General features: G+C 71.1%; 94 protein-coding genes, 3 tRNA genes, 1 other RNA gene and 1 pseudogene (2 of these 99 only partly in view). 68 read left to right on the forward strand and 31 right to left on the reverse strand.

Going from position 1 to position 115,343, the window contains the following annotated elements:
- The 4 genes from EDF33_RS11165 to EDF33_RS11180 form a co-directional block, all read left to right on the forward strand.
- On the forward strand, window positions 1-780 hold the 3' portion of the coding sequence (locus EDF33_RS11165; protein WP_132100054.1) for a HAMP domain-containing sensor histidine kinase. 732 nt of this gene lie to the left of the window's left edge; 780 of the gene's 1,512 nt are visible here — the last part of the coding sequence; its start codon lies beyond the left edge, outside the window; its stop codon occupies window positions 778-780.
- 280 nt (window positions 781-1,060) lie between these two features.
- Complete coding sequence (gene rplJ, locus EDF33_RS11170; RefSeq protein WP_123292121.1) at window positions 1,061-1,576, forward strand: 50S ribosomal protein L10; 516 nt, start codon at window positions 1,061-1,063, stop codon at window positions 1,574-1,576.
- 51 nt (window positions 1,577-1,627) lie between these two features.
- Window positions 1,628-2,008: a 50S ribosomal protein L7/L12 gene (gene rplL / locus EDF33_RS11175; RefSeq protein ID WP_123938632.1), complete on the forward strand. Its 381-nt coding sequence runs from the start codon at window positions 1,628-1,630 to the stop codon at window positions 2,006-2,008.
- Between the two features lie 289 nt (window positions 2,009-2,297).
- Window positions 2,298-3,215 carry a type IV toxin-antitoxin system AbiEi family antitoxin domain-containing protein gene (locus EDF33_RS11180; protein WP_132100055.1) on the forward strand — a complete coding sequence of 306 codons (918 nt, stop codon included), beginning with the start codon at window positions 2,298-2,300 and terminating at the stop codon, window positions 3,213-3,215.
- A gap of 170 nt (window positions 3,216-3,385) precedes the next feature.
- On the opposite strand, the gene EDF33_RS11185 is transcribed toward EDF33_RS11180, so the two are convergent.
- Window positions 3,386-4,810 carry an amino acid permease gene (locus tag EDF33_RS11185; protein ID WP_132100056.1) on the reverse strand — a complete coding sequence of 475 codons (1,425 nt, stop codon included), beginning with the start codon at window positions 4,808-4,810 and terminating at the stop codon, window positions 3,386-3,388.
- 141 nt (window positions 4,811-4,951) lie between these two features.
- On the opposite strand from EDF33_RS11185, the gene EDF33_RS11190 reads away from it, so the two are divergent.
- The 7 genes from EDF33_RS11190 to EDF33_RS11220 all read left to right on the forward strand — a co-directional run bounded on the left by EDF33_RS11190 (window position 4,952) and on the right by EDF33_RS11220 (window position 15,482).
- Entirely contained in the window at window positions 4,952-6,844 is a 1,893-nt protein-coding gene (locus EDF33_RS11190; protein ID WP_243692437.1) for an ABC transporter ATP-binding protein, read from the forward strand.
- Between the two features lie 337 nt (window positions 6,845-7,181).
- A complete protein-coding gene (locus EDF33_RS11195; protein ID WP_132100057.1) occupies window positions 7,182-9,422 on the forward strand; it encodes an adenylate/guanylate cyclase domain-containing protein in 2,241 nt (746 codons plus the stop codon).
- On the forward strand, window positions 9,419-10,852 hold the full coding sequence (locus tag EDF33_RS11200) for a mechanosensitive ion channel domain-containing protein (protein WP_132100058.1): 1,434 nt from the start codon (window positions 9,419-9,421) through the stop codon (window positions 10,850-10,852). Before EDF33_RS11195 ends, EDF33_RS11200 begins: the two co-directional genes overlap by 4 nt.
- Before the next feature lie 10 nt (window positions 10,853-10,862).
- Window positions 10,863-12,227, forward strand: coding sequence for a cystathionine beta-synthase (locus EDF33_RS11205; RefSeq protein WP_123938636.1), 1,365 nt, complete (start codon window positions 10,863-10,865; stop codon window positions 12,225-12,227).
- A 14-nt stretch (window positions 12,228-12,241) separates the two neighbouring features.
- Window positions 12,242-13,387 carry a cystathionine gamma-synthase gene (locus tag EDF33_RS11210; protein WP_132100059.1) on the forward strand — a complete coding sequence of 382 codons (1,146 nt, stop codon included), beginning with the start codon at window positions 12,242-12,244 and terminating at the stop codon, window positions 13,385-13,387.
- Between the two features lie 90 nt (window positions 13,388-13,477).
- Window positions 13,478-14,878 carry an MFS transporter gene (locus tag EDF33_RS11215; RefSeq protein WP_132100060.1) on the forward strand — a complete coding sequence of 467 codons (1,401 nt, stop codon included), beginning with the start codon at window positions 13,478-13,480 and terminating at the stop codon, window positions 14,876-14,878.
- A gap of 31 nt (window positions 14,879-14,909) precedes the next feature.
- Window positions 14,910-15,482, forward strand: a complete 573-nt coding sequence (locus EDF33_RS11220) for a substrate-binding domain-containing protein (protein ID WP_165918795.1) — start codon at window positions 14,910-14,912, stop codon at window positions 15,480-15,482.
- 102 nt (window positions 15,483-15,584) lie between these two features.
- Here the strand turns inward: EDF33_RS11220 and EDF33_RS11225 are convergent, their stop codons facing one another.
- Complete coding sequence (locus tag EDF33_RS11225; protein ID WP_159573139.1) at window positions 15,585-16,166, reverse strand: TetR/AcrR family transcriptional regulator; 582 nt, start codon at window positions 16,164-16,166, stop codon at window positions 15,585-15,587.
- A gap of 225 nt (window positions 16,167-16,391) precedes the next feature.
- Here EDF33_RS11225 and EDF33_RS11230 point away from each other — a divergent pair, with 225 nt between their 5' ends.
- Window positions 16,392-17,648 (forward strand): multidrug effflux MFS transporter, encoded by a 1,257-nt coding sequence (locus tag EDF33_RS11230; protein WP_132100062.1) that lies wholly within the window; start codon window positions 16,392-16,394, stop codon window positions 17,646-17,648.
- A gap of 64 nt (window positions 17,649-17,712) precedes the next feature.
- Window positions 17,713-19,731, forward strand: coding sequence for a helicase HerA-like domain-containing protein (locus EDF33_RS11235; RefSeq protein WP_132100063.1), 2,019 nt, complete (start codon window positions 17,713-17,715; stop codon window positions 19,729-19,731).
- 19 nt (window positions 19,732-19,750) lie between these two features.
- Here EDF33_RS11235 and EDF33_RS11240 read toward each other — a convergent pair whose 3' ends face one another.
- Window positions 19,751-20,395, reverse strand: a complete 645-nt coding sequence (locus EDF33_RS11240) for a hypothetical protein (RefSeq protein WP_132100064.1) — start codon at window positions 20,393-20,395, stop codon at window positions 19,751-19,753.
- Window positions 20,396-20,687: 292 nt separating this feature from the next.
- Window positions 20,688-20,775: transfer RNA gene (locus EDF33_RS11245), tRNA-Ser, on the reverse strand.
- A gap of 121 nt (window positions 20,776-20,896) precedes the next feature.
- Between EDF33_RS11245 and pta the strand changes: the two genes are divergently transcribed.
- Together pta and EDF33_RS11255 are read left to right on the forward strand one after the other, a co-directional pair.
- Window positions 20,897-23,005 (forward strand): phosphate acetyltransferase, encoded by a 2,109-nt coding sequence (pta, locus tag EDF33_RS11250; RefSeq protein WP_123292134.1) that lies wholly within the window; start codon window positions 20,897-20,899, stop codon window positions 23,003-23,005.
- Between the two features lie 66 nt (window positions 23,006-23,071).
- The gene (locus EDF33_RS11255; protein WP_132100065.1) at window positions 23,072-24,268 is read left to right on the forward strand and encodes an acetate kinase; all 1,197 of its coding nucleotides are present in this window, start codon (window positions 23,072-23,074) and stop codon (window positions 24,266-24,268) included.
- Between the two features lie 337 nt (window positions 24,269-24,605).
- Here the strand turns inward: EDF33_RS11255 and EDF33_RS11260 are convergent, their stop codons facing one another.
- The gene (locus EDF33_RS11260) at window positions 24,606-25,280 is read right to left on the reverse strand and encodes an SDR family oxidoreductase (RefSeq protein ID WP_132100066.1); all 675 of its coding nucleotides are present in this window, start codon (window positions 25,278-25,280) and stop codon (window positions 24,606-24,608) included.
- Between the two features lie 37 nt (window positions 25,281-25,317).
- On the opposite strand from EDF33_RS11260, the gene ffs reads away from it, so the two are divergent.
- The 13 genes from ffs to EDF33_RS11325 all read left to right on the forward strand — a co-directional run bounded on the left by ffs (window position 25,318) and on the right by EDF33_RS11325 (window position 47,475).
- An RNA gene (gene ffs / locus EDF33_RS11265) (signal recognition particle sRNA small type) lies at window positions 25,318-25,414 on the forward strand.
- Window positions 25,415-25,639: 225 nt separating this feature from the next.
- Window positions 25,640-33,262, forward strand: coding sequence for a choice-of-anchor G family protein (locus EDF33_RS11270; RefSeq protein WP_132100067.1), 7,623 nt, complete (start codon window positions 25,640-25,642; stop codon window positions 33,260-33,262).
- Between the two features lie 164 nt (window positions 33,263-33,426).
- Entirely contained in the window at window positions 33,427-36,243 is a 2,817-nt protein-coding gene (locus tag EDF33_RS11275; RefSeq protein ID WP_132100068.1) for a DNA polymerase III subunit gamma and tau, read from the forward strand.
- Window positions 36,243-36,842, forward strand: coding sequence for a recombination mediator RecR (gene recR, locus EDF33_RS11280; protein WP_111084231.1), 600 nt, complete (start codon window positions 36,243-36,245; stop codon window positions 36,840-36,842). Before EDF33_RS11275 ends, recR begins: the two co-directional genes overlap by 1 nt.
- Window positions 36,843-36,958: 116 nt before the next feature.
- On the forward strand, window positions 36,959-38,224 hold the full coding sequence (locus EDF33_RS11285) for an aspartate kinase (RefSeq protein WP_123292139.1): 1,266 nt from the start codon (window positions 36,959-36,961) through the stop codon (window positions 38,222-38,224).
- A 32-nt stretch (window positions 38,225-38,256) separates the two neighbouring features.
- Window positions 38,257-39,309 carry an aspartate-semialdehyde dehydrogenase gene (locus EDF33_RS11290; RefSeq protein ID WP_132100069.1) on the forward strand — a complete coding sequence of 351 codons (1,053 nt, stop codon included), beginning with the start codon at window positions 38,257-38,259 and terminating at the stop codon, window positions 39,307-39,309.
- Window positions 39,310-39,405: 96 nt separating this feature from the next.
- Window positions 39,406-40,893, forward strand: coding sequence for a malate:quinone oxidoreductase (locus EDF33_RS11295; protein ID WP_132100070.1), 1,488 nt, complete (start codon window positions 39,406-39,408; stop codon window positions 40,891-40,893).
- A gap of 46 nt (window positions 40,894-40,939) precedes the next feature.
- A complete protein-coding gene (locus tag EDF33_RS11300) occupies window positions 40,940-42,046 on the forward strand; it encodes an Rv2578c family radical SAM protein (protein WP_132100071.1) in 1,107 nt (368 codons plus the stop codon).
- Window positions 42,047-42,199: 153 nt separating this feature from the next.
- Window positions 42,200-43,453, forward strand: coding sequence for an ATP-binding protein (locus EDF33_RS11305; protein ID WP_132100072.1), 1,254 nt, complete (start codon window positions 42,200-42,202; stop codon window positions 43,451-43,453).
- Window positions 43,450-44,742 carry a hypothetical protein gene (locus tag EDF33_RS11310; RefSeq protein ID WP_132100073.1) on the forward strand — a complete coding sequence of 431 codons (1,293 nt, stop codon included), beginning with the start codon at window positions 43,450-43,452 and terminating at the stop codon, window positions 44,740-44,742. Before EDF33_RS11305 ends, EDF33_RS11310 begins: the two co-directional genes overlap by 4 nt.
- Complete coding sequence (locus tag EDF33_RS11315; RefSeq protein ID WP_235035937.1) at window positions 44,729-45,430, forward strand: response regulator; 702 nt, start codon at window positions 44,729-44,731, stop codon at window positions 45,428-45,430. The genes EDF33_RS11310 and EDF33_RS11315 overlap by 14 nt, the downstream gene beginning before the upstream one ends.
- Window positions 45,430-46,056 carry a thymidine kinase gene (locus tag EDF33_RS11320; protein WP_123292145.1) on the forward strand — a complete coding sequence of 209 codons (627 nt, stop codon included), beginning with the start codon at window positions 45,430-45,432 and terminating at the stop codon, window positions 46,054-46,056. The genes EDF33_RS11315 and EDF33_RS11320 overlap by 1 nt, the downstream gene beginning before the upstream one ends.
- Window positions 46,057-46,431: 375 nt before the next feature.
- Window positions 46,432-47,475 carry an LLM class flavin-dependent oxidoreductase gene (locus tag EDF33_RS11325; RefSeq protein WP_123292344.1) on the forward strand — a complete coding sequence of 348 codons (1,044 nt, stop codon included), beginning with the start codon at window positions 46,432-46,434 and terminating at the stop codon, window positions 47,473-47,475.
- 87 nt (window positions 47,476-47,562) lie between these two features.
- Here EDF33_RS11325 and EDF33_RS11330 read toward each other — a convergent pair whose 3' ends face one another.
- The 5 genes from EDF33_RS11330 to EDF33_RS11350 form a co-directional block, all read right to left on the reverse strand.
- Window positions 47,563-48,180: a response regulator transcription factor gene (locus tag EDF33_RS11330; RefSeq protein WP_131921727.1), complete on the reverse strand. Its 618-nt coding sequence runs from the start codon at window positions 48,178-48,180 to the stop codon at window positions 47,563-47,565.
- A complete protein-coding gene (locus EDF33_RS11335) occupies window positions 48,177-49,208 on the reverse strand; it encodes an ATP-binding protein (RefSeq protein ID WP_131921726.1) in 1,032 nt (343 codons plus the stop codon). Before EDF33_RS11335 ends, EDF33_RS11330 begins: the two co-directional genes overlap by 4 nt.
- Before the next feature lie 150 nt (window positions 49,209-49,358).
- Window positions 49,359-49,432: transfer RNA gene (locus tag EDF33_RS11340), tRNA-Pro, on the reverse strand.
- Between the two features lie 91 nt (window positions 49,433-49,523).
- Entirely contained in the window at window positions 49,524-50,480 is a 957-nt protein-coding gene (locus EDF33_RS11345; RefSeq protein ID WP_131921725.1) for a metallophosphoesterase, read from the reverse strand.
- Window positions 50,477-53,038, reverse strand: coding sequence for a transglycosylase domain-containing protein (locus EDF33_RS11350; RefSeq protein ID WP_131879227.1), 2,562 nt, complete (start codon window positions 53,036-53,038; stop codon window positions 50,477-50,479). The genes EDF33_RS11345 and EDF33_RS11350 overlap by 4 nt, the downstream gene beginning before the upstream one ends.
- A 50-nt stretch (window positions 53,039-53,088) precedes the next feature.
- Between EDF33_RS11350 and EDF33_RS11355 the strand changes: the two genes are divergently transcribed.
- Together EDF33_RS11355 and EDF33_RS11360 are read left to right on the forward strand one after the other, a co-directional pair.
- The gene (locus EDF33_RS11355; RefSeq protein WP_017888699.1) at window positions 53,089-53,247 is read left to right on the forward strand and encodes a DUF4177 domain-containing protein; all 159 of its coding nucleotides are present in this window, start codon (window positions 53,089-53,091) and stop codon (window positions 53,245-53,247) included.
- On the forward strand, window positions 53,244-53,705 hold the full coding sequence (locus EDF33_RS11360) for a RidA family protein (protein ID WP_131921724.1): 462 nt from the start codon (window positions 53,244-53,246) through the stop codon (window positions 53,703-53,705). The genes EDF33_RS11355 and EDF33_RS11360 overlap by 4 nt, the downstream gene beginning before the upstream one ends.
- 79 nt (window positions 53,706-53,784) lie before the next feature.
- On the opposite strand, the gene acs is transcribed toward EDF33_RS11360, so the two are convergent.
- A complete protein-coding gene (gene acs / locus EDF33_RS11365; RefSeq protein ID WP_132100074.1) occupies window positions 53,785-55,737 on the reverse strand; it encodes an acetate--CoA ligase in 1,953 nt (650 codons plus the stop codon).
- Between the two features lie 885 nt (window positions 55,738-56,622).
- Here acs and EDF33_RS11370 point away from each other — a divergent pair.
- The 12 genes from EDF33_RS11370 to EDF33_RS11425 all read left to right on the forward strand — a co-directional run bounded on the left by EDF33_RS11370 (window position 56,623) and on the right by EDF33_RS11425 (window position 66,439).
- Window positions 56,623-57,519 carry an ATPase, T2SS/T4P/T4SS family gene (locus EDF33_RS11370; protein WP_132100075.1) on the forward strand — a complete coding sequence of 299 codons (897 nt, stop codon included), beginning with the start codon at window positions 56,623-56,625 and terminating at the stop codon, window positions 57,517-57,519.
- Window positions 57,520-57,578: 59 nt separating this feature from the next.
- Window positions 57,579-58,379, forward strand: a complete 801-nt coding sequence (locus EDF33_RS11375) for a type II secretion system F family protein (protein ID WP_165918796.1) — start codon at window positions 57,579-57,581, stop codon at window positions 58,377-58,379.
- An 84-nt stretch (window positions 58,380-58,463) separates the two neighbouring features.
- A complete protein-coding gene (locus EDF33_RS11380) occupies window positions 58,464-58,676 on the forward strand; it encodes a DUF4244 domain-containing protein (protein ID WP_123292154.1) in 213 nt (70 codons plus the stop codon).
- Window positions 58,660-59,010 carry a TadE family protein gene (locus EDF33_RS11385; RefSeq protein ID WP_132100076.1) on the forward strand — a complete coding sequence of 117 codons (351 nt, stop codon included), beginning with the start codon at window positions 58,660-58,662 and terminating at the stop codon, window positions 59,008-59,010. The genes EDF33_RS11380 and EDF33_RS11385 overlap by 17 nt, the downstream gene beginning before the upstream one ends.
- Window positions 59,011-59,026: 16 nt before the next feature.
- Window positions 59,027-59,476, forward strand: coding sequence for a hypothetical protein (locus EDF33_RS20405; protein ID WP_185020917.1), 450 nt, complete (start codon window positions 59,027-59,029; stop codon window positions 59,474-59,476).
- Window positions 59,452-62,259 (forward strand): type I DNA topoisomerase, encoded by a 2,808-nt coding sequence (topA, locus tag EDF33_RS11395; RefSeq protein ID WP_132100077.1) that lies wholly within the window; start codon window positions 59,452-59,454, stop codon window positions 62,257-62,259. Before EDF33_RS20405 ends, topA begins: the two co-directional genes overlap by 25 nt.
- Window positions 62,256-62,891, forward strand: a complete 636-nt coding sequence (gene tmk, locus EDF33_RS11400; protein ID WP_123938662.1) for a dTMP kinase — start codon at window positions 62,256-62,258, stop codon at window positions 62,889-62,891. Before topA ends, tmk begins: the two co-directional genes overlap by 4 nt.
- A gap of 61 nt (window positions 62,892-62,952) precedes the next feature.
- A complete protein-coding gene (locus EDF33_RS11405) occupies window positions 62,953-64,095 on the forward strand; it encodes a DNA polymerase III subunit delta' (RefSeq protein ID WP_123292158.1) in 1,143 nt (380 codons plus the stop codon).
- A 48-nt stretch (window positions 64,096-64,143) separates the two neighbouring features.
- Entirely contained in the window at window positions 64,144-64,779 is a 636-nt protein-coding gene (locus tag EDF33_RS11410) for a TetR family transcriptional regulator (protein WP_132100078.1), read from the forward strand.
- 46 nt (window positions 64,780-64,825) lie between these two features.
- A tRNA-Thr gene (locus tag EDF33_RS11415) sits at window positions 64,826-64,898 on the forward strand.
- A gap of 195 nt (window positions 64,899-65,093) precedes the next feature.
- Window positions 65,094-65,897 (forward strand): glycoside hydrolase family 16 protein, encoded by an 804-nt coding sequence (locus EDF33_RS11420; protein WP_132100079.1) that lies wholly within the window; start codon window positions 65,094-65,096, stop codon window positions 65,895-65,897.
- Between the two features lie 101 nt (window positions 65,898-65,998).
- Window positions 65,999-66,439: a BLUF domain-containing protein gene (locus EDF33_RS11425; RefSeq protein WP_123938665.1), complete on the forward strand. Its 441-nt coding sequence runs from the start codon at window positions 65,999-66,001 to the stop codon at window positions 66,437-66,439.
- A gap of 3 nt (window positions 66,440-66,442) precedes the next feature.
- Here the strand turns inward: EDF33_RS11425 and EDF33_RS11430 are convergent, their stop codons facing one another.
- The gene (locus tag EDF33_RS11430; protein ID WP_132100080.1) at window positions 66,443-68,122 is read right to left on the reverse strand and encodes an HAD family acid phosphatase; all 1,680 of its coding nucleotides are present in this window, start codon (window positions 68,120-68,122) and stop codon (window positions 66,443-66,445) included.
- A gap of 129 nt (window positions 68,123-68,251) precedes the next feature.
- Here EDF33_RS11430 and EDF33_RS11435 point away from each other — a divergent pair, with 129 nt between their 5' ends.
- From EDF33_RS11435 to EDF33_RS11450, 4 genes are all read left to right on the forward strand, one after another.
- Complete coding sequence (locus EDF33_RS11435) at window positions 68,252-69,247, forward strand: Gfo/Idh/MocA family oxidoreductase (RefSeq protein WP_132100081.1); 996 nt, start codon at window positions 68,252-68,254, stop codon at window positions 69,245-69,247.
- Between the two features lie 73 nt (window positions 69,248-69,320).
- Window positions 69,321-70,829, forward strand: a complete 1,509-nt coding sequence (gene dacB / locus EDF33_RS11440; protein ID WP_243692438.1) for a D-alanyl-D-alanine carboxypeptidase/D-alanyl-D-alanine-endopeptidase — start codon at window positions 69,321-69,323, stop codon at window positions 70,827-70,829.
- A 23-nt stretch (window positions 70,830-70,852) separates the two neighbouring features.
- A complete protein-coding gene (locus EDF33_RS11445) occupies window positions 70,853-71,473 on the forward strand; it encodes an isochorismatase family protein (protein WP_132100082.1) in 621 nt (206 codons plus the stop codon).
- A 116-nt stretch (window positions 71,474-71,589) separates the two neighbouring features.
- The gene (locus tag EDF33_RS11450; RefSeq protein WP_243692444.1) at window positions 71,590-73,017 is read left to right on the forward strand and encodes an NAD-dependent succinate-semialdehyde dehydrogenase; all 1,428 of its coding nucleotides are present in this window, start codon (window positions 71,590-71,592) and stop codon (window positions 73,015-73,017) included.
- A gap of 19 nt (window positions 73,018-73,036) precedes the next feature.
- On the opposite strand, the gene EDF33_RS11455 is transcribed toward EDF33_RS11450, so the two are convergent.
- The 10 genes and pseudogenes from EDF33_RS11455 to EDF33_RS11500 form a co-directional block, all read right to left on the reverse strand.
- On the reverse strand, window positions 73,037-74,890 hold the full coding sequence (locus tag EDF33_RS11455) for an ABC transporter ATP-binding protein (RefSeq protein WP_132100084.1): 1,854 nt from the start codon (window positions 74,888-74,890) through the stop codon (window positions 73,037-73,039).
- Between the two features lie 7 nt (window positions 74,891-74,897).
- Window positions 74,898-75,113 carry a hypothetical protein gene (locus EDF33_RS11460; RefSeq protein WP_123292166.1) on the reverse strand — a complete coding sequence of 72 codons (216 nt, stop codon included), beginning with the start codon at window positions 75,111-75,113 and terminating at the stop codon, window positions 74,898-74,900.
- Between the two features lie 160 nt (window positions 75,114-75,273).
- Window positions 75,274-76,653, reverse strand: coding sequence for an MFS transporter (locus EDF33_RS11465; protein WP_132100085.1), 1,380 nt, complete (start codon window positions 76,651-76,653; stop codon window positions 75,274-75,276).
- A gap of 188 nt (window positions 76,654-76,841) precedes the next feature.
- Window positions 76,842-77,495, reverse strand: a pseudogene (gene ribA, locus EDF33_RS11470) (GTP cyclohydrolase II); the annotation flags it as partial.
- Window positions 77,496-77,524: 29 nt separating this feature from the next.
- Window positions 77,525-78,589: a bifunctional diaminohydroxyphosphoribosylaminopyrimidine deaminase/5-amino-6-(5-phosphoribosylamino)uracil reductase RibD gene (ribD, locus tag EDF33_RS11475; protein ID WP_243692445.1), complete on the reverse strand. Its 1,065-nt coding sequence runs from the start codon at window positions 78,587-78,589 to the stop codon at window positions 77,525-77,527.
- A 120-nt stretch (window positions 78,590-78,709) separates the two neighbouring features.
- Window positions 78,710-79,267 (reverse strand): GNAT family N-acetyltransferase, encoded by a 558-nt coding sequence (locus EDF33_RS11480; RefSeq protein WP_132100088.1) that lies wholly within the window; start codon window positions 79,265-79,267, stop codon window positions 78,710-78,712.
- Between the two features lie 2 nt (window positions 79,268-79,269).
- On the reverse strand, window positions 79,270-80,280 hold the full coding sequence (gene trpS / locus EDF33_RS11485) for a tryptophan--tRNA ligase (protein WP_132100089.1): 1,011 nt from the start codon (window positions 80,278-80,280) through the stop codon (window positions 79,270-79,272).
- Between the two features lie 42 nt (window positions 80,281-80,322).
- Window positions 80,323-81,165, reverse strand: coding sequence for an exodeoxyribonuclease III (locus tag EDF33_RS11490; protein ID WP_123292347.1), 843 nt, complete (start codon window positions 81,163-81,165; stop codon window positions 80,323-80,325).
- 257 nt (window positions 81,166-81,422) lie between these two features.
- Entirely contained in the window at window positions 81,423-81,695 is a 273-nt protein-coding gene (locus EDF33_RS11495; RefSeq protein ID WP_111086640.1) for an HPr family phosphocarrier protein, read from the reverse strand.
- Between the two features lie 69 nt (window positions 81,696-81,764).
- Window positions 81,765-82,535, reverse strand: coding sequence for a DeoR/GlpR family DNA-binding transcription regulator (locus EDF33_RS11500; protein ID WP_111086639.1), 771 nt, complete (start codon window positions 82,533-82,535; stop codon window positions 81,765-81,767).
- Between the two features lie 252 nt (window positions 82,536-82,787).
- Between EDF33_RS11500 and ptsP the strand changes: the two genes are divergently transcribed.
- From ptsP to EDF33_RS11520, 4 genes are all read left to right on the forward strand, one after another.
- A complete protein-coding gene (ptsP, locus tag EDF33_RS11505; RefSeq protein WP_132100090.1) occupies window positions 82,788-84,443 on the forward strand; it encodes a phosphoenolpyruvate--protein phosphotransferase in 1,656 nt (551 codons plus the stop codon).
- A 65-nt stretch (window positions 84,444-84,508) separates the two neighbouring features.
- Window positions 84,509-86,047, forward strand: a complete 1,539-nt coding sequence (locus EDF33_RS11510; protein WP_165903544.1) for a PTS mannitol transporter subunit IICB — start codon at window positions 84,509-84,511, stop codon at window positions 86,045-86,047.
- 90 nt (window positions 86,048-86,137) lie between these two features.
- On the forward strand, window positions 86,138-86,575 hold the full coding sequence (locus tag EDF33_RS11515) for a PTS sugar transporter subunit IIA (RefSeq protein WP_027466426.1): 438 nt from the start codon (window positions 86,138-86,140) through the stop codon (window positions 86,573-86,575).
- Window positions 86,572-87,738 (forward strand): mannitol-1-phosphate 5-dehydrogenase, encoded by a 1,167-nt coding sequence (locus EDF33_RS11520; RefSeq protein ID WP_123292172.1) that lies wholly within the window; start codon window positions 86,572-86,574, stop codon window positions 87,736-87,738. The genes EDF33_RS11515 and EDF33_RS11520 overlap by 4 nt, the downstream gene beginning before the upstream one ends.
- 72 nt (window positions 87,739-87,810) lie before the next feature.
- On the opposite strand, the gene EDF33_RS11525 is transcribed toward EDF33_RS11520, so the two are convergent.
- Window positions 87,811-88,770, reverse strand: a complete 960-nt coding sequence (locus EDF33_RS11525) for a diacylglycerol kinase family protein (protein WP_132100091.1) — start codon at window positions 88,768-88,770, stop codon at window positions 87,811-87,813.
- Window positions 88,771-88,956: 186 nt separating this feature from the next.
- Here EDF33_RS11525 and EDF33_RS11530 point away from each other — a divergent pair, with 186 nt between their 5' ends.
- The 5 genes from EDF33_RS11530 to EDF33_RS20410 all read left to right on the forward strand — a co-directional run bounded on the left by EDF33_RS11530 (window position 88,957) and on the right by EDF33_RS20410 (window position 93,256).
- Complete coding sequence (locus EDF33_RS11530; RefSeq protein WP_165918797.1) at window positions 88,957-90,222, forward strand: ice-binding family protein; 1,266 nt, start codon at window positions 88,957-88,959, stop codon at window positions 90,220-90,222.
- A gap of 10 nt (window positions 90,223-90,232) precedes the next feature.
- Window positions 90,233-91,165, forward strand: coding sequence for an NADP-dependent oxidoreductase (locus EDF33_RS11535; protein ID WP_132100093.1), 933 nt, complete (start codon window positions 90,233-90,235; stop codon window positions 91,163-91,165).
- 132 nt (window positions 91,166-91,297) lie between these two features.
- The gene (locus tag EDF33_RS11540; protein WP_165918812.1) at window positions 91,298-91,822 is read left to right on the forward strand and encodes a DUF805 domain-containing protein; all 525 of its coding nucleotides are present in this window, start codon (window positions 91,298-91,300) and stop codon (window positions 91,820-91,822) included.
- A gap of 70 nt (window positions 91,823-91,892) precedes the next feature.
- A complete protein-coding gene (locus EDF33_RS11545; RefSeq protein WP_123292176.1) occupies window positions 91,893-92,471 on the forward strand; it encodes a DUF805 domain-containing protein in 579 nt (192 codons plus the stop codon).
- Complete coding sequence (locus EDF33_RS20410) at window positions 92,468-93,256, forward strand: DUF805 domain-containing protein (protein WP_207906679.1); 789 nt, start codon at window positions 92,468-92,470, stop codon at window positions 93,254-93,256. Before EDF33_RS11545 ends, EDF33_RS20410 begins: the two co-directional genes overlap by 4 nt.
- 70 nt (window positions 93,257-93,326) lie before the next feature.
- On the opposite strand, the gene EDF33_RS11560 is transcribed toward EDF33_RS20410, so the two are convergent.
- The 6 genes from EDF33_RS11560 to EDF33_RS11585 form a co-directional block, all read right to left on the reverse strand.
- Window positions 93,327-93,971, reverse strand: a complete 645-nt coding sequence (locus EDF33_RS11560) for a TNT domain-containing protein (RefSeq protein WP_111086631.1) — start codon at window positions 93,969-93,971, stop codon at window positions 93,327-93,329.
- 52 nt (window positions 93,972-94,023) lie between these two features.
- Window positions 94,024-94,794, reverse strand: coding sequence for a succinate dehydrogenase iron-sulfur subunit (locus tag EDF33_RS11565; protein ID WP_123292177.1), 771 nt, complete (start codon window positions 94,792-94,794; stop codon window positions 94,024-94,026).
- A gap of 1 nt (window position 94,795) precedes the next feature.
- Window positions 94,796-96,589 carry a succinate dehydrogenase flavoprotein subunit gene (gene sdhA, locus EDF33_RS11570; RefSeq protein WP_132100095.1) on the reverse strand — a complete coding sequence of 598 codons (1,794 nt, stop codon included), beginning with the start codon at window positions 96,587-96,589 and terminating at the stop codon, window positions 94,796-94,798.
- Between the two features lie 49 nt (window positions 96,590-96,638).
- Window positions 96,639-97,085: a succinate dehydrogenase, hydrophobic membrane anchor protein gene (gene sdhD / locus EDF33_RS11575; RefSeq protein WP_111086628.1), complete on the reverse strand. Its 447-nt coding sequence runs from the start codon at window positions 97,083-97,085 to the stop codon at window positions 96,639-96,641.
- An 11-nt stretch (window positions 97,086-97,096) separates the two neighbouring features.
- Window positions 97,097-97,546, reverse strand: a complete 450-nt coding sequence (gene sdhC / locus EDF33_RS11580; protein ID WP_123672267.1) for a succinate dehydrogenase, cytochrome b556 subunit — start codon at window positions 97,544-97,546, stop codon at window positions 97,097-97,099.
- A gap of 78 nt (window positions 97,547-97,624) precedes the next feature.
- The gene (locus EDF33_RS11585; RefSeq protein ID WP_243692439.1) at window positions 97,625-98,860 is read right to left on the reverse strand and encodes a glycosyltransferase family 1 protein; all 1,236 of its coding nucleotides are present in this window, start codon (window positions 98,858-98,860) and stop codon (window positions 97,625-97,627) included.
- 187 nt (window positions 98,861-99,047) lie between these two features.
- Here EDF33_RS11585 and EDF33_RS11590 point away from each other — a divergent pair, with 187 nt between their 5' ends.
- The 13 genes from EDF33_RS11590 to EDF33_RS11650 all read left to right on the forward strand — a co-directional run bounded on the left by EDF33_RS11590 (window position 99,048) and on the right by EDF33_RS11650 (window position 113,301).
- Window positions 99,048-100,163, forward strand: a complete 1,116-nt coding sequence (locus EDF33_RS11590; RefSeq protein WP_123672266.1) for a mannose-1-phosphate guanylyltransferase — start codon at window positions 99,048-99,050, stop codon at window positions 100,161-100,163.
- Between the two features lie 198 nt (window positions 100,164-100,361).
- Complete coding sequence (locus EDF33_RS11595; RefSeq protein ID WP_123292183.1) at window positions 100,362-101,426, forward strand: BMP family ABC transporter substrate-binding protein; 1,065 nt, start codon at window positions 100,362-100,364, stop codon at window positions 101,424-101,426.
- 138 nt (window positions 101,427-101,564) lie between these two features.
- Entirely contained in the window at window positions 101,565-103,085 is a 1,521-nt protein-coding gene (locus EDF33_RS11600; protein WP_132100097.1) for an ABC transporter ATP-binding protein, read from the forward strand.
- A gap of 55 nt (window positions 103,086-103,140) precedes the next feature.
- Entirely contained in the window at window positions 103,141-104,502 is a 1,362-nt protein-coding gene (locus tag EDF33_RS11605) for an ABC transporter permease (protein ID WP_173169379.1), read from the forward strand.
- Window positions 104,499-105,788, forward strand: a complete 1,290-nt coding sequence (locus EDF33_RS11610) for an ABC transporter permease (RefSeq protein WP_123338926.1) — start codon at window positions 104,499-104,501, stop codon at window positions 105,786-105,788. The genes EDF33_RS11605 and EDF33_RS11610 overlap by 4 nt, the downstream gene beginning before the upstream one ends.
- A gap of 163 nt (window positions 105,789-105,951) precedes the next feature.
- Window positions 105,952-106,350, forward strand: a complete 399-nt coding sequence (locus EDF33_RS11615) for a cytidine deaminase (protein ID WP_123339066.1) — start codon at window positions 105,952-105,954, stop codon at window positions 106,348-106,350.
- Window positions 106,351-106,355: 5 nt separating this feature from the next.
- Window positions 106,356-107,654, forward strand: a complete 1,299-nt coding sequence (locus EDF33_RS11620; RefSeq protein ID WP_132100098.1) for a thymidine phosphorylase — start codon at window positions 106,356-106,358, stop codon at window positions 107,652-107,654.
- A 120-nt stretch (window positions 107,655-107,774) separates the two neighbouring features.
- Window positions 107,775-108,887 carry an adenosine deaminase gene (locus tag EDF33_RS11625; protein ID WP_132100099.1) on the forward strand — a complete coding sequence of 371 codons (1,113 nt, stop codon included), beginning with the start codon at window positions 107,775-107,777 and terminating at the stop codon, window positions 108,885-108,887.
- A 3-nt stretch (window positions 108,888-108,890) separates the two neighbouring features.
- Entirely contained in the window at window positions 108,891-109,337 is a 447-nt protein-coding gene (locus tag EDF33_RS11630; RefSeq protein ID WP_123938688.1) for a PTS sugar transporter subunit IIA, read from the forward strand.
- Window positions 109,334-109,612, forward strand: coding sequence for a PTS sugar transporter subunit IIB (locus EDF33_RS11635; RefSeq protein ID WP_123292189.1), 279 nt, complete (start codon window positions 109,334-109,336; stop codon window positions 109,610-109,612). Before EDF33_RS11630 ends, EDF33_RS11635 begins: the two co-directional genes overlap by 4 nt.
- 29 nt (window positions 109,613-109,641) lie before the next feature.
- Complete coding sequence (locus tag EDF33_RS11640) at window positions 109,642-110,484, forward strand: purine-nucleoside phosphorylase (RefSeq protein ID WP_132100100.1); 843 nt, start codon at window positions 109,642-109,644, stop codon at window positions 110,482-110,484.
- Window positions 110,481-112,157, forward strand: coding sequence for a phospho-sugar mutase (locus EDF33_RS11645; RefSeq protein WP_132100101.1), 1,677 nt, complete (start codon window positions 110,481-110,483; stop codon window positions 112,155-112,157). Before EDF33_RS11640 ends, EDF33_RS11645 begins: the two co-directional genes overlap by 4 nt.
- Window positions 112,158-112,347: 190 nt before the next feature.
- Window positions 112,348-113,301 (forward strand): hypothetical protein, encoded by a 954-nt coding sequence (locus tag EDF33_RS11650; protein ID WP_132100102.1) that lies wholly within the window; start codon window positions 112,348-112,350, stop codon window positions 113,299-113,301.
- A gap of 81 nt (window positions 113,302-113,382) precedes the next feature.
- Here EDF33_RS11650 and EDF33_RS11655 read toward each other — a convergent pair whose 3' ends face one another.
- A complete protein-coding gene (locus EDF33_RS11655; protein ID WP_111086611.1) occupies window positions 113,383-115,167 on the reverse strand; it encodes a biotin carboxylase N-terminal domain-containing protein in 1,785 nt (594 codons plus the stop codon).
- Between the two features lie 79 nt (window positions 115,168-115,246).
- A protein-coding gene (locus EDF33_RS11660) for a Maf family protein (protein WP_132100103.1) crosses the window boundary here: on the reverse strand, window positions 115,247-115,343 show its final stretch. It continues 698 nt past the right edge of the window; 97 of the gene's 795 nt are visible here — the last part of the coding sequence; its start codon lies beyond the right edge, outside the window; it ends in the stop codon at window positions 115,247-115,249.

Consider the following 115,343-nt stretch of genomic DNA (forward strand, 5'->3'; position numbering starts at 1 on the left):
CGCTCGGAGCAGAAGGTCCGGCAGTTCGTCGCGGACGCCTCGCACGAGCTCCGCACCCCACTCGCCTCCGTGCGTGGGTACGCCGAGCTCACCCGTCGGATGGGTGGTGACCTGCCGAAGGACGTCGTCTACGCCATGAGCCGCATCGAGTCCGAGTCGATCCGGATGACGTCGATGGTCGAGGACCTGCTGCTCCTCGCCCGCCTCGACGAGGGGCGCGAGATCCAGTTCGACGAGGTCGACCTGACCGGCCTCGTGCTCGACGCCGTCAACGACGCCCACGCAGCATCGCCGGAGCACGTCATCGAGATCGACGTGCCGTCCTCACCCGTCGTGGTCGTGGGGGACGCCGCGCGCCTGCACCAGGTGATCGTGAACCTCGTCACCAACGCCAGGACCCACACACCAGAGGGCACCCGCATCATCGTGGGTCTCGCGCCGTCGCCGTCCGGCCCCGGCGTGGACCTGACCGTGCGGGACACCGGCCAGGGCATCGACCCGGAGTTCCTGCCGAAGCTGTTCGAGCGGTTCGCCCGTGCCGACAGCTCCCGGTCGCGCACCGTGGGGTCGACCGGGCTCGGGCTCGCGATCGTGGACGCGGTCGTGCAGGCGCACGGCGGCAGCGTCGAGGTGGCGAGCGTGCCGGGCGACACCGTGTTCACGGTGCACCTGCCGGTGGACCCGGCGGCCGCGTCGGAGTCGGAGTCGGCCGCGTCGGCCGCTGCTGCGGTGTCCGCTGATTGGTCGGGGACGCCCGCTGCGGTGGACGCGACCCACTGACGCTGGGGAGGCGCGGGGCGGGCCCGCACCGCGCCTCCAGACCGGTGTTTGGTCTCGTCCACGGCATCTGCTACTGTTCTCGAAGCCAAAGACCGCCGGATGTCGTGCTGCTCGCAACGTGGTTGTGAACATCGTGACCGAAGGTCCTCACTCGTGAGGCATCCCGCGCAGGTGTTCCGAACCACTCCCACCATCTGGTGAGAGCAGCTCCGAGCCTCTGCGCCGGAGCTTTTTTCGTTCGTGGACCTGGGGCTACCGGCAAGAAACCCCAAGGAGAACCATGGCGAACAAGGAAGCTGCGGTCGCCGAGCTCACGGAGTCCTTCCGTAGCTCGAACGCCGTTCTGCTCACCGAGTACCGCGGTCTCACGGTCGCGCAGCTCAAGGAGCTCCGCAACTCGATCCGTGAGCACGCCACGTACGCCGTGGTGAAGAACACGCTGACCAAGATCGCGGCGAACAACGCCGGCATCTCCTCGTTCGACGAGGAACTCGCCGGTCCGTCCGCTCTCGCCTTCGTCCACGGTGACACCGTCGCCGTCGCGAAGTCGCTGCGTGCATTCGCCAAGGCGAACCCCGAGCTCGTGGTGAAGGGCGGTTACTTCGACGGTAACCCGCTCACCGCGACCGAGGTGGACAAGCTCGCCGACCTCGAGTCCCGTGAAGTTCTGCTCGGCAAGCTCGCCGGCGCCTTCAAGGCCTCGCTGTTCGGTGCTGCGTACCTGTTCCAGGCCCCCCTCTCGCAGGCCGTCCGCACCGTGGACGCCCTTCGCGAGAAGCAGGAGTCCGCGGCCTGATCAGGCTCGCGTTCCACAACCACACGTATTACTGAGTAGTAGGAGAAAATCATGGCGAAGCTTTCGCAGGACGAGCTCATCGAGGCCTTCAAGGAGCTCACGCTCATCGAGCTCTCGGACTTCGTGAAGAAGTTCGAAGAGGTCTTCGAGGTCACCGCTGCTGCCCCGGCTGCTGCTGCCGCTCCGGCCGCCGCTGCCCCGGCCGAGGCCGCTGAGGAGAAGACCGAGTTCGACGTCATCCTCAAGTCCGCTGGTGACAAGAAGATCCAGGTCATCAAGGAGGTCCGTGGCCTGACGTCGCTCGGCCTCGGTGAGGCCAAGGCGCTCGTCGAGACCGCCGACGCCAAGATCCTCGAGGGTGCGAACAAGGAGACCGCCGAGAAGGCGAAGGCGACCCTCGAGGCCGCTGGCGCCACGATCGAGCTCGCGTAGTCTCGACCGTTCGGTTCACGAAGGCCGCTGCCCCTCGGGGTGGCGGCCTTCGTGCGTGCCGGGGGTGTGGTGCGTGCGGTGCGGGTACGGCCCGAGTGGCGCTTGCGCCAAAGCGACAGAGTGGCGCCAACTGTTCGCGGGATTCTGTCGCGATGGCAGCACATTCAGTCGGGGACTGCTGAGATCTGTCGCTTTGGCAGGACACTGTTGACCGCCGGGAGGCGCGGCGGTTGTCCACAGATCGGCTCAGGCTCCTGAGACCGGTCGTCTGGAGCGACAGTGTGCTGTCATGCATCCCGCCAACGCCATCGAGATCCTCCGCACGAACGACCTCGACCGGGCTGGCGCCCGCCATCTCCAGCGACGGCAGCGGGCTGGCGAGCTCGTGCGCGTCCGGCATGGCGTCTACGTCGAACGTGCGCAGTGGGAGGCTCTGGACGGTCGCTCTCGACACCTCGTCCGGATGCGGGCCGTCATCCCGTTGCTCCGGTCCGACGCGGTGTTCGCGCTCGACTCGGCTGCTGCGGTGTTCGGTCTGCCACGACTCGATCCGTGGCCCGATCGTGTCCAGGTCGTCGACGCCGGGCTCGAGCACGACCAGCACCGGGTGGGCCTGACCGTCCATGCCGGTGCGCCCGAACGATCGGGGAAGCTGTTCCACGGTGTTCCGTTCACCGCTCTGGCGCAGACCACCGTCGAGAACGCTCGGCGTGGCACCCTCGCCGATGCCGTCGTCGGGCTGGACCACGCGTTGCGGAGCGGTGTCGAACGCGGGGAGCTCGAGCGTCTGTGCGTTGCCGGAGGTCCGTGGGGTGCGGTGCGGCTCGAGCAGGCCCTGGCGATCTGTGATGTGCGCCACGAGTCGGTCGGGGAGTCGTACTTGGCGGTCCGCGCCGCCGAGTTGCACTGTCCGGACTGGGAACCGCAGCACGAGTTCCGCTCACCGGACGGCCGTGTCGACCGTGTGGACTTCTGGTTGCCACGCCAGGGCATCGTCGTGGAGTTCGACGGTCGACAGAAGTACGAGGACCCCGGGACGCTCAGAGGGCAGACCGGCGCTGAAGCCGTGTGGGCCGAGAAGCAGCGTGAAGACCGTGTCCGGGGCCGATCAGAGGTGAACGGCTTCGTCCGCGTCTACTGGGAGCACGTCGTGGCACCGGAACGGCTCCGGTCGCTGTTCCGACAGCACGGCGTGCCGTGCCGCTGATGGCGATCGCGCGCGGGAGTGCGGAGTTCAGACCCTCCGTGCTGCCAGAGCGACACTTCTTGGCGGAGACGAGCCGGGCCTCCTGGCAGAGCGACAGATGTCCGCGAACAGTTGGCGGCACCCTGTCGCTTTGGCGGAGGGGGGCGGCGCGGGCCGGAGGGCGGCGCGGGTCAGCGCAAGGTGCTGTGACGGCGGCCGTAGGCCAGGTAGAGCACGGCGCCGACGACCATCCAGATGCCGAAGGCGATCCACGTCGTTGCGCCGAGGAACACCGCCAGGAGCACGCAGCTCAGGGCGCCGAGGATCGGCACGACGGGGAACAGCGGCACGCGGTACGAGCGCTCGAGGTCGGGCTGCGAGCGACGGAGCACGATGACCGACACGTTGACGAGCGCGAACGCGACGAGGGTGCCGATGCTGGTGGCGTCGGCGAGCTCGCCCAGGGGGACCAGGGCGGCGACGATCGTGACCGCGATGCCGATGATCAACGTGTTCGCGATGGGGGTGCCGGTGCGCCGGGAGACCCGACCGAAGACCTTCGGGACGAGGCCGTCGCGGGCCATGGTGAGCAGGATCCGCGTCTGGCCGTAGAGCACGGTCAGCACCACGCTCGCGATCGCGATCACCGCGCCGATCGAGAACACCAGCGCGACGAGCGGCTGACCCGTGACGTCGACCACGATGCGGACGAGCGAGGCCTCGGACGACGAGAAGTCCGTCCACGAACGGGCACCGATCGCGGCGATGGCGACGAGGATGTAGAGCGCCGTGATGAGCGCGATCGAACCGATGATCGCCCGGGGGAGGTCGCGGCGCGGGTTCTTCGCCTCTTCGCCGGCGGTGGAGGCGGCGTCGAAACCGATGTACGAGAAGAAGAGCCTGGACGCCGCGGCGGTCACTCCAGCGGCACCCATCGGCGCGAGCGGCTCGAAGTTCTGCGCCTGGAAGGCCGTGAAGGCGACGACCACGAAGAACACGAGCAGAGCGATCTTCACGACGACCATGACGGTGTTCACCCAGGCGCTCTCGCGGGCACCGGGGATCAGGACGACGGTGGCGAGCAGGACCAGGACGGCCGCCGGCAGGTTCACGACGCCGCCGTCGCCCGGAGGCGCGGACAGTGCTGTCGGCAGGTGCAACCCGAACACGCGCAGGGTCTCGTCCACGTACTCGCTCGCGCCGACCGCGACCGCGGCCACCGAGACGGCGTACTCGAGGACGAGGCACCACCCGCAGACCCACGCGATGCCCTCGCCCATGGTGGCGTAGGTGTACGAGTAGCTCGACCCCGAAGTCGGGACGGCTCCGGCCATCTCGGCGTAGGACAGTGCCGAGAGCAGGGCCGCGATCCCCGCGACGACGAAGGAGATCCACACGGCAGGACCCGCGAGCGGCACGGCCGTGCCGAGCACCACGAGGATGCCGGTCCCGAGGGTCGCGCCGACGCTGATCATCGTCAGGTGCCAGATACCGAGCGACCGGCGGAGCGGTTCGCCGTTGACGCCGACGGCCGCCTCGGACTGCAGTTGCTCGATCGGCTTGCGGCGGGCGAGCTGCTGGCGGAGGGACGTGGGACGGGACGGCGCGGACGTCATGGGACCTCGGTGGTGCGGGGGCGGGGACGGCACATGCTCGCACGCCCCCTGAACGGGGTCAAATACGGCCGTCGGACTGCACCGCGGAACGGCGGTCGTCGAGCGCGCGCCGATGTCCGACCGCGGGGATACGGTTGCTGCATGAGCATGGGCGGCGGGATGCGCGGGGGCGGCGGTGGCGGTGGTCCGCGCGGCGGCGGCCGGATCTCCAGCGGTGACTTCCGTGCGCAGAAGGCCGCCAACGCCGAAGCGCCGAAGATCCCGCACCTGGTGAAGCGGATCGCCGGGCTGTTCGTCCCGCACCGCAGGTCGATCATCCTGACGGTCGTCCTCGTCCTGATCGGCGCGGCGATCTCGGTGATCCCGCCGCTGTTGACGCAGCAGGCGTTCGACCGGGGCCTGTTCCCACCCTCCGGCAGCCCCGACGTCCCGGTGCTGGTCGAGCTCGTGTCGGCGATGGTGTTCCTCTGGATCGCGAGCGCCGGGGTGGGCGTCTGGCAGACCTACCTGACGGCGACGGTCGGCAACAAGGTCATGGGTGCCATGCGGATGCGCCTGTTCGGGCACCTGCAGCGCATGGAACTCGCGTTCTTCACCCGCACGAAGACCGGGGTCATCCAGTCCCGCCTGCAGAACGACGTCGGCGGCGTCGCGAGCGTGCTGAACAACACGATCTCGTCGGTGCTCGGCAACACCGTCACGGTCATCGCCGCCATCGTCGCCATGCTGCTGCTGAGCTGGCAGATGACCCTGGTCGCGGTCGTGCTGCTCCCGTTGCTCGTCATCGCGCAGCGTCGGGTCGGGCAGGTCCGTGCCCGCATCGCCGGGCAGACGCAGGAGTCGCTGTCCGACATGACGGCGATCACGCAAGAGGCGCTGAGCGTCTCCGGCATCCTGCTGGCCAAGAGCTTCAACCAGCAGCGCAGTGAGACCCGCCGCTACGGGGACGAGAACCGCAACCAGATCCAGTTGCAGGTCCGCCAGCAGATGTCCGGGCAGTGGTTCTTCGCGATCGTGCAGATCTTCCTGTCGATCATCCCGGCGATCATCTACCTCGTCGCGGCCTGGCTGATCATCGGCGACGTCCCGATCACCGCCGGCACCATCGTCGCGTTCACGACGGTGCAGTCGCGCTTGCTGTTCCCGACGGTCGGACTGCTCCGGGTGGTGCTCGACCTGCAGACCTCCGGAGCGCTGTTCGCTCGGATCTTCGAGTACTTCGACCTGAAGCCCGCGATCACCGACTCGCCCACGGCGAAGCCCGTCGATGACACCATGGTCGGTCACGTCGCGTTCGACGACGTGACGTTCACGTACCCGGACGGCGAGGCCGACAAGCCGACGCTCCGCGGGGTCTCGTTCGACCTCCGACCCGGGCAGTTCGCCGCCTTCGTCGGTCCATCGGGCGCGGGCAAGACCACCGTGTCGTACCTGGTGCCACGGTTGTACGAGGCGACCGAGGGTTCCGTGCGGTTCGCCGGACAGGACGTCCGCGACCTCGTGCACGAGGACCTCATGCGCCACGTGGGGATCGTCAGCCAGGAGACGTACCTGTTCCACGCGACGATCGGCGACAACCTGCGCTACGCCAAGCCGGACGCCACCGACGACGAGGTCGAACGGGCGGCGCGGGCGGCGAACATCCACGACACGATCGCCTCGTTCCCGGACGGCTACGACACCGTCGTGGGGGAGCGCGGGTACCGGCTGTCCGGCGGCGAGAAGCAGCGGATCGCGATCGCGCGGGTGCTCCTGAAGGACCCTCCCGTGCTCGTGCTCGACGAGGCCACGAGCGCGCTCGACTCGATCTCGGAGCGCGTGGTGCAGACCGCGCTCGACACCGCCGCCGCGGGGCGCACCACCATCTCGATCGCGCACCGGCTGTCGACGATCCGGGACGCCGACGTCATCTTCGTGCTCGACCACGGGCGGATCGTCGAGCAGGGCACGCACGACGAACTCCTCGCGCTCGAAGGCACCTACGCGCTCCTGCACCGGCAGCAGAACACCCCGGCAGACACCGTCGAGCGCTGAGCCGGCCGGCCGGCGCCGGCGCCGGCGCGCACAGACCGACCGGTGCCAGCGTGCGCGGCGCGTGCGCGGAACGGACAGGTGACCCGACGGCGGACGGGAGGCCCGTGACCGGCCCGCAGCGCGCCTCCCGTCCGACCGCCCGCGTCTCCAGCCCGCCGTCTCCACCCCGCCGTCTCCACCCCGCCGTCTCGAGCCCGCACCGCGACAGGTGTCGCGAACGCGACCACCGAGGTCACGAAGCCGCAACGAACGTCGGATACCTGACACGAGTGTTGCTCGCGTGGTACCTGTGGTTGACGCGCACGCGTGCACCCTGCCCTCCTGAGCGGAGTTCGAAGTGACTGCAGTCCCACCGACGTCCGACACCAGCAGCCCCGGTCCCGACCCGATCCCCCCGGCGACGGACGCGCAGACGGGCGGTCCTCGCGTCGTCGAGGACGCACCGCGCAGGAAGGGCAAGCTCCGGGCGTTCCTGACGAGCGGCTCACTCGACATCCAGTCGAAGCTCCTGGTGATGCTGCTCGCCGTGAGCATCATCGCGGCGCTGGTGGTCGGCGTCGTCGGGTACCTGAACGGTCGTGCCTCGCTCGAGAACGCAGCGCTCAACCAGGTGACGTCGCTGCGCGAGGCCCGGATCACCGAGCTGAAGCGGTCGTTCGACCAGTTCACGCAGACGGTCGTCGCCCAGACCCGCAACGGGAGCGTGATCGGCGCGACGAAGGCGTTCTCGGCCGGGTGGGACGACCTGCGCGACCGTCCGGTGTCCGACGCCGACCACACGAAGGTCGACGCCTGGTACGCGGACACCTTCGTCCCGCAGCTCGACGCCCGGAGTGGCGGCTCGGCGAACCCGGACCAGTTCGCGCCGACGACCGATCCGCAGGCGTACCTGCAGGCCCGGTACACGGCGCCCTTCGACGACTACGACAAGGCCGCGCAACTCGACGACGCCGGTGACGGCAGCAAGTGGTCCGAGGCGCACGCCGAGTACCAGCCGTACTTCCGCCAGGCGGTCGAGTCCGCCGGCTACGAGGACCTGCTCCTCATGGACACCGACGGCGACGTGACGTACTCGACCTACTCCGGGGCGGACCTCGGTTCCAACCTGCGGGACGGCCCGTACCGGGACTCGAACCTGGCGAGCGGGTACGAGCAGGCGCTGCAGCTGACCAGTGCGGACGACTTCGTGGTCACGGACTTCGCCCGGTACGCACCGAGCCTCAACGTGCCGACGCTGTGGGTGATGTCCCCGGTGGGGGAGGACGGCAAGATCATCGGTGTGATGGCCGTGCAGGTGCCCGTGGACCTCATCAACCAGGTCATGACGGGCAACCAGGACTGGGCCGACGACGGGCTCGGCGACACGGGGGAGTCGTACCTGGTGGGGGCCGACCACCTGATGCGGTCCTACCCGCGCCAGCTGCTCGAGCACCCGAAGCAGTACCAGCGCGACGTGATCGCCGCGGGGACCGCACCCGGCACGGCCGCGCGACAGATCGCCGTGAAGGGGTCGGTGCTCCTGCAAGAGGTCAACACCACCCCGGTCAGCCGGGCGCTGCAGGGCAAGTCGGGCACGGTGATCTCGAACGACTACCGGGGCAAGGAGGTGTTGTCCGCGTACGCGCCGCTCGAGGTGGACGGCCTGCGCTGGGTGGTCGTGGCGCAGATGGACACCGCCGAGGCCTTCGCGCCGGTGAACGACTTCGCCCGGAACATCGGGTTGTCCCTGGTCGCCATCATCGTCCTGGTGAGCCTGCTGTCGCTGCTGCTGGCCCAGGTCTTCGTCCGCCCCATCCGCCGACTGCAGACCGCGGTGAACCGGGTCAGCAGCGGCGATCTCGGCGTCGAGGTGAAGACGAAGGCCGGCGACGAGATCGGTGACCTCGGGCTCGCCTTCAACGACATGAGCCGGAGCCTGCAGGTGAAGCAGGACCTGCTCGACGAGCAGCGGCGGCAGAACGACACCCTGCTCCTGACGCTCATGCCGGAGGAGGTCGCCCGGCGGTACAAGCAGGGCGACGAGACCATCGCCTCGGACCACCAGGACGTCGCGGTGGTCTACGCGGACATCATCGGGTACGACGACTTCGCCGCCGGCCTGACGGCGGAGGAGTCGCTGTCGCTGCTCAACGACCTGTGGCGGTCCCTCGACGAGGCCGCTGGTCGGCACGGCATCGAGCGGGTGCGCACGACGCGCAGCGGCTACCTGGCCAGCTGCGGTCTGAGCGTGCCCCGCGTCGACAACGTCCGGCGGGTGGTCGACTGGGCGGAGGAAGCACAGGGTGCGCTCGAGCGGTTCAACGCCCAGCACGGTTCGAAGGTCGGGCTGCGCGCGGGCATCGACACCGGCCAGGTGACGAGCGGTCTGGTCGGTCGTTCCAGCATCGTCTACGACATGTGGGGCGATGCCGTCAGCCTGGCGTACCGGGTCCAGGGCATCGCGCCCGCGCCCGGGGTGTACGCGACGCAGCGGGTGATCGACAAGCTCGGTGACCGCAGTGGCGTGCAGGACGTCGCGACGGTGCAGACCCAGACCGGACCGCAGAAGGTCTGGAAGCTCGAGCGGGTGGCGTCGTGATCGCCTTCTGGGAGCAGGCGTGGTTCTGGCCGTCGATCAGCGTGATCGTCGGGTTGCCGCTCCTGCTGCTCCTGTTGACCGAGGTGCAGTCGAGCCTCGAGCGCCGGCACAACCCGATGTCGAAGGTCGTCGCGCTGCTGCGCAACGCCGTCGTCCCGGTCATCGCGATCCTGGTCCTGTCGGTGCAGGTGACCGACGCGGTCGACCCGGGTCGGCCGGTGGTCAGCCAGGTCATCGCGACCGTGCTCGGCTTCCTGCTGATCGTCTTCGTGCTGAACGGGCTGAACATCCTGATGTTCACGAACGCCCGGAAGGGGACGTGGCGCGAGAAGATCCCGTCGATCTTCGTCGACATCGCCCGCGTCATCCTGGTGGCGATCGGCCTCGCGGTGGTGTTCCGCATCGTGTGGGGGACCGACATCGGCGGCATCTTCACGGCGCTCGGGGTCGGGTCGTTCGTGATCGCCCTGGCGTTGCAGACCGCCGTCGGGCCCATCGTCGCCGGCCTGTTCCTGCTGTTCGAACAGCCGTTCCGCCTCGGCGACTGGCTCGACATCGGCGGCACGCGCGGCCGGGTGGTCGAGGTCAACTGGCGATCGGTGCACGTCGACACCGGCGAGGGCATCCTGATCACCCCGATCGGATCGCTGGCCGGGGCGTCGTTCACGAACCTCAGCCGCACCGGTGGCACGTTCCCGGTGTCGACCGACGTCACGTTCACGACGGACGACCCACCCGCCGCCGTGGTCGCCCTGCTCGAGCGGGTCGCCAGCGGTCTCCCGCAGCTGTACACCGGGACGCGACCGAAGGCGGTGCCGGCGGGCGGTGCGGCGTACACGGTGTCGTTCCAGGTGCGCGGCCCGTCCCAGGAAGCCGACGCGCTCGCCCAGTTCCGGATGTGGCTCTGGTACGCCGCTCGTCGCGCCGGACTCGGGCTCGACGGCGACACCACCGACGACTTCGTGACGGACGCCCGCCGCGACGAGGCGCTCGCGGCCATCGCCGCGACGCTGTACCTGAGCGGGGACGACAGCGTCGCACTCGCCCCGGTGGTGCGCCTGGAGCGTTACGCCGCCGGCGAGGTCATCCACCGGGTGGGGACCGTGCCGGACTCGGTCCGGTTCGTCCTGTCCGGCAGCGTGGACCTGCGGGTCCCGTTCGAGGACGCCGAGTTGCCGGCGACCCGCGTCGAGGCCGGCGACTACGTCGGACAGACGGCGTTGACCCGGGAGGCGCTGCTCACGACCGCAACGGCGCTCACCGAGGTCTCGGTGCTGGTCATCCCCGCCACGGCGCTCGACCAGATCGTCCGGTCCACCCCGGCGCTGGCGCGCGACATGGGCGACGTGATCGACCGTCGACGCGCCGAGGTGTCCGCAGCGGTGTCCGCGCACGTCGCATCCCAGCAGAACGCAGTGACGGCGTCCTAGACTCGGGCCCGTGCGTTACGCGAACTCCGTGGTCGACCTCGTCGGCGACACCCCGCTCGTCAAGCTCAACCGCGTCACCGAGGGGGTGCGCGCGACCGTCCTGGTGAAGGTCGAGTACCTCAACCCCGGCGGGTCGTCGAAGGACCGCATCGCCACGCGCATCATCGACGCGGCCGAGGCCTCCGGCGACCTGCGGCCCGGCGGGACGATCGTCGAACCCACCTCGGGCAACACCGGGGTCGGGCTGGCCCTCGTCGCCCAGCAGCGCGGCTACCGGTGCGTGTTCGTGCTGCCGGACAAGGTCGGCGAGGACAAGCGCAACGTCCTGACCGCGTACGGCGCCGAGATCGTCGTCACGCCGACCGCGGTGCCGCCGGAGCACCCAGAGTCGTACTACTCGGTGTCCGACCGGCTCGTCCGCGAGATCCCCGGCGCCTACAAGCCGAACCAGTACGCCAACCCGAACGGGCCGCGCAGCCACTACGAGACCACCGGTCCGGAGATCTGGCGCGACACCGAGCAGCAGATCACCCACTTCGTCGCGGGCGTCGGGACGGGTGGCACCATCTCGGGCACCGGGCGCTTCCTGAAGGAGGCGTCCGACGGCCGTGTCCGCATCGTGGGGGCCGACCCCGAGGGCTCGGTCTACTCCGGCGGCACCGGCCGGCCGTACCTGGTCGAGGGTGTGGGCGAGGACTTCTGGCCGACCGCGTACGACCCCGAGGTGCCGGACGAGATCATCGCGGTGTCGGACGCCGACTCGTTCGCGATGACCCGCCGCCTGGCGCGGGAAGAGGGCCTGCTCGTGGGCGGGTCCAGCGGGATGGCGGTCGTCGCAGCGCTGCGGGCCGCCCGCGACCTGACCGAGGACGACGTCGTCGTGGTGCTGCTGCCCGACGGCGGTCGCGGTTACCTCGGCAAGATCTTCAACGACCGGTGGATGCGCTCGTACGGCTTCGCCGAGACCGACGAGGCGCGCACCGTCGGGTCGCTCATCGCCGGCAAGGACGGCCGTCTGCCCGACCTGGTGCACGCGCACCCGGCGGACACCGTGCGCGAGGTCGTCGACATCATGACCAAGTACGGGGTGTCCCAGATGCCCGTGCTCAGCGCGGAACCGCCGGTCGTCATCGGCGAGGTCATCGGCGCCGTCGCCGAGAAGGACCTGCTCGAACAGGTCTTCACCGGTGCCGCGAAGATGACGGACGCCCTGACCGGTTTCGTGGGCGAGCCGCTCCCGTTGATCGGCGTGGGCGAGTCCGTGTCCGCAGCGCGTCGAGCCCTCGAGACGGTGGACGCCCTGCTCGTCGTCGAGGACGGCAAGCCGGTCACGGTCCTGACCCGCCACGACCTCCTGACCTACCTCTCCGAGTAAGGAACGCAGCCAGCATGACCGAGTTCAGCACCCGCGCCGTCCACGCCGGCCAGGAGCCCGACGGCCCCACCGGCGCCGTCATCCCGCCGATCCACCTGACGTCCACCTACGTGCAGGACGGCATCGGCGGGATGCGGAACGGCTACGAGTACTCCCGCGCCGGCAACCCGACGCGCGACTCCCTGCAGACGCTGCTCGCCGACCTGGACGGCGGCGTCGCCGCGTACTCGTTCGCGTCCGGTCTCGCCGCCGAGGACGCCCTGCTCCGGGCGGCGCTCCGTCCCGGGGCCCGCGTCGTGATGGGGAACGACGTGTACGGCGGGACCCACCGTCTGGTCAGCCGACTGCACGTGCCGTGGGGCGTCGAGCTCGTCGTCGTCGACATGAGCGAGCTCGACCAGGTCCGGGCCGCGCTGCAGGGCGCCCCAGAGGACACCGTGCTCTGGGTCGAGACGCCGACCAACCCGCTCATGAAGATCGCCGACATCGCCGGACTCGCGACCCTCGGGCACGAGGCCGGTGCACTCGTCGTCGTGGACAACACCTTCGCGTCGCCGTACCTGCAGCAGCCGCTGTCGCTCGGTGCCGACGTCGTCGTGTACTCGACGACGAAGTACCTGGGTGGCCACTCCGACGTCGTCGGTGGGGCCGTCGTGCTCGCCGACCAGGAGCTCGCAGCGAAGGTGCAGTTCCTGCAGTTCGGCGCCGGTGCGATCTCGTCGCCGTTCGACGCCTTCCTGACCACCCGCGGCATCAAGACACTGGCGGTCCGGATGGAGCGGCACTCCACGAACGCGCAGGCCGTCGCCGAGGCGCTCGTCGCAGCGTCGGGCATCGAGCGCGTCTACTACCCGGGGCTCACCGACCACCCGGGGCACGACATCGCCGCGCGTCAGATGCGCGGGTTCGGCGGGATGCTGTCCGTCGCACTGTCGGGCGGCCCGGACGCGGCCCGACGCTTCGCGGAGTCCACGGAGCTGTTCGCGCTGGCCGAGTCGCTCGGGGGTGTGGAGTCGCTCATCGGGTACCCGAGCGAGATGACGCACGCCTCGGTGAAGGGCACGGAGCTCGCGGTGCCCGAGAACGTGGTGCGGCTGTCCGTCGGCATCGAGGACGCGGGTGACCTGATCGCGGATCTGCAGCTGGCGCTGACGCGCTGACGCGGACCTGCAGCAGGCGCTGACGCGCATCGCGCGTGGTCCGCGCCCCGCGACGTCGGCGGTGTCGCCCCTCGCCCCTACGATGAGCGGGTGAGCACCACGGCGACGAGGACGGGCCTGCTGAGCGGGCGGTACGCCCTCGCGACGATCGGCATGGTCGCCATCGTGGGCGTCGCGGCGTTCCAGAACCTGGCGATGACGACGATCATGCCGGTGATCAGTCGCGACCTGGACGGCGAGGCCCTGTACGCCCTGGCCTTCGCGGCACCGCTCGCGGCCGGGGTGCCCGGCATGGTGCTCGCCGGCAACTGGACCGACCGCGCGGGCGGCCGGATCGTCGCCTGGGTCTCCGCGCTGCTGTTCGCCGTCGGGACCGCCGTGGTCATGCTCGCGCCGACGATGGAGGTCTTCCTCGTCGGTCGACTGGTCGAGGGCTTCGGTGCCGGCGCGATCGACGTCGTGCTGTACGTGCTCGTCGCCCGGATCTTCCCCGCCGAGCTGCACGGACCGGTGTTCGCCGGGTTCGCGGCCGCGTGGGTGGTCCCGGCGCTCATCGGCCCGGCGATCGCCGGCATCGTCACCGACACCTGGAACTGGCACTGGGTCTTCGCGGGGGCGCTCGTGATCGCCGTGGGTGCGTTCACCGTGCTCGTGCCGACGCTCGGACGGCTGCAGGCACCGGCGGTCGAGCTGCGGCCGCCGTGGCAGCGGATCCGGATCGGGTGGTCGGTCGCCGCGGCCGTGTCGATCCTGCTGCTCAACGTCGCGCCGGACCTGACCCCGTGGGGGATGGTGGCCGCGGTCGTGGTCGGCCTGGTCGGGACGTGGTTCGCGCTGCGCCCGCTGCTGCCGACCGGCACCTTCCGCGCCGCTGCCGGACTGCCGTCGGTGGTGCTGCTGCGCGGGCTCGTGGCGGCGTCGTTCTTCGGCAGCGAGGCGTACGTGCCGTTCCTGCTGCAGGCGAAGCACGGCCTGTCCGCATCGGCAGCGGGGCTCGCGCTGACCGTCGCCGCGCTCAGCTGGGCGGCCTCGAGTTGGGCGCACGGTCGGCTGGGGGAGCAGCGCCTGGCCGCACGTCGGACCTTCGGTGTCGGACTCGTGCTCGTCCTGGTGAGCCTGCTGGCGGCCTTCGCGGTGGCGACGCTCGACCTGCCGTGGTGGGTGCTCGTCGCCGGCTGGTTCGTCGGCGGCGCGGGCATGGGGGCGATCTACCCGCGGACGTCGATGCTCACCCTGCGGTTCTCGGGCGAGGGCGACGACGGCTTCGCGAGCTCGGCGCTCACCATCGCCGACGCCGCGGGCAGCGTCATCGGCCTGGCGGTCACCGGGCTGCTGTTCACCGCGACCGGCGGCGCCGAGGGCGCGGTGTCCTTCCCACTGGTCTTCGCGGCGATGATCTGCTTCGCCGCACTGGCGATCGCCGCGGTCCGGCGGCTCGGACCCGTCCCCGCGCCGGTGTCGTCGGCGTCGCCGGACCGCGCAGCCGGGTAGCGTGGAAGACCGGACCGAAGAGGAGACACCCGTGGTGCGCATCGTCGCTGCAGCCGTCGTCCTGACGGCCGCCCTCGCGTTGGCCGGCTGCCAGGGCACGACCTCCGCTGCGCCCACGCCGGTGCAGAGCACGGACCTGACCAGCTCCGACGGCGGCTTCGACAAGCAGGCCGTCATCGGCGTCGTGCTGGTCGACGACGACGCGGCCCTGGGCGAGGACCTGCGGACCGGCCTGTCCGATGCCGGGTTCCGTCCCGACGTCCGGGTCGCACCCGCGTCCGGTGCGGCGGCGTCCCAGCGGACCGCGGTCGCCCAGCTCGTCCGCAAGGGCGCCAAGGCCCTGCTCGTGCACGCGGCTCGGCCGTCCGCGCTCACCGGGGTGATCCAGACCGCGCACGACGCCGGTGTCGTGGTGGTGTCCCTGGGTGATCCGCTGCCGGCGAGCGGTACCGGCGGCGACGGTGTGTCGGCCGACTACCGGGTGCCCGCAGCGGCGGATGAAGCGGACCTGGCGGCCACCGCGGTCGAGGTCGTGCAGTCGTTGCAGCGCGGCGAGAAGCCGGAGACCGAACCGAGCGACGGCGACTCGACCGACGCCGAGTGAGCCGAGCCGCGTCGCGCCACCAGGCCGGTCAGCGCCGTGCCACCAGGCCGGTCAGCGCCGTGCCACCAGGCGGCTCAGCTCAGCTCCACCAGGCGGCTCAGCTCAGCTCCACCAGGCCGGGAACGACAGCGTGATCGTCTCGACCAGCGCCTTCCGCGACCGTCGGGGTCCGGCGAGCCACGCTTCGATCGCTCCGACGAAGCCCTGCGCGACGTAGCCGGCGGCCACGTCGTCGAGGAGCTCCGGGCGGCGGTCGGCGTCGAGTTCGCGGATGTGAAGGGCACTCGACTCGGTGAAGTGGCCCACGAGCAGCCGGTGCAGTGACGCGTCGTTCGGGTCCGGCAGTGCCTTGGCGTAGATGTCGCGGTGGGTGGTCACGTGCTCGACGACCGCGTTGATGCCCCGCCGTGTGATGGTCGCGAGCTCGGCCGCGTCGGCTCCGCGGGCGGCTGCGGCCCGTCGGTCGTCGGCGTCGTCCTGCCGGATGCGGTCGAGCTCCGGCGTCAGCACGTCGGCGAGCAGCGATCCGGGGGAGACCGCGTGCGAGTAGAACGTCGCGCGGTTGATGCCGGCGGCACGGGTGACGTCCGCGACGGTGATCTCGGAGACGGGGCGGTCGGCCGCCAGTCGCAGGATCGCTTCGCGCAGGGCGGCGGTCGTGTGCAGGATCCGGGCATCCACCATGACGCCCACCCCCTTCTGATCCGGTTCACCCGGAGGCCCCCGAGCAGTCCGACGGTACCGCATGGCACGGGATCGGCACGCGGACGGCGGGTGGCAACACGCGGGCAATCCGAGCCGACGGCGTCGGGAGCGCTCCTGCGGCCCGTAGGATGGTTCCGCGGACGAATCGATTCGATCGACGCCGCGATCACCTCCCCGCCCCTCACCGCCGAAGGACTCCTGCTCGTGACCGCGCCCGCCACCACCGGTTCGCTCCGGGTCGTCCTGCACCCCGGAGACTCACTCTCCCGTGGGCAGCGACTCGTCTACGTCTTCGTCCTGGGCGCCCTGACGGCGCTCGGGCCGTTCACGATCGACCTGTACCTGCCGGCGTTCCCGGCGATCAAGGAGCAGTTCGGCGTCACCGACGGCGCCGTGCAGCTGACGCTCACGGCGACGACGCTCGGGTTCGCGTTCGGGCAGCTGCTCGTCGGCCCGTGGAGCGACAAGGTCGGCCGCCGGCTGCCGCTCATCATCGCGACGACGGTGCACATCGCCGCGTCGATCGGCGCGGCGACCGCTCCCGACATCGAGTTCCTCGCGGTGTTCCGCGTGCTCCAGGGCATGGGTGCTGCCGCCGGCGGTGTCGTCGCGATGGCCACCGTCCGCGACCTGTTCGGCGGCAAGCCGCTCGTCCGGATGCTGTCCCGCCTGGCGATGGTGAACGGGCTGGCGCCGATCCTCGCGCCGCTCATCGGCTCGCAGATGCTCCAGTTCACCAGCTGGCGCGGCATCTTCGTCTTCCTCGCCTGCTACGGCCTGGCCGTGGTGATCGCGTCGATCCTGCTCATCGTCGAGACCCTGCCCCCGGCCCGTCGCCGCGAGGCCGGCCACTCCACGATCGGTCAGCGGTACAAGGCGCTGTTCTCCGACCGGATCTTCGTGGGGGTCGCGCTCATCGGGGCGATGGTGTTCAGCGGGTTGTTCTCGTACCTCAGCTCGTCGCCGTTCCTGTTCCAGGGTGTCTACGGACTCGACGCCCAGCAGTACGGGCTGCTCTTCGCGGTGAACTCGGTGGGCGTCGTGCTCGGTGTGCAGATCTCCGCGCGGTTGGCGCAGCGCGTCGGGCCGCAGTGGATCCTGGCGTGCTCGACGGCGACCCTGTTCCTGGCGTCGATCGCGATCATCGTGCTCGACCAGCTCGGTGCGGGGCTCGTGGGCGTGCTCGTGCCCCTGTGGTTCTTCATCGCGGCCTGCGGGTTCTCGTTCCCCCTCGTCCAGGTCATCGGCCTTGCTGCGCACGGCAAGGAGGCCGGGACGGCGGCGTCGCTGCTCGGCGCCCTGAACTTCGGCGTCGCCGGCCTGATCTCGCCGATCGTCGGTTGGCTCGGCATCACCACCGCGACCCCGATGGCGATCGTGATGGCCTCGACCTCGGTGATGGCCATCCTGATCCTGTGGTTCGTGGTGCGGCCCCGGACGGTCCCCGAGCTCACGCACTGACGCGTTCTCCACAGCTGCCCGGATCAGCCGGACAGCGGCCCCCGCGCGTCCATAGGCTGTGCCCATGAGCGACGCGGTGGAGCAGGCACGGGCAGCGGCCGAGGCCGCCAGGCAGGCAGCGGACGAGGCACGCCGGCTGGCCGACGAAGCCGTGCAGCGGGCCGAGGAGCTCGCCGCCGCACTCGCCGGACAGGAGGCCCGGCTCGCCCCCGACGCGGAGCCCGCCTCCGCCACCCCACCCGGTCCAGAGCCCACCACCGCAGGACCCACCGCAGCCGTCCCGGACGACGCGACGGCGGCTCCCGACGCGGCCGTCCCGGCACCGGCGGACGCCCCGGCGGCCGGCACCGCGCCTCCCGGCAGTGGCGCAGCCCCGCTCGGGCCGGACGCCGTCGCCGCGATCCGCACCGGCTACACCGTCGAGGGGCAGGCGCTCGAACTCGGTGCCCTGGTGAACGGCGAGGCGCAGCCCGACGTCCAGGTCCGCATCCCGCTCGGCATGCTGAACCGGCACGGGCTGGTCGCCGGTGCGACCGGCACCGGCAAGACCCGCACGCTGCAGGTCCTCGCCGAACAGATCGCGGCGAACGGCGTGCCGGTCTTCGCGGCCGACATCAAGGGCGACCTCTCCGGGCTCGCGGTGGTCGGGCAGGGGAACGAGAAACTGCTCGCGCGCACCGCGGGCATCGGCCAGCAGTGGCAGGGCGTCGCGAGCCAGGCGGAGCTCTTCTCGCTCGGTGGTCAGGGCACGGGCGTGCCGATCCGTGCGACGGTGTCCGGGTTCGGGCCGTTGCTGCTGTCGAAGGTGCTCGGCCTGAACGACACCCAGGAGTCCTCGCTCGGACTGGTGTTCCACTACGCCGAGCAGGCCGGGTTGCCGCTCGTCGACCTGGCCGACCTGCGGAGCGTGCTGACGTTCCTGGTGGGCGACCAGGGCAAGGGCGAGCTCGCCGAGCTCGGTGGTCTGTCGAAGCAGACCGCCGGGGTGATCCTGCGCGAGCTCATCACGTTCGCCGACAAGGGTGCCGACCAGTTCTTCGGCGAGCCCGAGATCGACACGCAGGTGTTCCTGCGCACGGCGGCGGACGGCCGGGGCATCGTGAGCCTGCTCGAGGTCCCGGGCGTGCAGGACCAGCCCGAGGTCTTCTCGACGTTCCTGATGTGGCTCTTGGCCGACCTGTTCAACGAACTGCCAGAGGTCGGCGACCAGGACAAGCCGAAGCTGGTGTTCTTCTTCGACGAGGCGCACCTGCTGTTCAGCGGGGCGTCGAAGGACTTCACGGACCAGATCGTGCGGACCGTGCGGTTGATCCGGTCGAAGGGCGTCGGGATCTTCTTCGTGACCCAGACCCCGAAGGACGTGCCGAACGACGTCCTGGCGCAGCTCGGGTCGCGCATCCAGCACCAGCTGCGGGCGCACACCCCCGACGACGCGAAGGCGCTCCGGGCGACGGTGTCGACCTACCCGTCGAGCGACTACGACCTGGGCGAGGTGCTGACCTCGCTGGCGACCGGCGAGGCGATCGTCACCGTCATGAACGAGAAGGGTGCGCCGACGCCGGTCGCGTGGACCCGGTTGCGCGCGCCGCAGGGGTCGATGGACCCGATGCCCGCCGCCGAGATGCTGTCGCGGGTGCAGGCATCGCCGTTGCTCGCGACGTACGGCACCCGGGTGGACCCGGACTCGGCGCACGAGATGCTCGCGCGTCGGATGGAGGCAGCTGCTGCCGAGGCCGCGGCGGCGGACGCGCAGAAGGACGCAGCCCTCGCGGCGGCCGAGGCCGAGAAGGAAGCCGCGCGGGCGGCGGCGACCGCGGCCAAGGAAGCCGCGGCGCAGGCCAAGCAGGAGGAACGCGAGCGGGCTGCTGCGCAGAAGGAGTACGAGCGGACGCAGCGCGAGTTCGAGAAGGCCGAGCGGGCTGCGGCGTCGCGGCGTTCGGGCCGGTCGGGGCGGAGCACGCGGACGACGACCTCACGGAAGGCGGACGACCCGCTGTCGGACCTGCTCGGGTCACGGCTCGGCGGCACGATCGCGAAGGAGGTCGTGCAGGGGATCTTCTCGACGCTGCGCCGACGTCGGTGACGTCCAGCAGCTCCGAGTGTCAGCGACCGAGCAGGCCGGTGAACTCGACGACGAGCAGACCCAGGACGACGAGTGCTGCCACGCCGCCGACGAGCAGGTAGGCCGGCCGCTGTTCGTACCACGCGCGGCTCGAGGGGTAGCGCTTCGCGAAGACCCGGGCCGAGACCGGACGTGCCTCTTCCGTCACCTGGACGCCCAGGGCGTCGACGACCTGGGCGAGCCCGTCGTCGCCCCACACGTCGGCACGGATGCGGAACAGGTGCGCACCCGTCGCGTCGAACGCCACGAGTTCGCGCATGGTGCGGTCGACCGAGCTGCCGTAGGTGGTGGCGAGCACCAGACTGTGCACGCGGTCGCGGGGGATCCGACGGTGCGCGGTGACCACGCCCCGGATCGTCAGGCCGTCAGGGTCGATGCCGATGTACGCCGTGCTCAGTCGGACGAAGACGACGCCCACGAAGACCGCCAGCGCGACGACCACGGTCGCGACCATCGCCCACGTCCGGAACGGGAACGACACCCAGACCAGGGCGACGGCGAGCGGCACGGCCGAGAACACGATGCTCAGCGCAGTCGAACGGACCAGGGACCGACGGGGGCGGAGGACGACGTCGTACACGGTGGCACGGAGGTGCGGCGTCGCTGGCACCGTCATGTCCCCCATGCGCTTCTCCTGAACCCTCGGGTCTCCCGGGCACGCCGAATCGGCCGCCCTGCGAGCGACGCCCCTGCCGCTCGATGCACCGCGGTCGACTCGTCCCGGAGTCGTCCGCTCCGGCAAGCATAGGTGCACGACGGGGACCGGGGACAGCCCGTTCCACCCCGGATCGGCGTTTGACGGCCAGTCCTTGGCGAACAGGGGACAGGTGGGTCCGCCGCGTGGGGGACCAGCCGGCGCGACCACGATGCGCACCGCCCGGAACGATGAAGGCCCCGCACTCGGTGCGGGGCCTTGCTGGCGGAGAATGGGGGATTCGAACCCCCGAGGGCTTGCACCCAACACGCTTTCCAAGCGTGCGCCATAGGCCACTAGGCGAATTCTCCTTGTGCCGTCTCGCGACGGCGACACCCAATGGTACAGGTTCCCAGGGGTGCTCACGACCGTGTGTCGTCGAGGCCCGTGCTCCCAGTTGTCGTGACATGTGCGGCGACTACCCTGGAGCGCGTGTCGACCCGCATCTACATCACGTCAGCAGAAGGGCACACGGGCAAGAGCACCGTCGCCCTCGGTGTCCTCGAGACCCTCGCGCGCTCCGTCGGCCGCGTCGGCGTGTTCCGCCCCGTCGCCCGCTCGGTCGCCGAACCCGACTACGTGCTCGAACTGCTGCTGCAGCACACCGCGGTCGGGATCTCGTACGACGACGCCGTGGGGGTCACCTACGACGACGTCCACGCGGATCCGGACGCAGCGCTCGGCACCATCGTGAACCGCTTCGCCCAGGTGGAGCGGCAGTGCGACGCGGTGGTCGTGCTCGGGTCCGACTACACCGACGTCGGCAGCCCCACCGAGCTGTCGTTCAACGCGAAGGTCGCCGCGAACCTCGGTGCCCCGGTGCTCCTCGTCCTCGGTGGTCGTGACGCCGCCGAGCGCGGTGCCCGCACGCCCGAGGGGATGGCGCAGGTCGCGGACGTCACGACGAGCGAACTGCGGGCGGCACACGCGCAGCTGTTCGGCGTCGTCGTGAACCGCGCCGACCCGGAGGCCCTCGCCGCGATCGTGGCGAGTGTCGAGCGGGCCGTGCACGACGACCACCCGGACGTGCCCGTGTGGGCGATCCCGGAGGACCGCGTCCTCGTCGCCCCGACCGTCCGCGCGCTGCTGCAGGCGACCGACGCGACCCTGGTGCGCGGGGACGACGCCCTGCTCGACCGCGAGGCACTCGGCACCGTCGTCGCCGGCATGAGCATGGAGAACGTCCTGCCCCGCCTGATCGAGGGCGGCATCGTCGTGGTCCCGGGCGACCGCAGCGACGTCCTCATCGCGACCCTGCTGGCGAACCAGTCGGACACGTTCCCGAGCCTGGCCGGCGTGATCCTGAACGGCGGGTTCGAGACCGCACCGCAGATCTCCCGGCTGCTCGAGGGCCTGTCGAGCTCGCTGCCGATCGCGCAGAACGACCTGGGCACGTACGACACCGCCCTCCGCATCACGCAGACCCGCGGGCGCCTGGCGGCGGACTCGCCCCGCAAGGCCGACCTCGCGCTCGCCCTGTTCGAGCAGCACGTCGACGCCGAGTCCCTGCGCGACCGCCTGCAGCTCACGCCGTCCGGCGTCGTCACGCCGCTCATGTTCGAGCACGGCCTGCTCGACCGGGCACGGGGCTACGGCAAGCACATCGTGCTGCCCGAGGGCGAGGACGACCGCATCCTCCGCGCGGCGTCGACGCTGCTCGCCCGCCAGGTCTGCGAGCTGACGATCCTCGGCGACCCCGCCGCGATCCGCACCCGCGCGACCGAGCTCGGACTCGACCTCGACGCCGCCCAACTCGTGTCGCCGTTCGACCCCGAGCTCCGCGAACGCTTCGCCGAGGAGTACACCCGCCTCCGGGCGCACAAGGGCATGTCGATCGAGCTCGCGCGCGACACCGTCACCGACGTCTCGTACTTCGGCACGATGATGGTGCAGCTCGGACTCGCCGACGGCATGGTCTCCGGTGCGAAGCACACCACCGCGCACACCATCCGGCCGTCCTTCGAGATCATCAAGACCCGTCCGGACACCTCGATCGTGTCGAGCGTGTTCCTGATGGCGCTCGCCGACCGTGTCCTGGTCTACGGCGACTGCGCGGTGATCCCGGACCCGACGAGCGAGCAGCTCGCCGACATCGCGATCTCGTCGGCCGAGACGGCGACCCAGTTCGGCATCGACCCCCGCGTCGCGATGCTCAGCTACTCGACCGGCGACAGCGGCACCGGCGCCGACGTCGACAAGGTCCGTGCCGGCACCGCCTTCGTCCGCGAACGCCGCCCTGACCTGCTCGTCGAGGGCCCGATCCAGTACGACGCCGCTGCCGACCCGACGGTCGCGAGCACGAAGATGCCGGACTCCCCGGTGGCCGGCAAGGCGACCGTCTTCATCTTCCCGGACCTCAACACGGGCAACAACACGTACAAGGCCGTGCAGCGCTCCGCCGGTGCGGTCGCCATCGGGCCCGTCCTGCAGGGACTGCGCAAGCCGATCAACGACCTCTCCCGCGGCGCCCTCGTCAGCGACATCGTGAACACCGTCGCGATCACCGCGATCCAGGCCGGCACCGCGTCCGACGCGGCCTGACCTGCGCGACGCACACCGCGCCTCCCGTCCGGCCGACCAGGCCATGAGCAGAAAGCGACACCACCCGTGACCGCAGCCCTCGTCGTGAACTCCGGATCGAGTTCGTTCAAGTACCAGCTCATCGAACTCGAGGGGGAGCGCACGCTCGCCTCCGGGCTCGTGGAACGCATCGGCGAGTCGGCCGGCGCGTGGAAGCACACCAACGCGCTGACGGGGGAGTCGTCGTCGAACGACGCAGCGTCCGTGCCGGACCACGCCGCCGGGTTCCAGGCGATGATCGATGCGTTCGCCAAGGTCGGTCCGTCGTTCGAGGAACACCCGCCGGCCGTCGTCGGCCACCGCGTCGTGCACGGCGGCACCACCTTCGGCCGCGCGACCGTGGTGACGGACGACGTCGAACGACAGATCGAGGCGCTCAACAGCCTCGCGCCGCTGCACAACCCGGCGAACCTCGAGGGGATCCGGGCCGCGAAGCAGGTGTTCTCCGACGTGCCGCACGTCGCCGTGTTCGACACCGCGTTCCACCAGACCATGCCGCCGCACGCCTACACCTACGCGATCCCGGCCGACCTGGCGGCGAAGTACTCCATCCGCCGCTACGGCATGCACGGCACGAGCCACAAGTACGTCTCCGAGCAGGCCGCGGTCTTCCTCGACCGCCCGCTGTCCGAGCTGAAGACCATCGTGCTGCACCTGGGCAACGGAGCCTCGGCCGCAGCGATCGACGGCGGGAAGTCGATCGAGACGTCGATGGGCCTCACGCCACTCGAGGGCCTCGTCATGGGCACCCGCTCCGGCGACCTCGACCCCGCCGTCCTGCTGCACCTGCACCGCGAGGCCGGGCTGTCCTTCGACGAACTCGACACCATGCTCAACAAGCAGTCCGGGCTGCTCGGCCTGACCGGCAACGGCGACATGCGCGACGTCCAGGACGCCGCCCTCAACGGTGACGAGGTCGCCGAAGCGGCGCTCGCCGTGTACCGCCACCGCATCCGTCGCTACGTCGGCGCCTACACGGCGCAGCTCGGCGGGCTCGACGCGGTGGTCTTCACCGCCGGCGTCGGCGAGAACAACGCGCTGCTGCGCCGGCGCGTGCTCGCCGGGCTCGAGCACCTGGGCATCGAGATCGACGCGGACCGCAACGAGCTGGGATCCCGGGAGGCCCGGGTCATCTCCACGGACACCTCACGCGTCGCGGTGCTCGTGATCCCGACGAACGAGGAACTGGAGATCGCCCGACAGTCGGCTGCGGTCGCGCTCTGACGCGGGGCGCGCTGCGCGGGGCGCGCTGCGCTGCCTGGCGCCAGCACGGTGCGGCCTGGCTGGGCTGGTGCGGGGTTGGTGGCTGGGTGCGCGCTTGTGGCGCGGCACGGAGCGTGCAAGCTCGCACGGCGTGACGAGGTGCGCACGGTGCGGACGGGAGGCGCGGGGCGGGCTGGCGCCGTGCCTCCCGTCCGGTGCTGGGTCGCGGTCACCGCACGGTGCGGCCTGCGTGGGCTGGTGCGGGGTTGGTGGCTGGGTGCGCACTTGTGGCGCGGCACGGAGCGTGCAAGCTCGCACGGGGTGAGGAGGTGCGCACGGTGCGGACGGCGCGCGCGCCTCAGGACAGGGCGTCGAGGGCCGCGGGGATCGGCGTGTTCCCGCTCGTGACCTCGAACTGGACCCCGACGGCCGAGTCGTCGAGCAGCGCGTGCAGCACGACCGTGGCGACGTCGGCACGGGGGATCGAGCCGCGCGGCACGGTGCGCCCGACGTCGACCGTTCCCTGCGGCGGCGTGTCGAGCAGGCCTCCCGGACGCACGATCGTCCACCGCAGCCGTCGGGCGCGCAGGTTCGCGTCGGCCTCGGCCTTCGCTCGGAGGTAGACCTGGAAGACGGCGGCGTCGTCCTTCGCAGGGACCACCGCGGCCTCGGCGTCGTAGGTGTCCGCCGCCATCGCCGACACCATCACGTAGCGGTCGATGCACGCGCGCTCAGCGGCATCCGCGAGCAGGATCGCGCCGTCCCGGTCGACGGTGAGCTTGCGCTCCGCACCGCTGTTCGGCCCGGCGCCGGCGGCGAACACCACGGCGTCGACCCCGCGGAGGCGCAGTGCCAGGTCGTCGTCGCCGAGCTGTTCGAGGTCCGCGACGATCGCCGTGGCACCCTGCTGCTCCACGTCGGCGACGTGTGCAGGGTTGCGGACGATCGCGACGGCGTCGTGTCCGGCGTCGGTGATCTGGCGGGCGAGGAGCAGTGCGATCTGGCCGTGTCCTCCGGCGATGGCGATCTTCATGTGTCAATCCTGCCCGGTCGCATCCGGTAGAGTTGTCGGCGGCTCCTCACGTGACGCCATCCAGGTGAACTCCCCCAGGGCGGAAACGCAGCAAGGGTAGCCGGGCTCTGGCGGGTGCGTGGGGAGTCTTTTCTGTCTCCGCAGGGTAGCCGGGGCTGTGTCCGTCTCCTGCGCGGGTGCGTGGGGAGTCTTTTCTGTCTCCACATGTCTGTTTCGTAACGGGTTGCGGACAGCAACCTGATCGTGTGTAAAGATCTGCCTCAGGAATCCCCAACCAGGGTTCCTGACTCCACCGCCTCACCAGCGGGGGAGATCCGAGGATCAGGTGGCGGGTGCGCCCGCCAGGATGAGAGACACGCATGCGCAGGCACGCGTCGCAGCGCGGTACCCGGGTACCGACCGCAGCGAACAACTGGACACGACGGATCATCGATGCTGGCGACCGAGCTCGACGACGAGCATCGGACGATCGGCGTCTCCTCCTGCGCGGCAGTGTCATCGCCACGGTGACGGCGCTCGTCGCCGCCACCGTGGCGATCCAACCGGCGGCGGCGGCACAGACCGACGTCGCCGAGGGCGAGGGCGTCCTGCTCAGCGGCTCCGGGATCGTCAACGTCGACGACATCGCCCAGCTCGGTGGTGCGTACTCCGCACGCGGGGTGACCACGGGCGGCGGCACGACGAACCAGCCGCTGAACCTCACTGCCCTGAACGCGGTGGGCGTGGACCTGGGCAACGACATCGACCTGCTCGGCACCAACGGCATCCTCACGCTCGGGGTCAACGGGCAGTACGCCACCACCTCGGCATCGGGGGCCACGGCGTCGTCCGGCCTGCTGACCAACGACGGCGGCATCGGGGTCGGCACGGGACTCGGCACCGGGGCCAGCACCCTGAACCTGAACCCGCTGTTCTCGCGGGTGGGCGCGGACACCACGGTGCTGTCGAACGCGCAGCTGCAGATCGGTGCCCTGGCGTCCCGCATCCAGTCCACGCGCGGCGCCACGGTCGGCACCACGACCGACTACCGCATCGCCGGCGCGAACCTGAACCTCACCAGCCCTGCGGTCGCGGGCCTGACGACGTCGCTGCGGACCGACCTGCGCACGCTCTCGAACTCCGTGAACACCACGGTCGGGGCGAACGGCGCCCTGTCCGGCACGACGACGGCGCTGACCGCCGAGCTCCAGCGGCTGCTCCGGTCCACGGCCCTCGGACTCGTCAACCTCAACGGCACGAACGTGACCGCCTCCGTGAACCTCAACCTCGACGGCACGCTCGAGCAGGTGCTCGCACAGCCGCTGACGGACGGCGCGGTGACGATCACGCCGGCGACCGGCGCGATCACCGTCGACCTCGACAAGCTGACGACACTGAACAACCAGCCGGCGAACACCCCGGTGCTGACCGAAGCGGCCGTCAGCTCGATCAACCAGAGCATCACGACGATCCTCGGCACCCAGCTGCCGACGGCGCTGCAGACCGCCGTCGTGAACACGATCAACTCGACCGCGGTGGCCGTCAACGTCACCGCCAACGTCAACCTGGCCGGCGTCCCGCTCACCGCCCTCGCGCTCCGGGCGGACACCACGCTCGGCGCCCTGGCCGGCACCGCCCCGGCGAACGCCACCGTCACCGCGACCGGGGGCCCGCTCGGGCTGACCGTCCTCGGGAACCTGCTCGCCCCCGCCGTGAACTCCATCGTGGTCCCGGCATTGCAGACCATCGTGCGGCCGCTCGTCACCGGCACGGCCCTGACGACCCTCGGCACCACGCTCACCGCGACGACCACCGCGGTGTCCACGCTGCTGCGCCCCGTCGTGCTGCTGCTCCGCCAGGTGATCGACCTGACCGTGAACGCACAGGACACCACCACCGGCTTCCGCGACCAGCGCGGGTACGACCCGGGGTCGCGCAGCGTGCACGCCCTCCGGCTCTCGGTGCTGCCCGGCGCGAACGTCGCCACCGTCGACCTCGCCACCTCGACGGTCCGGGCGACGGCCATCGCTCCGCCGACCATCACAGCCCCGACGGCGAACCAGCAGTTCAGCGTCCCCTCGGCCTCGTCCACCCGGAGCATCACCGTCAGCGGTGCCGGTGAGCCGGGCGCGACCATCGCCGTGAGCCTCGGCGGCGGACGCACCGGCACGGCCACCGTGGCGGCGAACGGCACGTGGACGACCTCGATCCCGAACGTCCCGGTCGGCGACCACACGGCCACGGCGAACCAGACGGTCAACGGGGCGGCGGCGGGCTCCGCGACCCAGACCTTCTCGGTCGTCGCACAGCAGGCACTGACCATCACGACCCCGACGGCCGGTCAGACCTTCACGACCACCGGGACGACCACGCCGGTCACCCTGACGGGCACGGCGACCGCGAACGCGCGGATCGACGTCGACCTCGGCGGCGGCCGCACGGCGACCACCACCGCGAACGGCAGCGGCGCGTGGAGCGTCACGGTGCCCGGTGTCCCCGTGGGCGACCAGACCGCGAGCGTGACCCAGACGGTCGGCGACACGACCTCGAACCCCGTCACCCGGGCGTTCCGCGTCGTGGCCGCCGCGGGCCTGACGATCGACACCCCGACGGCGGACCAGGACTTCCCGCTCGCGGGCGACACCCGGTCCATCCCGTTCTCGGGCAGCGCGCAGCCAGGGGCCCGCGTGGACGTGGACCTCGGCGACGGCCTGACCGCGACCACCACGGCGAACGCCGGCGGCACGTGGTCGACGAGCGTCACCGGTGTCCCCGCGGGTGACCGCACGGCGCAGGTGACCCAGACGGTCGGTGGCACCACGAGCAGCCCGGTCGAGCGCGACTTCACGGTGACGGCGGCTCCGGGGCTGACCATCGACGAACCGGCCGACGGCAGCACGATCACCGTCGCGGACGCCACGTCGACGACCCCGGTCACGGTCTCCGGCTCCGCCGCCCCGAACGCGCGGGTCGCGGTCGGCATCGGCGGCTCGTTCACCACCACGGTGGACGCGGACGACGACGGCGACTGGACGGCGACCTTCGTGGGCGTCCCGACCGGCGACCGCACGGTCACGGCCCGGCAGACCGTCGACGGCACGACCTCGGCAGCGGTGACCTCGACCTTCACCGTCGCGGCCGGTGACCCCATCACGATCACCTCGCCCGACGACGGTGACGTGGTCACGGTCCTCGACGCGGACACCACGGCCGACCTCGAGCTGACCGGCACGGCCGAGGGCGGAGCCGAGGTCCGGGTCTCGCTCGGTTCCGGGCGCACCGCGACGACCACGGCCGAGGACGACGGCTCGTGGACCGTCACCGTCCAGGACGTCCCGGTCGGTCGGTACACGATCGCGGCGACGCAGACGGTGAACGGCACGACCTCGCCCGCCGTCCGTCAGGTCGTCACCGTGCAGGCGGGCGCTCCGCTCGCCGTGACCGCCCCGGTGCGGGACGCGACCGTCACGGTCGCGACCGACGACTCGGTGGTGGACGTCACGGTGCGGGGGACCGCGCAGGCGAACGCAGACATCGAGGTCGTCCTGGACGGAGGCGACGCGGTCGCCACGACCGCGAACGCGCAGGGCACCTGGTCGGTGACCCTGTCGGACGTCGGCACGGGCGACCACACCGCCTCGGTCACGCAGACCGTCGGCGGAGCGACCTCGGCGCCGATCGACCGCGACTTCACGGTCGAGGCCGGCGACGCCCTGGTCATCGAGGCACCGGGCGACGCGCAGGAGATCCCGGCGGGCACCGGCGGACAGGCGAACGTCGTCGTCCGGGGGACCGCCGAGCCGGGTGCGACCGTCGCCGTGACGATCGACGACGCGGACGCCGTCGAGGTGGTCGCGGACACGGCCGGCAACTGGGCGGTCCCGAGCACCCAGCTCGGCATCGGCGACCACACCGTCACCGCGGTCCAGACCGTGAACGGCACCGACGGTCCCGTCGTCACGCGGGACTTCACCGTCGTGCCGGGCAACGCGATCGTGATCGACACCCCGGCGAGCGGCACCCGCTTCGTCGTGGTCGACGACGACGCCACCGCGACGGTCCGGATCACGGGCTCGGCCGAACCGCTGGCCGCCGTCTCCGTCTCGGTCGGACCGGGCACGCAGTTCACCACGACCGCGGACGCCGACGGCGCGTGGGCCGTCGACGCCACCGGCCTCGCCCCCACGGGCGTGTACACGGTGACGGCGAGCCAGGAGATCGAAGACGTCGTCACGAGCGCCATCCCGACGACCTTCCAGGTCGTCACGGCGAACGCCCTGACCATCACGGCTCCGAGCACCGACCCGATCACCGTGGCCGGTCCGGACGTCGAGCGCGACGTCACCGTCTCCGGCACCGGTCAGCCCGGAGCCCGGGTCACCGCGTCGACCGCCGGCGCGGACGACCAGCTGGACACGATCGCGGCCGACGGGACCTGGTCGGTGACGTTCCCGGACCTCGGCGTCGGACCGCACCCCGTGTCGGTGACGCAGACGCTCCCGGGCACCGTGTCCGACCCGCGCACCTCGGCACCAGCCCAGCGCACGATCACGATCGAGGCCGCCGACGCGGTGTCGGTCACGTCGCCCGACGCCGACGACGTCCTGCTCGTGCCGGACGCGGACGCGACGCGTGACGTCGTCGTCTCGGGGACGGCGGAGCCGGACGCGCCGGTCACGGTGCGGCTCGGCGGCAGCACGCAGACCACCACCGCGAACGGCGACGGTGACTGGACGGTCACGTTCGGCGGGGTCGGTGTCGGTACCCCGACGCTCACCGCGACCCAGACCGTGGGCGGGACCACTGCCTCCAGTCCGACCCAGACCGTCACGGTGCGGGCAGGGACGGCCCTGACCATCGCGACCCCCGAGGACGGCGACGTCCTGACGGTCGCGGACGCGGCGGGCACCGCCGACGTCGCGGCGAGCGGCCTCGCGCAGGCCGACGCCGAGGTCACGGTGCGACTCTCCACGGGCGAGACCCAGACGGTCAGGGCCGACGACGACGGCGCCTGGCAGGCGACGTTCGCGGACGTGCCCGTGGGCGACCACCGCGTCACCGCGACCCAGGTCGTCGGCGGCCAGACGTCGACGCCGGTCACGGCGGCGGTGTCGGTCCGTGCCGGTTCCCCGCTCGTCGTCTCGACGCCCGCCGGTGCCACCGCCGTCACGGTCGCCGACGGCGACGCCACCACCGACGTCGACTTCGCCGGCACCGGCCAGCCCGGCGCGACCGTCACGGTCGACCTGGGCGACGGCGGCAGCGCGACGGCACGGGTCGACCAGCAGGGACGGTGGTCGACCACGGTCGACGGCGTGCCGACCGGCTCGTGGACGGCCTCGGTCACGCAGTCGGTCAACGGCACCACGAGCGCCGCGGTCGAACGACCGGTGTCGGTCGTGGCCGCCGCCGCGCTCACGATCCGGCAGCCGGGCGACGACCCGATCACGGTCGCCGACGACGACGCCACGACGACCGTGACGGTCGCCGGCGACGCCGAGCCGGGCTCCACCGTGACGGTCACGGTCGACGACCGCGACCCGCTCGAGGTCACCGCGGGCGACGACGGCTCGTGGACGGTCGACGTCCCCGACCTCGCAGTCGGCGAGCACACCGTCGAGGTGACCCAGACCGTCGACGGCTCCACCTCGACCACACCGGCCTCGACCACCTTCGAGATCGTGCCGGGCGCCCCCGTCGTGATCGACGACCCGACCGTCGGCCAGGAGTACACGGTCGCCGGTGAGGACGCGACCACCGCGGTCGACGTCAGCGGCACCGCGCAGCCCGGAGCGACCGTCGTGGTCGACCTCGGCGGCGGCCGCAGCGAGTCGACCACCGCGGACGACGACGGCGCCTGGAGCGTCACCGTCCCCGGGGTGCCGGCCGGCAACCGGACCGTGAGCGTCACCCAGCGCGTGGGCGACACGGAGTCGGCTCCGGTGACGGTCCGCATCCGCGTCCTCGTCGCCGCCCCGATCACGATCGCCACCCCGGCGGACGGTTCGACGGTGCGGGTCGCGCAGCGTGACTCGGTCGTCGCCCTCACCGCGGGCGGTGCGGCCGAGCCCGGTGCACGGGTCCGCGTCACGATCGACGGGGGCGACCCCACGACCGTGACCGCGACCGACGCGGGCACCTGGACCCTCGCGCTGCCCGGCCTGGACGTCGGGGAGCACACGATCCGCGCGACCCAGACGGTCGACGGCTCCACGTCCGAGCAGGTCCGGAGCACCTTCACGGTGGCCCCCGGTGCCGCCCTGACGGTGACCGCCCCGGCCGACGACGCGACCTTCACCGTGCCGGACTCCGACCCGACCGCGACCGTCCCGGTCAGCGGCCAGGGCCAGCCCGGCGCCGACGTCCGGATCGTCCTGGACGACGACGACCCGGTGACGGTGCGGGTCGGGTCCGACGGCCGCTGGTCGACGAGCCTGACCGGCGTGCCGGCCGGTGACCACACCGTGTCGGTCACCCAGGTCGTGAACGGGACCACGTCGTCCCCGGTCGAGCGCGACGTCACCGTCGTGGTCGCCGAGGCGGACGCGATCGTCGTCACGGCTCCAGCCGACGGCACCGCGTACCGCGTGCTCGGCGGACGGACGGACGTCCGCGTGGTCGGCACCTCGGCGCCGAACGCCGCGGTCTCGGTGCGCATCGACGACGGCACCGCGGTCACGACGACCGCGGACGACGACGGCGACTGGGCGGTCACCGTCCCGGGCGTCGGCACCGGTCCGCACACGATCGCCGCCAGCCAGACGGTCGACGGCGCCACGACGGACGCACCGGAGGTCGGCTTCCGGGTGACCGCGGCGACCCCGGTCACCGTGACGAGCCCGACCGACGGACAAGTGGTCCCGACGACCGGCACGACCGCGTCGATCCCGGTGAGCGGCACGGCCGAGCCCGGGGCGACGATCACGGTCGACATCGACGGACGGACCGCGACGACGACCGCCGGCGACGACGGGTCGTGGACGGTCACGGTCGGTGGCGTGCCGGCAGGGGAGCACACGGTGTCGGTGACGCAGACGGTCGGCGGTCGGACCTCCGCCCCGGTGACCAGCGCCGTCACCGTCGTGGTCGCCCAGGCGACCGACATCACGATCACCAGCCCGACCCCGGGTCAGCTCATCCCCGCGAACGGTCCCGGCGACACCGGTTCCTTCACGGTGACCGGGCACGCGACCCCGGGGGCGGCGGTGACGGTCACCCTGTCGAACGGCCAGGTGCGCACCACGACCGCCGACGCGGACGGTGACTGGAGCGTCACGTTCGACCGCGTGCCCGAGGGCGAGTGGACGATCCGTGCGACCCAGTCCGTGAACGGCACGACGACCGCCGCACCCGAGGTGCCGATCGTCGTCGACGCCGTGGACCCGCTCGCGGTCACGTCGCCCACGCCGGGTGCGCACCAGACGGCCTCGGCCGCCGGGTACGTCGACTGGCTGGTCACCGGCACCGCCGAGCCGGGAGCGACCGTCACGGTCGTCGCCGACGACGGGACACCGGTCACCACGACGGCGGACGAGACCGGCGCCTGGTCGGTGACGGTGCGGCTCGCGGTCGGTCCGCACGCCCTCCGGATCACCCAGACGGTGGCGGGTGCGACCTCGGCCGTCCAGACGATCAGCGTGGTGGTGGACGCCGCCACGGTGACGCCGGGTGAGCCCGGGACCCCGGGTGACCCCGGGACCCCGGGTGACCCCGGGACGCCCGGCACCCCGGGAACGCCCGGCACCCCGGGAACGCCCGGGACCCCGGGGACGCCCGGCCTGCCGGGCATGCCCGGGACCCCGGGAACGCCCGGTGCGCCCGGCAACCCGGGCAACGGCACGGGTGCCGGCACCGGGCCCGGCACCGGCCCCGGCGGACTCGCCTGGACCGGCGCGGAGGTCGCCCCGATCGCCGGGACGGCAGCCGGACTCGTGGTCCTCGGGTTCCTGCTGCTGGGGCTCTCCCGCCTGGCCAGGGGTGCCCGCCGCCGCAGCCGCGGCTGAGCCCGAGCAGCGTCACGCACCGCGCCTCCTGTCCGACCCCGAGTCGGCCGGGAGGCGCGGTGCCGTCCGTGCGCTCGGCCCACTCTGGGCAGGCGGTCCGGTCCAGTGCCCGTGGACCTGTGGAGGGGCACGCGGGTGTCGGTCGTCCCGGCTACCCTGGTCGCGTGGTCACCGCCCTGTATCGCCGTTACCGGCCCGAGAACTTCGCCGAGCTGATCGGGCAGTCGCAGGTCACCGACCCGCTCCGCACGGCGCTCCGCACCAACCGCGTCAACCACGCCTACCTGTTCAGTGGCCCGCGCGGCTGCGGCAAGACGACCTCGGCCCGCATCCTGGCGCGGTGCCTCAACTGTGCCGAGGGGCCGACCGACACTCCGTGCGGCGTCTGCCCGAGCTGTGTCGAGCTCGCCCGTGACGGCAGCGGCTCGCTCGACGTCATCGAGATCGACGCCGCGAGCCACAACGGTGTCGACGACGCGCGAGACCTCCGTGACCGCGCCGTGTTCGCCCCCGCGCGCGACCGCTACAAGATCTTCATCCTCGACGAAGCGCACATGGTCACCCCGCAGGGGTTCAACGCGCTGCTCAAGCTGGTCGAAGAACCGCCGGAGCACGTCAAGTTCATCTTCGCGACGACCGAGCCGGAGAAGGTCATCGGCACCATCCGGTCGCGCACCCACCACTACCCGTTCCGGCTCGTGCCGCCCGCCGTCATGCTCGAGTACATCGAGCAGCTCTGCACGCAGGAGTCCGTGACGGTCGCACCCGGCGTCCTGCCCCTGGTCGTGCGCGCCGGCGGCGGTTCCGTCCGCGACACCCTGTCCCTGCTCGACCAGCTCATCGCCGGCAGCGAAGACGGCGCGATCGCCTACGAACGCGCGGTCGCCCTGCTCGGCTACACCGACGCCGCGCTGCTCGACGACGTCGTGGACGCCCTCGCCGTGGCCGACCCGGCCTCCGCCTTCGCTGCGATCGACCGGGTCGTTCAGACCGGTCAGGACCCGCGTCGGTTCGTCGAGGACCTGCTCGAGCGCTTGCGCGACCTGATCGTCGTCGCGGCGACGAACGAGAGCGCCGCAGCGGTCCTGCGCGGTGTCTCGCCGGACGAGCTCGACACCATGACCCGGCAGGCCGGTGTCTTCGGTGCCACCGGGCTGTCCCGTGGCGCGGACATCGCGAACAAGGCGCTGACCGACATGACCGGAGCGACCTCGCCCCGGCTGCACCTCGAGCTCATGACGGCGCGCATGCTCGTGCCCGAGGCCGACGACACCCAGCGCGGTGCCCTCGCCCGGGTCGAGCGGCTCGAGCGCCGCGTCGGTGTCGGGGACGCCGGCGGACACCAGGCACCGTCCGGCGCAGTCGCGGCGCCGGGGTCCACCCAGCCGGCCGCCACCAGCACGGCGCCCGCACCGGCCCCGTCGTCGGCTGCGGCACCGCGTCGGCAGGAGCCCGCAGCGCAGCAGATCCCCGCCGCCCAGCAGGCCCCGGCCGTCCAGCAGGCCCCAGCGGCGCAGCAGGAGCCCGCCGCGGCGTCGGCGAACGCGGCTGCGGCGGCTCAGTCCGACGCCGGAAGTGCGGCACGTGACGCCGCAGCCTCCTGGGCTGCAGCCGTCCCGAGCGCTCCCGAGCCCGCTGCTCCGACCACCGAACAAGTCAGTGCTTCGTCCACGGGCCAGGGCACGACGATCGGTGACGAGCCGGCGGTCCGGACCGTCGGCGCCGTGGGCTTCCAGCAGATGCGCGACGCCTGGCCGCAGATCGTCGAGCACGTGCAGCACGCCAAGCGGTCGGCGTGGTCGGTGGTCGTCACCGCACAGGTGACCGCGCTGCGCGACGACGTGCTGACCCTGACCTTCCCGAGCCAGCAGGACGTCGCCTCGTTCAAGGAGATGTCCGACCCCTCGGCCAGTGTGAGCGAACTGCTCCGCGCCGCGATCATGGACGTCATCGGGCTCCGCGTGAAGTTCGTCGCCCGCGGTCCCGGGGGGCCTGGTCAACAGCGCACCCCGGTCCCCACGCAGCAGCCGTCCGCCCCGGCCGGCCGTCCGGCGCCGGCGAGCCAGCCCGCTGAGCAGGCGCAGCCGCAGTCGCAGCCGCAGCCGCAGACGTCGTCGGCGCCGCAGTCCGCCGCGCCCGCTCCGACGTCGGCCCCGGCCCCGGCCTCCGAGGCCGCTGCAGCCACCGGGGACGGTCCGGCCGCCCCTGCTGAGGCCGCCGCCTCCGCAGCGCCCGACACGACGGCGGCACCCGAACCCGCGGCGTCCACGCCGGAGTCCGGTCCCGCCGCCACCGAGCCGGAGCCCCGTCCGGCGCAGGCACCCGCTCCGGCGTCGGCGTCGGCTCCCGCTGCTGCGTCGGCACCCGCCCCGGCGCAGGCACCCGCCCCGGCGCAGGCGCCCGCACCGTCCGGCGCACCCGTCACCGACTGGGCGGTCGCGACGATCCCCGCGAGCGACCCCACCGCCGACGCCGTGCCCGAGTCCGTCGAACCCGGCTGGGCGGCCCCCTTCGGCACCGCTCCGGCCGCCGCGCCCGTCGCCCCGGCGGAGTCCGTCGACCCGCAGCAGCCCCGGTCCGAGGCGCCAGCGCAACCCGCCGGTGCCACCGCACCGCAGGGGGTGGAGCCGACCGACGTCGGACCGCAGGCGGCGTCGTCGACGGTCGCCGCGCCTCCCGGAGGACCCGTCGTACCGGGCGTGCCCGTCGACGACTACCCGCTGGACGACGAACCGTACGACGACGGCGCGCCGTTCCCGGACCCCGGTCACGGCCGATCCGCTGCAGCGCCCGCGCAGGCGCCGACCGCCCCGCGCGCGCAGACCGCCCCGCGCGCGCAGACCGCCCCGCCGGCCGCGCCGCGGACCGCACCACCGGCGCGTCGTGCGCCGGTCGCCGGTCGCTACGGCGAGGCCGTCGTGCGTGAGATCCTCAATGCCCAGTTCATCGAGGAGACCGCTCTCCACCAGGATGGTGCCTGATGTACGACGGGATCGTCCAGGACCTCATCGACGAGTTCGGTCGCCTGCCGGGCATCGGCCCGAAGTCGGCGCAACGCATCGCGTTCCACATCCTGCAGACCGAGTCGTTCGACCCGTCGCGGCTGTCCGAGCTGCTGGCGGACGTCAAGGAGCGCGTGCGCTTCTGCGAGATCTGCGGCAACGTCACCGAGAACGTCCAGTGCAGCATCTGCCGCGACCCGCGCCGGTCGCCGGCCACGATCTGCGTGGTGGAAGAGGCGAAGGACGTCGCGGCGATCGAACGCACCCGTGAGTTCCGCGGGCTCTACCACGTGCTCGGTGGCGCGATCAGCCCGATCGACGGCATCGGCCCGGACGACCTGCGGATCCAGCAGCTCATGACGCGCCTGGCCGACGGCACGGTCGAAGAGGTCATCATCGCGACCGACCCCAACCTCGAGGGCGAGGCGACGGCGACCTACCTGAGCCGGCTGCTCGTCCCGATGGGCATCCGGACGACCCGGCTGGCCTCGGGCCTGCCGGTCGGCGGCGACCTCGAGTACGCCGACGAGGTCACGCTCGGCCGTGCGTTCGAGGGCCGTCGCGTCGTCGGCGGCTGAGCCCCACGCAGGATCGTTGCGTCTGGGGCGGCTCGCACGCAACATCCTCGAAACACCGACTACCATTGTGAGACCGCGTGACCTCGCGGTGTCGCCGTCTCCGGGAGTACCAGCCAGTGGCCTTGATCGTGCAGAAGTTCGGTGGATCCTCCGTCGCGGACGCCGAGAGCATCAAGCGCGTGGCGAAGCGGATCGTCGAGACGAAGAAGGCCGGCAACGACGTCGTCGTGGCGGTCTCGGCGATGGGCGACACCACCGACGAGCTCGTCGACCTGGCGCACTCGGTCACCCCGATCCCCGCCGGCCGTGAACTCGACATGCTCCTGACCGCGGGGGAGCGCATCTCGATGGCGCTGCTCGCGATGGCGATCAAGAGCCTCGGGGTCGAAGCCTCGTCGTACACCGGCAGCCAGGCGGGCATGCTCACCGACGCGCAGCACGGCAAGGCGCGCATCGTCGACGTCACCCCGAAGCGCGTGCGCGAGGCGCTCGACTCCGGCCACGTCGCGATCGTCGCGGGGTTCCAGGGGTTCAACCGCACGACGGGCGAGATCACCACGCTCGGCCGGGGCGGCTCGGACACGACGGCCGTCGCCCTCGCCGCCGCGCTCGACGCCGACGTCTGCGAGATCTACACCGACGTCGACGGCATCTTCACCGCCGACCCTCGTGTCGTGCCGAAGGCCCGCAAGGTCGACCGCATCACGAGCGAGGAGATGCTCGAGCTCGCGGCGTCCGGCGCCAAGGTCCTCTACATCCGTGCCGTCGAGTACGCCCGCCGGCACGGCGTCACCCTGCACGTCCGGTCCTCGTTCAACAACACCGAGGGCACCATCGTCTACAACCCTGCCGAGGGGGAAACCGTGGAAGAACCGATCATCACCGGGATCGCCGGAGACCTCTCCGAGGGGAAGATCACCGTCGTGGGCGTCCCGGACCAGCCGGGCAAGGCCGCCGAGATCTTCACCAACGTCGCACGCGCCGGGGCGAACATCGACATGATCGTCCAGAACGTGTCGGCGGCGTCGACCGGGCGGACGGACATCTCGTTCACCCTGCCGAAGGACCAGGGCCAGACCGTGCTCACGGCGCTCGAGGTCGCGAAGTCCGACATCGGCTACGAGAGCATCCAGTACGACGACCAGATCGGCAAGCTCGCCCTGGTCGGTGCCGGCATGCGCACGAACGCCGGCGTCTCGGCGAAGCTCTTCCGCGCGCTGCACGACGCGTCGATCAACATCGAGATGATCTCCACCTCGGAGATCCGCATCTCGGTCGTCACCCGTGCCGACACCCTCAACGAGGCGATGCGGGTCGTGCACAACGCGTTCGACCTCGACGCCGAGGCCGAAGCCGTCGTCCACGCCGGCACCGGCCGCTGACCCACGCTGACCCGCTGAACCAGGAGCACCGCATGAGCACCCTCACCGTCGCCGTCGTCGGCGCCACCGGACAGGTCGGCGCCGTGATGCGTCGTCTGCTCGAAGAGCGCGCGTTCCCGGCCGACCAGGTCCGGTTCTTCGCGAGCGCCCGGTCCGCCGGCACGACCCTGCCGTTCCGCGGCGAGCAGATCGTGGTCGAGGACTCCGAGCTGGCCGACCCGTCGGGCATCGACATCGCCCTGTTCTCGGCCGGTGCCACCGCCTCGCGGGCCCTCGCGCCGAAGTTCGCCGCAGCCGGGGCGCTCGTCGTCGACAACTCGAGCGCCTGGCGCATGGACCCCGAGGTCCCGCTCGTCGTGAGCGAGGTCAACCCGCACGCGATCGACCAGGCCCCCAAGGGGATCATCGCGAACCCCAACTGCACCACCATGGCGATCATGCCGGTACTCAAGGTGTTGGACACCGAGGCCGGGCTCCGCCGTCTGGTCGCCACGACCTACCAGGCCGTCTCCGGCTCCGGGCTCGCCGGCGTCGAGGAACTCCTCGGCCAGGCGCGTGCCGCCCTCGAGCAGGACACCGCAGCGCTCACCCACGACGGTTCCGCGGTGACGTTCCCCGAGCCGGTCAAGTACGTCCGCCCGATCGCCTTCGACGTCGTGCCGCTCGCCGGCAGCATCGTCGAGGACGGCCTGGGGGAGACCGACGAAGAGAAGAAGCTCCGCAACGAGAGCCGCAAGATCCTCGAGCTCCCCGACCTGCTCGTCGCCGGCACGTGCGTGCGTGTGCCGGTCTTCACCGGCCACTCCATCTCGGTGCACGCCGAGTTCGAGAGTCCACTGTCGCCCGAGCGTGCGACCGAGATCCTGTCGAGCGCACCGGGCGTGGAGCTGTCGGACGTGCCGACGCCGCTGCAGGCCGCCGGTCAGGACCCCGCGTTCGTCGGGCGCATCCGTGCCGACCAGTCCGCGCCCGAGGGGCGTGGGCTCGCACTGTTCGTCAGCAACGACAACCTGCGGAAGGGTGCAGCGCTCAACGCGGTGCAGATCGCCGAGGCGATCGTTGCGCGTCGTACCGTCGCCGCGTAGCCGCAGAGTCGCCGCTCAGCGGCGCGGCCGCGCGCAGCGACTCGGTCACCGCGCGCGGCTGACCGGCCTGTCGGTCGACGCCGGTAGGATCGACGGGTGGCAGTGAAGCAGGTGGACCCGATCGATGTCGTCCTCGTCGGGGGAGGCATCATGAGCGCCACCCTCGGCGCGATCATCCACCGGCTCGAGCCTTCGTGGAAGATCCGCGTGTACGAGCGCCTCGGTGCCGTCGCGCAGGAGTCCTCGAACCCGTGGAACAACGCCGGCACCGGGCACTCCGCGCTCTGCGAGCTGAACTACACGCCCGAGCTCGCCGACGGTCGCGTCGAGATCGCGAAGGCCGTCACGGTCAACGAGCAGTTCCAGGTCTCGCGGCAGTTCTGGTCGCACCTGGTCGAGATCGGTACGCTGCCCGACCCGTCCAACTTCATCAACCCGACCCCGCACATCTCCTTCGTCTGGGGTGCGGACAACGTCGAGTACATGCGCAAGCGCTACGAGGCGATGCGGGGGCACCCGCTGTTCGCCGGGATCGAGTTCTCCGACGACCCCGCCCAGATCCGCAAGTGGGCGCCCGCGCTCATCCCCGGTCGCAAGAAGGACCAGGCGATCGCCGCGACCTACTCGGCGGCGGGCTCCGACGTCGACTTCGGGTCGCTCACCCGGCAGTTGTTCGACCAGCTCGAGCTCGACGGGCTCGAGTTCGAACCGAACCACCAGGTCAAGAACATCTCGCGGGGCAAGGACTTCGACGGCTGGGCGCTCGACGTCCTGAACGAGGTCGGTCGGTCGACGCAGAAGATCGCCGCGAAGTTCGTCTTCGTCGGTGCCGGCGGTGGGGCCCTGCAGCTGCTGCAGAAGTCCGGCATCCCGGAGATCCGTGGGTACGGCGGCTTCCCGGTCTCCGGCGAGTTCCTGCGCACCGACGACCCCGAGGTCGTGCAGAAGCACGCAGCCAAGGTCTACGGCAAGGCCAGCGTGGGGGCGCCGCCGATGTCGGTGCCGCACCTGGACACCCGCATCGTCGACGGCAACGCGTCGCTGATGTTCGGGCCGTACGCCGGGTTCAGCCCGAAGTTCCTGAAGCAGGGGTCGATGCTCGACCTGTTCAAGTCGATCCGACCGCACAACCTGCGCCCGATGCTGAGCGTCGCGTTCTCCAACTTCGACCTGGTGCGCTACCTGATCGGCCAGCTGCTCGCCTCGAAGCAGACCAAGTTCGACGCGCTGCGCGACTTCATGCCGAGCGCCGAGCCCGAGAACTGGCACAAGATCATCGCGGGCCAGCGGGTGCAGGTCATCAAGCCGGACAAGTACAAGGGCGGGGTGCTGCAGTTCGGCACCGAGGTCATCACGGCCGCCGACGGTTCGATCGCCGGGCTCCTCGGGGCGTCGCCGGGGGCATCGACCGCCGTGCCGATCATGCTCGGCCTGCTCCGGAAGTGCTTCCCCGACCGGTGGGACGGCTGGCAGGACGCGGTCCACGAGATGGTCCCGACCTACGGGCAGGACCTCGGCGACGACGCCGCCCTGGCCGACGCCACCCTCGAGCGCACGGCGAAGGTGCTCGGCCTGCACCACTGACCAGCTCCGGCTTGCGGCCCGTTCGAACATGTGTTCGAATGGCGGCATGCGGTGGAGTGGACAGGCGATCGATGCCGAGCAGAGCGACGCACTGCCGGGCATGGAGTCGAACAGCGGGTTCGTCCGGAGTGTGACGACGCCCGAGTTCGCGGGTGTCACGTTCCACGAGGTCCTGGCGAAGAGCGCGCTGAACCGGGTGCCGAGCGCCGACGGCTCCGGCACCTACGGGTGGACCATCAACCCGTACCGGGGGTGCAGTCACGCGTGCGTGTACTGCTTCGCGCGGCCGACGCACACCTACCTCGAGTTCGACGGCGGAGCCGACTTCGACCAGCAGATCGTCGTGAAGACGAACGTGGCCGACGTCCTGCGGCGTGAGCTCGGCAAGCCCACCTGGGACCGTCACCCGATCGCGCTCGGCACGAACACCGACCCGTACCAGCGTGCCGAGGGTCGGTACCGACTGATGCCCGGGGTGATCCAGGCGCTGGCGGACAGCCGCACGCCGTTCAGCATCCTGACGAAGGGCACGCTGCTCCGGCGTGACCTGCCGCTCCTGGCCGAGGCGGCGAAGGTGGTGCCGGTCGACCTCGCGATGTCGATCGCCGTGTACGACGACGACCTGCAGCAGTCGGTGGAGCCCGGCACGCCCACGACGGCTGCGCGGCTCGCCACCGTGCGGGCGATCCGCGACGCCGGGCTCGACTGCGCGGTGTTCCTCATGCCCGTGCTGCCGTACATCACCGACACCCGTGCACACCTCGACGACGCCGTCGGTCGGGCGGCGGCGGCCGGTGCCACGAGCGTCATGTACTCCGCGCTGCACCTGCGGCCGGGCGTGAAGCCGTGGTGGTTCGAGTGGCTCGGACGCGAACGGCCCGCCCTGGTGGCGCGCTACCGGGCGATGTACCTCGACAACACCTTCGCGCCGAAGGACTACCGCCGTTGGCTGTCGGAGCGCATTCGACCAATCCTGGCGGCGCACGGCGTCGGCCTCGGGCGCGTGGACCCGGCGACGGGGTCGATGGGCTTCTCGGACCCCTCGACGGTGCCGCAGGAACAGTCGATCCCCACGACGTCGCCGCTCAAGCGCGCGGATCCGGGCTTCGACCGCCGTCTGCTCCGACCGGTCGTGACGCAGACGTTGTTCTGAGCAACGAAGGTTGCGCGTTCGGGGGACATCGGTGCGTGGTGGGGGCCGGTATCATCGACCGGGTCGCCGAACGGACGCTGTTTCGGGGTACACGGTCAGCACCGAGGTGTTTGATCGTGGGCGGCATTCCCGCCACCCGGAAGGACCCATCTCGTGCTCGGCATCCCCACGCACCTCGCTCCGCGAGTGAACGCGTGGTCGACGGTGCGGGCCTTCCACGCCGGTGCGATCGGATCGTTGGTGGCGGCGGCGATCGCGCTGTTGCTGTACCGGCTGTCCGAGCCCGACGTGCAGGTGATCAGTGCGGTCCTGGCGCTCGTCCCGATGCTCGGCATGATCGGCGTGCACGTGCAGTTCGGCACCTGGCGCTCCGCGGTCGCGTTCCTGGTCGTCGGCGGCGTCTGTGCGTGGTGGTTCGCGATGGTCGTGCAGCAACAGGTCCCGTTGGGCTGGGTCACCTCGTACCTGCTGTCGTTGGCGGTCATCCCGCTCATCCTGGTCGGCGGTGCCGGCGCGGTGCCGAGCCGCGTCGTGCTGTGGTCCTTCCTCGGCTTCCTGACCGGACGGGTGGCGACGTGGATCGCGGTCGTCCAGGCCGACGGCCCACCGCGTCCGCTCGTGCTCGCCTGGGTGACGCTCGGCTTCGTGGTCGTCCTGGTGCTGTTCACGAGCCGGAGCACCGGTCGGTCGGAGCGGGTGCAGCCGGAGCTGCTGCGCTCGGCGCGTGAGGAGCACGTCTCCGCGTACCGTGCCGGGGTCGAGGCCGAGGCGGCTGCGATCCTGCACGACACCGTCCTGAACCACCTCAACGCGATCGCCCTGGCGCCCGACGGACCGATGGACCCGCACCTGGCACGGACCGTCGAAGCCGACGTCGCCGTCCTGACCGGCAAGGGGTGGCTGGCACCGGCCGCCCGGCAGCGACCGGGTGCAGCCGTCGACGCGTTCGCCGTCATGGTCGACGAGCACCGTGCGGCCGGTCTCGATGTCACGGTTTCCGGTGATCCGTCCGCCCTCGACCGGCTCGACCAGCGTGCCGTCACCGCGCTCGTCCGCGCCGTGGGGCAGTGTCTGGCCAACGTCCGCAAGCACGCCGGTGTCGACGCGGCCGAGGTCAGCGTCTTCGACGACGGTGCGTCGTGCACCGTGATGGTGGTCGACGACGGTCGCGGTTTCGACGAGGACTCCACGGGCTCCGACCGGATGGGCCTGCGTGGCTCGGTCCGCGACCGCATCGGGCGGGTGGGCGGCGACGTCCAGATCTGGTCGTCGCTCGGTTCGGGGACGAGCGTGATGATGACGGTGCCGTTCGGACCGGTCACCGCCACGACCGACGCCGTGGCCACCGACCACGTCGGCACCGTGGTCCCCGACGAGGTCGGCGGCGTGCACGGAGCCGACCGGTGAGCGCCACGACCGAGGCCCGTCGGACCGCGCAGCAGTACGACCCGCTCGGTGCGATGGGGTCGCGTCCGCTCGCGATCGGGCTCGGCGCCGCCAGCATCGTCTGGGCACTCCTGGTGTCCGTGTTCGACCGTGACGTCGTGGGCAGCCCCACCCTCAGCGCGCTCACCGTCATCCTGGTCGCGGCGTCGGCAGCGGTCGTGTTCACCGCCTCGAGTCCGTTCCGCGCACCGTTCCCGCGGTGGGCGTTCGTCGCGCACGTCGGGCTGCTCGGCCTGGCGTCGGTGACGAGCGTCGCCGCGCAGTGGGGACCCGACCGCAGCGCGCTGAACGACTTCATGTCGCTCATCACGGCGACCGGCATCGTGATGGTCGCGCCGTACCGGCCCTGGACGGACCTGACCATCGGCGGCGCCCTGCTCGCCGTCATCAACGCCGCGACCTGGGGCGTCGGTGCAGCGACGTTCCCGCACGAGATCCCCGTCGCCGTCGCGGCCTTCCTGGCGGCGGCACCGACCCTGGTGCTGACCGCTGCGTCGGCCGTCTTCGCGTGGACGTTCGCGGGCCTGGCCGAGCGGGTGCAGATCCGGGCCGGTTCCTACTCGGTCGAGCGTGCGGAGCGGGACGGCATCGCTGCGAGCGTGCAGCAGGACCGGTCGACGATCCTCGCCCGCGACGTCGCACCGTTCTTCGCCGAGCTGCGCACGCGCGAGGTCATCACCGACGCCGACCGCGAACGGGCACGACTGATCGCCGACGGCATCCGCCGGGCGATGGTCGCCGACGCGGACCGCACCTGGTTCGAGCAGGCCGTGCGCGTCGAGGGTGGGGACGCCCCGGTCGTCGACGACCCGGACGGGCTCGCCGCGATGCTCGACGCCGACCAGCGCTCCGTGGTGCGGACGTTCCTGCGGGCCGCGTTCCGTGCCTCGACCGTCGACCCGGCCGGGTTCCGGGCAACGCTCCGACGCGAGGACGGGCAGGACGACGCGGCCACCCGCGGCGATGCAGCACGCACCGACCCGGCCCGCACCGACGCGGCCACCCGCGGCGATGCAGCACGCACCGACCCGGCCCGCACCGACCCCGCCCGCACCGACCCGGCCCGCACCGACCCCGCCCGCGACGCCCGCGTGCTGCTCGAACTCGACCTCGCCGTGGCCGACTCCGACATCGGGATCCACCGCACCTTCGACCCCTACTTCGCCGTCCTCCGTGTGACGTTCCCCGACCTCGACGTCGCGGTTCGTCCGTCCGCCCTCGCACTAAGGTTCTCCTATGACCAGCACTGACCCGAACAGGCTCTCGGAGGGGTCCCCGTCCCTCCCGAACCCGGGGGCACGACGTGTGCGGTTGGCCATCCTCGACGACCACGAGGTGCTGCTGGACAGCCTGTCGAGCTGGATCGCGGTGAACGCGTTCGACTTCGACCTGGCCCTGACCGCGCACACCTGGCTCGAGATGGTCCACAGCGACAGCTTCCCGACCGACCTGGTGTTCCTCGACTTCCAGCTCAAGGAACCCGTCTCGATCGAGGCCCGTGTCCGCACCTGCCGCGCCGCCGGTGCGAAGGTGATCGTGCTCTCCAGCGTCGACAGCCGCGAGTCTCGCGACCGTGCCCTGGCAGCAGGCGCCGCGGCGTTCCTGTCGAAGTCCCTGCCGATGCGTGAGGTCATGGACGTCGCCCGCGAGATCATGGGCGTCGCACGCGAGACCCCGCAGCCGCGCGAGTGGCGTCCGCTGCCCACCGGGGCGGCCGCGCACCAGCGTCCGAAGCTCAGCCACGGCGAGGAAGAAGCGCTCCGGCTGTACGTGTCCGGCTACTCGACCAACGAGGTCGCCGCGCAGATGAACGTGCAGTACGAGACCGCGAAGACCTACCTGCGCCGGGTCCGCGAGAAGTACAGCAAGGTCGGCCGTCCCGCCTCGAAGAAGTCCGATCTGATCCGGCGGGCCGCCGAGGACGGGTTCCTCGCGTAGTGGCGAAGCTCTACTTCCGCTACGGCGCGATGAACAGCGGCAAGAGCACGGGGCTCCTGCAGGCTGCCTACAACTACGAGGAGCGCGGCCACCGGGTCCTGCTCGCGAAGCCCGCGGTGGACACCAAGGGCGACCGTGAGATCGTGTCCCGCCTCGGCGTGACCCGCACCGTCGACCTGGTCTTCGCGCCCGACGCCGACGTCCGGTCCGCGGTCGCCGCGGCCGGCGCCGTCGACCCCGAGTCCGACCGCCTCGACGGCATGGTCCGCGCCGTCAGCTGCGTCCTGGTCGACGAGGCGCAGTTCCTCACTCCGCAGCAGGTCGACGACCTGCTCCGCATCGCGGTCCTCGACGAGATCCCGGTGATCACCTACGGCATCCGCACCGACTTCCGCACCGAGGCGTTCCCGGGCAGCGCCCGCCTGCTCGAGGTCGCGCACTCGCTCGAAGAGCTCAAGACGATCTGCCGGTGCGGTCGCAAGGCCGTCTTCAACGCCCGCACGGTCGACGGCCGGTTCGTGTTCGACGGCTCGCAGGTCGCCATCGACGGCGTCGACGTCGCCTACGAGTCGCTCTGCGCCAACTGCTACCTGACGGAGTCCGGCGGCCGGCTCGACGGCGCCTGACCCGCGCTGCCGGCAGATCGTCACACACCGCTCGCGTTCGCCGAGCGGACACGTCGAGTCGCCGGTCCGCCCGTCGGGCGACCGGACGCTACCAGTCCGCGAGATGCGCGCGGCAGGTCGTGACCGCTCGGCGCTCGAGACGCGACCGCAGACGGCCTGGAGGCGCGGTGCAGCCCCGCCACGGGCCTCCCGGCCGTCGCGCCTGACGTCCAAGGCGCGCCGCATGCGTCCGCCGTTCGGTCGCGAACCGTCGCTTGTGCGACGTCCGGGTGACGCCTGGTGACCGGTCGACCGGCGGACGACGGCGTGTCCGGACCGGTGGTGGAGGCGGTCTCGTCGTGGAATGCGTGCGCCGCGGCGTGCGTTGCTGACCACATGAGCGACGACACCCTGCACCTGTCCGTCCTGGACCTGGCGACGCGCGAGTACGGCCAGTCCAACACCGAAGCCCTGCAGGGCTCGATCGACATGGCGGTCCACGCCGAGAAGCTCGGCTACGAGCGGTTCTGGGTCGCCGAGCACCACGGCATGCCCGGCATCACCTCGTCGGCCCCAGCGGTGCTGCTGAGCGCCGTGGGCGCGGCCACCTCGACCATCCGCATCGGCTCCGGCGGCGTCATGCTGCCGAACCACGCACCCCTCGTCATCGCCGAGCAGTTCGGCACGCTCCGAGCGCTGTACGGCGACCGCGTCGACCTCGGACTCGGCCGTGCGCCGGGCACCGACGGGGCGACCGCGATGGCGCTGCGCCGCACCGACCGGCTCGACGTCGACGACTTCCCCGACCGCCTGGCTGACCTGATCGGGTTCTTCACCGGTATGTCCGCGGACAACCCGTTGTCGGGCATCCGCGCGGTGCCGGGCTACGGCGACGTGCCGGAGTTCTGGCTGCTCGGTTCCTCCGGGTACAGCGCGCAGGTGGCCGGGGCGCTCGGCGTCTCGTTCGCCTTCGCCCACCACTTCGCGTCGGACAACACCGAGGCGGCGCTCGCGTTGTACCGGGACTCGTTCCGGCCCTCGCGGTTCCGCCAGACGCCGAACGCCCTCATCGGCGTGCAGGTCGTCACGGACGAGGACCCGGCCGTCGTCGACGAGCAGAGCGCTCCCGGGATGATCTCGTTCATCCGGATGCGCTCCGGACGGAAGCCCGAGCCGGTCTCGATGGACGAGGCCCGCGCGTACGAGTTCAACGACCTCGAGCGTCGGTTCATCGCCGCCCGCACCGAGCGCCAGGCGTACGGCACCGCCGACCAGGTCGCGGACAAGATCAACGCGCTCGTGGAGTCCACCGGGGCGAACGGTGTGATCGTCGCTCCGGGTGCTGCGCAGGCGCGCTACCGGCACCAGGCGCTCGACGTGGTGGCGGGGCTGCACGCCGCCGGGCGGCTCGTGCGCGCTGGCGCGTCGGCGTCGGTCTAGCTCGCTCGTTCGTTCGCTTGGTGAGCAGAAATGGTCGGGTCGCCGTCGGGCACCCGACCATTTCTGCTCACCAAGTGGAGCGGAGCCTCAGGTGAGCAGACCGAGGCGCGTCGCCGCAGCCACGGCGCCGACCCGCGAACCGACGTCGAGCTTGCGGAACACGTTGTAGACGTGCCGCTTGACCGTGCCGATCGCGAGCTGCAGGTCCGCCGCGATCTCGGCGTTGGTGCGCGCAGCCGCGAGGAGCCGCAGGACCTCGAGCTCGCGGTCGCTGAGTGGTGATCCCGCGCGGGCCTCGGTGACCAGGTCGACCGGGAACGTCACCGGCGCGGCATCGGCGTGTGCGGCCCGGGCGATGCGGTCGACGAGCTCGCGGCTCGGGGTGTCCTTCGTCACGAAGTCGACCGCACCGGCGTCGAGCAGTGTCCGACGCAGGACGGCATCGCGGTGCATCGTGAGCACCACCACGCGGACGTCCGGACGGGTGCGGCACACCGTGGCGATCGTGGTGCGTGCCGGCGGACCGTCGAGCTCGACGTCGAGGAGCAGGACGTCGATGGCGGCAGCTTCGGGGGAGTCGAGGACGTCGGACGGACGCTCGCCGTGCGCGACCACGCGGATCGTGGGGACGGCGGCGAGGATCGTGGCCAGTCCTTCGCGGAACAGCTGGTGGTCGTCGACGATGGCGACGTGCGTGACGGTCACAGCGTGCCCCTCGGGATCGTCAGGCGGACGGTGGTGCCGGTGCCGGTGCCTGGGGTGCTCTCGACGTCGAGTCGCGCGCCGATGACCGCGGCCCGCTCGCGCATGGTCTGCTGCCCGAGGCGTCCGTCGGCGTCGGCATCGGGGTCGAAGCCCGGGCCGTCGTCGGAGACCGTCACGACGAGGGATGCCGAGGTCCACGCGAAGTGCACCTCGGCGGTGGAGTGCGGAGCGTGCTTCCGGCGGTTCGTGAGCGCCTCGAGCAGGATCGTCAGCGCTTCCTCGGCCTGCCAGTTCGGCAGGTGCTCGGGCGTACCCATGGTGCTGAACGACAAACGGTGGTCGTCGGAGAACAGGTCCCTGGCGTGCCGGGCGAGCGCATCGTCGAGCAGGGCGTCGCCGACGCGGGCGTGCAGGCTCACCGCGAGGTCCTGCACGTCGCCGAGTGCTCGGCGCAGGAGCCGGGCGGCGTCGTCGAGCTGGTCGGCCCGTTCGCCGGCCGGGGGATCGGTCAGCAGCACCAGGTCGAGCCGCTGGAGCCCGGCGAGGATGCCGTGCGCCACGCGGTCGTGCAGGTCACGGGCGATCTGCGTGCGGGAGTCCAGGTGCGCCGTCGTGACGCGCTGGCGCAGCGCTTCCGTGTAGGCGACGGCCCCGGCGGGGAACCGGCTCCAGATGCCCGCGTGCAGGGCTCTGGTGGCGCGCAGGACCTCGGTGGTGGACACCGCGCCGACCTCGTCCACGAAGACGGGCAAGTAGGCGTCGAAGAGCATCTCCGCGGCGAGCATCGCGCCGGCGGGGTGCTGGGACTGTTCGGCGTGCAGGGAGCCGGAGGCCAGGTGCTCCGGATCGAGGTACGCGCCGCTCACCACGCTGTCCTCGGCACCGGCGGCGTAGCGCGCGTGTGCCTCGGCGATCATCGACGTCACGTTGTCGACGAGGTTCTGCGTCAGGACCGGGTCGTCGGCGAGCTCGGGGAACTGTGCGGCGATCCGTTCGAGGACCGGGCGGAGGTGGTCGGCGCGTGACATCGCTGTCGAGGCTATCCGTGTCGTCGCGGCCGGGGGAGCGGCGGCCGAGTCGTGTGTCGGGAGGTGTAGTGCCGAGCGCCCGACCGTGGAAAAGCAGAAGGCCCCGGTTCCGGAGAACCAGGGCCTTCTTCGTACTGTCTCAACACAGTGTCGGGGTGACAGGATTTGAACCTGCGACCTCCTCGTCCCGAACGAGGCGCGCTACCAAGCTGCGCCACACCCCGCGGTGTGATCACTCCGTACCGGAGCAACCCGACAATACTATCCGATGATCGGGGGTGCTCACGACCATCCGGCGAACTCCCGGGCGCGTCGTCAGGAGGTGCGGGCGGTGAGGGTGACGACGACCGCTTCGGGGCGGCACGAGAACCGCACGGGCGCGTAGATCGAGGTGCCGAGACCGGCCGAGACCTCGAGCCACGACCAGTGGTTCCGGTGCTCCCACTTGTGCAGCCCGCTGACGTACCGGCGGGGCAGGTCGCTGTTCGTGACGAGGGCACCGACCCCGGGCACCTGGACCTGGCCGCCGTGGGTGTGGCCAGCGAAGATGATGTCCGCACCCTGGGTGACGAAGGCGTCGAGCACGCGGCGGTAGGGCGCGTGCGTGACTCCGATCGCGACGGGAGCTGGGCCGTCCTCGTCTTCGGACCAGGGCACCTCGCCGCGCATCTCGTCGACGTTCGTGGGGAGCAGGTCGAGCCGGTCCCAGTCGCGGTGTGCGTCCGAGGTGCCGAACAGCTCGAACCGCGAGCCGCGGAGCTCGATGGCGCGGGCGTGGTCGTTCAGGTCGAGCCACCCGAGGGACTCGAAGAACGCCGTCTGCCGGTCGATGTCGAGCTCGACGGGCTTCGCCTCGCTGTGCATGCGGCTCGGGCCGGAGAAGTACTTCAGCGGGTTGCGCGGCGACGGTCCGAAGAAGTCGTTCGACCCGTACGCGAACACGCCGGGGACACCCCGGAACGGCTCCAGTGCGTACTCCACGGCCGCGTTCGCCGTGGGGTGCCCGAGGTTGTCGCCGGTGTTGACGATGAAGTCCGGCTCCACCAGGGACAGGTCGCGCAGCCACTGCTGCTTGTCGGCCTGCCACGGGGCCATGTGGATGTCGGACAGGTGCAGGACCGTGACGTCACGCGACCCCGGCGGGAGGACCGGGACGGTCTCCCACCGGATGCCGAAGCGTCGACGCTCGACGAGCGAGCCCCAGGCGAACGAGGCGGCGCCGACGGCCGCGCCGGCTGCGAGGACCCCGAGCGCGGCGCGACCCCGGGTCACTTGCAGTCCTTGGGCGCCTTGCCGTTCTTGTCGCCGTACAACTGGATGTTCACGTCGGCGTTCTTGTCGGCGGCAGCGCCGATCGCGGGTTCGACGGCTGCGACCTTGCACGTCTTGTTCCCGCCGCCCTTCGCGAAGTCGTCCGACACGTTGACGTTGCCGAATCCGGCGTCGTTCAGCGCCGAGCGGGCATCGCCGAGCGAGTCACCGCCGATCTCCGGCACGTTGGCCTGCGAGCCGTCCGAGGTGTAGACCGTCACGCTCGAACCGGAGGACAGGAGTGCACCAGCGGACGGCGAGGTCGACGACACCGAACCGGGGTTGCCGGTGCCGGGGCGGGCGCCACCGTCGACGTAGGTGAAGCCGGCGCCGGAGATCGCTGCGCGGGCTTCGTCAGCGGTCTTCCCCTGCAGGTTCGGGAGTGCCTTGGCGTTGCCACGGATCGCCGTGGGCTGCGGGTCTGTGAAGGCACCGGCGGGATAGGTGGCATTGATCGCGGTCATCGCCTGCCGCCACACATCGGCGCGGGATCCGGCGTACGTGCCGTTGACCCCGTTGCTGTAGTGCCGGAGGTTGTTCTTCTTGCCGTCGGTGTTGCCCTGCCAGTAGGCGGTGGCGACGCGTGAACTCGCGCCGACGAGCCAGATCTGGTCAGCCTCGTCGGTCGTGCCCGTCTTGGCGAACATCTGGGTGCCGTCCGGCGTCTGTGCACCGCGCGCGGTACCGCTGGTGATCGTGCCCTTCATGGCGTAGATCGCAGCCTGTGCGAACGCCGGGTCAACTGCCTGCTGGCAGTCCTTCGTCTGGCCGCCGAGCTGCTTGCCGGACGGCGAGGTGATCTGGTCGATGGCGATCGGCTTGCAGTAGATGCCGTTGTTCGCGACAGCGGCGTAGGCAGCGGCCATCGTCATCGGGGCGATCTCGTTGGTACCGAGGATGGCCGACGGGTTCTGGTACTGCAGCTCGCCGCCGTCAGCGCGGTGCACACCGAGCGACTGCGCGATGTCCCGGATGTCGCAGAGGTCGAGCTTCTGGGCCATCGACGCGAACGCGCCGTTGATCGAGCCAGCGGTGGCCCCGAGCACGCTCCAGTTGCCGCCCTCGCCCGGAGCGTCATTCGAGACGTCGAACTTCGTGTAGTCGGTCTGACCGCAGATGGTCCACGGCGTGACCACACGTTCAGCACCGCTGACGGTCTCGTTGAGCCCGTGGCCGGTCTTGATCCAATCCAGCAGGGTGAAGAGCTTGTACGTCGAGCCGGTCTGGAACCCGCCGGAGTTGCCGTACTTGTAGTCGACGCTGTAGTTCAACGAGGTCGATGTCGGTGCCGACTTCAGCGACTCGTCGAAGTCCTTGTTCTGCGCCATCGTCACGATGCGGCCGGAGCCGGCCTCGATCGAGTTGAGCGTCGCGCCCAAGGCCAGGTTCGTCTCGGCCTTGTTGTCGTAGGTGTTGAGGAGCTGCTTCTGCTCGGCGTTGAGGTCGATGTTCAGCGTCGTCTGGATCTTGTAGCCGCCGTTCCGCCACGCGGTGTCGCGTGCCTTCTGCGACGAGCCGAGCTGCGACATCTCGAGCACGACCTTCTTGGCGTAGTCGCAGAAGAACTGCGAGCCGTCGCCGACCGATGCCCGGCAGCCCTGCGAGGGCTGCGTCAGGTGCACGTAGTCCGCGGGCTTCGACAGGCGGGCCGTGCGGTACTCGGCCTCGGTCAGGTTCTTCTGGTCGTACATCGAGCGCAGGATGACGTTGCGCCGGGCGACGTTGGCGTCGTACTTCTTCGGCGTCGACAGGTTGCGCGCCTCGGGGTACTGCACGATGGCCATCAGCGAGGCGGCCTCGGCCGGGGTCAGGTTCGTCGCACTCTTGTTGTAGTAGTGCTGCGCAGCGGCCTGCACACCGTAGGTCTGGTCGCCGAAGTACGCGATGTTCAGGTAGGCGGTGAGGATCTCCTTCTTGGAGTACTTCTTTGCCAGCCCGATCGCGAGCTTCATCTCCTCGAGCTTGCGGGGGATGGTCTGCTCGACGGCCTCGTTGTAGGCCTTCTGCTGCTCCTTCTTCGTGGGGAGGTTCAGCGCTTCGTTCATCTTGATGTTGCGGACGAGCTGCATGGTCAATGTCGACCCACCGCCCGAGTCGCCGAGTCCACCGGCGATGCTGCCCACGCCGGCGCGGATGAGCGAGGTCATGTCGACGCCGCCGTGGCTGTAGAAGCGCTTGTCCTCGCCGTCGATGGCCGCGTTCTTCAGCTGGTCGCTGATCTGGTCGAACTTCAGTTCCTGCCGGTTCTGGTCGTACAGCGTCGCGAAGTGCACCGACTTGCCGCCCGAGTACGCGTACAGCTCGTTGCGCTGCGGCAGGTCACCGATCTCGATGTACTCCGGCAGCGACTCGAACACACCGATCGTCGAGGTCGTCGTGACACCGGCGACCGCGATGGCCGGGGTGACCCCGATCGTGACGAGCAGGCCGGCGAGGGCACTGAACCCGACGAATCCGATGAAGGCGCCGACTGCTGAGACGGGCTTGGTCCGCGAGGCAGACGTCTTCTGGGCAGACATAGGATGCAGCCTAAACGACACCCACGACTGAAAGGCTGGCAAGGAACCGCATGACTCGCTGGGAGTACTTCACCACGCCCCTGATGATCCACAACACCACCGCCATCCTCAACAACTACGGGGACGAGGGCTGGGAGCTGGTCCAGATCGTCACCGGCCCCGAGGGTGGGCTCGTCGCGTACCTCAAGCGTCCGAAGGCCGACGCATGAGCATCGCGGACCGCCTCGCCGAGCTGGGGCTGACGCTCCCGCCGGTCGCAGCACCCGTCGCCGCCTACGTCCCCGCGGTCGTCACCGGCCAGTACGTCTACACGGCCGGCCAGCTGCCGTTCGTCGACGGCGCTCTGCCCGTCACCGGCAAGGTCGGAGCGTCGGTCGACGCTGAGACCGCCACCGCGCAGGCCCGCGTGGCCGCGCTCAACGCCCTGGCCGCCGTCGAGTCGGTCGCCGGGTCGCTCGACCGCGTCGCCCGGGTCGTCAAGGTCACCGTGTTCGTCGCGTCGGAGCCGTCCTTCACGGGCCAGCCCGGGGTCGCGAACGGCGCCTCCACCCTGGTCGGCGAGGTCTTCGGCGACGCCGGCGTCCACGCGCGCAGCGCGGTGGGTGTGGCCGTGCTCCCGCTGGACGCTCCTGTGGAGGTCGAGCTGGTGGTGGAACTGACGTCCTGACGGACCGTCAGCAGTGAAGCGAATGCAGGTGGGGCCTCCAGTCCGACATGGACTGGAGGCCCCACCTGCGTGACACGGACTACATGAGTTCCGCGATGGTCGCCATGATCGTCGGGTCGGCCAGCGTCGTCGTGTCGCCGATGCGGCGGCCCTCGGCCGCGTCGCGGAGCAGACGCCGCATGATCTTGCCGGAGCGCGTCTTCGGCAGCTCGGGGACGATGACCACCTGGCGAGGCTTCGCGATCGCACCGATGCGCTTGCCCACCCAGTTGCGGAGTTCGGTCGATGCCGATTCGCGGTCGACGTCGGCGGCGGCCTCGGCGGTCAGGATGACGTACGCGACGACCGCCTGTCCGGTGGTCTCGTCGGCGGCTCCGACGACGGCGGCCTCGGCGACGCCCTCGTGCCCGACCAGGGCGGACTCGATCTCGGCCGTCGACAGGCGGTGCCCGGAGACGTTCATGACGTCGTCGACGCGGCCCTGGATCCAGATGTCGCCCTGGCCGTCGAGCCGCGCTCCGTCGCCGGCGAAGTACCGGCCGGGGAACCGCGACCAGTACGTTTCGACGAAGCGGTCCGGGTCGCCCCAGATGCCGCGCGCCATCGACGGCCACGGCTCCGTGATCGTGAGGTAGCCGCTCTCTCCCGGGTCGGCGCGGTTGCCGTCGTCGTCGACGATCTCGGCGACGATGCCGGGCAGCGGCGTCTGCGCTGCGCCGGGCTTGAGCTTCGTCACGCCGGGCAGCGCGGAGATCATGATCGCGCCGGTCTCGGTCTGCCACCACGTGTCGACGATGGGCGTGCGGTCGTGGCCGATGACCTGGCGGTACCAGTTCCACGCCTCGGGGTTGATCGGTTCGCCGACGCTGCCGAGCAGACGGAGGGTCTCGAGACTGCGCGCCTCGGGGATCTCGCGGCCGGCCTTCATCGCCGCGCGCACGGCGGTCGGCGCGGTGTACAGGACGGTGACGCCGTAGGAGTCGACGATGTCCCACCAGCGGCCGGGCTTCGGCTCGTCGGGCGTGCCCTCGTAGAGCACCTGCGTCACGCCGTTCGCCAGGGGGCCGTAGACGACGTACGAGTGCCCGGTGATCCAGCCGATGTCGGCGGTGCACCAGTAGACGTCCTTCTCCGGGTGCATGTCGAACACGTTCTTGTGCGTGTACGCGGCCTGGGTCAGGTAGCCGCCGGAGGTGTGCACGATGCCCTTCGGCTTCCCGGTCGTGCCCGAGGTGTACAGGATGAAGAGCGGGGTCTCGGCGGGGAAGGCTTCGGGCGTGTGCTCCGGGGCGGCCTTCGCGACCTCGTCGTGCCACCACAGGTCGCGGTCGTTCCAGGCGATCTCGTTGCCGCCGCGCTTGACGACCAGGACGTGCTCGACGCTGTCGGTGCCCTCGCCCTCGAGCGCCTCGTCGACCGCGGGCTTGAGCGCTGACACCGCGCCACGGCGCCAGCCGCCGTCCGCCGTGACGACGAGCTTCGCGCCGGCGTCCTCGATGCGGGCGCGGAGGCTCTCGGCGCTGAACCCGCCGAAGACCACGGAGTGCACGGCGCCGATGCGGGCGACGGCGAGCATCGTCACGACGGCCTCGGGGATGAGCGGCAGGTAGACGACGACGCGGTCGCCCTGTCCGACGCCGAGGTCGGTGAGCATGTTCGCGGCGCGCTGCACGTCGGCGGTCAGTTCGGCGTAGGTGATCCGGCGGGTGTCGCCGGGAGCGCCCTCGAAGTGGATCGCCACCCGGTCGCCGTTGCCCGCGCGGACGTGCCGGTCGAGGCAGTTCTCGGCCACGTTGAGCGTGCCGTCGGCGAACCACTTCGCGAACGGGGCGCCGGACCAGTCGAGGGTCTGCGTGAACGGCGTGCGCCAGTCGAGCAGACTGCGGGACTGCTCGGCCCAGAAGGCCTCGCGGTCGGCGGCGGCGGCCTCGTGCAGGTCTTCGTGCGCGACGGCGTCGGCGACGAACTCGGGTGTCGGCGGGAAGGTGGCGCCGTCGTCCTCGCGGTGGTCGGTCTGGGTCGGAGTGGACATCGATGTCCTTTCGCGTCGTTGCGTCCTCAGGGTGCGCCACGGAGACTACCCCTCGGCCCGTGCGCTGCGCGGTTGCGTGACGAGCGGCGGCCCGGGTCCGGGGAGCGGGGCCCCGACGGCGGGCCCGGGTCTGGGGCAGCGGGGCCGCGACGGCGGGCACCAGCGTGTCTTGGTCGCGGCGGCACGCCCGGCGGTCGTGTCGGGGGTTGCCCCGAGGGGCGGATCGTGGGGTACAGTAGTTCCTGCTGGACTCGTTTCCGGCGGCATCGAATCGGATTCCCCCCAATCCTTCGATGTCCAGGCGGCACCAGTTCCCCCCAACCGGTGCCGCCTCTTCTTTTGTCCGTGGTCCGGCTCGAGCGATCAGCGCTCGCCGGCCGCCGACGATCGGCGGCGATCCGCACGGGGGCGCCGGTCGAGTGGACAGACCGGTACATGCTCACGCATGGAGCGCGCGATGGGCTCGTAGCAATTGCTACTCCGTCCCGGTGCCCGTGGTCGACGGCGCCCGCTCGTGTGGTCTGTCGTCGCGCTGCGCCGGGCGCTCCTCACCGAGTGGGGTACGGCTTTCCGTTTCGGGGGACAAATCGGTCCGTTGGTGCCATCGGCGCTTACCTCTCCACAGGCTGGTTGTGGCACCGGATGCCGAAAACGGCTCTCCTCCTACGCTCTGGCGTCATGCACCGTCACCGTGCCACGCCGTTCCTGCCCGGGGCCGGGCCTGTTCCGCCCAGGGCCGGACCGTTTCTGCCCGGGGCCGGGTCCGTTCTGCCCGGGGCCGGGCCTGTCCCGCCCGGGGCCGGGCCTGTTCCGCCCGCGGCTGCAGCCACCGCCCTTCGGCGTCGAACGCACGGTGTCGTCGAGTTCGAGGAACTCGCCGGCCTCGTGACGGACGCCGGGGTCACCGACGTCCTGGTCGTCGGCGGCGTCGGCACCTGGACCGACCGTGGCGGCGGACTCGAAGCCGCCGCGCCGCGCCTGAGCGAGGCGCGCACCCGGGAGCTCGCCACGCGGCTGGTGGCGCTCGGCGGACGCCACGTCGACGAGACCACTCCGTGCGCCGACGTCCGGCACGGCGACGGGATCCGGGTGCACGACGTGCTCGCCCCGGTCTCGGTCGGTGGCACGGCGATCTCGATCCGGCTCCCACACCCAGACCGGCCGACCCTCGCCGCACTCGACCGCGCCGGCACCTTCGAGCACGTTCCGCGCTCCGTCGTCGAGGCGGCCGTGCACCAGCGCCGCAACGTCCTGGTCACCGGTGCCACCGGCAGCGGCAAGACCACCCTGCTCGCCGCGATGCTCGGCGCCGTCCCGGCCGACGAGCGGATCGTCACGGTCGAGGACGTCGCCGAGCTGCGCATCGCCCACCCGCACGTGGTCGCACTCGAAGCGCGGCAGGCGAACGCCGAGGGCGTCGGCGCGCTCGGCCTCGACCGGCTCGTGCGTGAGGCCCTGCGGATGCGCCCGGACCGGATCGTCGTGGGGGAGTGCCGGGGCGCCGAGGTCCGCGAGCTCATGTCCGCGCTGAACACGGGCCACGACGGGGGTGCCGGCACCGTGCACGCGAACGGTGTCGCTGACGTCGCCGCTCGGCTCGAGGCGCTCGGCGCCCTCGCCGGGCTCGGCGTCGAGGCGCTCGCCCGACAAGCGGTCAGCGCGTTCGACCTGGTGCTCCACGTCGAGCGTCGGGCAGGCGGACGACGGCTCGCTGCGGTGGGCGCGTTCCACGTCGGGTCGGACGGGAGGCTCGGGGTGCGCCCGGTGGACGGGGCACCGTGAGCAGGGGGTCGCTCCTGGGACGTCGGGTCCGGCGTCCCGCGCCGTTCGACCCGGCGCGCGTGGCCGGCACCCTGGACCGGGTCGCGACGCTCGTCGCCGCCGGGGTCCCGCCGCCGCGGGCCTGGGAGCTCGTCGGCAGGCTCCCTGCAGGGACCGCTCCCGCGTCCGCGGACATCGCCGTCGTCCTGCGGGTCGCGGACCGGACCGGCGCCCCCGTCGCGGAGACGCTCGGGGCCCTCGCCGGAGCGCTCCGCCGATCGGCAGCGTCGGACCGGGCGATCCGGGTCGCCCTCGCCGGCCCGCGCACCAGTGCCCGCGTCGTCCTGGCGCTGCCGTTGTTCGGCCTCGGACTCGGGGCCGCGTGGGGGTCCGGAGCCGTGCAGGTCCTCACGAGCTCGCCGCTCGGCTGGGTCTGCTCGGCGCTCGCCACCGTGCTCGTCCTGTCCGGGCGCGCCTGGACCGCGCGGCTCGTCCGGTCGGCGACGCCGGACGGACGCGTGCCCGGGGTCGTCCTCGACGCCTGGGCGGTGGCCGTCTCGGGCGGTGGTTCGTGGATCGCCGCCGGCGAGGCGGTCCGTCGTGCCGCCGACGGGATCGTCCCGCCGGCTGCCGACGTGGCTCGCCTGCGCGAGGTCCTCGACCTGGCCGTGCGAGCGGGCGTGCCCGCGGCGGGACTGCTGCGCCGCGCCGCGGAGGACGTCCGTGACGACGCTGCTGCCGCCGGCCTCGCCGCGGCCGAGCGCCTGGCCGTCCGACTGGTGCTGCCGCTCGGTGTCTGCGTCCTGCCCGCGTTCGTGCTCGTCGGAGTGGTCCCCGTCGTGGTCGGCGTCCTCTCCTCCACCGTCGTCGGTGCGCGATGACCTCTCCACAGATGCCGCTCGAGGCGCTGATCGTGCGGTGGCCACGCGCCACGCTGGGATCACCGCAACAGAAGGGACGAACCCATGAGCACCACCCCGAACCGAATCCGTCGCACCAGCCGCGTCGTCGACCGGCTCCGCGCCGTCGCGCAGGACGACCAGGGGTCCGCGACCGCCGAGTACGCGGTCGTCATCCTCGCCGCCGTGGCGTTCGCCGGCGTGCTCGTCGCCGTCATGCGCTCGGGCGAGGTGCAGACCATCCTCACCGAGCTCGTCCGCGGTGCCCTGTCCCTGTGACCACGAGCGGCGCTCCGACCGGGGCTCGGTCACGGTCGAGTTCGCGGTCGTGCTGCCCGCCGTTGCACTCGTCCTCACCCTGCTCGTCGCGGCCGTGCTGGTCGTCGACGGACAGGGACGCCTGCAGTCGGCCGCCTCGGCGGCTGCGCGGGGCGTCGGGCGCGGGGACGACGCCGTCGGACTCGCCGCCGCCGAGCGGATCGCGCCGGGATCCTCCGTCACGATCCGGCGCACCGACGACCTGGTGTGCGTCGACGCCACGCGCGGCGGCACCGGTCCGTTCTCGGCGCTGCCGCTCCGGGCGACGGCGTGTGCTGCGGCCGGGGGACGCTGACCCCGAGCGCGGTTCGGTGACCGTGCTCGTCGCCGCCGTCCTCGGCGTCGGGGTGCTCGTCGCGTCGTCAGCGCTCGCCGCCGCCGGACACCGCACGCAGGCGGTCCGGGCCGGGGACGCCGCCGACGCCGCCGCGACCTCGGCCGCTGCGACGTCCATCGGACTCTTGACCGGCTCGCCGTGCGACGTCGCCGAGCGGGTCGCACGGGCGAACGGCTCGGCCCTCGTGGCCTGCGACCTCGCCGCCGCGACGGCCCGGGTGCGGGTGGTCGTCGGCTCCGGACCGTTCGCCGTCGGCGCATCCGCGGTCGCCGGTCCGGCGGACGACCACCCCGACCACGGTGTGTATGGTGTGCCTGTCGGCCACCGGTCACCGATGTCCCGGGCGACCCGGACACGTTCGTGTCCAGGGCCGACCAGCACCACGGATCAAGGAGACACGTGCCAGGCACGAAGAAGCTCGTGATCGTCGAGAGCCCTGCGAAGGCGAAGACGATCGCGCAATACCTCGGTGACGGATACGAAGTCCAGGCCTCGGTCGGACACATCCGCGACCTCGTCGAGCCCAAGAACCTGCCGGCCGAGCTCAAGAAGGGCTCCCTCGGCAAGTTCTCGGTGGACGTCGACAACGGCTTCGAGCCGTACTACGTCGTGTCCGACGCCAAGAAGAAGACGGTCGCCGAACTCAAGCGTGCGCTCAAGGATGCCGACGAGCTCTACCTCGCAACAGATGAAGACCGCGAGGGTGAAGCGATCGCGTGGCACCTGCTCCAGGTCCTCAAGCCGAAGGTCCCCGTCAAGCGGATGGTCTTCCACGAGATCACGAAGGAGGCGATCCAGCGGGCGCAGGAGGCCACCCGTGAGCTCGACACCGCCCTCGTCGACGCGCAGGAGACCCGCCGCATCCTCGACCGTCTCTACGGGTACGAGGTCTCGCCGGTCCTGTGGCGCAAGGTCGCTCCCGGCCTCTCCGCCGGTCGTGTGCAGTCCGCCGCGACCCGGCTCGTGGTCGACCGCGAACGCGAGCGGCTCGCCTTCGTCTCGGCCAACTACTGGGACCTCTCCGCTCGGTTCGAGAAGACGGGGGAGTCCTCCTTCTCGGCGCGACTCGCCCGGATCCAGGGCACCCGCGTCGCCTCGGGGCGCGACTTCGACGACCGCGGTGCGCTCAGCGGTGACGTCGTGCGTCTCGACGAGGCCGCAGCCGCCTCGCTGACCACCGTGCTCGAGCGCGCCGGGGACGCCACCGTCCGCAGCGTCGACTCGAAGCCGTACACCCGCCGTCCGGCGGCACCGTTCACCACGTCGACCCTGCAGCAGGAGGCAGCACGCAAGCTGCGCCTGTCGCCGCGGCAGACGGCGCGTGCAGCGCAGACGCTGTACGAGAACGGGTACATCACCTACATCCGTACCGACTCGGTCTCGCTCTCGAAGCAGGCGATCGACGCGGCCCGCAAGCAGGCGGCCGACCTGTACGGCGCCGCGACCGTGCCGGACAAGCCCCGTCTGTACGCGAGCAAGAGCAAGAACGCGCAAGAGGCGCACGAGGCGATCCGTCCCTCGGGCGACTCCTTCCGCACTCCGCAGGAGCTCCAGGGCACGCTCACCGGTGTCGAGTGGCGGCTCTACGACCTCATCTGGAAGCGCACCGTCGCCTCCCAGATGGCGGACGCCAAGGGCTCGACCGCATCGATCGTGCTCGGTATCTCGTCGACCGAGTCGGTCGAGGGCATCACGTCGACCGCGAACGGCACGGACGCCGAGTTCACCGCGTCCGGCACCGTCATCACCTTCCGCGGGTTCCTCAGCGCCTACGAAGAAGGCCGCGACGAGGACCGCCACGAGTCGAGCGAGCGTGCCGGTCAGGACGTCGCACTGCCCGACGTCAAGCAGGGCGAGCACCTCGAGGTGCACGACGTGCTGGCGAAGGGGCACGACACCACGCCGCCGCCGCGCTTCACCGAGGCCAGCCTCATCAAGACGCTGGAAGAGCTCGGGATCGGGCGTCCGTCGACCTACCCGACGATCAGCCCGACGATCATCGACCGCGGCTACGTCTCCCTGCGCGGCACCCAGCTCGTGCCGAACTGGATCGCGTTCAGCGTGGTCCGGTTGCTCGAGGAGTACTTCGGCGATCTGGTGGAGTACGACTTCACCGCCGAGATGGAAGAGGACCTCGACCGGATCGCCCGCGGCGACGCCGACCGGGTCGACTGGCTCAAGGGCTTCTACTTCGGTGGTGGCGCCGACGACCAGCGCGGCCTGCGGACCGTCATCGACAACCTCGGCGAGATCGACGCGCGTGAGATCAACTCGGTCGAGCTCGCACCGGGCCTCACCCTGCGGATCGGTCGTTACGGCCCCTACATCGAGGTGCCGAGCGACGACCCGGAGAAGCCGCGTCGCGTCAACGTCCCCGAGGACCTGGCGCCCGACGAGCTGACCGTCGAGAAGGCCAAGGAACTCGTCGACGCCCCCGTCATCGGCGACCGCGTCGTGGGCATCAACCCGGACACGGGCAAGGAGGTCCTGGCGAAGGACGGCCGCTTCGGCCCCTACGTCACGGAGCGCACCCCGGAGCCCGAGCCCACCGTCGACCCGAAGACCGGCGAGGTCGTTGACGCCGCGGCCGCAGCCCCGGAGCCCGCAGCAGCCGAGGCCCCCGCCGAGACGACGACCGGCAAGAAGGCCCCGGCGAAGAAGGCCCCGGCGAAGAAGACGACGAAGAAGGCCGCGGCGCCCAAGGAACGGACCGCCTCGCTCTTCAAGTCGATGGACCCGGCGACCGTCGACCTCGAGACCGCGCTGAAGCTCCTCGACCTGCCCCGCGTCGTCGGACAGGACCCGGAGACCGGCAACGACATCACCGCGCAGAACGGTCGCTACGGCCCGTACCTGAAGAAGGGGACGGACACCCGAACGCTCCCGGGCGAGGACGCGATCTTCGACATCGACCTCCCCGGTGCGCTCGAGATCTTCTCGCAGCCGAAGTACGGCGGGAACCGTGCCGCGAGCTCCGCGCTGAAGGAGTTCGAGGCGGACCCCGTGTCCGGCAAGCCGATCAAGATGAAGGACGGCCGCTTCGGCCCCTACGTCACCGACGGCGAGACGAACGCGACGATCCCGAAGGGCGAGGACGTCGAGGCCGTCGACCACGCCCGTGCGGTCCAGCTCATCGCGGACAAGCGCGCCAAGGGTCCGGTCAAGAAGAAGACGCCTGCCCGACGGGCGCCGGCGAAGAAGAAGTGACCGGACGGTTCATCACGCTCGAGGGCGGCGACGGCGCGGGCAAGACGACCCAGGCCGAGCTGCTCTCGGCGTGGCTCGTCGAGCACGGCCGCACCGTCCTGCGCACCCGCGAGCCCGGCGGCACCGACCTGGGCCTCAGGATCCGCGAGATCGTGCTGCACGAGCGCGGGCACGTGTCGCCCCGGGCCGAGGCGCTGTTGTACGCGGCAGACCGCGCGCACCACGTCGAGACGGTCGTGCGTCCCGCGATCGCCCGCGACGAGGTCGTGCTGCAGGACCGCTACATCGACTCGTCGGTCGCCTACCAGGGCGTCGCGCGCGGCCTCGGCGCCGAACACATCCGCTCGGTGTCGGAGTGGGCGGCGGACGGCCTGGCGCCGGACCTGACGATCCTGCTCGACCTCGACGTGACGGTCGGACGCGCCCGGGTCGCCGCGGCCCGTGGCGACACGTTCGACCGCCTGGAGTCCGAGGCCGAGGCGTTCCACGAGTCGGTGCGACGGGCCTTCCTGGACATGGCGGCGGCCGAGCCCGACCGCTTCCTGGTGGTCGACGCCGGCGGATCCACCGATGACGTGCAGCGTGCCATCCGTGCCGCGGTCGCCCCGCTCGTCGCGATCGACCCGGCATGACCGTGGTCGCCCGCATGGTGGTGGTAGCCCGCATGACGGTGGTCGCTGACAGGATGGTCCCGTGAGCGTGTGGGACGGCCTGACCGGTCAGGAAGAAGCAGTCGCCTCCCTCCGGAACGCCGCGGAGTCGACCGACGGCACCGGCGGCATGACGCACTCGTGGTTGATCACGGGGCCGCCCGGGTCCGGCCGGTCGAACGTGGCGACGGCGTTCGCCGCGGCCCTCGTGGGCAACGGTCCCGACGACGACCACACCCTGCAGCAGATCACCGCGAAGACCCATCCCGACGTGTCGGTGCTCACGACGCAGCGCGTGATCATCACGATCGACGAGATCCGGCAGCTCGTGACCTCGTCGTACTACTCGCCCTCGGTCGGGCGGTACCGCATCGTCATCATCGAGGACGCCGACCGCATGACGGAACGCACCTCGAACCTGCTGCTCAAGGCGCTCGAAGAACCTCCGGAGCGCACCGTCTGGATCCTCTGCGCTCCGAGTGAAGCCGACCTGCTGCCCACCATCCGGTCGCGCGTCCGCTCCGTACGCCTCCGGGTCCCCGGCATCGAGTCCGTCGCCGACCTGCTCGTCGCCCGCACCGGCATCGACCGCGCCCTCGCGATGGACGCAGCACGGCAGGCGCAGAGCCACATCGGCATGGCGCAGCGCCTGGCCACGAGCGAGGACGCCCGCGATCGTCGCCGCCGCACCCTGACGACCGTGCTCGGCGTCCGGAGCGTCGGCGACGCCGTGATGGCCGCCGCCGACCTGCTCGCCGTCGCCGACGAAGACGCCAAGGCGATCACGCAGCAGCGCGACTCCGAAGAACGCGACGCCGCACTGCGATCGCTCGGCATCGAACCCGGCGGGACGATCCCGCCGGCCCTCCGCTCGCAGCTCCGGCTGCTCGAGGACGACCAGAAGCGCCGTGCGACCCGCAGCCTGCGCGACGGTCTCGACCGCATCCTGGTCGACGTGTCCTCGCTGTACCGCGACCTGCTCCTGCTCGGTCTCGGTGCCCCGGCGGAACCCGTGAACCTGGCGATGCGCGACCACCTCGACCAGGCCCTGCAGTCGGTCACGCCGGCCGCGGCGCTCGAGGTGCTCGACGCGATCGCCCTCGCCCGGCAGCGGATCGCCGCGAACGTGGCGGCGTTGCTCGCGCTCGAGGCGCTGCTCGTCACGATCGCCCGCGTCCGCCACTGACCGTGACGGACTCTCCCCGCGACGAGTGGGGCATGGGACAATCACGGCATGCCCGACGCTGAACCCGGCCTGCGCGAACGGAAACGCCGCGCCACCCGCCGCGCCATCCAGGCGGCCGCGCTCCGCATCACGATCGAGGACGGCCTCGGTGCGGTCACCGTGGACGAGATCTCGCGTCGAGCCGACGTCTCACCCCGCACGTTCTTCAACTACTTCCCGAGCAAGGAACAGGCGATCCTCGGGGACGACCCGGAGCTGCCCGACGACGCCGCGCTGCAGGAGTTCGTCGACGGGGGACCGGACGGCGACCTGCTGTCGGACCTCGGTGCACTGCTCGTGCACTCGACGCAGGAGCTCATCGAGGAACGCGGACTCATCGAGGAACGGCAGCAGGTGCTCCGGGCGAACCCCGAACTGTTCAGCCGACGCATGGAGTCGATGAAGGAGTTCCAGGCCGAGATCCAGGCGGCGGTCGCCCGGCGGCTCGAACGCGAGGACCCCGAGCTCGCCGCGGACCCCGACGCGCTCCGTCGTCGGGCGCGCCTGGCGTCGATCGTGGCGCTCGGTGCGCTCCGGCACGCGTGGTGGGAGTGGTCCGGGTCCGAGGCCGGTTCGCACCTGGTCGACGAGCTCCGCAGGTCCTTCGCCGAGCTCGGCGTGCTCGTTTCGCGTTCACTCGTCTGAGCCTGTATAGTCATTGATCGTGCCGCTCCGGGTTCGGAGCGAGCGCGCCGCCTTAGCTCAGTCGGTAGAGCGATTCACTCGTAATGAATAGGTCGTCGGTTCGATTCCGACAGGCGGCTCAGAACACGTCCCCGGTCACGGATCTGCAACAGGTCCTGACCGGGGATTTTTGCGTCTGCGGGAAACCGCACCCCTTGGCTCCGGACCAGACAGCGGGGGAGGACGCGGGTTAGCCTCGTCAGGACGCGGGGATCCCCGCGACCGACCACCTGCACCGCCCCGTACCCCCTCGGCGGACGACCGACGGAGGTACCGTGTTCAAGCGTGCGACGACCGTCGTCCTGGTGGCTGCTGCGGCTGCTGCGCTGGCCATCACGGCCGCCGCGGTGCCGGAGTCGCGGGCGACGTCATCGGCGGCCCCGGCCGGCGCATCGAGCAGCAGCGCGACCCCGACCCCGCACCCGACCACGGTGGCCACCGATCCGACCATCGGGCGCACGCCGACCTTCTCGGTGGACTTCGACACGCCGGCTGCGGCGAACGGCCCGTTCGCGGCGACGTACGCGCAGTCGTGGCAGCCGTACCCGGACGCTACCGGCGGCAAGTACTGGTCGAGCAAGATGGTCAGCGCGCACGACGGGTACATGGACATCGCCCTCGACGGCGAGCACGGATCGGCCGGCACGTTCGGCACGCCCGAGGACGCCTGGTCGCACGTCGGCGGGTCGTTCAGCATCCGCGCCCGTGCCACCGGCGGCGACAAGAACGGCGCAGCGATCATGCTCTGGCCGACGTCGAACGACTGGGCGGACGGCGAACTCAACTACCCCGAGGGCAACTTCGACGGCTCGCCGCGGGTGTTCCACCACTCGATGCTGCCCGGGGACGAGAAGGCGTCGGACAACTACAACACCCGGGTGTCCTGGCGGGACTGGCACACCTACACGACGGAGTGGATCCCCGGGCGGGCGATCCACTACTACCTCGACGGCAAGCTCGTCTTCACGGTCGCGCGGAACGTCCCGACGACCCCGCACCGCTACATGGTGCAGGTCGGCAACTGGGGCAAGGCCGGCAACCTGCAGATCGACTGGGTCCGCACCTACGACGCGCAGTGACGACGGGCCGCGCCGGCCCGCTCCCCGTTCTGGGGCTTCGCCGGACCTCCGTCGTGCGGGACGATCGAACCGAAGCCGTGTTCTCCGTTCGGAAGGTCGTCATGCTCCTGTCACTCGTCTACATGAGCGCCGCCGACGAACCCTTCGACCAGCCCCGCCTCGACGCGCTCCTCGAACACGCCAGGGCCCGGAACGCCGCATCGGGCCTGTCCGGCCTGCTCGTGTACAAGGACGGCCGCTTCATGCAGCTGCTCGAGGGGCCCGAGGCCGCGGTCCTCGAGACGTACCAGCGGATCACCGAGGACCCCCGGCACACCGACGTCGGGCTGCTCGTCGAGGAGCGGATCCACACGCCGCGGTTCGGCGAGTGGACGATGGCGTTCGACCGCGACCACGAGACCGCGCTCCCCGACGGCTTCGACACGTTCCTGTCCGACGGCGACCGGAGTGCGGACACCAGCAAGGCGCGAGCGTTGCTGCGCTGGTTCCGCACCCACCCGATGGCCGCGCCCGACGCCGCCCTGGGCAAGCACCGGCGCTGAGGGTCAGGGCAGGTAGTACGTCGGGTTCGGCAGCTTGACGCTGCGGTCCGCCGAACCCCCGAGCAGGTCGCTGTACTGGTCGCCGAAGTTCGCGACCACGTCGTAGCGTCCGCCCGATCGTGACTCGATGTGCGCCCGGGTCTGCGACTTGTACTCGACGGTGGTGCACTTCGCCGTGGCGCAGGTGATGTACGACGGCTGCTGCGACGCCCCGACCCCGGTCCACTTCGTGTAGTACGTCTCGGTGCCGCGCTTCGTGGCCGAGAACTGCGGGGAGCCGACGCGCTGCAGGTTGTCGATGGTGGCGGTCTCCTGATCGGCGTTCCGGCCGGTCAGCCCGATGATCGTGCAGCCGGAACGCTGTGCGATCGACACGAGCGAGGTCATCGACGGGGTCGCGGGGAACCGTTCGTCCTGCACCCACTCGTCCTGCCGTGCGGGGTCGAAGACGAAGTGCATGTCCGCGACCTCCATGTCGTAGGTCCAGAGCGTCGTGTCGTCGGCGTCGAGCACGATCGCAGGGTTGCGGTGCAGCTTGCGGCCGACGGCGCACTGGGCGGCGACGACGGGGGCCTGCCGCCGGACGAGGGACCGCATCTCGCGGATGTACGGGGAGTCGGTGCGGTTCGCGAGTCCGGTGCCGGGGTCGCCGTAGTACGTGGCGATGGTCTTCTTGACGGAGTCGATGTTCGGGATGCCCTCACCGGACTGGGTCGCACCGGACGTGCCGTCGGCCGCCATCGTGAACTGCGTCCGGGGCGCGAGCCGGGGCTCGGAGACGCCGGGCAGATCGGCCGAGGGCAGGTAGTAGGTGGGGTTCGGCAGCTTGAGGGACCGCTCGGCGTACCCGCCCTGCAGGTCGCTCCACTGGTCGCCGATGTTCAGCGTGATGTCGTAGCCGAGGTCCTGCTCGATGTGCTTGCGGGTCAGGGCCTTGTACTCGACGGTCGTGCAGCTCGCGGCGGCGCAGGTCACGTACGACGGCTGCTGCGAGGCACCCTTGCCGGTCCACTTCGTGAAGAAGCGGTCCTCGGTGAAGGCGGTGTAGCCGACCTTCGACAGGTTCTGCACGGTCGCGGTCTTCTGGTCGTCGTTCCGGCCGGTCAGTCCGAACACGGTGAAGCCCATCGCGGCGGCCCGGTTGACGAAGCCGACCATGGACGGGGTGGCGGCGAAGCGCTCGTCCTGGACCCACTCGTCCTGCCGTGCGGGGTCGAAGACGAAGTGCATGTCCGCGACCTCCATGTCGTACGTCCACAGGGTGGTGTCGTCGGCGTCGAGGACGATCGCGGGCTTCTCGCCGTGGCGGACGGCGCGGTCGTGGATGCGCTGCAGCGACGCTCCCTGGCGGGCGACGATCGATCGCATCTCGCGGATGTAGGGGGAGTCGGTCCGGTTCGCCAGGCCCGTGCCGGGGTCGCCGTAGTAGGTGGCGATGGTCTTCTTGACGGAGTCGATGTTCGGGATGCCCTCGCCGCCCTGGGTCGTACCGGACGTGCCGTCGGCAGCCATCGTGAAGTGCGTCCGCGGGGTCAGGCCGGCGTCGGCGGAGTGCCCCGGCGAGTGTCCCGGTCCGTGTCCTGGGTCGCCCCACCCGTGTGCGCTGGCCGGACCGCCGACGAGGGTGGACGTGAGGACGATCGCCGCACTGGTGGCGACGACGGAGAGGACGGAACGGCGCATGGAGGACCTGCACACCTTCGACTCGGGGAGGAGTGACCCCCGGATGGGGGATCTCGCAGCACGTTAGCTGGCAATCACCCGTGGAGTCCATACCAAAGTGCTGCGGCCAGTCCTGGTAGACATGGCCGCATGACGGTTCGCTGGGGAGTCATCGGCACGGGCGGCATCGCCCGGTCCTTCGTGGGCGACTGCGTCGCCGCCGGCATCGAGTTCACGGCGGTCGGCAGCCGCACCCGCGACGGTGCCGAGGCGTTCGCGGCGGAGTTCGGCATCCCACGGGCGCACGGCTCCTACGAGGACCTCGTCGCCGACGACACGGTCGACGCCGTGTACGTCGCGACCCCGCACGTCCGGCACGCCGAGGACGCCCTGCTCGCGATCCGCGCCGGCAAGCACGTCCTCGTCGAGAAGGCCTTCACGATGACGGCGGCCGAGGCGCGGACGGTGGTCGATGCTGCCCGTCGAGCGGGCGTCGCGGTGACCGAGGCGATGTGGACCCGGTTCCTGCCGCAGATGGCGATGATCCGCGAGGTCCTGGCCGAGGGGCGCATCGGCCGGCCGGTGCTCGTCGAGGCGACGCACCACCAGGCTCTGCCCACCGACCCGTCGCACCGGCTGCGCGATCCCGCCCTCGGCGGTGGAGCCCTGCTGGACCTGGGCGTGTACCCGGTGTCCTTCGCCGTCGACGTGCTGGGGGTGCCCACCTCGCTCGTCGCGGCCGGCACGCTGAGCGAGCAGGGTGTCGACACGCAGATGGGCATCGTCCTGACGCACGACGGCGGTGCACAGTCGGTGATCCACTTCGGGATGGACGTGCGCAGCCCGAACACGGCCTCCGTGATCGGCGAGTCGGGGCGCATCGACGTCGACTCGACCTGGTACACCCCGACGACCTGGCGGATCCGGGACCGCGACGGCGTCGTGGTCGAGGAGTTCGACGCGCGCGAGGAGCTCGCAGGCTACGGCCACGAGGCGCGCGCGTTCGAGGCGATGGTCACGTCCGGCGTGCACGAGGGCGGTCCGATGGACGCCGAACAGTCGGTCGCGATCATGGCCGTCATGGACGAGGCCCGCCGCCAGGTCGGCGTGCACTACCCCGCGGACGACGCCTCCACAGCGCCCTGATCCGGGTCGCGTCGTCCACATCGGGACGATCCGGCATGGAAGCTCCTGCCGCAGTTCCGTAGGATCGGTCGCGATGTCCGAGCAGCAGCCCACCCCGCCTTCCGTACCGGAGCGTGTCCGCGCCGCCGTCGCAGCCGCGCGCGCCTCCGCCGTGCGCCGCCCGGTGCCCTGGATCGCCGGTGGGCTCGCGGCCCTGCTCGTGATCGGTTCGGGCGGGGCCGTCGCGGTTGCCGCGGCGATGACACCGGACACGGGCACGACGGCCGCGCCGGCGACCACGTCGCGTGCGACCTCGACGCCGAGCCGGTCGACCGCCACCACGAAGCGACCGACGAGCACGCCGACACCCACCCCGGACGCCCGCGCCGTGCCGAAGGACCCGGCCGGCCCCTCCGCCCTGCGCACCTGCTCGATCGCCGGGGCGGCGTCGGCGAGTGGTCTCGGCGCGTTCGAGGGGTACGTCATGGACGCGAAGACCGGCGAGGTCCTGTTCTCGAAGGACGGCGACGAGGCCGCCCAGACCGGCAGCGTCATGAAGACCCTGACGACGGCGACGGCGCTCGCGGTGCTCGGCGGCGACCACCGCATCCCGACCACGGTCACGCAGGAGTCCGGCGGGACCATCGCGCTGGTCGGGCACGGCGACGCCACCCTGTCCGCCGGCAACGGCACGGTCTACCCGGGGGCCCCGACGCTCGCGCAGCTCGCCCAACAGGTCAAGGCGAAGGTCGGCGACACCCCCGTCACCACGATCGTCACCGACGACACGTACTGGAGCGACGCCGACGCGTGGGACCCCACGTGGCCGGTGTCCGAGCGCACCATCGGGTACCAGCCGAAGGTGACGGCGCTCATGGTCGACGGTGACCGGGCGAACCCGGCCGCGGCGACCTCGCCCCGGTCCGAGGACCCGGTCGGCCGCGCGGGCGCCGCGTTCCGGACGGCACTGGCGAACGCCGGGGTCGCCGGGGCGGGGTCGGCACAGATCGTCAAGCGCGCCACGACCAGCACGAACACCATCGCGACGGTGTCGTCACAGCCGGTGTCGACACTGATCGGGCAGATGATCCCGAACTCGGACAACACCCTCGCCGAGATGCTCGCCCGGGTGTCGTCGAAGGAGTCCGGCTCGAACGGGTCGGCGGCGTCGCTGACCTCGGTGTACCAGTCGGCGCTCGGTTCCTACGGCGTCGACCCGGCCGGCATCGTCATCAAGGACGGCTCGGGCGAGAGCGCCGCGAACGCGGTGTCGCCGAACTTCGTCGCCCACCTCATGGTGCAGGTCGCCGCCGGCGCGAAGGGCCTCGGTACCCTCGCGAACGCCCTGCCCGTGTCGGGCCAGTCCGGCACCCTCGCCAGCCGCTTCACCGGCGCGAACGCCGTCGCCCGCGGCAAGGTGCACGCGAAGACCGGGTGGATCGACAGCGCGAACACCCTCGGCGGGTACATCGACGCCGCAGACGGATCGCGCCTGACCTTCGCGTTCTACGCCATCGGGTCGTCGCGCGCGGCCGCGCTGCCGGCGCTCGACGCGGTGACCGCGGCGGCCTACTCGTGCGGGAGCAAGCTCACCGACTCCTGAGTCACCGGGTGTTGGATGGGCCCATGGCACGGGCTCTCCTCATCGTCGACGTCCAGAACGACTTCACCGAGGGCGGTGCGCTCGGTGTCACCGGGGGCGCGGCCCTCGCGGAACGGATCAGCGCGTTCCTCGGCCGGCACGCCGAAGAGTACGACCTGATCGTCGGCTCCCGCGACTGGCACCACGGCGACGACGACAACGGCGGACACTTCGCCGGACCCGAGGGCCCCGACTTCGTCGACACGTGGCCCGTGCACTGCGTGGCCGGCACACCGGGCGCCGAGTACCACCCGGAGCTCGACACCGAGCCGATCGACGTCGACGTCTTCAAGGGCCAGGGCACGCCGGACTACTCGGCCTTCCAGGCGCGGACCGAGTCGGGCGTGCCGTTGCCGGAGATCCTGGCCGAGCACCGGGTGCACTCCGTCGACATCGTCGGCATCGCCACCGACCACTGCGTCCGGGCCTCGGCCCTCGACGCCCGCGCTGCCGGCATCGACGTCGCGGTCTACGAGGACCTGGTCGCCGGCGTCGACGTCGAGCGCAGCGCCCGCGCGCTCGACGACATCCGATCGGCCGGCGGGCACGTCGACCGCAGCGACATGGACGAGGGGCTCGCGAACCCCGGAGGAGCACAGCTGTGACCGAGACCAGCACCGACACCAGCGCCGACACCAGCACCGACACGAGCGCCACGACCGGCGACCTCACCACGACCGTGGGCGACGACCACGTCACCGTGCAGGGCGTGCCGACCGGCCTGTTCATCGGCGGGTCCTGGCGCCCGTCAGCGAGCGGCGCGACGTTCGCCGTCCGCGACCCCTCGACCGGCGACGTGCTGGCCGAGGTCGCCGACGCCACCCCCGAGGACGGCATCGCCGCGCTCGACGCCGCGGTCGCCGCGCAGCGGGAGTGGGCGGCGACCGCTCCACGCCAGCGTTCCGACGTGCTGCGTCGCGCGTTCGACCTGGTCCGCGCGCACGAGGACGACCTGGCCGCCCTGATGACGCTCGAGATGGGCAAGCCCCTGGCCGAGGCCCGCGGCGAGGTGGTCTACGGCGGCGAGTTCCTCCGCTGGTTCTCGGAGGAGGCCGTCCGCATCGGCGGCGACTACCGCACCAACCCCGAGGGCACCGGACGCGCGATCGTCCTGAAGCGTCCGGTCGGCCCGGTGTACGCGATCACCCCGTGGAACTTCCCCCTCGCCATGGCGACCCGGAAGATCGGCCCTGCACTGGCGGCCGGCTGCACGGTCGTCGTGAAGCCGGCGGAGCTCACGCCGCTGACCACGCTGTTCCTGGTCGAGCTGTTCCGCCGTGCCGGGCTGCCGGACGGCGTGCTCAACGTGGTGCCGTCCCTCGACGCCAAGGGCCTGTCCGAGCCGATCATCGCCGACCGCCGCCTCCGCAAGCTCACCTTCACCGGGTCGACGCCGGTCGGGTCCGCGCTCCTCAAGCAGGCGGCGGACAACGTGCTCAAGACGAGCATGGAGCTCGGCGGCAACGCCCCCTTGCTGGTGTTCGACGACGCCGACCTCGACGCCGCCGTCACCGCTGCGATGCTCGCGAAGTTCCGGAACGTCGGCGAGGCCTGCACGGCTGCCAACCGGTTCTTCGTGCAGGACGGCATCGCCGACGCGTTCGTGGCCGCCCTCACCGCGAAGGTCGACGCGCTCCGCATCGGCCGGGGTACCGAGGACGGCACGACGATGGGCCCGCTCATCGACGACCGTGCAGTGGACAAGGCCGCCGGACTCGTCGACGACGCGGTCACCCGCGGCGCGCGGCTCGTCACCGGCGGACACCGCGTCGAGCGGCCCGGTACCTACTACGCGCCTACGGTGCTGGACGACGTGCAGCCGGGGTCGGAGATCCTGACGACCGAGATCTTCGGACCGGTCGTGTCGATCACGCGCTTCGCGACCGAGGACGAGGGCATCCGGCTCGCCAACGACACCGAGTTCGGGCTCATCGCCTACGCGTTCACGACGGACTTCCCGCGCGGGCAGCGGCTCGCCGAACGCCTGGAGACCGGGATGCTCGGGCTGAACACCGGCGTCGTGTCGAACGCAGCGTTCCCGTTCGGCGGGGTGAAGTCGTCCGGGCTCGGCCGCGAGGGCTCGCACGAGGGCATCGAGGAGTACCTCGAGACCGTGTACGTGCTCACCCCGGACCCGTTCGCCGCCTGAACGGGCGCGGCGGCGGGGCTCAGACCAGCAGCTGGTGCTTCGCCAGGTCTCGGTAGAGCGGCGTCGACTCGACCAGCTCGGAGTGCGTGCCGGCGCCGACGACTCGGCCGTGCTCGAGCACGACGATGACGTCGGAGTCGACCACGGTGGACAGCCGGTGCGCGATGACGAGCAGGGTGCGGTCCTCGGCGACGGCATCGATCGCCAGCCGCATCTTCTGCTCGTTCACGCCGTCGAGCGACGACGTCGACTCGTCGAGCAGCAGGATCGGGGGAGCGGCGAGCAGGGCGCGGGCGATGGCGAGCCGTTGACGCTCTCCGCCCGAGAGCATCACGCCGTCCTCGCCGACCTGGGCGTCGAGCCCACGCGGGTCGCGGTGCAGCACCTCGCCGAGGTTGACCGCCTCGAGCACGCGGACGCAGTCGTCCTCGGTCGCGTCCGGCGAACCGAGCAGCAGGTTCGCGCGGATGGTGCCGGCGAGTACCGGTGCGTCCTGCTCGACGTAGCCGATCTGGGCGCGGAGCTCCTGGCGGTCCATGCCCCGGACGTCGATGCCACCGAGCCGGATGATGCCCTCGGTCGGGTCGTAGAACCGCTCGATCAGGGCGAGGGTCGTCGACTTGCCAGCACCCGACGGACCCACGAGTGCGACCCGCGAGCCGCGGGGAACGCGGAACGACACGTCGTGGAGCACCACGTCGTCGACCGGACGCTCGTCGGCGAGGCGATCCGGGCCTCCCGGTCGGTCCACCGCGCCGGACGCGACGGCGCCGTCCGGACCGGACGCATCCGCTGCAGCCGCGTACCGGAACGTGACGTGCTCGAACGTGATGGCGTCGTCGGAGGCGACCGCGGCGGCGGGGCGCGCAGCGGCGTCGTCCTGCGCCTCGGTCGGCAGGTGCAGGATCTCCTCGATCCGGCCGAGCGCACCGAGCGCCTGGGCGACCGCGACGGCAGCGCCCATCGCCTGGCCGAGCGGCATGATCATCATGAAGAGCAGCAGGATGAACGTGATGAGCGTGGCGATGGTGATGGTGCCCGCGGCGACCTGGGCCCCGCCGACCCCGAGCACGGCGATGAACGCCACCTGCATGACGATGCTCGCGACCGGGACGACGAACGCGGACATCTTCGCGATGTCGAGGCCGCGCTGGTAGGCCTCGGTCGCGTGTCCGTCGACCTCGTGCACCTCGCGCTCGGTGGCACCCGCCGCGCGGATGGTGCGGACGGCGCCGATGCCGCGCTCGACCGCCGCGGTCAGGTCGCCGACCTTCTCCTGCGCACGCTTCGACGCGATCCGGATGCGCCGACTCAGTCCGCCGACGACCACGATCGCGACCAGGACGATGACGACCACGATCACGAGCAGCAGCGGGTCGATGATCGCCATCGCGATGATCGCGCCGATGAACGTGAGGGCGCCGCCGATCGACTCGATCAGGCCCTGGGTCAGGACGGCGCGCAGGAGCGTGGTGTCGCTGCCGACGCGGGACACCAGGTCGCCGGTGCGGCGGGTGTCGAACTCCGAGATCGGCAGGTTGAGGATGCGGGCGATGAGCTTGCGGCGCGTCGAGAGCACGACGCCCTCGCCCGCACGCTGGAGCAGGAAGTGCTGCACACCGTTCAGGACGCCGGCGACCAGGACGAGCCCGACGAGCAGCCAGACGAGCGTGCTGAGCGTGTTGCCCTGCTGCACCGCCGTGACGACCTGGTTGACGAGCAGCGGCTGCGCGAGCGACGCCCCGGCGCCGAGGATGCTCAGCACGATGATGACGACCATCGCCGGCTTGTTCTCGAACAGGTAGGACAACAGGCGGCCGAAGGTGGCGCGGGGGCCGTCGGTCTTCTTGGGGCGCGCGAAGGGGAGACTCATCGTGTTCCTAGTTTCTGCCGTACTTCTTGTGCACTGCCTGTCGGCTGACACCGAGCAGGGTCGCGATCTCCTGCCACGACGCCCCGGCGTTGCGGGCGGCACGGGCAGCGAGCTCTTCGGTCCGGTCGAGTTCACGGCGGAGCTCGCGCACGTTGGCGAGGGCGGAGAACGGGTCGTCCCCGGAGGCTCCGGCCGCGAGGCTCGTGATGGTCGGTCGGTCCATGGCTGTCAACCTACATTGACGCGCTGACAGCTGTCAACCTGAGTTGACGGACAGGTTGGTGCGTCGACGTCGTGCGCCGGGCAGTCGGGGCGCGCACACGACGGACGGGAGGCCCGGTGCCAGCTGGCACCGGGCCTCCCGTCCCACAGGTGGTCGCGTCTCAGGCGTCCGCGAACTCCTTGCTCTTCGTCTCGCGGACGAAGAGCAGCGCGACGAGCGTCACGACGGCGGCGATCGTCAGGTACAGCCCGACCAGGAAGATGTTGCCGTCGGCCTGCCACAGCGCCAGGGCGATGGTCGGTGCGAGCGAGGCACCGAGGATCGACGCGACGTTGTACGCGATCGCCGAGCCGGTGTACCGGACGTTCGTCGGGAACAGCTCCGGCAGCAGCGCACCCATCGGCCCGAAGGTCAGCCCCATCAGGGACAGCCCGACGATCAGGAACGTCACCACCGTGATCGGACCCTGCGACGCGGCGAACCAGAACTGGAACGTCAGACCGAACAGCGCGATGCCGATCGTGGTCGGGATGAGGGTCTTCCGGCGCCCGAACTTGTCGGCCAGGATGCCGGCGATCGGGGTGAAGATGCCGAAGAACACGACGCCGATCATGAGCAGCGTCAGGAACTCACCGCGGCTGTAGCCGAGGCCGACCTTCGGGACGAGCGGACCGGCCTCGGCACCGGTGGTGCCGTACGACAGGGTGAACGTGGTCATGAAGTAGAAGAGGACGTACGTCGCGACCATGCCGAACGTGCCGACGATGAGCGCCTTCCACGAGGTGCGGAACACCCGGCCCAGTGGGATCTTCGCGACCGTGCCGGACTCCTGCACGCCGCGGAACACCGGCGACTCGACGAGCTTGAAGCGCACGTAGAGCCCCACGATGACCAGGACCGAGGAGAGCAGGAACGGGATGCGCCAGCCCCACGCCTGGAAGTCGGCGTTCGGGGTGCCGTCGGCACCGGCGGGCATCGCGGCGTTGATCGCGATGAACAGGCCGTTCGCGAGCAGGAAGCCGATCGGTGCGCCGAGCTGCGGCATCGAGCCGAAGACGCCGCGCTTGCCCTTGGGGGCGTTCTCGGTGGCGAGCAGTGCCGCACCGGACCACTCGCCGCCGAGGCCGACGCCCTGGGCGAAGCGCATCACGGCGAGCAGGACCGGCGCCCACACGCCGATGGTGCTGAACGTCGGCAGGCAGCCGATCAGGAACGTCGCGGTGCCCATGACGAGCAGCGACGCGACGAGGGTGGCCTTGCGGCCCACCCGGTCACCGAAGTGCCCGAAGATGATCGACCCGATCGGCCGCGCGAAGAAGGCGAGGGCGAACGTCACGAACGACGACAGCTGCGATGCCGTGGGGTCCTCGTTCGGGAAGAACAGCGTCGGGAAGACGAGGACCGCGGCCGTCGCGTAGACGTAGAAGTCGTAGAACTCGATCGAGGTGCCGACGAGGCTGGCGATGACGACGCGCGAGCGCGGGTTGCCTGCTGGTGCCGGAGCTGAGGTCGGGGTTGCTGGTGCCGGTGCGGCGGTCATGGGTGTCGTGTGGTCTTCCGTGGTGCGCACTCCTGGCAGGGAGCACGGATACCCGAAACGGCGGACACCGATCGGTTCGCGCTGGGTGGCGCGGGCACCGATCGGGTGCGTTCGGTTGGTGGGGGACCGCTTGTGACGGAAGACAACATCGTACGACAGATGTCGCCCACCTGCGAATCAGCCCAGAGTCAGCTGGCGGCTCCTGCGCCGGCCCCGGCGCTGGCGCTGGCGCCGGCCTCGAGGTGCGCGGGCAGCTGGTGCCCCATCCGGTCGCGCTTGGTGTCGAGGTAGCCGGCGTTCTGCGCCGAGACGCCGACGACCAGCGGCACGAGCGACTCGACGGTGATGCCGTGCTCCTCGAGCTGGCGACGCTTCTCGGGGTTGTTCGAGAGCAGCCGCACGCGGGTGATGCCGAGTTCGGCGAGGATGCCCGCGGCGCCGCCGTACGCACGGGAGTCGGCCGGCAGCCCGAGCGCCAGGTTCGCGTCGAGCGTGTCGAGGCCGTCTTCCTGCAGGCGGTAGGCCTTGAGCTTGTTGATGAGCCCGATGCCGCGTCCTTCCTGCCCGCGCAGGTAGACCACCACGCCGCCCTCGGCAGCGATGGTGTCGAGGGCGGCGTCGAGCTGGGGCCCGCACTCGCACTTCAGCGAGCCGAACGCCTCGCCGGTCAGGCACTCGGAGTGCACGCGGACCAGGGCGCCGTCGGACGGGGCGGACCCGTCGGGCAGCGCGCCGATGATCGCGACGTGCTCCGCGCCGGTCACGAGGTCGCGGTAGGCGCGCATCTGGAACGTGCCGTGGGTGGTGGGGACGTTCGTCGACACCTCGAACTGGACGGGGCTGCCCGGGGTGGAGGAGGTCAGCGCGTCGGTCATGGGGTGCTCCGGTCGTTCGTGGGCCCGTCGTCTCCGAACCCGGGTGCTGCGTCGTGCTGCTGCGCTGTCGCGCTGCGTTGCGGTCGGGCTCGGACCAGCAGGTCAGGGCCCAGGCTGGTGGTCGATAGTACGTCCAACCGCCGACGCCCGGACATGCTTCCCACCCCGAGGTCGTCGAGGGCGACCCGGGGTCCGCCGAGCAGGATCGGGGCGACGTACACGAGGTACTCGTCGACGAGCCCGGCGGCGATGAGCGCGGACGCGACGGTGGGGCCGCCCTCGACGAACACCGAGTGCACGCCGTGCCCACGCAGGGCCGCGAGCGACGCGGCGAGGTCGTGCCCCGGCAGCGTCACGAGCCCGCGGGGGTGTCGCCGGACCGCGGCGTCGTCGGGGACGGCGCGGTCGCCGAGCACGACCGCGAGCGGCTGGTCGGCGAGGAGTTCGCCCGCGTCACCCCGAGCGGTCAGGCTCGGGTCGTCGGCGAGGACGGTGCCGGTGCCGACCAGGATCGCGTCGTGCGCGGCACGCTGCTCGTGCACGTGTTGCCGGGCTGCGGCGCCGGTGATCCACTTGCTCGTCCCGTCGGCAGCCGCGGCCCGGCCGTCCAGGCTCGAGGCCCACTTCACGGTCACCCAGGGGCGTCCGAGTCGGACCGACAGAAGCCACCGTTCGAGGAACGCCTCGGCCTCGTCTGCGAGCACTCCGGACACGACGTCGACCCCGGCGGCGCGGAGACGGTCGGCGCCGCCGTGCACGTCCGTACCCGGGTCGTCGATCGCGTACACGACACGTGCGACCCCGGCCTCGATCAGGGCGACGGCGCAGGGGCCGGTGCGGCCGGTGTGGTTGCAGGGCTCGAGGGTGACGACGGCCGTCGCGCCGCGGAGCTGTGCCGGATCGACCTTCGCCATCGCGTCGACCTCAGCGTGCGGGGTTCCGGCACCCTTGTGCCACCCCTCGGCGAGGACGTCGCCGGCGGGGGAGAGGATCACCGCGCCGACCCGAGCGTGGTCGCCCACGACGGGCCCGAGGGCCGCGAGTTCGAGCCCGCGGCGCATCGCCCGGACCTCGGTGGGTCGTGCCGTGTCGCTCACGGATCGAGCCTACCGGCGGCGGATCGGTGACGCGTCATCGTCGGGAACGCGGCGTCATGCGGGACCGGGTCTCGGAGCGCTGCGTCACGGAGCGTCGGGCCACGGGAGGTCCGATGCGGGCGCGCCGTCGGCCCGGCGCAGGGCGGTCCAGGCGGTCGTCGGTCCGCCGTCGCGTCCGGGGATCCGTGCGGGCCCGGCGCCGGTGAACGAGAACCCGGCGCTGCGTGCGACCGCGGCCGACGCCGTGTTGCCCTCGTAGCACTCCCAGTAGACGTCCGGAGCACCGTCCTCGAACGCCCAGTCCACGACGAGCTCCACCGCATCGTGCATCAACCCGGCACCGCGGGCCGAGGGCGCCAGCCAGAAGCCGAGGTCGCGGCCGGCGGTGCGGTAGCCGATGATCCCCTCGAGCCAGGAGGACCCACTGCGACGGATCGCCCAGGTGTACTCGCGGTCCGACGCCCAGCCGGGTCCGACCAGGGCGTCGACGAAGGTCCGTGCGTCCTGTTCGCGGTACGGCGTGGGGATCGTCGTCCAGCGGATGATGTCCGGGTCCTGACAGGCGTCGGTGATCGCCGCGGTGTCCGCCCGGGTCGGGACGTCGAGTCGGACCCGGGCGGACTCCAGCGTGACCGGCAGCACGGTCAGCCGCGCGAGCGCGGGACGAACCCGATCCGGTCGTACACGCGCGCCAGGGTCTCCTGCGCGATGGACTCGGCACGGTCCGCGCCGACGGCGAGCAGCCGGTCGAGCTCCGCGGGGTCGTCGAGCAGCTCGAGCGTGCGGGTGCGCACCGGCTCGAGCTCGGTGACGACGGCGTCGGCGACCGCGCCCTTGAGGTCCCCGTAGCCCTTGCCCGCGAACGATGCCTCGAGCTCGGCGACGGGGGTCCGGCTGAAGGCGGACAGGATCGCGAGCAGGTTCGTCACGCCCGGCTTCGCCTGCCGGTCGGAGCGGATCTCGCGCTCGTCGTCGGTGACGGCCGACTTGATCTTCTTCGCGGTGCGCTTCGGGTCGTCGAGCAGCCGGATCAGGCCACTGTCGGACGCCGCCGACTTGCTCATCTTGCTCGTCGGGTCCTGCAGGTCGTAGATGCGCGCCGTCTCGGTGCCGATGCGGGCCTCGGGCACGACGAACGTGTCGCCGAACCGCGAGTTGAAGCGTCCGGCGAGGTCGCGGGTGAGCTCGACGTGCTGGCGCTGGTCGTCGCCGACCGGCACGACCTTGGTGTCGTACAGCAGGATGTCGGCGGCCATCAGGACCGGGTACGTGAAGAGCCCGACCGACGCGGCCTCGGACCCCTGCCGCGCCGACTTGTCCTTGAACTGGGTCATCCGGCTCGCCTCACCGAACCCGGTGAGGGTGTTGAGCACCCAGGCGAGCTCGGCGTGGGCCGGCACGTGCGACTGCACGAACAGCGTCGACTTCGTCGGGTCGATGCCCGACGCGATGTACTGCGCGGCCGTCGCCCGGGTGCTCGCGCGGAGCTCGGCCGGGTCCTGCGGCGAGGTGATGGCGTGCATGTCGACGACGCAGTAGATGGCGTCGAAGTCGTCCTGCAGGTCGCGCCACTGCATGAGCGCCCCGACGTAGTTGCCGAGGTGCAGCGAGCCGGCGGACGGCTGGATGCCCGAGAAGATGCGGGTCTTGGTCATGGTGGTGTTCCTGTGGGTCAGGTGGAGCGGAACGAGTGGGGATCAGAGTTCGTAGTCGACGACCACGGGGGCGTGGTCGGACCATCGCTGGTCGTACGCCGCGGCGCGGTCGACCGTGTACTCCGTGACCTTCGCCGCGAGGTCGGGCGTGGCCATCTGGTAGTCGATGCGCCAGCCGGTGTCGTTGTCGAACGCCTGGCCGCGCCAGGACCACCACGTGTAGGGCCCCTCGACGTCGCCGGCCTGCGCACGCCCGACGTCCACCCAGCCGAGCCCCGGGCCCGTCGAGCCGTCAGCGCCCTCGACCGGTTCGCCGTCAGCACCGAAGAAGCGCGAGAAGTAGGCACGCTCGCGCGGCAGGAAGCCCGCTCGCTTGACGTTGCCCTTCCAGTTCTTGATGTCGCGCTGGTCGTGCCCGACGTTGAGGTCACCGACGACGACGGCGAGCGGGTTGTGCGCGCGGAGGGCGGGCAGCCGCTCGGTCATGGCGTCGAGGAACTTCCACTTCTCGTCCTGCTTGGGGGTGTCGACCTCGCCCGAGTGGACGTAGGTGGACACGACCGTGACCGTGGTGCCGCCGATCTCGTAGTCGGCCTCGAGCCAGCGGCCGGCGGAGTCGAACTCGTCCGGTCCGAGGGCGACGCGGTGGATCTGGGCCGAGTGCCTGGACGCGATCGCGACACCCGCCCGGCCCTTGGCGGTCGCGGGGTCGTGCACGATGTCCCACTCGTCGCCGAGCAGACCGGCCAGGTCCTCGCTCGACGCACGGACTTCCTGCAGGGCGAGCACGTCGACGTCGCGGGTGGCGAGCCAGTCGCCCATGCCCTTGCGGAAGGCGGCGCGGACGCCGTTCACGTTGACGGATGCGAGGCGCAGGCGTGTCATGCCGACCACCTTATCGGCGGGCGCCGACAGCCCCGGACCGCACCGGTTCGAGGTTCCACGACTCGCCGCGTGCCGTTCGCCGGGGTTCCACGGACCGACGTGGGGGACGCCGAGATGACGAGATTTCGGAACCCCGGCGGGGCCGGACGGGCCGGACGGACGGGGCGGGCGCGGGCCCGGCAGTGCGGGGGACCGCACGACGGACGGGAGGCACGGTGCCAGCTGGCACCGTGCCTCCCGTCCGTCGCAGTGCGGCGTCAGGCCGCGTCGTGGTCCGTCTGCAGGAACTCGACCAGGCTGTCGGCGGTGGTCTCGGCGTCGTCGCCGGTCACGGTGAGGCTGACCTCATCACCGTTCTCGATGCCCAGGCCGAGCAGGGCGAGGATGCTGCCGGCGTTGCCGGACTTGTCGCCCTTGGCGATCGTGACCTGGTGGCCGGAGGCCGTCACGGTCTGGACGAAGAGGGACGCGGGGCGCGCGTGCAGGCCGGACGCGCTGGCGACGGTCACGGTGCGGGTGGCTTCGGACATCGATGTACTCCTGTCGATGGGTGGTGCGCTCATGCTAGCGAGCGCCGGATGGGCGGGTCGGGCGAGCGGTCAGGGTCGACCGGGCCAGAACACCTCGGTGCCGGCGGCTTCGACCTCGCGGACCAGGTCGAGGTTGACGGCGGGGTCGGTGATGATCGTGTCGATGGCGGCGAGGGGTGCGACGCGGCCGAACTCCTCACGGCCGAACTTGGTGTGGTCGGCGAGCAGGATGCTCCGGCGGGCGGACTTGATCATCGCCGACTTCACCGCGGCCTCGGCCATGTTGTGGGTCGTCAGGCCGCGCTCCGGGGTGATCCCGTTGATGCTCACGAAGGCGACGTCGACGCTCACCATGCCGATGAGCTGGTGCGTCCACGTGCCGACGCCGGCCAGGGAGTCGCTGCGGATGTTGCCGCCGAGCAGGTGCAGGTCGATGCCCGGCCGGTTCGCGACGGCCATCGCGACGGGGAGCGAGTGGGTGACGACGGTGAGTCCGCGGTCGGTCGGCAGCATCTCGGCGAGGCAGATGGTGGAGGTGCCGGCGTCGATCATGATCGAGCCGTTCTCCGGCAGCTCCTCGAGCGCGGCCTCGGCGATGACCATCTTCTCGGCCTGGTTGATGCCGCCCCGGTCGCCGACACCGGGGTGGATCGTGATGCGTTCGACCGGGATGGCGCCGCCGTGGGCGCGTCGGACCAGTCCCCGTCGCTCCAGCGAGGTGAGGTCGCGGCGGATGGTCTCGGGCGTGACCTCGAGCAGCTCGGCGAGGTCCTTGACGTCGACCCGCCCCTGCGCGCGCGCCTGCTCGACGATGCGCTGGTGGCGTTCTGGTGCGTACATCGGACCTCGTCGTCTCCTGGTCGGAACGGAACGGACATGACCGGGCACGAACCTGACGGAACCGAGCCGGAGCGGCTGGCCGCCAGACGCAAACGGGCATCTGTTTCTGTATTTTTATCCCCGGATGTGTTTGTTTGTCAACGCGGATCGGGGTAGTGTGCTGCTCAGCCGCACCGGCGAGGTCCCGTCTCAGCCGTGCGCGCACCGAACGAACACCCCACCGCAAGCGCGTGTGAGATGAAGGAGTCTCGAATGTCCGAACTGCTCGGCACCGGCGTCGGCCGCGGCGTCGCCCACGGCCCCGTGCTCCGCATGGCGGACCCGCTCGGCGAACCGTCGAAGGACGCCCTGACCGGTTCGGCAGACGACGCGAAGCAGGCCGTGCACGACGCACTGGCCGCAGTGGCCGAGGACCTCAACAAGCGCGGGCAGCTCGCCGGCGGCGACGCCCAGGCCGTGCTCGAGGCGCAGGCGCTCATGGCGCAGGACCCGACCCTCCTCGACGACGTGCACACGCGCATCGACGGCGGCACCAACGCCGAGCGTGCCGTGTACGAGGCGTTCGCGCAGTTCCGCGACCTGCTCGTCGGCATGGGCGGCTACATGGGGGAGCGCGCAGCCGACCTCGACGACGTCGCCCAGCGCATCATCGCGAAGCTCCGCGGCGTGCACGCCCCCGGTGTCCCCGAGTCGGACACCCCGTTCGTCCTCGTCGCCCGTGACCTCGCTCCGGCCGACACCGCACTGCTGGACCTCGACAAGGTCCTCGCGCTGGTCACCCGCGACGGCGGCCCGACCTCGCACACCGCGATCCTCGCCCGCGCCAAGGGCATCACCGCGATCGTCGGCGTCACCGGTGCCGACGACCTGGCCGACGGGCAGCCGATCGTCGTCGACGCCGTCGCCGGCACCGTCGTCACCGAGCCGTCCGATGCCCTGGTGGCCGACGTCGAGCAGCGCATCGCCGACCGGCTCGCCGCGGCCGCCGCACCGCTCACCGCCGGTGCCCTGGCCGACGGCCACGTCGTGCCGCTGCTCGCGAACCTCGGCAGCCCCGCCGACGCCGCGGGCGCTGTTGCTCTCGGTGCGGAGGGCGTGGGGCTCTTCCGCACCGAGTTCCTCTTCCTCGACTCGCCGAAGGCGCCGACCGTCGACGAGCAGACCGAGTCCTACCGTCAGCTCCTCGCCGCGTTCCCGGGCAAGAAGGTCGTCGTCCGTGCGCTCGACGCCGGTGCCGACAAGCCGCTGCCGTTCCTCACCGACAAGGACGAGGAGAACCCGGCGCTCGGCCGTCGCGGACTCCGTGCGCTGCGCAACCACCCCGAGGTGCTGCGCGACCAGCTCGTCGCACTCGCCCAGGCGGACGCCGCGACCGAGGCCGACCTCTGGGTCATGGCCCCGATGGTCGCCGACGCCGAGGAGACCGAGTACTTCGTCACCCTGGCCCGCGAGCTCGGCATCCGCACCGCCGGCGTGATGGCCGAGGTGCCGTCGCTCGCCCTGATGGCCGAACAGGTCTTCCAGAACGCGGACTTCGTGTCGATCGGCACGAACGACCTGACCCAGTACACGATGGCCGCCGACCGCATGCTCGGCACCGTCGCGTCCTACCAGGACCCGTGGCACCCCGCCGTCCTGCGCCTCGTCGCGCAGCTCGGAGCGGCCGGTGCCGACGCGGGCAAGCCCGTCGGCATCTGCGGTGAGGCCGCAGCCGACCCGCTCCTCGCCGTCGTGCTCGTCGGCCTCGGCGCCACCACCCTCTCCATGACCCCCGCGGCCCTGGCCGACGTGCGCGCCGAACTCGGTCAGCACACGCTCGAACAGGCCCGGGAGATGGCCCAGGCGGCACTCGCCGCGTCCACGGCGGCGGCCGCGAAGTCCGCCGCAGCGGCCGCGCACGCCGTCTGAGCCGCACCATCCCCAACACCCCGTCCGCACCAGCAGCAGCTCCACCACACAGAAAGTCACCGCACATGACAACGTCGTCCGTTGCAGCGCCCGACGCACCCGCGAAGTCGCGGGGCGGCGCACGCGTCGCCGTTCAGAAGTTCGGCACGTTCCTCTCCGGCATGGTCATGCCCAACATCGCGATCTTCATCGCGTGGGGCCTGATCACCGCCTTCTTCATCGAGACCGGATGGACCCCCGTCGGGATCCTCGGCGGGTTCGGTGAGACGGACGGTGTGGCCAACATCGGTCTCGTCGGCCCGATCCTGACGTACCTGATCCCGCTCGCGATCGCCTTCCAGGGCGGCCGGATGATCTACGAGACCCGCGGCGCCGTCGTCGGCTCGATCATGGCGATGGGCGTCATCCTCGGTGCCAACGGCACGATCATGATCCTCGGCGCGATGATCTGCGGGCCGCTCGGCGCGTACCTCATCAAGCAGATCGACAAGATCTGGGACGGCAAGATCAAGCCGGGCTTCGAGATGCTCGTCAACAACTACGCGGCCGGCATCCTCGGCTTCGGGCTGGCGATGGTCGGGTTCTTCTGGCTCGCCCCGCTGTTCAAGCTCATCGCCGAGGGCCTCGGCGACGCGGTGAACTTCCTCGTCCAGCACTCGCTGCTGCCGCTCGCCAGCGTCATCATCGAGCCGGCCAAGGTGTTCTTCCTGAACAACGCCATCAACCACGGTGTGCTCGACCAGCTCGGCGCCCAGCAGGTGCAGGACTCCGGCAAGTCGATCCTGTTCCTGCTCGAGGCGAACCCCGGCCCCGGTCTGGGCATCCTGCTCGCCTTCACCTTCTTCGGTGTCGGCATCGCCCGCTCGACCGCTCCCGGTGCGATCCTCATCCAGTTCTTCGGTGGCATCCACGAGATCTACTTCCCGTACGTGCTGCAGAAGCCGGTCCTGTTCATCGCCGTCATCCTCGGTGGTGCGACGGGCGTCGGCACGAACGTCCTGTTCGGCTCCGGCCTGGTCGCCCCGGCATCGCCCGGATCGATCTTCGCCGTGCTGACGGCGACGGCGAAGGACAGCTACGTCGGCGTCATCCTGTCGGTCATCCTGTCCGCAGCGGTCACCTTCGCGGTCGCGTCGTTCTTCCTGCTGGCCAGCCGCAAGCGCGACCTCGCCAACGGCGGCGGCGACATGACCGCAGCGTTCGACAAGATGCAGGCCACCAAGGGCCGCGACGCGAACGCCGCGACCGCAGGGCTCTTCGGCGGCACCGCCCCGGCCAACTCGGAAGAGGCAGCCGCCGCCGGCACCACCGCCACCGCGACGAAGGTCCAGAACCTCGTGTTCGCCTGCGACGCCGGCATGGGGTCGAGCGCCATGGGCGCCAGCGTCCTGCGCAACAAGATCAAGAAGGCGGGCATCGAAGGGGTCACGGTCACCAACAAGGCGATCGCGAACCTGTCCGGTGACGAGGACCTGATCATCACGCAGGAAGAACTGACGGACCGCGCCAAGCAGAAGAACCCGAACGCGCAGCACGTGTCGGTCGGCAACTTCATGAACGCGCCGCAGTACGACCAGGTCGTCGACCAGCTCAAGAACCAGTAACGCCACCACCAGTAACGAAGTGCAGTATCGGAGGGGACGGGGACATCCCCGTCCCCTCCGTCACGTCCTCGAACACCAAGGAGAACCACGATGCCCGTCCTGCAGGAGAGCCAGATCCGGATCCACACCGAGGACACCGCGCCGACCAAGTCGGAGGCGATGAAGGAGGCGGCCGAGATCCTCGAAGCTGCGGGCGCGGTCACCGCTGACTACTACCCGGCGATGCTCGAGCGTGAGAAGAGCGTGTCCACGTACATGGGCAACTTCCTCGCCATCCCGCACGGCACGAACGACGCGAAGGACGCCATCAAGTCGTCCGCGCTGTCGTTCATCCGCTACGCCAGCCCGATCGACTGGGACGGCAACCCCGTGCGCTTCGTCGTCGGCATCGCCGGCGTGAACAACGAGCACCTCGACATCCTGTCCAAGATCGCGATCGTGTTCTCCGACGAGGACGAGGTCCAGAAGCTCACCGACGCGGCCGACACCAGCGCGATCCTGTCGATCCTCGGCGAGGTCAACGAGTGAGCACCGCCGACCGGGGCACCGCCGTCCACTTCGGTGCCGGCAACATCGGCCGCGGCTTCGTCGGCCTGCTCCTGCACGAAGCGGGCTACGAGGTCGTCTTCGCCGACGTCGCCGCGCCGCTCATCGACGCCCTCGCCGCCGCCGACTCGTACACCGTGCACGAGGTCGGCACCGGAGCGCAGGACCACGAGGTCACGAACTTCCGCGCCCTGAACAGCGCGCAGGACGAGGACGGCGTCGTCGCCGAGATCGCCACTGCCGCGATCGTCACCTGCGCGGTGGGCCCGAACGTCCTGAAGTTCATCGCCCCGGTGATCGCGCGGGCGCTGCAGCAGCGCGACGCGGACGCTGCGCCCATCGCCGTGATGGCGTGCGAGAACGCGCTGAACGCCACGGACCGTCTGCGCGAGTTCATCGTCGACGCGCTCCCGGCCGAGGGCCGTGACGCGGCACTCGCGAAGGCCGTCTTCGCGAACACCGCCGTCGACCGCATCGTGCCGGCCCAGCCCGAGGGCGCCGGCCTCGACGTCACCGTCGAGACCTACTTCGAGTGGGCCATCGACCGCACGCCGTTCGGCGGCAACGAGCCGGAGATCCCCGGCGCGCACTACGTCGACGGCCTCGCTGCCTCCATCGAGCGCAAGCTCTTCACGGTGAACACCGGGCACGCCACCGTCGCGTACCACGGCTTCGTCGCCGGGGCCGACAAGATCTCCGACGCCATCGCGATCCCCGCGGTGCGCTCCGAGCTCGAGTCCGTCCTCGCCGAGACGAGCGACCTGCTCGTCCGCCGCCACGAACTCGACCCCGAGGTGCACCGCGCCTACGTCCAGGCGATCATCGCCCGGTTCGAGAACCCGCACCTGCCCGACACGGTGACACGCGTCGGCCGGCAGCCGCTCCGCAAGCTGTCGCGTGACGAGCGCTTCGTCTCGCCCGCCGCGGCGCTGGCCGAGGACGGCACCGAGCCGACCGCACTGCTCGACGCGATGGGCGCGGCGCTCCGCTTCGACGTCGCCGACGACGAGCAGAGCGTCGAGCTGCAGGCGCTCCTGGCCTCGGACGCGTCCGATGCCGACGTGGTGACGCAGATCACCGGCCTCGCCGCGGAGCACCCGCTGCACGCAGCGTTCGCGGACCGGGTGCGTGTCGCGCGCGGCTGACGCCCTCGACGTGGCCCGGTGATGACGGGAGGCCCGGTGCCAGCTGGCGCCGGGCCTCCCGTCATCACGGGGTCACCGCGACGGCCCCACCCGGATGGTGAGCCCGCCGTGGTCCACCGTCAGCCGCACCGCCACCACGGTGCCGAACGGGTCGCCGTCGAGCTGGACCTGTTCGGGCTGGTCCAGCTCGAGGTCGAGGACCCGTGCGCTCGTGTACCGCAGCGTCCGGGTGGCCGGGATGAGCCACGACAGGAAGCGTCCGAACCCGGTCCGGTGGAAGAAGCGGTTCAGCGACAGGCCGTATCCGACGCCGGCCCAGCCGACCGTCCGACCGGGGCGGAACGCGACCGCGTCGAGCACCCCGTCGTCCGGCTTCGCGGCGGGCAGCAGCAGGACGCCGGCGGTCAGGGTGCCGCAGTTCCCGACGATGACGGTGTGCGCCCGCATCGTCCGGGTGTCACCGTCGTCGAGGCGGTACCGCAGGTCGATCTGCCGGTTGCCGATCACGGACCGCATGATCGGGTCGGAGTACGCGAGCCACCCGAACCGCTTCTTGAGCCGCGCGTTGGTGTTGGCCGCCATGTTCGCGTCGAGGCCGATGCCCGCCATCACCAGGAAAGCGTGGCGCGTCGTCGTGCCCTGCGGGTCGGTGAGCTCGGCGAACGCGAGGTCGACCGGCCGATCGGTCCCCCTGAAGGCGGCTCGGACCGACCCGGCGACGTCGTTCAGCGGGATGCGCAGGTTCCGGGCGTACAGGTTCCCGGTGCCGACGGGGAGCACGGCGAGGGGCACGCCGGAGCCGTGCAGCACCTCGGCTGCGACGCGCAGCGTGCCGTCGCCGCCGACGACCAGGACGACGTCCGGCGCGGTGGCGAGTGCGTCGACCGCAGCGGCACGGCCGTCGTCGGACGCCGCGGTCTCGAACCAGGTCGTGGGAGCCCAACCGGTCCGATCCTCCTCAGCCGCGACGGTGTTGCGGAGCACCCGCAGGTCGACCTTGGACGGGTTGACGACGATCGCGGCGCGCGGCATGTGAGGACGATACCGAACAGCCGTCGTCGACCGGAACGGACGGGTCCTGTCCGGTATCGGCTGATCCGGGCGAACCTGGGAGTCAAGACCTCGGAACACATGCGATCCGTACACACTCGGGACACGGTGAACGCCGGGTGTCTCCGATGCCCGATCGGCTCTTCGCCATCTCAGGCAGGGGCCTCCGTGGCCAGAACGCCCATCCTCCGTCCGCTCATCGTCGTCAGCACCGGGATCGGGTTGGCCGCAGCGCTCGCCCTCGGCGCCTCCTCGGCCGCGTCCGCCGCCACCATCATCGACGGCCCCGTCGGTCTCGGGACCGCAGCGAGCTACGGCGTCCTCGGCGCGCAGACCGTGACGAACACCGGGCCGACCGTGGTCAACGGTGACCTCGGCGTCTCGCCCGGTACCTCGATCACCGGCTTCGGCGGCACCGGCAACGGGACCGTGAACGGCACCGTGCACCAGACCGACGCGGCGGCCGCGCAGGCCCAGTCGGACACCACGACCGCCTACAACGTGGCCGCTTCGCTGACGCCGACGCAGACCGGCCTCCAGGAGCTCAACGGGCTCAGCCTCAGCCCGGGCGTCTACAACGGCGACACGCTGCAGCTCGCGAACACCGGCCAGCTCACCCTGGCCGGCAGCGCGGACTCCGTCTGGGTGTTCCAGGCCGCGTCGACCCTGACCATCGGGTCCGGCACGAGGATCGTCATCACCGGTGGCGCGAGTTCGTGCAACGTGTTCTGGCAAGTCGGCAGCTCAGCGACCATCGGCAGCGCCGCCCAGTTCCAGGGCACCGTCCTCGCCGACCAGTCCGTGACCGCCACGACGGGTGCGACGGTCGTGGGCCGACTGCTCGCCCGGAACGCAGCGGTGACGCTCGACGACAACACCATCACCCGGCCGACGAACTGCCCGGCTGCGGGGACGCCGTCCGAGAGCGTCGCACCGACGATCACCTCGGGCACCCCGACTGACGCGACCGCCGGCACGCCGTACTCGTTCCCCGTCACCGCGACGGGCAACCCGGCACCGACGTACTCCGATGGCGGCACCCTCCCGCCCGGACTCACGATCAACCCGGACACGGGCGTCATCTCCGGCACGCCGACCACGCCCGGCACCACGACGGTGACGATCACGGTCGACAACGGCACGGCACCGCCGGACACCGAGACCTACGTCGTGACCGTCCGTGCGCCGGCACCGACGCCCACGGCGACGCCGACCGCTTCGGCTCCCGTGCCCACCGCTCCCACGTCGACAGCACCCGCGGTCCCGGTCATCGGTGGAGGCGACACCGGCGGCGGCACGACGGAACTGGCCTTCACCGGCAGCGATCCGACGATCCCGCTCGCCGCGGCAGGCGCGATGCTGCTCGGCGGCATCGCCGTGATGGTGCTCCGTGCACGGACCCTCCGCGCACGCCGCCGGCGGATCGGGGCGTAGCGTCGGCCGCATGACGAAGCACTGGGTGGCACCGCGGTTCGGCGGCAGCGAGGTCCTCGAATTCGTGGACACCGAGGTCGCCGCACCGGGACCCGGCGAGGTCACCATCGCGGTCCGCGCCGCCGGCATGAACCCCGCCGACACGAAGCACACGCGGCAGGGCGACCCGGCCGACCTGCCCGTGCCCGTCGGCTACGAGGTCGCCGGCGTGCTCACCGCGGTCGGACCGGACACCACGATCGCGTCCGGCGGGGGAGCGGTCGGCGACGAGGTCCTGGCGTTCCGGGTCGCCGGCGGTTGGACGTCGTCCCTCACCGTCCCGGCCGCGGACGTCTTCGCGAAGCCCGCCGGGCTCGGCTTCTCCGAGGCGGCGAACCTGTTGCTCGCGGGCACCACCGCAGCCGACATGCTGCGCGTCACCCGTGCCGCGGGGCGCGACACCGTGCTGGTGCACGGCGCCTCCGGAGCAGTCGGCGTCAGCCTGCTGCAGCAGCTCCACCTGCTCGGAACGCGCGTCATCGGCACCGCCTCCGAGCGGGGTGCGGACGTCGTGCGACGCTTCGGTGGCGAATGGGTCGCGTACGGCGACGGCCTGGAGGCACGGGTCCGGTCGCTCGCACCCTCCGGCATCGACGTGGCACTGGACTGCGTGGGCACCGACGAGGCCGTCGACGTCTCGCTCGCGGTGGTCGCGGACCGCGACCGGATCGTCACGATCGCCGCGCAGGCGCGCGCCGCTGAGGCGGGGTTCGCCGCCGTCGGTGGGGCGCAGCCAGCGAGCAAGGCGTTCCGCGACTCGGTGCGACAGCGACTGATCGACCTGGCCGGGGCCGGACAGCTCGAGGTCCCGGTGGCGCGGACGTTCCCGCTCGCCGAGGCGAAGGCGGCCGCGGAGCTGCTGGAGTCCGGGCACCCCGGCGGCAAGCTGGCGCTGGTGCCCTGAGTCGGTCGAAGCGCCGGTCGGAGCGCTGTCCCAGCGCAGTCGCTGCGCTGTCCTCCGCTGGGGGGACGCGTCCGGTCGCCGCCGCTGCCAGACTCGACGGTGATCGCAGTCGGCCTCGGAAGGAACGAACCAGTGAGTGACCAGTACCCGCCGCAGAACCCGTACGGCCAGCAGCCCGGACCGTACGGCCAGCAGCCCGGACCGTACAGCCAGCAGCCCGGACCGTACGGCCAGCAGCCGACCGGCCCGCGCCAGCCCCCGCTGTGGGCGCCCTGGTACGGGATCCCGTTCGTGCAGGCGTTCCCGCGGTTCTGGAAGAAGTACGTCCGGTTCGACGGCCGCGCCAGCCAGTCGGAGTTCTGGTTCTGGGCCCTCTGGTACGTCATCGGCTCGGCGGCCACCGGCATCGTCGGTGGGTTCTTCAACGTGCTGCCGTTCTTCGACGACGCGTCGAACGGGTTGAGCGGGCTCTGGGCCCTGGCCTGCGCCCTCGGCTTCATCGCTCTGACGGTGCGACGACTGCACGACGTGAACCTGAGCGGGTACTTCGCCTTCCTCTTCATCATCCCGCCGCTCGGCGTCCTGTTCTCGCTGATCGTCGGTCTGATGGGCTCGAACCCGCAGGGGCAGCGGTACGACGAACCCCACCGCGCGTAGCGAGCGACGGCCGCGCGACGGTTCTGGTTGACTCGGACCCGACTACCAGCCAACGATCGAGGGGGACACCGTGAGTGACCAGTACCCGCAGAACCCGTCCGGCCAGCAGCCGGGCGGCCAGCCGAACCCGTACAACGGAACGCCGCAGTACGGCCAGCAGCCGGCGACCGGCCCGAACGGCGAGCCGCCGATCTGGGCCCCCTGGTACGGGATCTCCTTCGGCAAGGCCGTCGGACGCTTCTTCAAGAAGTACGCGACCTTCAGTGGCCGCGCGAGCCGCAGCGAGTTCTGGTGGTGGTACCTGGCGAACGCGATCGTCGGCATCGTCCTCGGCATCCTGTACGGCATCGGCTTCGCCACGTCGGAGCGCTCGACGGTGTCGATGTCGACCGCGACCTCGGCGAGCGTGCAGTCGACGGTGACCAGCCCGTCCGCGCTCTTCGTGATCGCCGGCATCCTGCTCGGACTCTGGGGTCTCGCGATCATCATCCCGACGCTCGCCCTCGGCTGGCGACGCCTGCACGACGCGAACCTGCCCGGTGCCCTGTGGATCATCGCGATCTTCGTCGGCATCGTCGGCATCGTGTTCGGCCTGCTGCCCTCGAACCCGCAGGGCGAGCGCTACGACCGACCGACCGGCGCTCGATGAGCAACGACACACCGCAGTGGGGCCAGCCCGGCGGCGACCAGCCGTCGGGGCAGCCTGACCCTGGGCAACAGCAGCCGGGGTACGGGCAGCAGCCTGGTGCCTACGGGCAGCAGCCCGGACCCTACGGACAGCAGCCCGGACCCTACGGACAGCAGCCTGGTCCGTACGGTCAGCAGCCCCAGTACGGCCAGCAGCCTGCCCAGTACGGCCAGCAGCCTGCCCAGTACCGCCAGCAGCCTGCCCAGTACGGCCAGCAGCCCGGGTACGGCCAGCAGTACGCCGACCCGTACCCGCAGGCCGGTCCGCCGATCCCGGTCGGGCCCGACGGAGCTCCGCCGCTGTGGGCACCCTTCTACGGTGCCGGCTTCCTCGACGCCTTCACGCGCTTCTTCAAGAAGTACGCCCGGTTCGACGGGCGCGCCAGCCGCAGTGAGTACTGGTACTGGGTCCTGGCGAACGCGATCGTGACCCTCGTTCTGTACGGCGGGTTCATCGCCGGCATCATCTCGTGGAGCGTCTCGGCCTCGACCACCGACGAGTACGGCTACACCCAGACCGAGGGTGCACCCCCGGCGTGGATCTTCATCCTGCTCGTCCTGTACGGCCTGTGGTGGCTCGCGACCCTCATCCCGAACATCGCACTGGGGTGGCGCCGCGTGCACGACGCGAACCTCGCCGGTCCGCTCTGGCTCATCGGGATGTTCGTCGGCATCGCCGCGATCGTGTTCGGCTGCCTGCCGCCGAACCCGGCTGGTGCGCAGTACGACCGCCCCGACCAGGCGTAACCCCACACAACGGCAATCGGCCCGCACTGCGCGAAAGCGCGGTGCGGGCCGATCTGCGTCGTGCGCGGGGTCAGACCACGCGGAGTCGAGCCAGTGCACCGTCGACGACGAGGTCGCGCACGGTGACCGTGGGATCGGCGATCTGGAAGCGGAGCGCACCGCCCGGCTGCTCGAACCACGGCTGCACGAAGCGGACGTTCACCATGAACGGGCGCTCGACCAGGTAGCGGTGGGTCTCCGGGACGCCGGCGACGTGCGGCGGCAGCGACCGGCTCGGCAGCGGGGTGTCGAGCGGGTGCAGCAGGTAGCCGTCCGGACCACCGATGCGGTCGACGGGGACGCCCGCGGGGATCTGGATGGTCAACCCCTGTTCTCCAGCCTGCGACACCTGCTGCGCCAGCTGCGGGTACGTCGACGCCGCACGGTCACGGAGCCCGTCGAGCTCGTGCCGGGCGATGTCGCGCGGAGCCGGGAACGGCCGGTTCAGGAACCGACGGAGCATCTCGACCGCGTCCTCCTCACCGCGCGCGGTGGCGAGGCGACGAGCCGTGCCGTAGTCGACGACCTCGAGCGCGAACTCGTCGGACGCCTCGGCCGGGACCACGCGGAGCGCACCCTCGACCGGCGGCTCGTGCAGGGTCTCTCCGGGGAGCTGCACGTAGCGGATCGTGTAGCCGAGCTGGTCGAGGATGGGGCGGGTGGCCGCGAACGTCATGGAGCGGAGCCTATCGGTGGAGTCGATGTCGAGTCTTGGACGACCCCGAGTGTCAGGCGCGGCCCCGCATGACGGCCTGCTTGACCTCGGAGATCGCCTTCGTCACCTGGATGCCACGGGGGCAGGCGTCGGTGCAGTTGAAGGTGGTCCGGCAGCGCCAGACCCCTTCCTTGTCGTTGAGGATGTCGAGGCGGACCTCGGCGGCGTCGTCACGCGAGTCGAAGATGAAGCGGTGCGCGTTCACGATCGCGGCCGGGCCGAAGTACTGCCCGTCGGTCCAGAACACCGGGCACGACGAGGTGCACGCAGCGCAGAGGATGCACTTCGTGGTGTCGTCGAAGCGTGCGCGGTCGGCCACCGACTGGATGCGCTCCTTGCCCGGGGTGGGCGCCGTCTTCGGCTGCAGGAACGGCTGGACCTCGCGGAAGGACTTGAAGAAGGGCTCCATGTCGACGACGAGGTCCTTCTCGAGCGGCAGGCCCTTGATCGCCTCGACGTAGATCGGCTTCGAGACGTCGAGGTCCTTGATCAGGGTCTTGCACGCCAGCCGGTTCCGGCCGTTGATGCGCATCGCGTCCGAGCCGCAGACCCCGTGGGCGCAGGAACGTCGGAACGTCAGGGAGCCGTCCTGGTCCCACTTGATCTTGTGCAGGGCGTCGAGGATGCGGTCGGTCGGCAGCATCATGACGTCGAAGTCCTGCCAGCGCGGCTCGTCGTCGACGTCCGGGTCGAAGCGCCGGATGATGAGCGTGACGGAGAAGGACCCGGGAGGCGCGTCGGTGGTGTCGGTCCGGGGTGCGTCGGAGACCAGGGTGTCGGTCATCTCAGTACTTCCTCTCCATCGGCTGGTACCGGGTCACGACGACCGGCTTCCAGTCCAGCGTGATGTGGTCGTCGGCGAGTGACGAGTGCGGGTCGCCCGTCAGGTACGCCATCGTGTGCTGCATGTAGTTCTCGTCGTCGCGCTTCGGGTAGTCGTCGCGCATGTGGCCGCCGCGGCTCTCCTTGCGGTTGCGGGCCGAGTAGACGACCACCTCGGCCAGGTCGAGCAGGAACCCGAGCTCGACGGCCTCGAGCAGGTCGGTGTTGAACCGCTTGCCCTTGTCCTGCACGGAGACCTGCATGAAGCGGTTCCGGAGCGTGTGGATGGTCTCGGTGACGCGGTCGAGGGACTCGTCGGTGCGGAACACCTGGGCGTTCTTGTCCATCTCGTCCTGCAGCTCCTTGCGCAGGACGGCGATGCGCTCGGTGCCGGTCGAGGCGCGCAACTGGTCGAGCATCGCCCGGACGCCGGCAGCGGGGTCTTCGGGCAGCGGGAGGAACTCGGCGGTCTTGACCCACTCGGCGGCGTTGTTGCCCGAGCGCTTGCCGAAGACGTTGATGTCGAGGAGCGAGTTCGTGCCGAGACGGTTCGAGCCGTGCACCGAGACGCACGCGCACTCGCCGGCGGCGTAGAGGCCGGGGACGACGGTGGTGTTGTCGTAGAGCACCTGTGCGTCGGTGTTCGTCGGGATGCCACCCATCGCGTAGTGCGCGGTCGGCATGACGGGCACCGGCTCGACGACGGGGTCGACGCCGAGGTAGGTGCGGGCGAACTCCGTGATGTCCGGGAGCTTGGTCTCGAGGACCTCGGCACCGAGGTGCGTGCAGTCGAGCAGGACGTAGTCCTTGTTCGGGCCGGCACCGCGGCCCTCTGCCACCTCTTGCACCATGCACCGGGCGACGATGTCGCGTGGGGCGAGGTCCTTGATGGTGGGGGCGTAGCGCTCCATGAAGCGTTCACCGGAGGCGTTGCGCAGGATCGCACCTTCGCCACGAGCACCCTCGGTCAACAGGATGCCGAGGCCCGCGAGGCCGGTCGGGTGGAACTGGAAGAACTCCATGTCCTCGAGCGGCAGGCCGGTGCGCCACACGATGCCGACGCCGTCGCCGGTCAGGGTGTGCGCGTTCGAGGTCGTCTTGTACATCTTGCCGAAGCCGCCGGTCGCGAAGATCATCGCCTTGGCGTGGAACACGTGCAGCTCACCCGTGGCGAGCTCGAACGCGACGACGCCGGCCGGCTGCTTGCGCGTGACGCCGTCCTCGCCCACGACGTCGACCATGATGAGGTCGAGCGCGTAGAACTCGTTGTAGAACTCGACGCCGAGCTTGACGCAGTTCTGGAACAGCGTCTGCAGGATCATGTGGCCGGTGCGGTCGGCCGCGTAGCAGGCCCGGCGGACCGGTGCCTTGCCGTGGTCGCGGGTGTGGCCGCCGAAGCGACGCTGGTCGATCTTGCCCTCGGGCGTGCGGTTGAACGGCAGGCCCATGTTCTCGAGGTCGATGACGGCGTCGATGGCTTCCTTCGCCAGGATCTCGGCGGCGTCCTGGTCGACCAGGTAGTCGCCGCCCTTGATCGTGTCGAAGGTGTGCCACTCCCACGAGTCCTCTTCGACGTTCGCGAGCGCCGCGGCCATCCCGCCCTGCGCCGCACCGGTGTGCGAGCGGGTCGGGTAGAGCTTCGAGATGACGGCCGTCTTCGCCTTCGGGCCGGCCTCGATCGCGGCACGCATGCCCGCGCCTCCTGCGCCGATGATGACGATGTCGAACTGGTGGTGGTGCACGGTGGTCTCGGTCACAGGGGTCTTTCCGTAGACGGTGGGAAGGCGGTCGGCAGCGGGGATGGTGCTACTGCGCCGGGCAGAAGGAGGGCAGGTCCGCGGCGGCTGCGCCGGCGGGGCACGGGTCGAACGTCCAGCAGACGAGCAGGCCGAGGACGATCAGCACGACGCACGCGATGAGGATCGCGGCGAGGAGCGTCTTCCGGATGCCCGGCTTCGACACGTAGTCGTTGACGATCGTGCGCATGCCGTTCGAGCCGTGGATGAGCGCCAGGACGAGCATGAGGGAGTCCCACACCTGCCAGAACGGGTTGGCCCACTTGCCGGCGACGAAGGCGAAGTCGATCTGCTTGACACCCTCGCCCGCCACCATGTTGACGAAGAGGTGGCCGAAGATCAGCACGACGAGCAGGACGCCCGAGCCGCGCATGTAGATCCAGCCCCACTTCTCCCAGTTGGTGGAGCGGCGGGCGGCCGAGGCGGAACGCGGAGGTTCGACGATCTGCGTGGTCATCAGGTGCCCCTCTAGTTGAAGTCCGCGAAGAGGTTCATGAGCTGGCGGGGCAGGAAGCCCGCGATCGCGATCGCCCACAGGACGATGACGACCCAGAACATGGCCCGCTGGTACTTCGGCCCCTTGGACCAGAAGTCGACGAGGATGATCCGGAGCCCGTTGAACGCGTGGAACACGATGGCCATGACCAGGGCGATCTCGCCGATGTTCATGATCGGGGTCTTGTACGTGCCGATGACCGCGTTGTACGCCTCGGGTGAGAGGCGCACGAGAGCCGTGTCGAGGATGTGCACGAGCAGGAAGAAGTAGATCGCGACACCGGTGATCCGGTGCAGGACCCACGACCACATGCCGGTCGATCCGCGGTACAGCGTGCCCTCGAGTTTCCGAGAGGCGCGGGGCGCCTCGATCGTGACTTCGGGGACGGCGGTCGCCGTACCGCCGCCGGTGGGCTCAGCCATGAGCTCGTCCTTCCATAGGACGGGCTCGCCCGATCGGCGAGCCCTTGCCGTTCGTGTTCGTGTGGAACGCGTCCCATCCTATGCGCGGGTGCTGACCTTCTCGTCCCGACCGGCCCGCAGGCCCCGACCGACGGGCGGCGCGCCGATGGTCCTGGCCGTGTCGTGGTGGCCCAGGAGCTGGTCGCCGACGGCCTCCCACGTGGTGCCCTCGACCCGGAGACGGCCCGCCGATCCCATCCGTTCCGCGAGTGCGCGGTCGTGGTGGAGCCGCAGGACCGCCTGTCGCAGGGCCTGTGGTGCGTCGGTGTCGTAGAGCTCGCCGTCGAGTCCGGGGGCGACGAGGTCGAGCGGACCACCCGACGCCGGCGCGATCACCGGCAGCCCCGAGGCGTGCGCTTCCTGGAGGGTCTGCCCGAAGGTCTCGGCCGGACCGGTGTGCACGAAGAGGTCGAGCGAGGCGTACGCGTCGGCGAGGGCGTCGCCGCGCAACGGTCCGGTGAAGGTGACGTCGAGGTGTCGCAGGCGTCGCTCGAGCAGCGCCCGGGACGGCCCGCCGCCGGCCACGACGACGCGGATGCCGGGGATCCCGCCGAGCTCGGCGAGCCGTTCGACCTCCTTCTCCGGGGCCAGCCGTCCGACGTAGCCGACGATCGTCTCGCCGTGCGGCGCGATCCGGCGTCGGAGCGCTCGGACGTGGGCGGACTCCCGTCGGGCCGGGTGGAAGAGCTCGGTGTCGACCCCGCGCCCCCAGCGGGCGACGCGGGGGACCCCGTCCTCGGCGAGCATCGCGGCGGTCGCGCTCGACGGCGCGAGCGTCAGCGAGGCGCCGGCGTGGATGCGGCCGAGGATCCTGCGGACCAACGGGACGGTCGCCGTCAAGCCGTTGCGGCGGGCGAAACCGGCCACGTCGGTCTGGAAGACGGCGACGGAGGGGATGCCGAGCCTCCCGGCTGCCGTGATCGCGCGCCCACCCAACAGGAACGGACTCGCGGCGTGGAGCACGTCGGCGCCGGAGGCGGCGAGGATCGTGTCGAGGACGGGGTGGGGGAGTGCGACGGGGAACTGCCGGTACGCGACGGCGGGGATCCGGTGCACGTCGAAGGAGCGGTAGCGCTCGACACTGCTGCGGGACCGGAACTGCGCGAGCCCCGGGGTGTCCGGTGCGATCACGACCGCGCGGTGGCCTCGGCGTTCCAGGTGGTCGAGGACCGCCAGGACGCTGGTGGTCACGCCGTTGAGGGTGGGCAGGAAGCTCTCGGTCACGACGGCGACGGTCCGGGGGGACGTGCCGCGCTCCACGCTGCGTGCGCTCATGGTGCTGCCCATGCTCCGGGCGTCACGTGACCCCGCGGGGCCGACGACGTGAACGGGGCGGAGGCGACGGGTGAACAACGCGACGCCGTCGCCGCGCGCACGCCGACGATGCCCTGCGGGAGCCCGCATGCGGGAATCGTGCGGAGACCACCCAGGATCCGCGCGGCAGGACCGGTACGGTGAGCGCGTGGCTGACGCTCTCGAAGACTTCTACGCGATCATCCCCGCAGGGGGCATCGGATCGCGCCTGTGGCCGCTGTCGCGCGCGGACGCACCCAAGTTCCTGCACGACCTGACCGGGTCCGGCACCTCGCTGCTCCGGCAGACCTGGGACCGGCTCGCCCCGCTCGCGGGCGAGCAGCGGATCATGGTCGTGACCGGACGGGCGCACCGCGTCGCCGTCGAGTCGCAACTGCCGGGGGTCGAGGACCACAACGTGGTGCTCGAGAGCGAACCGAAGGACTCCACAGCGGCCATCGGCCTCGCCGCGGCGATCCTCGTGCGGCGCGAACCCGACGTCGTCATCGGCTCCTTCGCCGCCGACCACGTCATCGGTGACGCCCGCGGCTTCCGCCGTTCGGTGCGCGAGGCCGTCGCCGTCGCCCGCGCCGGGTACATCACCACCATCGGCATCACGCCGACCGAGCCCGCGATCGGCTTCGGGTACATCCACGCGCACGGCGACACCCTGGACATCGAGGGCGCACCGACCGCGCACGCCGTCCGGTCGTTCGTCGAGAAGCCCGACCTGGACACCGCACGCTCGTACGTCGAACAGGGCACCTACCTGTGGAACGCGGGCATGTTCATCGCCCGCGCTGACGTGCTGCTCGAGGAGATCGGCCGGAACAACCCGACGCTGCTGGCCGGCATCAACGAGCTCGCGGACGCCTGGGACACCTCGGCCCGCGGTGCGGTCGTCGACGCGGTGTGGCCCACGCTCGAGAAGATCGCGATCGACTACACCGTCGCCGAGCCGGCCGCCGCGGCCGGACGCATGGCGGTCGTCCCCGGTGACTTCGACTGGGACGACGTCGGCGACTTCGCCTCGCTCGCCAAGCTGCAGTCCGGTGGTCGTCCGAACAACCTCGCCGTGCTCGGTGACGGCGCCCGGATCCTCGCCGACTCGTCGAGTGGCATCGTGATCTCGCACAGCCAGCGGCTCATCTCGCTCATCGGGGTCGAGGACATCGTCGTCGTGGACACCCCCGACGCGTTGCTCGTGACGACCAGCGCGAACGCGCAGCGGGTCAAGGGCGTCGTGGATGCGCTCAAGATCAGCGGCCGCGGCGACGTCCTGTAGCGCTCCACCGACAACCCCCTCGAACTGGGGGTCCGGGCGTGACCCCGGGTTACGGGCGCGTTTCGGCGCGGTCGCGATCCCGTAACTGATCCGTCCGGTGCTCAGAACGGGTCCTGTACCGGCCGGGCGGTCGTGTACTGTCGCCACGATCGCCCGGAACGCACGTGGTCCGGGCACGCTCCCCGGAGGAACCCACCCGTGACATCTCGTACCCGACGCGTCGTCCTCAGCGGCTTCGCGCTCCTCGGCACCGCCGCCGTCCTCGCAGGCTGCGCCTCGGCGCCGTCCGACACGACGACCGCCAAGAAGACCGACTTCCGCCCCTGCATGGTCTCCGACGCCGGTGGCTTCGACGACAAGTCGTTCAACCAGCTCGGCTACGAGGGCATGAAGGACGCCGCCAAGGACCTCGGTGCCACCTACAAGGAAGCCGAGTCGAAGGACGCCACCGTCTACGACTCGAACATCCAGCAGCTCATCGGCCAGAACTGCAACCTCGTCGTGACCGTCGGCTTCAACCTCGCCGACGCCACGAAGAAGCAGGCCGCGGCGAACCCCGACACCGACTTCGCGATCATCGACGACAGCTCGATCGACGCGAAGAACGTCAAGCCGATCACGTTCGACACCTCGCAGGCCGCGTTCCTCGCCGGCTACGCAGCGGCGTCCTACTCGAAGACCGGCGTCGTCGGCACCTTCGGTGGCATGCAGATCCCGACCGTCACCATCTTCATGGACGGCTTCGCGGACGGCGTGAAGTACTACAACGAGCAGAAGGACAAGGACGTCCAGGTCAAGGGCTGGAACGTCGACACCGGCAAGGGCTCCTTCACCGGTGGCTTCGAGGCCGGCACGCAGGCCAAGTCGGTCGCGCAGACGCTCCTCGACCAGGACGCCGACGTGATCCTGCCCGTCGGCGGTCCGATCTACCAGTCCGCTGCCGAGGCCATCAAGGACGCCGACAACGGCTCCGTCCTGATCGGTGCGGACAGCGACCTCTACGAGGCCGACCCGCGCTACAAGGACATCGCCTTCACCTCGGTCGAGAAGGGCATGCGCCCGGCCGTGAAGGACGTCGTCGAGCAGGCGGCCGACAAGAAGTTCTCGAAGACCCCGTACGTGGGCACGCTCGAGAACGAGGGCGTCGGCATCGCGCCGTTCCACGACTACGAGTCCAAGGTCGACAAGGGCCTGCAGGGCGAACTGGACGACATCAAGGCCGGCATCATCGACGGCTCGATCAAGGTCAAGACCCAGTCCTGACCCGACGAACGCGGGCGAGGGGCTTCCCTCGCCCGCGTTCTCGTGCGCCCGAGCGGTGCACGCGATACCGTGCGCCCGAGCGGTGCACGCGACCGTGCGCCCGCGTGGCGCACTCGAGACAGAAATAGACTCCCGAACATGAAGCTCGAACTCCGCGGCATCACCAAGCGGTTCGGCGCCCTGGTCGCCAACGACCACATCTCGCTCACCGTCGAGCCGGGTGAGGTCCACTGCCTCCTGGGTGAGAACGGCGCCGGCAAGTCCACCCTGATGAACGTCCTCTACGGCCTGTACGACGCCGACGAGGGCCAGATCCTGCTCGACGACGTGGTCCAGGACTTCGACGGCCCCGGTGACGCCATGCGCGCCGGCATCGGCATGGTGCACCAGCACTTCATGCTCGTCCCCGTCTTCACCGTCGCCGAGAACGTCATGCTCGGTCAGGAGCAGACCACCTTCGGCGGCCGGCTCGACCTGGCCGGCGCCCGCAAGCGGGTCAAGGAGATCTCCGACCGCTTCGGGTTCGACGTCGACCCCGACGCCAAGATCGAGGACCTGCCCGTCGGCGTACAGCAACGCGTCGAGATCATCAAGGCGCTCTCCCGCGACGCCTCCGTGCTGGTGTTCGACGAGCCGACGGCCGTCCTCACCCCGCAGGAGACCGACGAGCTGATGGGCATCATGCGGCAGCTCCGCGAGGCCGGCACCGCGATCGTCTTCATCACCCACAAGCTCCGCGAGGTCCGCGAGGTCGCCGACCGCATCACGGTGATCCGGCTCGGCAAGGTCGTCGGCGAGGCCTCGCCCGCGGCGACCAACAACGAACTGGCCGCGATGATGGTCGGCCGCGCCGTCTCCCTCGTCGTCGACAAGACGCCGTCGACCGGTGGCGAGGACGCCCTGGTCGTCGAGGGCCTCACCGTCACCGACCCGTCCGGCATCGTGCTCGTCGACGACGTGTCGTTCTCGGTCCGTCGCGGCGAGGTCCTGGCGATCGCCGGGGTGCAGGGCAACGGGCAGACCGAGTTGACCGAGGCGATCCTCGGTCTCGAGCCGGTCCACGCCGGCCGCATCACGCTGGACGGCAAGGAGCTCACCGGCCGCAGCGTCAAGCAGGTGCTCGACGCCGGCGTCGGGTTCGTCCCCGAGGACCGCAAGGAGGACGGCCTGGTCGGCGAGTTCACCATCGCGGAGAACCTCATGCTCGACCGGTCCGACCACGACCAGTTCGTCCGCGCCGGCACCATCCGTGCCGCCGAGCGCGATGCCTTCGCCGACGAGAAGATCGCCGAGTTCGACATCCGCACGCCGGGCCGCGCGACCGCTGCCGGTCGGCTGTCCGGCGGCAACCAGCAGAAGATCGTCCTCGCCCGGGAGCTCAGCCGCGAGCTCCGGCTGTTCGTCGCCGCGCAGCCCACGCGCGGCATCGACGTCGGGTCGATCGAGTTCGTGCACAAGCGCATCGTCGCCACCCGCGACACCGGTGTGCCCGTCATCGTCGTCTCCACCGAGCTCGACGAGGTCGTGGCACTGGCCGACCGCATCGCCGTCATGTACCGCGGCGGCATCGTCGGGATCGTGCCGGCGACCACCCCGCGAGACGTCCTCGGCCTCATGATGGCCGGCGAGATCCCAGAAGGAACGGAGTTGGCCGCATGACCGGTTCGGCCGGCGAGATCCAAGCCACATCCACGACCGGAACGGAGCTGGCAGCGTGACCGCGCAGGACCCAGACAACACGCAGCCCACCGCCGGCACCGAGGCAGACGCCCCGCTCACCGACGACCGCCTGCAGGAGGCCCCGGAGACCCCGCACCTGATGACGGACTCGGCGGACGACACCGAGCGCCGCAACGGCGCCCCCGGCACCGACCGCTGGCACGCCGCGATGCAGAGCATCCTGAACGGCTCCGTGCTCGTCACGGTCCTCGCGGTCGTCCTTGCCCTCGTCGCCTGCGGCATCCTCATCGCCCTGACCGACGAGAACGTCCGCGCCACGGCCGGCTACTTCTTCGCCCGTCCCGCCGACATGCTCCAGGCCATCGGCACCGCGGTCGGCGGCGCCTACGCCTCGCTGTTCCAGGGCTCGGTGGTCAACTTCGGCGCCACCAGCTTCCAGCAGGCGATCGCCCCGCTCACCCGGTCGATCGACTACGCGGTGCCGCTCGTCGTCGCCGGCCTCGGGATCGCGTTGTCCTTCCGCGCCGGGCTGTTCAACATCGGCGGCCAGGGCCAGATCCTGATGGGGGCCGCGGCCGCCGGCTGGGTCGGGTTCTCGTTCGACGGACCCGCCGCGATCCACATCCCGCTCACGATCGTCGCCGGCATCGTCGGCGGTGCGGTCTGGGGAGGGATCGTCGGTGTCCTCAAGGCGCGCACGGGTGCGAACGAGGTGGTCGTCACGATCATGCTCAACTACGTCGCGCTCTACCTGGTCAGCTACCTGCTCCGAACCCCCGGTCTGCTCCAGGCTCCGGGCAGCAGCAACCCGATCTCCCCGGCAACGAAGGACAGCGCCCTGCTGCCGCAGCTGTTCGGCGTGCGGTACGGCGTGGACCTCGGCTTCATCGTCGCGATCATCGCCGTGGTCGTGGTCTGGTGGCTCGTCAACAAGTCGTCGCTCGGCTTCCGGTTCCGCACCATCGGTGAGAACCCCCGCGCCGCCCGCGTCGCCGGCATGAGCGTGCCGGCACTGACGATCTGGGTGATGGTCATCTCCGGTGCCCTCGTCGGCATCGCCGGTGCCTACCAGGTGCAGGGTGCGGTCACGACGGGCTTCACCTCGGGCATCGACGCCGGCATCGGCTTCGACGCGATCACCGTCGCGCTCCTCGGCCGCTCGAAGCCGTGGGGCGTGTTCTGGGCCGCGATCCTGTTCGGCGTGCTCAAGAACGGCGGCTACGCCATGCAGGCCGCCAACGGCATCCCGATCGACATCGTCGGTGTCATCCAGGCCCTCATCGTCCTGTTCATCGCGGCGCCGCCGCTCGTCCGCGCGATCTTCCGGATCCCGCAGCCGGGAGCCCGCCAGCGCACGAAGACGAGCAAGAACAGCAAGAAGGCGGTCGCCGCGTGAGTACCCTCAGCCCCACCGCGGCGCCCGCGTCGCCCCTGTCCGACCGTCCGGTCGAGACGACCCGCAGCTGGAAGCTCCCGATCGGGTACGCCGTGTTCACGCTGCTCGCGGTCGTGTTCTTCGTCCTGCTCAGCCGTGCCGGCACGACCACCTTCCGGCTCGCGAACGCCGGCGACTTCGTCGCGCTGCCGAACGTCCCGCTGTCGGCGGCACCGACCGGCTACGTCGTGGTCGTGCTCCTGGCGATCGCCACGGTCTACGCCTTCGTCGAGGTCCGCGCGTACCGGCACGTCCCGCTCTGGGTCACGTCGGTCTTCGCCATCGTCTTCGTCGTCGGCTTCCTGACGTGGGCAGCGGCCGGCGCCACGATCCCGCTGCCCGGCCTGCTGGTCGGCGCACTCGGGCTGAGCGTCCCGCTCGTGTTCGGTGCCCTCGGCGGCGTCATCTCCGAGCGGGTCGGCGTGGTCAACATCGCCATCGAGGGCCAATTCCTCGCGGGTGCGTTCACCTCGGCGCTCATCGCGTCGCTCACCGGCTCCGCGTGGGTCGGGCTCGTCGGCGCGCTCGTCGCCGGTGTGCTCGTCTCGTTCATCCTGGCCGCGTTCAGCATCAAGTACCTCGTCGACCAGGTCATCGTCGGTGTCGTCATCAACGCCCTCATCTCGGGGCTGACCGGCTTCCTGTACTCGCAGGTGCTGTCCCCGAACGAGACCACGCTCAACGTCGGCGTCCGGTTCCCGAAGTTCGAGATCCCGCTGCTCCACCAGATCCCGGTCATCGGTCCGGTGTTCTTCGAGCAGAGCGTCATCGTCTACCTGGCGTACGTGGCCGTCGCGGTCGTCACCTTCGGCCTGTTCAAGACCCGCTGGGGCCTGCGCCTCCGCGCGGTCGGCGAGCACCCGCAGGCGGCCGACACGGTGGGCATCAACGTCACGAGCACCCGGTTCTGGAACGTGTCGCTCGCCGGCGCGATCGCCGGCCTCGGTGGTGCGTACTTCACGCTCGACGCGGTCGGGCCGTTCACGAAGGACATGACGGCCGGCGCCGGCTACATCGCCCTGGCCGCCGTCATCTTCGGTCGCTGGGACCCGATCAAGGCCACGCTGGCGGCGCTGCTGTTCGGCTTCGCGTCGAACCTGCAGAACACGCTCGGGGCGATCGACTCGCCCGTGCCGAGCGAGTTCCTGCTGATGCTGCCGTACGTGGTGACGATCTTCGCGGTGGCCGGCCTGGTCGGACAGTCGCGCGGCCCCGCCGCGTCCGGCAAGCCCTACATCAAGAGCTGACGGCCAGGAGGCACGGCACATGACCGAAACGCACGCTGCGGACGACGGCACGGCCGCGTCCACCGGCGCGATCGCCTGGACCGACCCGGCCACGGCCCTGCGCGCGGGAGGCGGCGACACCGCCGCCGACGGGGCGGACGCAACCACGGGCCTCCCGGCCGACGTGGACTGGGGCGCTCTCCGCGACGCCGCCACGGCCGCGATGCGGCGTGCCTACGCGCCGTACTCGTCGTTCCCGGTGGGCGCCGCGGCGCTCACCGACGACGGCCGGATCGTCTCCGGCTGCAACGTCGAGAACGCGAGCTACGGGGTGACGCTCTGCGCGGAGTGCTCGCTCGTGTCGCAGCTGCACATGACCGGCGGCGGCAAGCTCGTCGCGTTCACGTGCGTCGACGGCGACGGGGCGACCCTCATGCCGTGCGGCCGCTGCCGCCAGCTGCTGTTCGAGCACTCGACCGAGGGCATGCTCCTCGAGACGGTCTCCGGCATCCGCACCATCGACGAGGTCCTGCCCGACGCGTTCGGGCCGCGCACCCTCGCCACCTACCAACAGGAGCACTGATCCCAATGGCCGTCGAGCCGTTCGACACCGTCGACCTCATCCGCACGAAGCGATCCGGTGGCGCCCTGAGCACCGCCGAGGTCGACTGGCTCGTCGACGCGTACACACGCGGCTACGTCGAGGACCCGCAGATGGCCGCGATGGCGATGGCGATCTTCCTGAACGGGATGGAGCGGCGCGAGGTCAAGGACCTCACGCTCGCGATGATCGCGTCCGGGGAGCGGATGTCGTTCGGGTCGCTCGGCAAGACGACCGTCGACAAGCACTCCACGGGCGGGGTCGGCGACAAGATCACGCTGCCGCTCGCACCGCTGGTGGCGTCGTTCGGCGTCGCGGTGCCGCAGCTGTCCGGCCGTGGCCTCGGCCACACCGGCGGGACGCTCGACAAGCTCGAGTCGATCCCCGGGTGGCAGGCTGCGCTGTCGAACGACCGGATGATGGAGATCCTGTCCGACGTCGGTGCGGTCATCTGCGCCGCCGGCTCGGGTCTCGCACCGGCCGACAAGAAGCTGTACGCCCTGCGCGACATCACCGGCACCGTCGAGTGCATCCCGCTCATCGCGTCGAGCATCATGTCGAAGAAGATCGCCGAGGGCACCGGTGCGCTCGTGCTCGACGTGAAGTTCGGCTCCGGTGCGTTCATGCCGACGTACGAGGCGTCGCGCGAGCTCGCGCAGACGATGGTCGACCTCGGGAACGACGCCGGGGTGAAGACCTCGGCGCTGCTGACCGACATGGAGGTCCCGCTCGGCCTGACGATCGGCAACGCACTCGAGGTGCGGGAGTCGGTCGAGGTGCTTGCGGGCGGCGGTCCGGCCGACGTCGTGGAGCTGACCGTGGCACTGGCCTCGGAGATGCTGACGCTCGCCGGGATGCCGGACGCCGATCCTGCGGCTGCACTGGCCGACGGCCGGGCGATGGACACCTGGCGTCGGATGATCTCCGCGCAGGGTGGGGACCCCTCCGCCGCGCTGCCGGTCGCCCGCGAGCAGCACGTCGTCACGGCGCCGTCGTCCGGTGTGCTGGCGCAGCAGGACGCCCTGCCGTTCGGCGTCTCGGCCTGGCGCCTCGGTGCCGGTCGTGCCCGCGCGCAGGACCCGGTGCAGGCCGGGGCGGGCATCGAGCTGCACGTCAAGCCCGGTGACACCGTGACCGAGGGGCAGCCGCTCTGGACGCTGCACACCGACGACGCGTCGCGGATCCCGCGGGCGCTCGAGTCGCTCGAGGGTGCGTGGTCGATCGGCTCGTCCGACGCAGCCGTGGCGGCCCGCGGGCCGATCGTGCGGGAGCGCATCGCGGGCTGAACGCGACCGTCCGACCGGCTGGAGGCTCTCCGCACACGTGTGGAGAGCCTCCAGTCTGTGCACGGGTCTGTTGTGCACAGGTGCCTGCGCGCGGTCGCTGACCACCGATAGCCTGGTCGCATGAGCGCCGACGCCCCGACCTACCGCCTGCCCGACGCCGGAGCGGTCATCAACGACCTGCCGAAGGTCTCGCTGCACGACCACCTCGACGGCGGCCTGCGCCCCGCGACGATCGTCGAGCTTGCCGGTGCCGCGGGCGTCACGCTGCCGACCACCGACCCGTCCGAGCTCGGGCAGTGGTTCGCCGACCAGTCGAACTCGGGCTCGCTCGTCGAGTACCTGAAGACGTTCGACGTCACCATCTCGGTCATGCAGACGGCTCCGCAGCTGCACCGCGTCGCGAAGGAGTTCGTCGAGGACCTGGTCGCCGACGGCGTCGTGTACGGCGAGGTCCGCTGGGCGCCGGAGCAGCACCTGCAGGGCGGCCTGACCCTCGACGAGACGGTCGAGGCCGTCCAGGCCGGCATCGAGGAAGCGGTCGACGCCGCTGGCGGCAGCATCCGGGTCGGCCAGCTCGTCACCGCGATGCGCCACGCCGACCGCTCGCTCGAGATCGCCGAGCTCGCCGTCCGGCACCGTGACAACGGGGTCGTCGGCTTCGACATCGCCGGTGCCGAAGCCGGGTTCCCGGCGTCGAACCACCGTGCCGCGTTCGACCACCTCGCATCCGAGCTGTTCCCCGTCACCGTCCACGCGGGCGAAGCCGACGGACTCGCCTCGATCCGGTCCGCGCTCGTCGACGGCCGCGCGCTGCGCCTCGGGCACGGCGTCCGGATCTTCGAGGACGTCACCCTCTCCGACGCCGGTGACGGCTCGACGCTGGCCTCCCTCGGCGAGGTCGCGTCGTGGGTCCGCGACCGCGAGATCCCGCTCGAGGTCTCGCCGTCCTCCAACCTGCAGACCGGTGCGATCGCGGCCTGGGGGGACGACCTCGCCGACCACCCCTTCGACGTGCTCTACCAGCTCGGCTTCCGGGTCACGGTGAACACCGACAACCGCCTGATGAGCGGGACGTCGCTGTCGAAGGAGCTCGCACTGCTCGCCGGCACGTTCGGCTACGACCTCGACGACCTGGCGGCGTTCCAGATCAACGCGGCGCTCGGTTCCTTCCTGCCGCTCGAGGACCGCGAGGAGATCATCGCGACCATCACCTCCGGGTACTCGGAGGCCTGACGCATGGGACTGCCGCCGCTGCCGGACGCCGCCGTCCTCCTCGGGGCCACCGCGCCCACCTGGCGTGACGCGATGCGCCTGGCCGGCGGCGCGCTCGTCGCGTCCGGAGCCGCGACCGACGAGTACACGGACGCCATGATCGGCATGGTCGAGGAACACGGGCCGTACATCGTGATCTCCCCGGGTCTGGCGTTCGCGCACGCCCGACCAGGTGGCGCAGTCCTGCGCGACGGGCTCGCCGTGGTGACCCTCGAGACACCGGTCGCGTTCGGCCACCCGCACAACGACCCGGTCCGTGTGGTCCTGGGGCTCGCGGTCGCCGGGGTCGGCACGCACCTCGAGTCCATCGGTGAGATCGCGAACCTGTTCAACGACCAGGCCGTCACGGGGCGGATCGCCGACGCGACGACGGCGGACGAGGTCCGCACGATCATGGGGGTGTCCGCGTGAAGATCGTGACCATCTGCGGCGCGGGCATCGGCTCGAGCGGGATCCTCAAGGTGAACGCCGAGAAGGCGTTGTCGGCCCTCGGCCTGCAGGCATCGGTCGTCGCAGCCGACGTGGCCTCGGTGCGCGACGTGTCCGACGACGCCAACGTGATCCTCACCAGCCAGGAGTTCGTCGAGGCGATCGGCGACACCTACGCCGAGGTCATCGTGATCCGGAACCACTTCGACCAGGGCGAGATCACGGCGGCGGTGGACCGGGCGCTCGGCGAGCACTGAGGGCATTGTCCGCCCTTTAGAGTTGGGTCATGAGCACCGAGAACCCGCTGAACGACCCCGCTGCCGACCCGTTCGAGGTCGCGCGGGACGCCGCCGCCGTCATCGCCGCGAAGTCCGGCATCGAGCGGCACGACATCGCCCTGACCCTCGGCTCGGGCTGGGGCAAGGCCGCCGACATCATCGGTGAGACCGTGTCCGAGATCCCGGCGGACCAGGTCCCCGGGTTCAGCGCCTCGGCCGTGCCCGGACACTCCGGCACCATCCGGTCGATCCGCCTCGCCGACGGCCGCCACGCGCTCGTCATCGGCGCACGCACGCACTACTACGAGGGCCACGGCGTCCGCCGGGTCGTGCACAGCGTCCGCACCGCCGCGGCCACGGGCGCCACGGTCATGGTGCTGACGAACGGTGCCGGTGGCATCAAGGAGCACTGGACGCCCGGCACGCCCGTGCTCATCAGCGACCACATCAACCTGACCGCCGACAGCCCGCTCGAGGGCGCGACGTTCATCGACCTCACCGACCTGTACTCGTCCCGGCTGCGTGACGTGGCGCGGTCGGTCGACCCGTCCCTGGACGAGGGCGTCTACACGCAGTTCCGCGGCCCGCACTACGAGACCCCCGCAGAGGTCCAGATGGCCAAGGCCATCGGCGGACACATCGTCGGCATGTCCACCGCGCTCGAGGCCATCGCCGCTCGCCAGGCCGGCATGGAGATCCTCGGGTTCTCGCTCATCACGAACCTCGCCGCCGGCATCCAGAAGACGCCGCTGTCGCACACCGAGGTGCTCGAGGCCGGCAAGCAGGCCGAGCCCGTGATCGCGGACCTGCTCGCCCGCGTGGTGACCGCCCTCGGGCAGCCGGCGTCGTGAAGATCGACCTCGACCACGTGCTCGGGACCGCTCGGTCCTGGCTCGCGCAGGACCCGGATCCGCAGACCCGCGACGAGCTGGCCGCCGCGATCGACGCCGCGTCCGACGGCTCCGGTCCGGCTGTGCAGGCCCTGGCCGTGCGGTTCGGCGGCCGGCTGCAGTTCGGTACTGCCGGACTCCGCGCCGAGCTCGGCTACGGCCCGCTCCGCATGAACCGGGTCGTCGTGTCGCAGGCCGCTGCCGGTCTCGCACGCTTCCTGATCGACACAGGCCGGTCGCGCAGCGTCGTGATCGGCTACGACGGCCGGGTGAACTCCGACGTCTTCGCGCGCGACTCCGCCGAGGTCATACGCGGCCTCGGGCTCGAGGTCACGCTGCTGCCGGTCGCCCTGCCCACACCGGTGCTCGCGTTCGCCGTGCGGCACCTCGACGTCGGCGCCGGGGTGATGGTCACCGCGAGCCACAACCCGCCCCGCGACAACGGGTACAAGGTCTACCTCGGACAGGACGACGACGGGTCGCAGATCGTGCCGCCGGTCGACGGCTCGATCGCTGCGGCCATCGAAGCCGTCGCTGCCGGGTCGATCACGGACCTGCCCCGGGGCACCGACTACACCGTCGCGTCGTCGGCGCTGCTCGATGCCTACGTGGCCGCGACGGCCGCCATCGTGCCGACCCCGACCCTGGCGCCGCAGGAGCAGCCGACGGTCGTGTACACGGCGATGCACGGTGTCGGGTGGGAGACCGCACGCGCGGTGTTCGCCGCCGCCGGGTTCGCGTCGCCCGCGGTCGTGCCGGAGCAGATCGAGCCGGACGGTGCGTTCCCGACCGTGTCGTTCCCGAACCCGGAAGAGCCCGGCGCGATGGACCTGGCGATCGCCCGCGGGCTCGCCGTCGGCGCAGACCTCGTCATCGCGAACGACCCCGACGCCGACCGGCTCGCGCTCGCGATCCCGGCGGTCTCCGACTCCGGGGACCCGACCTACCGCCGCCTGTCCGGCAACGAGGTCGGGTGGCTGCTCGGGTGGCAGGCTGCCGTCCGTGCGTCGGAGACCGGCGCCACGGGCACCCTCGCAGCGTCGATCGTCTCGTCGCCGGCGCTGGCCCGCGTCGCCGCCCGCCACGGTCTGGAGTACCGCGACACCCTGACCGGCTTCAAGTGGGTCTCGCGGGTTCCCGGGCTGCTCTTCGGGTACGAAGAAGCTCTCGGCTACCTGGTGGACCCGTCGGTCGTGCGCGACAAGGACGGCATCTCGGCGGCACTGTCGCTGCTGTCGTTGGCGTCGGACCTCGCCGCTGCCGGATCGTCGATCGCCGGGCAGCTCGACGCCTTCGCCGCCGAGTTCGGGGCGTTCGCGTCGGGGCAGGTCGCGACCCGCGTGGACGACCTGTCCCGCATCGGCGAGATCATGGCCTCGCTCCGGTCCGCGCCGCCGTCGTCGCTCGGCGGCCTGGACGTCCTCGCCGTGACGGACTACGTCGACGGGGTGGAGGGCTTCCCGCCGTCGGACATCCTGCGGTACGACCTGACCGGTGACGCGCGGGTGATCGTCCGCCCGAGCGGCACCGAGCCCAAGGTCAAGGTCTACATCGACACCGTCGCCGAGACCCCCGCCGAGGCCCAGCGCCTCGTCGACGCCCTCGCGGCGTCCGTCCGCCCCTTGGTCTCGTAGCGCCGCCGCCCGCCGCCCCCCTCGTTCGCGTCGCGCCCCGGTAGCGCTCGTTCGTGTTGCGCCCCGCTGCGGGCATCGCGCCCCGACTCTTCGGGGCGCGATGCCTGCAAGCGGGTGCGCTGCCCCGTGGCCTGTCCACAGATCGCGCAGACCCCGCTCGCGACGGACCGGGCGTCGCGATCATCGGAGCATGGAACACGAACCCATCTCGACCGTCGGCCTCGCGCAGGACCCCGGTCGTGCGTCGGCGATCCGTCGCGCAGCGGATGCCGGCGCCCTCGTCCGGGTGCACCGTGGCACGTACATCGGGTCGGGCGAGTGGGCGTCGATGACGGAACGCGAACGACATCTCATGCTCGTGCGGAGTGTGCTCGCCGGCGGGACGGGCTCCGTCGTGGTGTCGCACCGGTCAGCGGTCGCCGTGCTCGGCCTGCCGTGGATCGGGGCGTTCGGCGAGCGTGTCACCGTGACCGACCCGTCCCGGGACCGGGGCCAGGTCAAGCGGAGCATCCAGCGCATCGGCAGCGCCGGCCGGCGACCGTCCTCCGTCGAGGTCGACGGTGTACCCGTCGCGACGTTGACCGAGACCGCGGTCGACGTCGCCCTTCGCGAACACCCGTGGCGTGCAATCGTCGTGCTCGACGCGGTCCTGCGGCGCGGCGTCGAGCGGGCGACGATCCTCGAAGCGCTCGGGAGTCGCCGTGCTCGCGGGCATCGACGCGCGCGGGAACTGGTCGAGCACGCGGATCCGCTCGCCGAGTCACCGGGGGAGAGCATCACACGGTGGGGTGCGCACGTGCTCGGCGCACCGGACCCGGTACTGCAGCAGGAGTTCCGGCACGACGGCCTGCTCAGTGACCGGGTGGACCTGTGGTTCGCGGAGGCCGGGGTGATCGTCGAGTTCGACGGCCGGGTGAAGTACGACGACCCGCGGCGAGGGCACACGGCGGCAGATGCCCTGGTCGACGAGAAGCGCCGGGAGGACCGTCTCCGCCGTCGTCGGGGGGTCAACGGATTCGCACGGGTGATGTGGTCGGACGCGATGCCCGCGGGGCAGCTCCCGCGGATCCTGCACGATGCCGGGGTGCCGCTCGGTCCGAACTGGGGTACTGCCTGGCGTCATGCTGCGAGCCGCGCCCTCTGACGGTCATCGCGCCCCGAAGAGTCGGGGTGCGATGACCGCAGCGGGGCGCAACCCGAGCGGAGCGAACCCCGCCGCGCGCGCCTACGCCAGCTCGAGCAGCACGTGACCGGACGAGACCGTCTGGCCGACCGGGGCGTTCAGGCCGGTGACGACGCCGTCCTTGTGGGCCTGCACGGGCTGCTCCATCTTCATGGCCTCGAGCACGACGAGCAGGTCGCCCTTCACCACGGTGTCGCCCTCGGCGACCGCGAGCTTGACGACGGTCGCCTGCATCGGCGACGCGACGGACCCGCCGGACTTCGCGATGCCGCCCTTGACCGCCGACGAGCGGCGCTTCGGGGGAGCGGAGGGACCGGCCGGACGACGACCGGCGACACCGGCGGCGGCACCGCCACCGACGATCGACGGCATGGTGACCTCGATGCGCTTGCCCTGCACCTCGACGACGACCGAGTCGCGCGAAGCCGGTGCCGGCAGTTCTTCAGGAGAACCGCTCCACGCCGGGATCTCGTTGACGAAGTCGGTCTCGATCCACTGCGTGTACACGGAGAACGGCGAGGAGTCGTCCGTTGCGAACGCCGGGTCCGACACGACCGCACGGTGGAAGGGGAGCACGGTCGGCAGGCCGGTGACCTCGAACTCGGCCAGTGCACGACGCGAGCGCTCCAACGCCTCGGCGCGGGTGGCGCCGGTGACGATGAGCTTCGCGAGCATGGAGTCGAACGAACCGGACACGACGTCGCCGCTCACGACGCCGGAGTCGACGCGGACGCCGGGGCCGGACGGCGCGTTGAACGCGTGCACGGGGCCGGGCGCGGGGAAGAAGTTGCGGCCCGGGTCCTCGCCGTTGATGCGGAACTCGAACGAGTGCCCGCGGGGCGTCGGGTCGGAGTAGTCGAGCACGCCGCCCTCGGCGATGCGGAACTGCTCGCGCACCAGGTCGATGCCGGTGACCTCTTCGGACACGCAGTGCTCGACCTGCAGGCGGGTGTTGACCTCGAGGAACGACACCGTGCCGTCGGCGCCGATCAGGAACTCGCACGTGCCGGCACCGACGTAGCCGACCTCGCGCAGGATCGCCTTCGACGACTCGTACAGTCGCTCCTGCTGCGCGTCCGTCAGGTACGGCGCGGGTGCTTCCTCGACGAGCTTCTGGTGCCGGCGCTGCAGCGAGCAGTCACGCGTCGACACGACGACGACGTTGCCGTGCTCGTCCGCCAGACACTGGGTCTCGACGTGGCGCGGCTTGTCGAGGTACTTCTCGACGAAGCACTCGCCCCGACCGAACGCCGCGATGGCTTCACGCGTCGCCGACTCGAACTGCGAGGCGACCTCGTCGCGCGTCCGTGCGACCTTCAGGCCACGGCCACCGCCGCCGAAGGCCGCCTTGATGGCGACCGGCAGGCCGACCTCGTCGGCGAACGCGATGACCTCGGAGGCGTCCTTGACGGGCTCGATGGTGCCGGGCGCGAGCGGCGCGCCGACCTTCTCGGCCACGTGGCGCGCGGAGACCTTGTCGCCGAGGCGCTCGATCGAGTCCGGCGACGGGCCGATCCAGGTCAGTCCGGCGTCGATGACGGCACGGGCGAAGTCGGCGTTCTCGGCAAGGAACCCGTAGCCCGGGTGCACGGCGTCTGCGCCGGACCGTCGGGCGACCGAGATGATCTTGTCGATGACGAGGTAGGTGTCGGCGCTCGTGGTGCCGTTCAGCGCGTAGGCCTCGTCGGCGAGGCGGGCGTGCAGGGCGTCACGGTCCTGGTCGGCGTAGACGGCGACCGATGCCTTGCCTGCGTCGCGGGCCGCGCGGATGATGCGGACGGCGATCTCGCCGCGGTTCGCGATGAGGACCTTGCTGATACGGGGCATGAGACATCAGCGTATTCGTGCAACGGGAGCACGAATTGACTGGCACCCACAAAGAACCGTGCCGAACAAGTGCGGATGTCTACAGTGACCAGAAGTCGTGCCAGCGGACGCCGAAGCCGCGGAGCAGCATCGACCGCAGCACCGGCAGGGACAGCCCGACCACCGCCGACGGTGCC

Source organism: Curtobacterium sp. PhB146 (assembly GCF_004342995.1).
Lineage (GTDB): Bacteria > Actinomycetota > Actinomycetes > Actinomycetales > Microbacteriaceae > Curtobacterium.

Bases quoted from the DNA above. Each gene is read 5' to 3' on its own strand.
- rplJ (WP_123292121.1), top strand. From the start codon at position 1,061: ATGGCGAACAAGGAAGCTGCGGTCGCCGAGCTCACGGAGTCCTTCCGT.
- rplL (WP_123938632.1), top strand. From the start codon at position 1,628: ATGGCGAAGCTTTCGCAGGACGAGCTCATCGAGGCCTTCAAGGAGCTC.
- EDF33_RS11180 (WP_132100055.1), top strand. From the start codon at position 2,298: ATGCATCCCGCCAACGCCATCGAGATCCTCCGCACGAACGACCTCGAC.
- EDF33_RS11185 (WP_132100056.1), bottom strand. From the start codon at position 4,810: ATGACGTCCGCGCCGTCCCGTCCCACGTCCCTCCGCCAGCAGCTCGCC.
- EDF33_RS11190 (WP_243692437.1), top strand. From the start codon at position 4,952: ATGAGCATGGGCGGCGGGATGCGCGGGGGCGGCGGTGGCGGTGGTCCG.
- EDF33_RS11210 (WP_132100059.1), top strand. From the start codon at position 12,242: ATGACCGAGTTCAGCACCCGCGCCGTCCACGCCGGCCAGGAGCCCGAC.
- EDF33_RS11225 (WP_159573139.1), bottom strand. From the start codon at position 16,166: ATGGTGGATGCCCGGATCCTGCACACGACCGCCGCCCTGCGCGAAGCG.
- EDF33_RS11235 (WP_132100063.1), top strand. From the start codon at position 17,713: ATGAGCGACGCGGTGGAGCAGGCACGGGCAGCGGCCGAGGCCGCCAGG.
- EDF33_RS11240 (WP_132100064.1), bottom strand. From the start codon at position 20,395: ATGGGGGACATGACGGTGCCAGCGACGCCGCACCTCCGTGCCACCGTG.
- EDF33_RS11260 (WP_132100066.1), bottom strand. From the start codon at position 25,280: ATGAAGATCGCCATCGCCGGAGGACACGGCCAGATCGCACTGCTCCTC.
- EDF33_RS11270 (WP_132100067.1), top strand. From the start codon at position 25,640: ATGCGCAGGCACGCGTCGCAGCGCGGTACCCGGGTACCGACCGCAGCG.
- recR (WP_111084231.1), top strand. From the start codon at position 36,243: ATGTACGACGGGATCGTCCAGGACCTCATCGACGAGTTCGGTCGCCTG.
- EDF33_RS11290 (WP_132100069.1), top strand. From the start codon at position 38,257: ATGAGCACCCTCACCGTCGCCGTCGTCGGCGCCACCGGACAGGTCGGC.
- EDF33_RS11300 (WP_132100071.1), top strand. From the start codon at position 40,940: ATGCGGTGGAGTGGACAGGCGATCGATGCCGAGCAGAGCGACGCACTG.
- EDF33_RS11315 (WP_235035937.1), top strand. From the start codon at position 44,729: ATGACCAGCACTGACCCGAACAGGCTCTCGGAGGGGTCCCCGTCCCTC.
- EDF33_RS11325 (WP_123292344.1), top strand. From the start codon at position 46,432: ATGAGCGACGACACCCTGCACCTGTCCGTCCTGGACCTGGCGACGCGC.
- EDF33_RS11335 (WP_131921726.1), bottom strand. From the start codon at position 49,208: ATGTCACGCGCCGACCACCTCCGCCCGGTCCTCGAACGGATCGCCGCA.
- EDF33_RS11350 (WP_131879227.1), bottom strand. From the start codon at position 53,038: ATGTCTGCCCAGAAGACGTCTGCCTCGCGGACCAAGCCCGTCTCAGCA.
- EDF33_RS11355 (WP_017888699.1), top strand. From the start codon at position 53,089: ATGACTCGCTGGGAGTACTTCACCACGCCCCTGATGATCCACAACACC.
- EDF33_RS11360 (WP_131921724.1), top strand. From the start codon at position 53,244: ATGAGCATCGCGGACCGCCTCGCCGAGCTGGGGCTGACGCTCCCGCCG.
- acs (WP_132100074.1), bottom strand. From the start codon at position 55,737: ATGTCCACTCCGACCCAGACCGACCACCGCGAGGACGACGGCGCCACC.
- EDF33_RS11380 (WP_123292154.1), top strand. From the start codon at position 58,464: ATGAGCACCACCCCGAACCGAATCCGTCGCACCAGCCGCGTCGTCGAC.
- EDF33_RS11410 (WP_132100078.1), top strand. From the start codon at position 64,144: ATGCCCGACGCTGAACCCGGCCTGCGCGAACGGAAACGCCGCGCCACC.
- EDF33_RS11425 (WP_123938665.1), top strand. From the start codon at position 65,999: ATGCTCCTGTCACTCGTCTACATGAGCGCCGCCGACGAACCCTTCGAC.
- EDF33_RS11430 (WP_132100080.1), bottom strand. From the start codon at position 68,122: ATGCGCCGTTCCGTCCTCTCCGTCGTCGCCACCAGTGCGGCGATCGTC.
- EDF33_RS11435 (WP_132100081.1), top strand. From the start codon at position 68,252: ATGACGGTTCGCTGGGGAGTCATCGGCACGGGCGGCATCGCCCGGTCC.
- dacB (WP_243692438.1), top strand. From the start codon at position 69,321: ATGTCCGAGCAGCAGCCCACCCCGCCTTCCGTACCGGAGCGTGTCCGC.
- EDF33_RS11445 (WP_132100082.1), top strand. From the start codon at position 70,853: ATGGCACGGGCTCTCCTCATCGTCGACGTCCAGAACGACTTCACCGAG.
- EDF33_RS11455 (WP_132100084.1), bottom strand. From the start codon at position 74,890: ATGAGTCTCCCCTTCGCGCGCCCCAAGAAGACCGACGGCCCCCGCGCC.
- EDF33_RS11460 (WP_123292166.1), bottom strand. From the start codon at position 75,113: ATGGACCGACCGACCATCACGAGCCTCGCGGCCGGAGCCTCCGGGGAC.
- EDF33_RS11465 (WP_132100085.1), bottom strand. From the start codon at position 76,653: ATGACCGCCGCACCGGCACCAGCAACCCCGACCTCAGCTCCGGCACCA.
- ribD (WP_243692445.1), bottom strand. From the start codon at position 78,589: ATGCGCCGCGGGCTCGAACTCGCGGCCCTCGGGCCCGTCGTGGGCGAC.
- trpS (WP_132100089.1), bottom strand. From the start codon at position 80,280: ATGACCAAGACCCGCATCTTCTCGGGCATCCAGCCGTCCGCCGGCTCG.
- EDF33_RS11490 (WP_123292347.1), bottom strand. From the start codon at position 81,165: ATGACACGCCTGCGCCTCGCATCCGTCAACGTGAACGGCGTCCGCGCC.
- EDF33_RS11495 (WP_111086640.1), bottom strand. From the start codon at position 81,695: ATGTCCGAAGCCACCCGCACCGTGACCGTCGCCAGCGCGTCCGGCCTG.
- EDF33_RS11500 (WP_111086639.1), bottom strand. From the start codon at position 82,535: ATGTACGCACCAGAACGCCACCAGCGCATCGTCGAGCAGGCGCGCGCG.
- ptsP (WP_132100090.1), top strand. From the start codon at position 82,788: ATGTCCGAACTGCTCGGCACCGGCGTCGGCCGCGGCGTCGCCCACGGC.
- EDF33_RS11510 (WP_165903544.1), top strand. From the start codon at position 84,509: ATGACAACGTCGTCCGTTGCAGCGCCCGACGCACCCGCGAAGTCGCGG.
- EDF33_RS11515 (WP_027466426.1), top strand. From the start codon at position 86,138: ATGCCCGTCCTGCAGGAGAGCCAGATCCGGATCCACACCGAGGACACC.
- EDF33_RS11525 (WP_132100091.1), bottom strand. From the start codon at position 88,770: ATGCCGCGCGCCGCGATCGTCGTCAACCCGTCCAAGGTCGACCTGCGG.
- EDF33_RS11535 (WP_132100093.1), top strand. From the start codon at position 90,233: ATGACGAAGCACTGGGTGGCACCGCGGTTCGGCGGCAGCGAGGTCCTC.
- EDF33_RS20410 (WP_207906679.1), top strand. From the start codon at position 92,468: ATGAGCAACGACACACCGCAGTGGGGCCAGCCCGGCGGCGACCAGCCG.
- EDF33_RS11560 (WP_111086631.1), bottom strand. From the start codon at position 93,971: ATGACGTTCGCGGCCACCCGCCCCATCCTCGACCAGCTCGGCTACACG.
- EDF33_RS11565 (WP_123292177.1), bottom strand. From the start codon at position 94,794: ATGACCGACACCCTGGTCTCCGACGCACCCCGGACCGACACCACCGAC.
- sdhD (WP_111086628.1), bottom strand. From the start codon at position 97,085: ATGACCACGCAGATCGTCGAACCTCCGCGTTCCGCCTCGGCCGCCCGC.
- sdhC (WP_123672267.1), bottom strand. From the start codon at position 97,546: ATGGCTGAGCCCACCGGCGGCGGTACGGCGACCGCCGTCCCCGAAGTC.
- EDF33_RS11585 (WP_243692439.1), bottom strand. From the start codon at position 98,860: ATGAGCGCACGCAGCGTGGAGCGCGGCACGTCCCCCCGGACCGTCGCC.
- EDF33_RS11600 (WP_132100097.1), top strand. From the start codon at position 101,565: ATGAAGCTCGAACTCCGCGGCATCACCAAGCGGTTCGGCGCCCTGGTC.
- EDF33_RS11620 (WP_132100098.1), top strand. From the start codon at position 106,356: ATGGCCGTCGAGCCGTTCGACACCGTCGACCTCATCCGCACGAAGCGA.
- EDF33_RS11625 (WP_132100099.1), top strand. From the start codon at position 107,775: ATGAGCGCCGACGCCCCGACCTACCGCCTGCCCGACGCCGGAGCGGTC.
- EDF33_RS11630 (WP_123938688.1), top strand. From the start codon at position 108,891: ATGGGACTGCCGCCGCTGCCGGACGCCGCCGTCCTCCTCGGGGCCACC.
- EDF33_RS11640 (WP_132100100.1), top strand. From the start codon at position 109,642: ATGAGCACCGAGAACCCGCTGAACGACCCCGCTGCCGACCCGTTCGAG.
- EDF33_RS11650 (WP_132100102.1), top strand. From the start codon at position 112,348: ATGGAACACGAACCCATCTCGACCGTCGGCCTCGCGCAGGACCCCGGT.
- EDF33_RS11655 (WP_111086611.1), bottom strand. From the start codon at position 115,167: ATGCCCCGTATCAGCAAGGTCCTCATCGCGAACCGCGGCGAGATCGCC.